Origin of the sequence: Natronococcus occultus SP4, assembly GCF_000328685.1 — an archaeon.
In the GTDB taxonomy this organism is placed as follows: domain Archaea; phylum Halobacteriota; class Halobacteria; order Halobacteriales; family Natrialbaceae; genus Natronococcus; species Natronococcus occultus.
Window position 1 is genome coordinate 111,199 of the sequence record NC_019974.1, and the last position, 110,919, is coordinate 222,117.

Below are 110,919 nucleotides of genomic sequence, written 5' to 3' on the forward strand. Positions count from 1 at the left end.
ACGACCAGAAACAGGACGGTCTCAAGTACGTCGGCTTCAACGTGATCGCGGGTCGGATGGGCGGCGACGAGTTCGCCGCGGCCGCCCGCGCCGCGCGGGAGTATGGCACCGAGGACGCCTCGGTGCGGCTCGCGACCGACCAGAACTTCCTGATTACCCACGTTCCCGAAGAGCACGTCGAGGACCTGCTGGCCGAGCCGTTCGCCCGGGAGTACCAGCCCGATCCCGGTCCGTTCGCGCGGGGTGCGGTCGGCTGTACGGGTAACGAGTTCTGCAACTACGCGATCATCGAGACGAAAAAGCGGACCAAGCGCTGGGCCCGTCGGCTCGACGAGCGCATCGACGTCCCCGACGATATCGAGGCGATCCGAATGCATATGTCGGGCTGTTCCGCGTCCTGTGCCCAGCCACAGATCGCCGACATCGGATTCCGCGGGGAGACGGTCAAGATCGACGACGAGGACGGGTCCGATATCGTCGAGGGGATGGACTTCGGCCTCGGCGGGTCGCTGGGATCGGACAACGAGTTCCTCGACTGGGTCGAGAGCGCGGTTCCGGCCCACGCCGTGATTCCGGCGCTCGAGGAACTGTTCGACGCCTACGCGGCCGACCGCGAGGACGGCGAGCGGTTCTACGAGTGGTGTCGCCGCGTCGACAACGATCGCCTGCGGACGGTCATGCAGGGTGCCGAGGCGCCGGTTGCCGGAGGTGTTGCCCATGGGGACTGAGGGTGAGGACGAACGGAGTGAGTCCTCGGAAATGCGAGCGGGAGCGGCGGGGACCGAACAAAGTGAGGGCCCCGATGACGCGAGCCGCGAGAGGCCCGACGAAGCGAACGCTGACACCACGAACCGCGACGGTCGCGTCTTCCCCGGTGTTCCGGAGTCAGCGGACGACGACGAAGCCGTCATCGTCCCCGAGACAAGCGGCGCCGCGCCGCGCTCCCGAGAGGGGCTCGACCACGCCCGGGACGGCGCGATCGAGACCGCCGCGGGCGAGGGCTGTGGGCCCGACGCCTGTACGTGCGGCGAGAGGACCGCAACCGACGCCGACGATCGGTCCGTCGCGACCGACGGAGCGGGGGTCTCCAACGTCGACGAGACGGGGAGTCTCGGCGATCTCGAGTTCACCGAGCCCGCCGAGGACGTCAGTCAGAACGTCGACGACGGCGAGCCGGACGTCCGCGTCGGCGTCCCCGAGGACGTCGAGCTCGACACCCCGACGTACTCCATTCGCTCGGAGATGAACGACATCGAGACGCCCGACGAGAAGACCTGGTTCATGGAGCTCGACGAGGCGGTCATCGACGAGGGACGGTGCATCCAGTGTGGCACCTGCGTCGCCGCCTGCCCCTCGGACTCGATCGGCGTCGGCGACGACGACCTGCCCGAACTCGTCAAAATGTGTACGGGCTGTTCGCTGTGCTGGGACTTCTGTCCCCGTGGCGGGCTTCGGTACGAACGCCAGTGGGTGGTTACGGGCGGCGAGGACAACGTCAAAGGTGCCGGCGACCCGATCACGGAGTTCTCCGCGAAGGTCGAGGACGACTGGACCGACGCGGCCCAGGACGGCGGCGTCGTTACCGGGATGCTCGCATCGCTGCTTGAGGCCGGCGAGATCGACGGCGCCCTGATCGCGACCGAGAGCGAGGAGGAAGCCTGGAAGGCCGAGAGCTTCCTCGCGACCACCGAGGAGGAACTGATCGAGAACGCCGGTACCGTCTACAACCAGACGCTCGCGCTCGGCAACCTCGACCTGAAACAGTGGGAGCACAAGCTTCCCGACGAGAAGGACTGGGACGAGTTGAGCCTCGCCCTGGTCGGCACGCCCTGCGAGATCGAGGGCATCCGCGCCCTGCAGGACTTCGACTGGGACTACCAGGGCCACGACGAGGGGATCGGCGCCGTCGAGTACACGATCGCGCTGATGTGTACGAAAAACTTTAACTACTACAGCCTCATGGGCGAACAGCTCGAGGACCAGCGGGGGATCTCTCCCGACGAGATCGGCAAGATGGACGTCCTCCACGGGAAGCTGATGGTCTACGACCACGACGGCGAGATGATCTTAGAGGAGGACATCGAGAACTTCCACGACGCCGCACTCAAGGGCTGTGACGAGTGTGCGGACTTCACCGGATTCTGTGCCGACGTCACCGTCGGCTCGGTGGGCTCCTCCGACGAGTACTCGAGTGTCATCCTCCGGACCGAGCAGGGTGTGCGAGCCTGGGAACACACCGAGCCGAAGCTCGACTACCACGACTTAGAGGACAAGTCGGCGGTCGGCAAGCTCCAGGGCTGGGACAAAAAGAAGGCCTTCGAGAGCCTCGAGCGCCCCTTCGACCCCGACGCGCCACGCTTTATCGACTACACGGACCACGCCGAGACCTACGGGACGGCGACGAACCCCCACGACGAGGCTCACTGAACTCGCCTCGACTCCCACGTATTTTGTACTCGCCGACCGGAGAGTCGAGCGATGAGCGACCACGGGCGCCAGCACGCAACCGATCTCGATCCGACGTTCCGTCGATGAGCGACGAGGACGGCCCGACCGATCCGTCGGACCGCATCGTCGCCCTCGACGCGCTCCGCGGGTTCGCGCTGCTTGGCATCCTGATCATCAACATCCGGATCTTCGCGATGCCCGAGGCGACGCTGGCGAACCCGACGGCATACGGCGATTTCACCGGCTCGAACTACTGGGCCTGGTTCGTCGGTCACGTCCTCGCCGAACAGAAGTTCATCACGCTGTTTACGATCCTGTTCGGCGGCGGCGTCGTCCTGTTTACGCGCAACGCCGCACAACGGGGGGACCCGGTCACGCAGCTGTACACCCGACGGTTCGGCTGGCTCGTCGCCATCGGCCTCGCCCACGCGTACCTGCTGTGGTACGGCGACATTCTCGTCGCGTACGGGCTCTGTGCGTTCGGGGTCGTCCTCCTCCGGGACCTGCCCGCGAGGACGCTCGCCGTCGCCGGAGTCGGTCTGGTGGCGATCCCCTCGCTCACAGAGATCGTCTCCGGGCTCACGATGGATCCGGCGGCGATCGCCACCACCTGGCAGCCCCCTGAGTCCGCGCTCCGGGCCGAGATCGAAACGTACCGCGGCGGGTGGGTCGAGCAGCTCGGACACCGGGTCCCGACGTCGCTCGAGCGCCAGAGTGTCGGATTCCTGGGCTACACTGCCTGGCGAGTGGCCGGAGCCATGCTGTTCGGGATGGCGCTGTTCAAGTGGGGGATACTGACCAACGAGCGGTCGTCGCGGCTCTACCGTCGGCTGATCGCGGTCGGCGCAGTCGGCGGGCTCGCCGTGATCCTCGCCGGCGTCTGGTACATCGAGGCCAACGACTGGGCGCCCGGGGCGGCGCTGTTCTGGCGCCAGTTCAACTACTGGGGGAGCTTTCTCCTCGCCGGCGCGTACCTCGGCGCGGTGATGCTGTACTGTCGGTGGCGTCCCGCGGGAATCGAAACCCGGGCGCTTGCGGCCGTCGGGCGGACCGCCTTCACCAACTACCTCCTGCAGACGGTGCTGGCCACGTTGATCTTCTACGGCCACGGGCTCGGGCTGTTCGGACAGCTGAGCCGCGTCGAACTGCTCGGGGTCGTCGCAGCCATCTGGGCGATCCAGATCTTCCTCTCGGTGCTCTGGCTTCGCTATTTCCGGTTCGGGCCGATCGAGTGGCTCTGGCGGACGCTCACCTACCGGTCGCAGCAACCCCTTCGCCGCGACGGGGCTGGGTGAGGACGGTCGCAGTGCGGTTCGGCGAGCTTATTTTTCGCGGGCCAAACCGCCGAGTATGGAATCGCAGCTCCGCATTCGCGTCGCGACGCCCGAGGACGCGCTCGCCGTTCGCGAGATCTACGCGCCCTTCTGTGAGGCGACCGCGGTAACCTTCGAGGAGAGCCCGCCGACCGAGACCGAGCTGGCCGAACGAATCGCGTCGACGCTCGAGGACCACCCCTGGCTCGTCTGCGAGCGAGCGGGCGAGGTGGTCGGCTACGCCTACGCCGGCCCGCTGCGGAAGCGTCGGGCCTACCAGTGGGTGGTCGAGCTGTCGGTCTACGTCGCCGAGGACGCGCGCCGAGCGGGAGTCGGCGAGGCGCTGTACGAGTCGCTGCTCGCCGTCCTCGAACGCCAGGGGATCCGCGACGCCTACGCCGTCACGACGCTGCCGAACCCGGCGACCGTCGGGTTCCACGAGCGACTCGGGTTCGAACGGCTGGTCGACTTCCCCAGAATGGGGTACGTCGAGGACGAGTGGCACGACGTCGCCTGGTGGCGTCGCTCGCTCGGGGAGAAAGCCGCCGACCCCGACCCGCCGCGTCCGTTTCCGTCGGTGCGCGAGGACGACGACTTCGAGGCGCTGCTGGCAACCGGGATCGAACGGCTCGCTTCGCGAGCCGACTAAGCTTCGAGGACGTCGGCCAGCTCGTCGAGCCCGCCGACGACGACGTCGGGATCGGGACCGAACGGCTCCTCGGGATCGCCCGTCCGATCGAGCCAGGCGCCGTTCATTCCAGCGTGGACGGCTCCCTGGACGTCGAACCACAGCGCCGAGACGTGGATGATCCCGTCGATCGGGGTCCCAGCCCGGCCCGCAGCGTGGCGGTAGAGCTCGGGCGCGGGTTTGAACGTCTCGAGCTCGTGGGCGCTGATCGTGTCTGCGAGCAGATCGCCGATCCCGGCGCCCTCGACCATCGAGGCGAGCATCTCGGGGTTGCCGTTCGAGAGGACGTAGCAGTCGTAGCCCGCCGCCCGGAGGCGCTCGAGACTCGCCCGGACGTCGTCGAACACCCGCAGATCGTGGTACGCCGACAGGACGTCCTCGCGGGTGTCGGCGTCGCAGTCGGCGCCGTGGGCCGCGAGCGCGTACGTCAGGGCGTCGCGGTTGAGGTCGTAGAACGTGTCGTAGGCGTCGAGGTGGTTCGCGACGAGCGTGTACTGCATCGAGCGCTCCCGCCAGCTTCGGGAGATCGGCGTTGGATCGTCGACGGCCGTATGCGTCTCGAGGGCGTCCTCGACGGCGTCGACGTCGACGAGGGTGCTGTAGGAGTCGAGGGTAACGGTGGCGACGGCGTCGGGATCGAGCGTCATGCGTGTCACGTCGACAGCCAGTGGTATCACTGCTGGCCCCGCTCGATTCCTCGCCAGGTAGACACGAGCCCGTCGACCTGGTTCGGGAACGCCCCACGAACCGTCGTCTCTTTTGCCCGGAAGCGCCCAGTACCGACCATGGATCCCTCGACCTGGCGCACCTACCTCGTCACGCAGGCGTCGCTCTCGGCGGAACGGTCGACACCCGAGATCGTCCGCGCGGCGATCGAAGGCGGCGTCGACGCCGTCCAGCTCCGGGAGAAAGAGACGAGCGCACGCTCGCGGTACGAGCTCGGCCGCGAGCTGCGCGAGCTGACCGCCGGGGCCGACGTCGCCCTGCTCGTCAACGACCGCGTCGACATCGCGCAGGCGATCGACGCCGACGGCGTTCACGTCGGCCAGTCGGACCTTCCCGTCTCGGTCGCCCGCGAGCTACTCGGCCCCGAGGCCGTCGTCGGCTGCTCGACCTCGACCGTCGCGGAGGCCCGACGAGCCGAGGACGCGGGCGCCGACTATCTCGGGGTCGGCAGCGTCTACGGGACGTCCTCGAAGGACGTCCCCGACGCGGAGGACGGGGTCGGGCCCGAACGGATCACCGAGATTGCCGAGGCCGTCTCGATCCCGGTCGTCGGCATCGGTGGCATCACGGTCGATAACGCGGGTCCGGTCGCCGAGGCCGGCGCTGCCGGCGTCGCGGTCATCAGCGAGATCACGGCGGCCGAGGACCCGGCGGCCGCGACCACCGACCTCGTCGAAACGGTCGAAACCGCGAAGGGCATCGAGAGAAGAGAATGACAGAACCATGACGAGACACGACGCAACCGACCCGACGCTCGCCGACTCGCTCGACGTCCTCACCGAGACCGAACCGCTGGTGCAGTCGCTGACCAACGAGGTGACGATCAACGACGTCGCGAACCTCACCCTTCACTGGAACGGGCTGCCCGTGATGGCTGACTCGCCCGGCGACGCCGGCGAGATGGCCGAGCTCGCGAGCGCGGTCCTGCTGAACATCGGCCAGATCCCCGACTCGAAGTTCGAGGCGATGCGCGAGGCGGCGCGGACGGCCAACGACCGCGGGATCCCGCTCGTCCTCGATCCCGTCGGGGTCGGCTCGACGCCGACCCGCCAGCGGATCGCGGAGGAGCTGCTCACCGAGTACGAGTTCTCGATCATCAAAGGTAACCACGGCGAGGTGAGCGCCCTCGCGGGCGTCGAGGCCGAGGTGCGGGGCGTCGAGTCGGTCGGCGACTACGACGCCATCGAGGAGACGACCCGCTCGCTCGCCGAGTCGACCGGTGCGGTCGTCGTCGCCTCGGGCACCGAGGACGTCGTGGCCGACGCCGACGGCGCGACCCGGATCACGGCGGGTCACGAGCGGCTGGGCGAGGTCGTCGGCACGGGCTGTATGCTCGGCGGGACGCTCGCGACGTTCTGTGGCGCCCTCGAGGACGCCCACAGGGCGGCGAGAGACGGGACGCTCGCGTTCGGAATCGCCGGAGAACGGGCCGCGGAGCTCCCTCACGAGGGGCCGGCGAGCTACCGGACGAACTTCCACGACGCCGTCGCCGGGCTCTCCGCCGAGGTCGTCTCGGAGTACGACCTCGCGTCCCGGCTCGAGCCGGTCGCCTGAGCGATCAACAGACCGGTTTCGGGTTCGCGCCCAGCTCCTCGAGCGAGGCGACGTACTCGTCGTAGGCGGCCTCGATCGATTCGCCTGCGGCCTCGACGGCCCGCTCGCGATCGGCCTCGTCGGTACAGACCGCCTCGAGCAGGTCGGTCGCGCGCTCGAGCTGGTCGTCCAGATCGTCGCCGAACTCCCGGAACAGTCCCGCCGTCTGTGGGTCGGCGTCGCCGACGAAGTAGCCGACGACCTGCTCCTTCGAGCGCTTGCTGGCGAGGATCCGACCGACGAACGCGCCAGTGCGCTCGACGGTGTCCTCGAGCCCGCGAAGGTGCTCGTGGAGGTTCGGTACTGTCTCGGGCTCGTAGCCGTCGAGCTTCTCGGCGACCGTCTCGTAGTGGTCCCGTTCCTCGGCGGCCGTCGTCTCGAAGGCCTCGCGGGCGGCGTCGTGATCCTCGTCGTTGGCCCAGCTCTCGAAGGTCCGCCAGGCGGCGTACTCGGCGTCGGCGGTCGCCCGCAGCACGGGTTCGGTGTCGATCTCGCCGCCCGTCTCGGCGTACAGCGACTTCGAGGAGCCGAGTCGCGACAGTTCGGTCTCGTTCTCCGCACGGACGGCCTCGAGGACGCCCTCGGTATCAGTCATCGGAAACCGACCGTTACTCCCCGGTTTCGACCGGGGCGTTCACGAGGTTTCCCCACTCGGTCCAGGAGCCGTCGTAGTTGACGGCGTCCTCGTAGCCCAGCAGCTCGTGGAGCGCGAACCAGGCGACCGACGAGCGCTCGCCGATCCGGCAGTAGGCGACGGTCGTCTCGTCGCCGTCGATACCCTCCTCGGCGTAGAGCTCCTCGAGCTCCTCACGACTCTTGAAGGTGCCGTCCTCGTCGGTTACCGCGGACCACGAGATGTTCACCGCGCCGGGGACGTGGCCGCCGCGCTGGGCGGTCTCCTGCAGGCCCGGCGGGGCGAGGATCTCGCCGCTGAACTCCTCGGGCGAGCGGACGTCGACCAGCGGCACGTCCCGCTCGATCGCCTTCTCGACGTCGTCGCGGTAGGCGCGGATCGTCTCGCGCGGGCCGCCGGCCTCGTAGTCGACCTCGGGAAACGACGGGACCTCCTCGGTCGTCGGGTAGTCGTTCTCGATCCAGTACTCGCGGCCGCCGTCGAGCAGGTAAACGTCGTCGTGGCCGTAGTACTTGAACTGCCAGTAGGCGTAGGCGGCGAACCAGTTTGCGTTGTCGCCGTAGAGGACGACCGTCGAGTCCTCGCTGATGCCGTGGCTCCCCAGCAGCGCCTCGAACTCCTCCTTGTCGAGGATGTCCCGTCGGGTCTGGTCCTGGAGCTGGGTCTCCCAGTTGAACCCGACCGCGCCGGGGGCGTGTTCCTCGTCGTACGATTCCGTGTCGACGTCGACCTCCACGAGCCGGAGACCGGGGTCGTCGGACTGGAACTCGCTGAGTCGGTCCTCGACCCAGTCAGCCGTGACCAGAGCGTCGGTCGCGTAGTCGTTCGTTGCCATATCCGACACGTGGTGCGACAGCCACATAGGGCCGCGCTAACCGGTCAATTCGGTCGTTGCTAGACCGTTTCGGCAGTCCTTTCCGATATCTCGGTCGACCGCGACGTCGTCGTGGACTCGAGCCGACGTTCACGCGTCGAACGGGGGAACGTGTGCGGTGGCGACGCCGCTCGGCCGGACGGGTGAAGCAAGTATTGCCACAGTCTCGGCACGACGGGGAGACGTGCCGGGACCGGTGGCTACTCCAGCCCGCCACGACAGGTCGGGAGTGATGGACGAATCCGTCGTCGTCTCACCCGACTGGCTCGCGACCCGACTCGAGGACGCCGGCGTCGCGGTCGTCGACGTCCGGGACGCCTGGGAGTACGACGGGATCGGTCACGTGCCCGGCGCCGTGAACGTTCCCTTCGAGAGTTACCGCGACGAAACCGCCGACGATCCCGGGACCCTCCCCGGACGGGCGGCGTTCGGGGACCTACTCGGCGAGGTCGGGATCGAACCCGAGGACACGATCGTCGCCTACGACGACAGCAACGGCGTCTTCGCGGCCCGCTTTCGGCTCACCGCGCTGGCCTACGGCCACGACGACGTCCGACTGCTCGACGGCGACTTCAGCGCCTGGAGCCGCGAGCGCGAGACCGAGACCGGGACGCCGTCGGTCGAAGCGACCGCCTACACCGCAGAACCCTTCTCGTTCGCCGAGAGCCCGTTCGTCGACCGTTCGGGCGTCGAGGCCGCTATCGAGGGCGACGCCGTCCTCGTCGACACCCGCGACCGCGAGGAGTACGCCGAGGCCCACCTCCCCGGAGCCGTTCGGTTCGACTGGCGGGCGACCGTCGACGACGAGAGCCGACGGCTGAGACCCGTCGCCGACCTCGAGGAGCTGTTCGCCGACCGCGGGATCATCCGCGATCGGGAGATCGTCCTCTACTGTAACACCGCCAGGCGGATCAGCCACACGTACGCGGTCCTGGAGGCGCTTGGCTACGAGAACGTCTCCATCTACGAGGGGAGTCTCACCGAGTGGCTCGCGACCGACGGCGAGATCGAGACCGGGTCGCCGACGTGATCGGGACCCGGACACCGTCGTCCAGCCTCGGCACGATTGCAGTGGGCTGTGGCGTCAGGGAGCCGCACCCGAGGCGTCGGGCAGGGTGAGCCGGAACGTCGTCCCCTCCTCCGGATCGGGCTCGATCCAGATCTCGCCGCCGTGGCGCTCGACGACCCGCTCACAGAGCGCGAGCCCGATCCCCGTCCCCTCGTACTCCTCGTGGCTGTGCAGGCGCTCGAAGACGTCGAACACGCGCTCGCGGTCGTCGGGATCGATCCCGATGCCCGCGTCGCTGACCGAGATCACCCACTTCCCGTCACTGCGGGAGACGGATTCGGCAGCCTCCGGCGTCGAGCCACACGCGGTCTCTCGCTCGGCCGTGATCCGCACCGTCGGCGGCCCGTCGCCGCTGTACTCGACGGCGTTCTCGAGCAGGTTCTGGAACACCTGCCGGAGCTGGTCGTCGTCGCCCTCCACCCGGGGGAGCGAGCCGATCGATATCGACGCGTCGGTCTCCTCGAGCCGGAACTGCAGGTCATCGACGACGTCCTCGAGGACGGCCTCGAGGTCGACGGGCTCGAAGGGATCGCCCTGGGTTTCGACCCGAGAGTACGCGAGCAGCCCCTCGATCATCTCGCGCATCCGCTCGGCGCCGTCGACCGCGTACGCGAGAAACTCTTGGCCGTCCTCGTCGAGGTCGTCGTCGTAGCGCCGCTCGAGAAGGGAGAGGTAACTCGAGACCATCCGCAACGGCTCCTGGAGGTCGTGGGAGGCTGCGTAGGCGAACTGCTCGAGTTGCTCGTTCGAGGCCTCGAGGCGCTCCCGGTAGCGCTGCCGTTCGATCTTGTACCCGACCCAGTTCGCGAGCAGTCCGACGAACGTCCGTTCCCAGTCCGAGAACCCGCCGGGACAGGGATCGCGGTCGTAGAAACAGAACGTGCCGTACACCGAGCCGTCGACGAAGATCGGCGTACCGAGATAACACTCGACCGCGGGCGCTCCGTTCGCCACCCCTTCGTCCGGTTCGGGCGCGTCGGAATCGGCTCCGACGTCGTCGATCGTGACCGTCCGTCCCGTGTCGACGACCCGCCGACAGTTCGTTCGATCGAGCGCCACCGTCCGTCCCGCCTCGAGACCGATCCCCTCGGCCGCGTCGACGGCCTCCAGCGTGTACTCGTTGGTCCGCTCCTGTACCGACGAGAGTGTTCCACACTCGGTGCCGAGCGTCTCGCGGACGATACTCAACAGCCCCTCGATCTGCTTGGCGAGCGGTCGGTCGGCGTCTGCGAGAGCCTCGTAGGCGTCCTGGAGCGCGCGCTCGCGCCGCCGAATCTGATTCTCGCGCCGGACGCGGTCGGTTACGTCCCGGAAGTGAACTGTCACCGCTGATTCGCCGGGGTAAACCCGCAGCTCGTACCAGGCGTCCAGCGAGTCGAAGTACTCCTCGAACCTGATCGACTCCTGGGTTTCGAGGGCGTGTTCACACCCCTCGCGAACCGTCGCTCCGATCCCGTTCGGGACCGCCTCCTGAACTGCCGTACCCCGAAGGTTCGCCTCGCTGGCGTCCAGTACATCCTCGCCCGCAGCGTTACAGAACGCGATCCGAAACTCCCCGTCGAGCCCAACTACCGCGTCGGTGATCCGCTCGTACGTTCGTACCGCACCGTCGCCGCCCGGGGTCGTCGACCCCGATCGTTCACCCATTTTGGATACGTAACGTGCGTATGATAAATAAATCACTCGTCACCGACGTCTCGCCAGTCCGGTGCCGTCGAGTACGGCCGCGGGGACAGCTCGTCGAACGCCGCGTAGACGACCTCCGAGAGCGCCGGGTGGACGTGAACCGGGTCCACGACGTCCTCGACGGTGCCACCGCCGTCCATCGCGACGACGACCTCCTGGATCAGCGTCGACGCCTGCGGACCGACGATCTGACAGCCCAGGATCTCCCCGTCCGGCGCCGCGAGGACTTTGACGAACCCCTCGTCGGGATCGAGGATCAGCCCCAGCGGCGCGGCGTCGTAGCTCACGCTGGCCGACTCGTACTCCCGGCCGGCGTCCTCGAGCTCCGACTCGGTCCGGCCGACGCTCGCGACCTGCGGCGAGGTGAAGATCGCGTGGGGCATCGTCCCGTAGTCGACGGTTCGCTCGACCGGCTCGAGGACGTTCGTCGCCACGATCCGCGCCTCGTAGTCGGCGGCGTGCTTGTAGGGCTCGTCGCCGAGGACGTCTCCCAGCGCCCAGATCCCGTCGACGGTCGTCTCGAGGGACTCGTCGACCTCGACGTGGCCGTTCTCGTCGGTCTCGACGCCGGCGTTCTCGAGTTCGAGGGTGTCGGTGTTGGGGCGGCGGCCCGCCGCGACCAGGACCTCGTCGGCCTCGAGCTCGACCGCCTCGTCGCCGCCGTCGTCGGACGGCTCCGCGGCGACGGTGACCCGCTGGTCGTCCTCGCTCGCTTCGACGGCCTCGTAGCCCGTGTAGAGCTCGCAGTGGCGCTCGAGCCCGTCGGTCACCGCGGCGCTGACGTCGTCGTCCTCCCGCGGGACGAGCTGTTCGCTTCGGCCGACGATCGAGACGTCGGCGCCGAGCGCGCCGAAGAAGTAGCCCAGCTCGGCCGCGATGTACCCCCCGCCGATCACGACGAGTTCGTCCGGTCGCTCGTCGAGGTACAGGGCGTCGTCGCTGGTGAGGACGTCGACGTCCTCGAGGCCCTCGACCGGGGGCATCGTCGGGCGCCCGCCGACCGCGATGACGATCGCCTCGCCACGGATCCGTTCGGGGTCGCGGTCGTCAGCGTCATCCCCGTCCGCGGGCGCGCCGTCGCGGTCCGCGACGGGATCGATCTCGACCGTCCGCTCGTCGACGAACCGCCCCTCGCCGCGGTACCGCGTGACGCCTTCCGCGTCCTCGAGCGACTCGGCTTGCCGCTCGGCCTTCCCGAAGACCGCCTCTTCGATCGAGGACGTGATCTCGTCGTAGGCGACGTCCTCGAGGTCGGCGTCGACGCCGAACCGCTCCGCGCGGCGGATCTCGTCGACGACGTCGGCCCGGTGGATAAGCGCCTTCGAGGGGACACAGCCCCTGGTGATACAGGCGCCCCCGAGCGGTCCGGGCTCGATCACGGCCGCCTCGAGTCCCTCGTCGGCCGCCGCGGTGGCTACCTGGCTTCCCGACCCGCCGCCGATGACGACAACGTCGAACTCGTTCATACCACGCATCTAACGGCGAATGCGACCGTAAAACGGCGGGCTGCGCACGAAAACGGGGTCGCAAGACGCAAAGAACAGAGGGGAACGTCATTCGAGTCGTCGACGTCCTCGTCGGCGGATCCAGTCCGCTGTGGCGATCTCGCTACCCCCTTCCGACAGTAACGATCTCGCGTCTTCGGTGTCGCTACAGCCAGTCGTCGCCGGTGTCGTCCGACTGGCCGTCCGTGTAGGTGGCGACCGCCTCCGCGAGGTTGGCGATCGCCGCCTCCTCGGAGGGACCCTGGCTCGAGACTCCCGTCACCTCGTCGTCGGCGATGTAGAGGCCGTCCTCGGTTCGGATCGTCACGTCGGCGTCGGCCAGCGCGGGGTACTCGTCGGTATCGACGTCCGGTCTCGTTGGCATGCTCGAACGTTGTCGGCGGACGGCTGAAATACTCTCCGACGCCGCCGCCGCACACACCGACGGCGGCGACGAGCGGGAGCATGGCGGTCGAGAAAAAGCCTTTAACGCTATCGCCACGTACACCGAGCAAATGGTACTCGACGATCTCGGCACTTCTCTGCGGGGCACGCTGGACAAACTCCGCGGGAAGTCACGCATCAGCGAGGACGACATCGAGGAGATCGTCAAGGAGATTCAACGCTCCTTGCTTTCGGCCGACGTCGACGTCTCGCTCGTGATGGAGCTGTCGGACAGCATCGAGGAGCGGGCGCTGGAGGAAGAGCCTCCGGCCGGAACCCCGGCCCGGGACTTCGTCCTCCGAATCGTCTACGAGGAGCTGGTCGATCTGATCGGGGAGTCGACGGATCTTCCCCTCGAGGAACAGACGATCCTGCTCGCGGGGCTGCAGGGATCGGGGAAGACCACCTCCGCCGCGAAGATGGCCTGGTGGTTCTCGACGAAGGGACTGCGTCCGGCAGTCGTCCAGACCGACACCTTCCGGCCCGGCGCCTACGACCAGGCCAAGGAGATGTGTGAACGCGCGGAGGTCGACTTCTACGGCAATCCCGACGCCGACGACCCCGTCGAGATCGCCCGAAACGGCCTCGAGGAGACCAGCGAGGCCGACGTCCACATCGTCGACACCGCGGGTCGCCACGCCCTGGAGGACGACCTGATCGACGAGATCGAGCAGATCGAGGACGCGGTCGAGCCCGACAAATCCCTGCTCGTACTCGACGCGGCGATCGGTCAGGGTGCGAAAGACCAGGCCCAGCAGTTCGACGAGTCGATCGGCATCGACGGCGTCGTCATCACCAAGCTCGACGGGACCGCGAAGGGTGGTGGGGCGCTCACTGCGGTCGATCAGACCGAGTCCTCGATCGCCTTCCTGGGAACCGGTGAGGAAGTTCAGGACATCGAGCGCTTCGAACCCGACGGCTTCATCTCGCGGCTGCTGGGAATGGGCGATCTCGGCCAGCTCGCCGAGCGCGTCGAGCGGGCCATGCAACAGACCGACGTCGAGGAGGAAGAGTGGGACCCCGAGGACATGCTGACGGGGCAGTTCACCCTCAACGACATGCAAAAGCAGATGGAGGCGATGAACAACATGGGTCCCCTCGACCAGGTTATGGACATGATCCCCGGCTTCGGCGGCGGGATCAAGGATCAGCTCCCCGACGACGCGATGGACGTCACCCAGGAGCGGATGCGGGCCTACAGCGTCATCATGGACTCGATGACCGAGACCGAAAAGGAGTATCCGAAGGCGATCGGCGCGAGCCAGATCGAACGCATCGCCCGGGGCTCCGGGACCAGCGAGGACCAGGTCCGGGAGCTGCTCGAGCAGTACAAGATGATGGAACGTACCATCAAGCAGTTCCAGGGGATGGGTTCGGACAAGGAGATGCAACGGATGATGCAACAGATGCAACAGCAGGGCGGCGGTGGCGGTGGTGGCGGTATGGGCGGTATGGGTCCGTTCTGAGACCCGCGAGAACGACCCCGATCGATCGCCGCTCAGGCGTCGACTGGCCGTCCGTCCTCTGTCGGCGGCGCGATGTGATCGACGTAGCTCTCGACGTCGGGCTCGCGGACGCGCACACGAACGGCGATCTCCCCGAGCTCGTCGGGTTCGCCGACCGAGAAGTTGACACGATCCTCGAACGCCGCCTGCTTTTTCAGCGCGAACGAGAAGGTATCGCCCTCGCGGTTCGCGAAGAACTCGCCGCGGGCGGTGTCGAGGATCTCCTGGCGGTGTAACAGTTCCGAGAAGTGATCCAGCGAGTGGGCCTCGCCCCTGATCTCGCCGAACTCCTCCTCGAGGTCGGCGTTAGGGAAGACATTCGTGACGGCGTCGGCGACGCGGCTCGTTACTTCGGTGTCGTAAACTGGTGCGGTGATCTCGACGTCGACGCTGTAGATTTCGGTCATGCTATCTGGCCTCGGATTCTCGCTCGTCGATCGGCTCCGTTTTCTCGCGGACGATCCGTCGAATCCGCTCGTGGAACGCCTCAAGCGTATCAGCGTTCTCGACGACGACGTCGGCCCGATCCATCGCGTCGTCCATCCCGAACCCACGCTCGCGTTCGTCCCGGCGCTCGAGGGGTTCGCCCCCGTCCTCGCCGTTGGCGTCGCGACCGCGGGCGTCGATGCGCTCGGCGCGGACGTCGAAGGGGGCCTCGATGCTCACGAGCGTGAACGCCTCGCCGAATCGCTTCTCGAAGGTGTCGACCTCGACGTCCGATCGGAGGCCGTCGACCAACACCGTCTCGTGGTCCTCGAGACGATCCTCGATCATCGGCAGCGAGCGCTCGGCGATCGCCGCCGGCCCGTTCTCTTCGCGCAGCGCTTGCGCGACCTCGCCGTGATCTTTCGCGGGATCCATTCCGCGGTCGGCCGTCTCCTGGCGGACGACGTCGCCCATCGTCACGACGGGGATCCCCTCCTCGCGCGCGACGGTGGCGGCCTCGCCCTTGCCGCTTCCGGGCAGTCCCACCGTTCCGATGACGTGCATCGAGCGAACGTACCAGCGAGACGTGCATAAGGGCTGTGTTCGTCTCGAGCGTCGCGTCCGGTCCACAGCGAGAGTCCCGTCTTGCTGGCGGTTGCTGTGAAACAACCTCATTATGAACTGGTGTAGCTTCCATCGGAATCGGGATTTTGCGGCTTTACATGGATATTCCGGCCGAAACCCCGCGTTTCCGAGGCGACACCGAGACGGCGTTGGGGCTCGCCCGTGCTTTCAGTTGCGAAACAGCGGGCGTGTTCGCAACCGTTTATCCAGTCAAACGAGTCAGCTCGGAATTCATTTAAATCGAGACCAACCGTCGAAACGGAGTGGGCCCGTTATTTACCAGCCCGGATTTAGGACCGGATGCGCACTATGGCAAAACTCGATCGACGGAAATTCACGATGACAGTCGGTGCTGGTATGGTTGCAGCGATCGCGGGCTGTGCTGACGACGAAGAGGACGACGACCTCGAGGACGATCCTGAGGACGATCCCGACGAAAACGGCATGGACGACGACGCCATGGACGACGAGAACGGGATGGACGACGAGGACGACGACCTCGAGGACGACGACGAGGACGACGACCTCGACGAAGATGACGATGCCATGGACGATGACGAGGATGACGACCTCGACGAAGATGACGATGCCATGGACGATGACGAGGACGACGCCCTCGACGACGATGACGATGCCATGGACGATGACGAGGACGACGCCCTCGACGACGATGACGATGCCATGGATGACGACGAGGACGACGCCCTCGACGACGATGACGAGGACGACGCCCTTGACGACGAGGACGACGACCTCGACGACGACGACGAGGACGACGCGCTCGGGGACGACTAATCGGCTGACGTAGCGATCTGACGTCAGAATTGGTCTTTCCCTTTTGACCGTTCGAGCCGACCGTAACCGATAGTTTACCGTGGGTCGCGTACGCCGTACGACCCGGACTACCGGTAATCGTGGTGTGTCATCGACAGCGGAGCGACGTGGTGGTCGCCATCCGCGCTTTTCGACCGACCGAATCCCAACTGCTTATATCGCTCGATGGATGACTCCTATCCGAGGGCACGTAGCTCAGTCCGGAAAGAGCGTCGGACTTCTAATCCGACGGTCGTGGGTTCAAATCCCATCGTGCCCGTACGACGAACGACGCGATGGCGGGGACTGTGCAGTTTCGCTCCGACTGTGTTCACACCCCAACAGCGAACGGCACGAGCGCACTGTCGGCGGAACCCCGACCCGGAAGCTCTTCTGATCTCGCGTCGACGATCCCGGACTCGACTCGTGGGAGCGAGTCGCGCCGTCCCACGAGCCGTTCGGAACCGGTTATCGCGCCAGTTGTCCCATCACGAACGGTTTGACAACCGACTAAACTCGATCGGTACCTAACTGTGTAGGGGGGAGAGTATACTCCCGGGATCCCTTCGCGGTACCGATAGGCCGGCCCGAGAGTCGGCGAGCCTCTCACTCGCCCGCACTGTGCAAGCCGCCGACACAACTCGCTCGAGGAGCTGTCCCGAACATGGACGAGTTGATCGCCGACGTAGACACGTTCGCTGAACAGGCCAGACGGCGCGCGGCGACTGAACGGGAGGCCGTCGAGTGGGCGGTCGACGAGCTCGCGACCGCGATCGACGAACGCGGAGTCGAGATCGAGCCGCTGCTGGAGTACGGTCGGCGAAGCCGCGAGAGTTTGCCTGACCGCCACCGTCGAGCCTACGAGGCGATGGCCGCGGAGTTCGACGTCGACCCGGCGGTCTACGACGTGTACGTGTTCGCGTACTCGGAGCTCTGTGAGGAGCTGGCCGACGGGGACGGCCGCTCCGAGAAGAACCCGAAGGGGTGTACGAACGTCCTCGTCGCCCCCTCGGCGGTCGATCCGGAGCCCCCCATCGACACCGGGTCGACGAGCAGAGGAGCGCTCGTACTGAAGAACCGGGACATCGCTGGCTGGGGGACCCGTCCGAAGTCGATCGTCGAACAGCCGCCGCTCGATGACTACTACGGGTTCCTGACGGTCGACACCTGTGGCACGATCTCGATCTTCAAGGGGGTCAACGATCAGGGGCTGGTCGCGGCCAACACCTACATCGACAGCGAGCGAGACGACGTTGATCCCGAGAACCAGCTTCGGAACGGGACCGTCATTCGGATCGTGTTAGAGGAGTGTGCCACCGTTGCGGAGGCTCGGGCGATGCTCGAATCCGTTCCGACCCGACACCTGTGCGGGCAGACGCTGTTTCTCGCCGACGAAACCGACGCCGTCCTGCTCGAGATCGATCCAGTTGCCGAGCGGATCGCCGTCGACGACGATCCCGTCGTGGCACGGACGAACCACTTCGTGCTCTCGGAGTCGACCGAGACGGAGAGCTCGACCAAGCGTCGGGAACGGGCGCTGTCGCTGCTCGAGGACGCCGAACGGATCGATCGGAACGATCTGTGGCAGTTCGCGCAGGATCACGAGAACGGTCCCGGAGACGACTCGATCTGTCGGCATCCGGAGCCAGAGACGGACGAGCCACACGCGTTCGGTCAGCTGACGACCGCGAGTACGGCCGTCCTGGAGGGCGGTTCGCCGACGATCGAGGTCGCGATGGGCAACCCGTGTGCGGCCGACCGTACGCGGTGTTCGTTCGGCGAGGAGATCCCGACGGAGCTTCGAACGGGGCGTCGGTGGCTCGATCGCCGCTAATCCTCGTCGTTCGATCGGTGTTCGAGGCGCTCAGGCTCGGGCGTGTGCCCGTTCGAGATCGTCCTCGAGCTGTCGTGCCGCCTCGAGTCGCAGCTGCTTTGCCTGCCGTTTCGTGAGCCGCGACTCGGGGAGTCGGTCCGCGAACGGCTCGTAGTCGTCGGGAGCGAACCCGAGCTCTCGCAGGTAGCGTCTCACGTCCTGGTTTCCGATCCCGTCGTGGATTGCCGCGTCGGTAACCGACTCGACGGTTTCGAAGTCGGGAAGCGTCAGCTTTCCAGCGGCGCCGTCGGTCGACGGCTCGGCACCGTCGACGACGGTACCGCGGGCGTCGGCGTGTGCGACGATCGACCGCACCGTTTCGGCCAGCTGGAGCACCTGGCTCGGCAGGGCCGCGTCCGGCGAGCGCCACTCGACGGTTGGCATCGCCTTTCGCAGCCGAACGGGGGTCCAGACTGCGTCGTACGGGCCGAACTCGTCGTCGAAACGAGCCGGCTCGACGCCGCGCTCGAGGGCGCGCTCACGGAATCCGTCGTAGGCGTCCTCGAGCCGCCGTTCCCAGTCAGTGGCGTCGTCGACGTAGGACCAGAGCTGTCCCTGGTCGGGACAGGCGTCGTAACACGAGCGCCGGTAGAGGTAGGGACGCGCACACTCGACGATTCGCTCCCCGCGGTAGTGCGAGGCGCTGTTAAGGAGTGCGAACGCGGGATCGATCGCCGTCAGGGCGTTGAGCTGAGCGGCGACGTTCGACTGCTCGAAGTGGACGTGCGTGCCGGCACAGACGCGGGCGTCGTCGAACGTCGGTCCCACGATCCGGCGCTGGAGATCGGTCCCACGCTTCTCTCGGTACGGGAGTTCGGCCGGTGAGGCGTACAGCGGCGTCGCGAGCGGAACGAGTCGCTTGTTTCGGTCGCGAGCCGCGCCGACGACGTGCTCGAGCCGTTCGAGAAACTCCTCACGGAGCTCGACCATCGACGAGCAGGGAGTCGTCTTGATTTCGAGCATCGGTTCGACGAACTCGGGATCGACCTGGTCCGAAACGTCGAGCAGTGATTCGGGTCGTACCAGATCGCCGTCGCCGTCGACGACCCAGTACTCCACCTCGAGGCTGGTTTTCATAGATGTCTCTGTTGGGCTGCAGTATCGTTCGACCCTCGGGCGAGCCGCCGTCGGGTCGGCGCTACAGTCGGACGCGACCGATCGAACCGTGGGCCGTCGTCCGATTCGTCCTCGGATACGGGGTAAGCCGGTCCCGCGTGAACCGCTTGAGCTTGCGTACGAAAGCTACCGACTGCTTCGATCGGGTGGGCGGCGGTTTCGGACGCGAGAACCGACAGAACCGACGGTACCGAACCCGTCGGATCTCTCTGAACCCGTCTCCTGCGCTGGAGTTCGTCCTCGCTGGTGTGTCGGGTCCCGACTTATCTCGCTTCGGAACCTACGCTCGAGCATGAGTCCACGGGCCGACGACGCGACGAGGCGGCGGTTCCTCTCGAGGACGGCCCTCGCTCTCGGGGGCGTCTTCGTGGCCGGCTGTACGGGCCGCGAGGACGACGCTGATCAGGAGTCGGAGCCCGTCGTCGACGAGGCCGAAACCCTCGAGACCGATACCGATCCCGACGCGTGGGTCGACGTCGATGCGATTCGTCTCGACGCCTACGTCGGCGGCTGGGTCGGCGCCGAACCGGCCCACGTCGATCGCGTCGAGAACCCGACGCTAGTGTTGTTCGAGGGCCGATCCTACGAAATCACGATCGAGAACCGAGACAACGTCAAACACAACCTGGCGATCTGGAACGCGGCGGACGAACGCGTCGGCGAGTACGCGACCGATGTCGTCGCCGATACCGGAGCCACGGAGACGCTCGCGTTCACGGCGACCGACGGGATGGCGACCTACATCTGTGAGCACCAGCCCCGAATCCAGCTCGGCGACCTCGAAATCGTCGCCGACGAGTGAGAACGGTCCTGGCCGACCCGTCGATCGACGCCGAAAACTCGGCCCTGGGTGGGGACGGGTCGGTTCGCTTCCGATCGAACGCGCTACCGAACGACGGTCACCGGAACCGGCGAGCGGCGGACGATCTTCTCGGCGACGCTTCCCAGTAACACCCGGGAGACGCCCTCGCGTCCGTGGCTGCCGACGACGATGTGATCGACGTTGTTCGCCGAGGCGAACTCGACGACCTCGCGTTCGGGTTTGCCGACGGCCGTCTCAGTTCGGAAGACGACGTCCTCGGTGTCGATCGCGGCCGTGGCGTTTTCGAGTTCGCCCGCGGCCTTCTCCTCGCGGTCCCGGAGTGCCTCCTGGAGGAGGTTGACTCCGGCCTCCGTTGAGCCGTCCGCCGCCTCGACGACCCGCAACAGGATGATCTCCTCGTCGGCGTGGGAGTCGAACGCGTACTCCACCGCCTGCTGTGCCGCCGCCGAACCGTCGTATGCGACGAGTACCGTCATACCTCTAGCTACCCGATTCGACACTATAAACGCGCTGCACGAACCGCGTTGCTTCTCGCGGTTCGTGGTGTTCGCCGCTCGGTAGTTCGGCGTTTTCGCTACCGCTCAAACGCCGCCCTCTTCGAACCGGAAGGTCCCGTCCCGCTGGACGACCTCGCCGTCGATCTCGATGCGGGAGTCCTCGCTCATGTCGACGATCATGTCGACGTGGACGGCCGACTCGTTGGCCTCGTTGTCCTCACCGACCGTGTCGTCGTAAGCCCGGCCGACCGCCATGTGGACCGTATCGCCCATCTTCTCGTCGAACAGCATGTTGTACGTAAACCGGTCGATGTCGCGGTTCATCCCGATCCCCAGCTCGCCCAGCCGTCGGGCGCCGTCGTCGGTCTCGAGGACGTTGGTCAGGACGTCCTCGTTTTTCGCTGCCGAGTGGGAGACGACCTCGCCGTCCTCGAACTCCAGATAGACATCGGTGATCTCCCGGCCCTGGTGGTACAGCGGCATATCGAACAGCACCTCGCCCTCGACGGAGTCGGGCTGGGGTGCGGTGAAGACCTCGCCGCCGGGGAGGTTGTGCTCGCCGTGGTCGTTGATCGTCGGGTTGCCGTCGATCGACATCGTGACGTCGGTCGTCTCGCCGCTGACGATGCGGATCTCCTCGCCGGCGTCCATCAGTTCGACCATGTTTTCCTGGTGGTCGCGCTGGGCCTCCCAGTCCTTGTTGACGGCGTCCCAGACGAACCCCTCGTAGGCCTCGGTGCTCATCTCGGCGAGCTGGGCGTTCGCGGGTGCGGGGAACTGCGTGAGACACCATCGGGTCGACAGACGCTCCTCGAGGATCGGCTGGTGGGCCTGTCGGTGGGCCGCCTGCGTCTCGGGGTCGACGTCGCTGGTCTGGGTGACGTTGTCGCTGGCTCGAATCGCGATGTAGACGTCGGTGTTTTCGATGAGCGCGAGCTCGTGGTCGGGCGTCTCGAACTCGTCGTCCGACGCGCGAAGATAGGCCCGTTGCTGGCGTTTTCCGGTTCGCTGGCTGGTCGTCACGGGATTGGCGCCGCGGTCGCCGATCACCTCGTGGAGGGCGACAGCGAGGTCCTCGGCGACGGGGTGGGCGTCGACGACGACGTTGTCCCCTTCCTGGAGATCGACGGAGTGGTTCGCGATGATCTCGGCGTGTTCGCGGATGCGCGGGTCCATGTGACACAGTGTTGCCACGCGGGCAATACCGTTTTCGAATCGAAATCCCCGACGGCGCTCAGTCGCCGCGGTTCGCCAGGAAGACGCCGAGGTAGATCGAGACGATCGCACAGCCGACACCGGCCAGAAACGCGATCGTGAACGGCGATTCGAGGGAAAACGCCACCCGGTTTCCTGTCGTCCAGCCGACGAACCCGGTTACGACGAGGACGACGGCGGCGAGCCGAAGGGCAGTGATGAGCTGTCTGGCGATCACACCAAACAGTTCTCGGCCGCTGGTACATACTTTATCACCAGCCCCGGCAGGATCGTCCCGAGAACGGCGGCTATTTGATTGCCCGTCGGCTACCGGGGTCCATGATCGATCTGCGCTCGGATACCGTGACGAAGCCCGACGACGAGATGCGAGCGGCCGCCGCTGCGGCCGAGGTCGGGGACGACGTCTACGGCGAGGACCCGACGGTGAACGACCTCGAGGCTCGTGCGGCCGAACGGGTCGGCATGGAGGCCGCCCTGTACGTGCCGACCGGGACGATGGGGAACCAGATCGCCGCGCGAGTGCACACCGAGCGGGGCCAGGAGGTGCTGGCGGACCGCAAGAGCCACGTCGTGAAGTACGAACTCGGCGGCTTCGCCCAGCTCGCGGGACTGCAGGTACGGATGCTCGACGCCGATCCGCGAGGCGTGCCGACGCCTGCGGAGATCGACGCGAGCTACGTCGAGGAGGACCTGCACCGTCCGGGAACGGGACTCCTCTGTCTCGAGAACACCCACAACGCCCGCGGCGGGCTCGCGATCGCCCCCGAGAAGATCGACGCCGCGGCCGACGCCGCACACGATCGCGGGGTTCCGGTCCACGTCGACGGCGCGCGGCTGTTCAACGCCGCGACGGCGCTTGAGGTCCCCGTCGCCGACCTTACCGACCCCATCGACTCGGTCATGTTCTGTCTCTCGAAGGGTCTTGGTGCCCCCGTCGGCTCGATGCTCGCGGGCTCCGCGGAGTTTATCGAGCGGGCCCGCCGCGTGCGCAAACTGTTCGGCGGCGGGATGCGCCAGGCCGGAATCGTCGCCGCGCCGGGGCTGCGGGCCCTCGAGAACGTCCAGGATCTCGAGACGGATCACGAGAACGCGCGCCTGCTGGCCGCGGGACTCGCGGAGATCGACGGCCTCGACGTCCGGGAGCCCGAAACCAACATCGTCCTCGTCGACGTCTCGGGACTGGGGCTAACCAGCGAGGACGTCCTCGATCGGCTCGAGGACCGCGGAGTCAGGGCGTCGGCGTTCGGCGAGACGACGCTGCGGCTCTGTACCCACCGCTGTGTCTCGCGGGATGAGGTCGACCGGGCGGTCGAACTGGCAGCCGAGGGACTCTCTAGTAACGACTGAAGCTGTTTCTACCGGATCTCAAAGTGTCGTGCGACTCGGTGTGCACTGACTTCCAGTGGCGATTACAGTTAGCGCCCCTCCATCCCGTCGCGGAACTCGAGGATCGTTCGCCGCAACAGGAGGTAGGTAAAGAAGATCAGCGCGAGCAGGATCAGGACGATCACAATGATAACCGGATCGTCGGGAAGGAAGCTAGTCATACCCGAGCGGTACAGCGCGGGCCCGCAAAATCGTTTCGACGTTTTGTTTCCTACACTCTCCCCGTGTAACCCGTCTGGGTGAAATCGATCTTTCAGCTTGCCGGGCGTATATTACGCGTCGACGCGTAGTTCGAGTCGGCCTCGGCGATCGTCTGCCCGTCGACCGGGGCCGTACGGGACTCGGGCGTCGGCTCGCTGGACCGACGGCCGGGTGCGCCGGGACCGCGACCGACTCCCGCTGGCGCCGATCGCTTCGTCGCGGTCCTCACTTCCGTTTTCACCTCGTCATCCGGACGCTAATCGTCTCGAGGACGGCCCCGTCTGGCTGGCAGAGCTCGCCGACCAGTTCGTCGCCGTCGCGCTCGAGGACGGCAAAGCCCGGCCGATTGCCACGGGGCTGGGCGTGGCTGCCGGGGTTCAACAGAACCACGTCGTCGGTTTCGACGACGGTCGGTCGATGGGTGTGTCCCGAGACGACGACGTCGGCGTCCCGCGAGCGGCCGAACATCGCCAGCCCGGTCGCGCCACCCTCGCGGCGGTGGGTGACCGCGAAGCGAGCGCCGTCGGCCTCGACGACGCGGGCAGTGGGCAGCCGTTCCCGAACCGTCGCGCTGTCGGCGTTGCCGTGGACGGCGAGCAGCCGGTCGCACTCCCTATGAAACGCCTCCAGCGCCGCCGTACTGGTGAAATCGCCGGCGTGGATCACGGTGTTGGCCGATCGGGCTGCCTCGAGGGCCTCACCGGTGAGTTCGTGGCCGTCGTTGCTGTGAGTGTCCGAGAAGATCGCGATCATAGGGCGGATTCGGAGAGCGAGGGTAACGTGGGTTTCGACTGCGCGTGCCGCGCGAGCACGCCGATTCGTGGGGTCGACGATCAGACCCCGCCCGCGCTCTCCTCGGTCGATTCATAGACCGCCACGATCGTCGACCCCGGCGGCCGATCGCCCAGCGTCGCCGACACCGTCGTCTCCTCGAGGTCGACCGTCGACTCGAGTCGCACCCAGCCGTCCTCGGTCTCGACGCTGATCGCGACATCGGTCGGACTCGCGCCGGGCGGCAGCGCCGACGGGTCGTAGCCGAGTTCGATCCGGAACGCGTCGACGGCCCGCAGCTCCTCGAGGCCGACGAGTTCGACCGAATCCGCAAGCGCGGTCGCCGTCGGATCCCGGCTGCTGCGCTCGAGGCCGACCGCGTCAGGAACCACGCCCGCGACGATCTCGGCACGGGCACCCGCACGGTCGAGTGTTAACTCCACGACGTCACCGGAATCGTAACCGGGAATGGCCATACCCGAAGATTTGGCCTCGAGTAGTATGTCGCTGTAGCGCGCGTACGCCGGGCCGTGAGTGTGATCGCCACGGAATCGGGAGGCCCGCGTCCCGCGATTCCGAAACGGAACCGGTGCGGAGACGAATCCTTTTATCGTAGCGGGAACCACTCACTACCGTGTCCGAGACAGCCGGGTACATGCGATTCTTCCCGTACGAGCAACCCTACGAGAACCAGCGTGAGGCGATGGACCGCATCTACAACGCGCTGGTTCGGGACCAGGACGTGCTGTTCGAAGGGGCCTGCGGGACCGGCAAGACGCTCTCGTCGCTGGTTCCAGCCCTGGAGGTCGCCCGCGAGCAGGACAAGACGGTCGTCATCACGACCAACGTCCACCAGCAGATGCGCCAGTTCGTCGCCGAAGCCCGGGCGATCACCCGCGAGGAGTCGCTCCGTGCGGTCGTTTTCAAGGGGAAGGGGTCGATGTGTCACATCGACGTCGGCTACGAGGAGTGCCAGACCCTGCGGGACAACACCCGGGCCGTGGTCGACGCCGAGCGCGACCGCGAACAGTTAGAGCGGCGCCAGCGGGAGCTGCTCGCCGAGAGCCAGGAAGGCAGTGACGGTGGCTCGGCCGCGGACGCCCGCAGCGCCGTCATGGACGAGCTCGAGTCGATCGAGGACCGTCTCGAGGACCTCGAGGAGAAGAACGTCTGTGACTACTACCGGAACAACCTCACGCAGGATACCGACGACTTCTTCGCCTGGCTGTTCGACGACGTCCGCACGCCCGACGAGATCTACGAGTACGCCGAACAGCGGGAGTTCTGTGGCTACGAACTCCTGAAGGAGGGGATCGAGGGGGTCGATCTGGTCGTCTGTAACTACCACCACCTGCTGGATTCGACGATCCGCGAGCAGTTCTTCCGGTGGCTCGGCCGCGATCCCGAGGACGTGATCGCCGTCTTCGACGAGGCTCACAACGTCGAGGACGCCGCCCGCGAGCACGCGACCCGAACCTGCTCGGAGCGGACCTTCGATTCGGCGCTCGACGAGCTCGCCGACAGCGACGATCCCCGGGCCGAGGACGCGACCAACGTCCTCTCGGCGTTTCACCGCGCGCTGGTCGAGACCTACGAGGACTCCTTCGGGTTCGGCGAGCGCGAACGGATCGGTGAAGGCTGGGAGGACGTCCCGATCGCGAACGAGGATCGACGCGACGAGCTCACCCTCGAGTTCCTGCAGCGCTATTCGGGGCAGGGGATCGACGACGACCTCGAGGCCGCGATGGCGCTGGGCCAGGAGCTCGACGAGGAGTACGAGGAGGCCTACCGGGAGGGCGAGACGGCTACCCGGACGGAGTGTCAGACGTTGCAGGCGGCGGGCTTCGTCAGCGCGTGGATGGACGAGGGAACCAAGGAGGGACTGTACCCGGTGGTCTCGGTGACGCGGGACGCCGGCACCGACGAGATCTACGGGCGCGCGGAGCTGTACACCTGTCTCCCCCGTCAGGTCACCGGACGGCTGTTCGAGGAGGTCTCGGCGACGATCCTGATGAGCGCGACGCTCCAGCCCTTCGACGTCACCGAGGACGTCCTGGGGCTCGAGGACCCGATCACGATGGCCTACGGGCTCGAGTTCCCCGAGGAACACCGCCGGACCTACGCCGTCGAGACGCCGCCGCTGTTCTCCTCGGACCGGGACGACCCCGACGTCCAGGAGACCGTCGCCGACGCGCTCGACGACGCGATCCGGATGACCGCCGGTAACACGCTTGCCTTCTTCCCGAACTACGGCGAGGCGAGCCGCTACGCGGAGCGACTCGAGCGCCGCGGGTCGGCGACGGTCTATCTCGACGAGCCGGGCGTCGCCGTCGAGGAGCTCCGCCAGGAGTTCGTTGCGGACGACGACGGCGTCCTCTGTACCTCGCTGTGGGGCACCCTCGCGGAGGGAGTGAGCTTCGACGGCGACGACGCTCGGACGGTGCTCGTCGTCGGCGTTCCCTACCCCCATCTCGACGACCGGACCGAGGCAGTCCAGGAAGCCTACGACGCCGCCTTCGAGGGGACCGACACCGGCTGGCGCTACGCCGTCGAGATTCCGACGGTCCGCAAGACCCGCCAGGCGCTCGGTCGCGTGCTTCGCTCGCCGGAGGATATCGCGGTGCGTGCGCTGCTGGATCGGCGCTACTCGAAGGACGCGAAGTCCGACCTGGGCAAGTACAGCGTCAACGGAACGTTCCCCCACGAGGAGCGCGAGGAGCTACTCGATATCGAGCCCTCGAAGCTCAAGTTCGCGATGCGGAACTTCTACGGCGATCACGGCGCCTACGAGGGGGATCCGCCGGCGCCCTGACTACCGCTTCTCGAGTGTCACGTGAGCGGCGCCGTTGGTCACGGTGACGACGTGGTCACCGCTCTCCTCGATCGTAACGTCGAAGCTCCCGGTGTCCGAGACCGACCGGGCCTCGAGCGGTCCCTCGCCGATCTTCGCGACCTGAACGCTGACCGCGTCCCCGTTCTCGACCCGTTCGACGTCGATCTCGGCCACGAACTTCTCGCCTTCCTCGGCGCTGAACTCCGCGGTGTGTTCGTCCTCGAGGGTCTCGTCGACCCCGTCCTCGCCGAACAGATCGCCGGCGGCAGAACAGCCCGCAAGCGGGACGGCGAGTGTGGCTCCGAGCAGTGATCGTCGGTGCATGCTCTACTACCTACGTATCGGATTATATGAGTTTTCTGGATGTGGAAACGTTCGGAACGTCTCACGCCGGGAGCGCGACCCGACTCACCGGCAACCCGTCGGATTCGGCCCGGAACTCGAGTTCGCCGACGGTCCACTCGACGGGATCGATCTGGCGGTCGGCCAACCGTTTCGCGGTCGCCTCGTCCCCACCTCGAGCGAGGGTGACGTGTGGGACGTAGTCGGCGCCCTCGAGGCCCGTGACGGTTCCGAACTCCTCGGCAAGTCGGGCATGGACCGATTCGAGACCGGGACTGTCGACGACGAGGTAGACGACGGGTGCCGATCCCAGCGGGGGGTCGGCGAAGTAGTCGATTCCGGTAACGCGGGCTTCGAGCCGTGCCGTCCCCTCCAGCGCGCGGTGTGTGCGGTGCTGGAGCTGTGCGGCGTGGTCGGGCTCGCCGAGCCGTTTGAGCAGACAGGAGTGGTCCTCGCGGACGGTGTCGAACCCGACCAGTTCGGGGTAGAGGGCGGTCGCGAGCTCGCGGACGCGCCCGGGAACTGGAACGGTGACGCTGTACACGTTCGCTCTGATAGGTGTGGCCGACGTATGAGTGTGGCGTTCGGGCGTCAGGCCGACAGTCCCGATCGTCCGTCGAGGACGCCGTCGCTCCCCCGTTTCCATCCATCGACCGAACGTGACACCACAAACCGCGGTCGGAAAGACCTATTTAGGCGGCTCTACCAACGTCCTGTAATGGATGTGCGGGGGCTTCGAGCCCTAGTGGTGCTCGTGGTGGTTGGTTGCCTGTTCGTTCCGATGTCTGCCTCGGCCGTGGTGGCGGCCGACGGTGATGCCGGGACCCAGCAGCCGCTCCAGCAACTCGAGGACGAGGCGCTCCAGTTCGACGACGCCGAGGAGATCCACGTCGACGTCGAGATCCACGAGAACGGGTCGGCGACGTTCCAGGTCGATTACCGGTTCCCGATCAATCCCGAAAACGAGTCGATCGAGGAGTGGGAACAGCTCCAGAACGATATCGAGTCCAACCCCGAGGAGTACGTCGAACGGGAGGCCGAGGGATGGGACGACGTCCGTTCCGACGGCGAAAACGTGACCGACCGCGAGATGGAGATCTCGAACTTCACGGTGACAACCGACGAAAGCACCGCACCGCGGGATCTGGGCCACGTGAAGTATCAGTTCGAGTGGTCGTCGTTCGCACACGTCGAACTCAATCGTATCGAAGCCGGTGACGCGCTCTCGGAGTTTACGCTGGTCGACGACACGACGTTACAGCTCTCCTGGCCTGAGGGGTACTCGGCCTACGAAATCGATCCGGACTCCGACGACAGAGGCGAGGGATCGGTCTTCTGGGACGGCAGCGGGACCGAGTTCACCGACGACCAGCCCCGCGTCGTGTTGATCGAGGACGCCGAGTCGGCCGAGGGAACCGAATCCGAGGAGGGACCGGCGATGCCCTGGCTCGCCGCGGGAGCCGCACTCGGCGTCCTCGCGGCCGCCGGCGTTGCCGGCTGGTGGTTCCGGTACGGCCGGGAATCCGGATCGGCCGATCCAGGTTCGGACGCGCCGACGGAACCGTCCGCCTCCGCCGAGCCGACCGGCCCGCCACCGGAGTTGCTCAGCAACGAGGAACGAGTGTTACGCCTGATCGAAGACCGCGGCGGTCGGATCAAACAACAGGAGGTGGTCTCCGAACTCGACTGGACGGAGGCCAAGACCAGCCAGGTCGTCGGCGGGCTCCGGGAGGACGACGAGATCGAGGTCTTCCGGATCGGTCGGGAGAACGTCCTCGCGCTCCCCGAGGAAGACGTCGACGAGGAGTAGGTCGACCGGCACAATACTTGCCCGACGAGTAGGGTTTAAGAGGTTCCGTCCTCTTAGGATGTTCTAATGAGCGGTTCCGCCGACAGATCGGTACCCCTTTTCGCTACCGCCGGAGCCGTTACGCCGCGACGACCCCGACGACCGGGCCTTTGAGCCCGCACTATACCTCACCCCCCGTCCGGACCGAATTCGATCCTCCGAAATGGCTAATTTTCAGACTTAGAGCGCTCTATAACCTTAATTACGCTAATTAAGAACGACGAATTTAAGTCCATCCTCCTGCTCCACTCGAGTAGCTATGACACGCGTTGCACTTGCGTTCTCGGGGGGACTCGACACGACCGTCTGTGTTCCACTGCTCGAGGAGGAGTACGGCTACGACGAAGTAATCGGGGTCACGGTCGACGTCGGTCAGCCGGAGTCGGAGTTCGAGGAGGCCGAAGAGACGGCGGAGGCGCTCGGACTCGACCACTACATCGTCGACGCGAAAGCGGAGTTCGCGGACCTCTGTTTCGAGAGTGTCCGCGCGAACGCGACCTACCAGGGGTATCCGCTCGGCACCGCGCTCGCGCGCCCGGTGATCGCCAGCGCGATCCTCGAGGTCGCCGAGGAACAGGACTGTACGGGGATCGCCCACGGCTGTACGGGCAAGGGGAACGACCAGCTCCGTTTCGAGGCAGTCTGGCGCGACTCCGACCTCGAAGTGATCGCTCCCGTCCGCGAACTCGGGCTCACCCGCGAGTGGGAAAACGAGTACGCCGCAGAGAAAGACCTGCCCGTCGAGGGCGGTAGCGGCGGCAAGTGGTCGATTGATACCAACCTCTGGAGCCGTTCGGTCGAGGGCTCCGAGCTCGAGGACCCGAGCTACGTCCCCGGCGAGGAGATCTACGAGTGGACCGAGGCCCCCTCCGGCGAGACCGAGGAGATCGAGATCGCCTTCGAGGAAGGGTACCCCGTCGCCGTCGACGGCGAGGCCTATGAGCCCGTCGAACTCATCCAGCACCTCAACGAGCTCGCAGGCGCCTACGGCGTCGGTCGCACCGACTCGATGGAAGACCGCATGCTCGGACTGAAGGTCCGCGAGAACTACGAACACCCCGCGGCAACGACGCTGCTCAACGCCCACGAGGCCCTCGAGAGCCTCGTGCTCACCCAGGAGGAACGCGAGTTCAAACAGCAGATCGACCAGCGCTGGTCGAAGAAGGGCTACGAGGGACTCGTCGACGCACCCCTCGTCAGTGCGCTCGAGGGCTTCATCGACGAGACCCAGCAGCGCGTCACCGGAACGGTGACGATCCGCTTCGAGGGCGGCCAGGCTCGCGCTGTCGGCCGCGACAGCGAGTACGCCGCCTACTCCGCGGAACACGCCTCCTTCAACACGGAGACGGTCGGCAAGATCACCCAGGAGGACGCCACCGGCGTCGCGAAGTACCACGGGTTCCAGCGCCGCCTCGCCAACGAGTCGATCGCCGCCCAGAACGACGACGAGGAGGTCGAGCTGGCGACCGACGGAGGCGAGGAGTAAGATGAGCGGAGAGAGAGCTCCAGACGGCGGAGACGAGTCGGGCGTCGTCCGACGGGACCGCTTCAGCGGCGGCCCCGCGCGGAGCTTTCTCTCCTCGCTTGCGGCCGACGAGCGGATCTTCGAGGCCGACCTCGAGGTCGACCGCGCCCACACGATCATGCTCGCCGAACAGGGGATCGTCGACGACGACGTCGCGGGCGAGATTCTGACGGCACTGGACGCCATCGAGGTCGACGGCCACGACTCCCTGCCCGAGGGCGAGGACGTCCACGAGGCTATCGAGACGGCCGTCATCGAACAGATCGGCCCGGCGGGCGGGAAGATGCACACCGCCCGCTCGCGCAACGACGAGGTTGCGACCTGCATTCGGTATCGCCTTCGCGAGGACGTTCTCGAGGCGATCGAGACGACCCTGGCGCTGCGGGAGTCGCTGCTCGAGGTCGCCGAGGAGGGTCGGGAGACGATCATGCCCGGCTACACCCACCTCCAGCCCGCCCAGCCGACGACGGTCGCCCACTGGGCGCTGTCCTACGAGGGCGCAGTTCGTCGCGACACCGAGCGTCTGTTCGACGCCTACGGGCGGATCAACGAATCCCCGCTGGGCGGGGCGGCCTTCGCCGGCACGACGTTCGCTATCGACCGCGAGCGTACGGCCGATCTACTGGGCTTCAGTGGAATCGTCGAGAACTCGATGGACGCCTCTTCGAGCCGCGATTTCCTGCTCGAGACCACCCAGGCGCTGTCGACCCACGCGACGACGCTGTCGGGGCTCGCCGAGGACCTCGTGATCTTCGCGAACCGCGGGTTCGTCGATCTCGCCGACGACTACTCCTCGACGTCCTCGATCATGCCCCAGAAGAAAAATCCCGACACGCTCGAGCTCGTCCGCGCGGTCGCGGGCGACGCCGCGGGCGGGGTCCAGGGACTGACGACGACACTGAAGGGACTGCCCCGCGCGTACAACCGCGACCTCCAGCGGGCGACGACCCACGCCTGGGAGACCGTCGACGCCGTGACGGAGGCCAGCGAGGTCGCCGCGGGCGCGGTCGCGACCGCCGACTGGAACGCGGAGACGCTCGCAGCGGAGGCCGGCGCGGGGTTCTCGACGGCGACCGGGGTCGCGGACCTGCTGGCGGCGAACGGACTGCCGTTCCGCACCGCACACGAAATAGTCGCCCACGCCGCAGAGAACGGCGCCGACTACGACGCCCTCGAGGCCGCCGCCGAAGACGTGCTCGGCGAGAGCGAGGCGGCGACGTCGCCTCGAGACGATGAGCAGCGGAGCCGCGAATCACCCCTCGAGTCGCTCGTCGACCCCGCAGCGGTCGAGAGCGCCCTCGATCCCGAGGCGAGCGTCGCGAGCCGGGACTCGCAGGGAGGACCCGCCCCCGAGGCGGTCGCCGAGCAGCTCGAGTCGGCTCGCGAGACGCTCGCGGCCGACGAGGGGACACACGCGGCGACCGACGAGGCGCTCGAGGACGCCCACGCGGCGCTTCGCGAGGAGGTGAACGCGTATGGCTGATGTCCTCGCGTGTCCACCAGCTCCGGATCGCACGCCAACCCCGCTCCCGCCGCCGTCCCCACGAGGGGACGATACACAATCAAAATGATATGAAATACAAAATCTGCCGGAAATCGCGAGTCACACACCGTTAGTGGGTAGTGCAGTTATTGTAACTTTGCTGTTAGGTTCGAAGGTTTTAAGGGTACTGCGGTCCCAGTGTGGAGTACAATGACAGAATGCGTCGAGTGTGGGGCAGAAGTGTCCCTGCACGACGATCTGGAAGTGGGAGAGATCGTTGACTGTACGACCTGCGGAGCCGAGCTGGAAGTCGTCGACACCGAGCCGCCAGTCCTCGAGCGAGCCCCGGAGCTCGAAGAGGACTGGGGTGAGTGACCTTGAAAGTAGGAATACTCTACTCCCGGATCCGCAAGGACGAGAAGCTCCTCCTCTCGGAGCTGCGCGAGCGCGACCACGAGGTCGAGAAGATCGACGTCCGCAAGCAGACGTTCGACATCGGCGAGGCCTCCGAGGCGTTTGCCGACCTCGACATCGTCGTCGACCGCTGTCTGGCCACGAGTCGCAGCCTCTATGCCACGCAGTTCTTCGAGGCCTACGGCATCCCCGTGGTCAACAGCAACGAGACGGCCGAGATCTGCGCCGACAAGGTCAAGAATAGCCTCGCGCTCGAGAAGGCCGGGGTTCCCACGCCCGCGACGAAGGTCGCGTTCACCAAGGAGACCGCCCTCGAGGCGATCGAGGAGTTTGGCTACCCCTGCGTGCTCAAACCCGTCGTCGGCTCGTGGGGTCGTCTGATGGCCAAGATCGACTCCCGCGACGCCGCGGAGGCGATCTTGGAGCACAAGGCGACGCTCGGCCACTACGAGCACAAGGTGTTCTACGTCCAGGAGTTCGTCGAGAAACCCGGACGGGACATCCGTGTCGTCGCGATCGACGGCGAACCCGTCGCCGGGATGGTCCGGTCTTCGGATCACTGGATCACAAACGCCGCGAAGGGCGCCGAGACGAACGTCTTCGAGGTCGACGACGAGGCTGCAGAGCTCGTCGAGAAGGCGAGCGACGCCGTCGGCGGGGGACTGCTCGGCATCGACCTCATGGAGACGGCAGACGGGTACACCGTCCACGAGGTCAACCACACCGTCGAGTTCAAGGCGCTCAACGACGCCGTCGAGACCGACGTCGCCGGCACCGTCGTCGACTGGCTCGAAGAGAAAGCCGCGGAGAACGGCAGCCAGGAAGTCGAGGTGACGTTCTGATGGCCGTCGGCACCGACGCCAGCGCGGACGAATCAGCCGAAACCGTCACTGCGACGGTCGTCGGCGGTAGCGGCTTTACGGGTGGCGAGCTCCTGCGACTGCTCGCCGGTCACCCCAACTTCGAACTCGCGGAAGTGACGAGTCGCTCGAAGGCCGGCAAGAGCGTCGGCTCGGTCCACCCGCCGCTTCGCGGGACCGACCTGCGCTTTACCGAACCCGAGGACTTCGAGTCGGTCGACGTCCTCTTTGCGGCGACACCCCACGGCGTCTCGATGGGGCAGATCGACGACTTCTTCGAGATCGCCGATACCGTCGTCGACCTTTCGGCAGACTTCCGCCTCGACACCGAGGAGCAGTACGAGGAGTGGTACGACGGCCACGACGCGCCCGAATACCTGGAGAAGGCCGAGTACGCCCTGCCAGAGATCAACCGCGAGAACCTCGCGGGCGCGGAGCTGATCGCCGGCGGGGGCTGTAACGCCACCGCCACCATTCTGGGGCTGTATCCGCTGTTCGAACACGATATCCTTGAGGGCGGCGAGCAGGTCGTCGTCGACGTCAAGGTCGGCTCCTCGGAGGGGGGTGCCGGCGGCGGCGAGGCCTCGAGCCATCCCGAGCGCTCGGGCGTCGTCCGCCCCTACGCGCCGACGGGCCACCGCCACGAGGCCGAGATCGAGCAGTTCCTCGACACCTCGGTCGCCTTCACCTGCCACGCCGTAGACATGATCCGCGGCGCCAGCGCGACGGGTCACGTCTTCCCGTCGGGACCGGTCTCGAAGGGCGACCTCTGGCAGGCCTATCGCGGCTGCTACGAGGACGAGCCGTTCGTCCGCATGGCCGCGGGCGGCTCCGGCGTCTACCGCTATCCGGAACCCAAATCGGTGGCGGGGACGAACCTCGCGGAGGTCGGCTTCGAGCTCGACCCCTCGAACAAGCGCGTCGTCGTCTTCTCGGCGATCGACAACATGATGAAGGGATCGGCGGGCCAGGCGGTCCACGCCGCCAACGTCGCGCTCGGCCTTGAGGAGACGGCCGGACTCGAGTTCACGGGGCTGCACCCCGTGGGGGCACCGTAAATGACTACCGTGGTCAAGATCGGCGGCGCACGCGCCGTCGATCCCGAAGGTGCGCTCGCGGACGTCGCGAGCCTCGTCGAGGACGGCGAGGACGTCGTCCTCACCCACGGCGGCTCGACGGCCGTCGACGAGACCCTCGAGGAGCTCGGGCAGGAGCCCACGTACGTCGAGACACCGGGCGGCGTCGTCGGTCGCTTTACCGATGAGGAGACGATGGACGTCTTCAAGATGGTGATGCCCGGCAAGCTCAACACCGACCTCGTCGAGAGCCTCCAGAACGAGGGTGTCGACGCCGTCGGCCTCTCGGGGACGGACGGCAAACTTCTCGAGGGGAAACGCAAGTCCGCCGTTCGCGTGAAAGAGGACGGCAAGAAGAAGATCAAGCGCGGCGACCACTCGGGGAAAATCGAGTCGGTCAACGCCGACCTCCTCGAGACGGTGCTCGCGGGCGGCTACACGCCCGTCGTCTCGGTTCCGATGCTGGGTGAGGAGAAATCGGGCGGGTACACCGCCGTCAACGCCGACGCCGATCGCGCGGCCGCCGCGATCGCGGGCGCGCTCGAAGCCGACCTGGTCGTGTTGACCGACGTCTCGGGGATCTACGAGGACCCGGACGACGAGTCGACGAAGATCGACTCCGCGTCGACCCCCGAGGAGTTCGAAGCCGTCGAGGACGCCGCCGAAGGGTTCATGACCAAGAAGGTCATGGCCGCCACGGAGGCCCTCGAAGGGGGTGCGTCCTCGGTGATCGTCGCCTCGGCTAACGCGGACGCGCCGATAACGAGTGCGCTCGCGGGCGAGGGGACGACCCTCCAGCCCGGCGTCCTCGACGACGAAACTACACAGGAGGCCACACGATGAGCGACCACGACTTCGTCTCCGGCAGCAAGCCGATCGGTATCGAGCGCGGCGAGGGACCGTACCTCTACAGCACCGACGGGACGGAGTACCTCGACGCGGGTGCGAGCTTCGCGTGTACGCCGCTGGGTCACTCCCATCCCACAGTCGTCGACGCGGTACAGGAGCAGGTCGGCGAGCTGACGTTCGTCGACTCCTCGTTTCCCGTCCAATCGCGCGAGGACGCCTACGCGGCGTTCGTCGCGGCGACGCCCGACGGACTCGAGGACGCCTGGTTCTGTAACTCCGGAACCGAGGCCAACGAGGCCGCCCTGAAGTTCGCCCGCTCGGCGACCGGCGACTCGAAGATCGTCGCGGCGACCCGCTCGTTCCACGGACGGACGATGGGGTCGCTCGCGGCGACCTGGAAGGACAAGTACAAGGAGCCCTACGAGCCCCTGGCCGGTGACGTCGAGTTCGTTCCCTACGGCGACGGCGAGGAGCTCGCGGCGACCGTCGACGACGAGACTGCGGCCGTCATCCTCGAACCGATCCAGGGCGAGGGCGGGATCAACGTCCCGCCCGCGGGCTACCTCGAGCGCGCCCGCGAACTGACCGAGGCGGCCGGCGCGGCGCTGGTCTTCGACGAGGTCCAGACCGGGATGGGACGGACGGGCTCGATGTGGGCCTGCCAGAACGCGGGCGTCACGCCCGACGTCCTCACGACCGCGAAGGGACTCGGAAACGGCCTGCCCATCGGCGGCGTCGCGGTTCAGGACTGGATCGCCGACGGCGCTGCCTCGCACAACGCCACGTTCAGCGGCGGCCCCGTCGTCACCGCGGCGGTCCACGCGACGATCTCGACGCTGGTCGAGGAGGAGTGGCCCGCCCACGCCGCCGCTGTCGGTGACTCCCTCGCAACGGATCTCGAGGACGCCCTCGGCGACGCGGTCCGCGAGGTCCGCGGTGAGGGGCTGCTCGTCGGTATCGAACTGAAACGCGGCGCGAACCGGGTCGCCCGCGATCTGGCGATGAACCACCAGGTGCTGGCACTACCAGCGGGCCGGACCGTCCTGCGCCTGCTGCCGCCGCTCGTGATCGACGAGGACGACACGGACCGACTCGTCGAGGCGCTGACCGAGACCGTCGCCCCCGAAGCCGCGTCCGAATCATGAACGCGAGTATGACCAACGTGGCCGACGTCTCGCAGGAGGACGCCCGGAACCTGCTGGTCGATCTCGTCGGGATCCCCTCGCCGACCGGCGAGGAGCAGGCGGCGGCCGAACGCCTCGTCGAGTTCTTCTCGGCGAACGGCCGCGAAGCCTGGATCGACGAGGTCGGCAGCGTCCGTGCACCCGCAGACGATGCAGTGTTGCTGACCTCCCACGTCGACACCGTTCCCGGCGAGATTCCAGTCGAGGTCCGGCCGGCAGACGCCGAGGACGTCGACGACGAGGTCGCCGAGGAGGAAGGTGAGGACGTCCTCTGGGGGCGCGGGAGCGTCGACGCTACGGGTCCGCTGGCCGCGATGGCCGTCGCCGCCGTCCGAACGGGCGTCTCCTTCGTTGGCGTCGTCGGCGAGGAGACCAACTCCCGAGGCGCCCGGCATCTGGTCGTCGACCGCGAGGAGCCCGACGCCGTCGTCAACGGCGAGCCCAGCGGTACAACCGGGATCACGCTGGGCTACCGGGGCTTTCTCTCCGGGACCTACGTCGCGACAAGCGAGTCGGGCCACACGTCCCGACCCGAACCCAACGCGATCCAGCACGCGACCGAGTGGTGGACCAACGTCGAGGCCGCCTTCGAACACGACGAGTACACGCCCGTCTTCGAGCGCGTCACGGCGAAACCGGTCGACATCGACGGCGGGATCAGCGAGGACGGCCTCTCGGTCGAGACGACCCTGCAGGCCCAGCTCCGGATCCCCCCGTCGCTGGACGCCGAATCGGTCCGCGAGACCGCGGAGGCCGAACTCGAGATCGGCACCGTCTCCTGGGCCGAGCCGATCCCGCCTGTGATGGAGAGCCCGCGAACCGAGGTCGCCCGCGCGTTCCGTGCGGCGATCCGCGAGGCGGGCTGCGATCCGCGCCTCCTGCGCAAGACCGGCACCAGCGACATGAACCTCTACGCCGGCGCGTGGGACTGTCCGATGATCACGTACGGCCCGGGCAACTCCGAGCTCGACCACGCACCCGACGAGCGCCTCTCGCTCGCCGAGTTCGATCGGTCGGTCGAAGTGCTGACGAACGTCGCAACGACGCTTCGCGGAGGCGAGCCCGAATGAGTGAGCCGCGACACTTCCTCGAGATCGACGATCTCTCCCGGGAGGAGCTGACCGCCGTCCTCGATCGCGCCGAAACGTACAAACACGCGCAGGCGAACGGCGAGGACCACGACGATCTCGCGGGCCAGACCCTGGGGATGATCTTCCAGAAACCCAGCACCCGAACCCGCGTCTCCTTCGAGACGGGGATGACCCAGCTCGGCGGCCACGCGATCTTCCTGGGCGCCGACGACATCCAGCTGGGCCGGGGCGAGCCGCTGAAAGACACCTCCCGGACCCTCTCGCGGTACGTCGATATCGTGATGGCCCGGCTGTTCAAACACGACAACGTCGAGGTGCTGGCCGAACACTCCTCGGTACCGATCGTCAACGGACTCACCGACGACGCACACCCCTGCCAGACGCTCGCGGACCTGCTGACGATCCGCGAGGAAACCGGCGGATTCGAGGACGTGTCGGCCGCGTGGGTCGGCGACGGCAACAACGTCGCCCAGTCGTTCGTCATCGGCGCGGCACTGGCCGGTATCGACCTCACCGTCGCCACGCCCGACGGGTACGGGATCGACGACGACGTCCTCGAGCGGGCCCGTGAACTCGGCGGCGATCTGACGACCACGACCGAGCCCACCGCGGCGGTCGCGGACGCCGACGTCGTCTACACCGACGTCTGGATTAGCATGGGTCAGGAGGACGAACGCGACGTCCGGATGGACGCCTTCGAGGGGTTCCAGGTCAATGCGGACCTGCTCGAGGACGCCCCCGGCGCGTCGGTGATGCACTGTCTGCCCGCCCACCGCGGCGAGGAGATCACCGACGAGGTCATCGAGAGCGACCGCTCGATCGTCTTCGATCAGGCCGAAAACCGGCTCCACGCCCAGAAGGCGCTGCTGAGCTGGCTGCTCGAGTAGCGATCGAAACCTTCTGTGGTCGTTTATCGTCCGTGGAATCCGTACGTGATCCCGAGGACGACGCCGTACGCCGCGTGTCCCAGCAGACTCCCGACGTCGACGTTCGGCAGCGGTGGCGCCATCGGGAAGCCGCCGACCGAAAGCCAGATCGGCATGACGACGACCGCGAGACCGATCCAGACGACGACGCCGTAGGCGAGGCCGAAGCGCGGTAGTCCGGACGACTCCGCGCCGGGACTGACCCGTGAGCGCGAGCAAGGCGGCGAAGACGACCCCGAGCACCGCGCCGTGGGAGACATGGAGTACTCAGCCGACGAGTCCGCCTTCGAGACCGTACATGGCCGGGATCCCCATCTCAAGCATCGCGGGCATCTGCACCGCCATCAGCACGCCGAACGCGACCGCTCCGGCGATACCGCCCACGACGCCCGCCTGCCAGGATTCGAGTGCGGTTCCGGTCGCCACGTCAGCTTCGGTTCGTTGTTTGGACGCCATACGCTAGCTCTCGGCGGAAGACGGTGTAGCGCTGTCTCTCTCTCGTGTTGGCCACACACAGTCGTCGGATCGGGACCGACGCACCGAGGCGAACGTTCATCCGTCGAGCCCTCGCAGTACGTTCCGATGGTGGACCCGTTACGCATCGACGCGGGCGATCTTGGCGCGGACGCGATTCTCGAGGCGATCGAGGACGGCCGTCGCGTCGTCGTTACGACGACGACCCTCGGCGACGAGCACGAAATCACGCTGCGGTACGACGGCTCAGTGTACTACTGTGACACCCCCACCAGGTTACACCGCCACGAGAGCGCACGGGAAATGCGGACCTGCATTCGGAACATGGGGTACGGAGCGTCGTCGACCGCGGACGGGACGTGACTCTTTCACTTCCAGGGGTGTAGTATCGGCCATGCCGACCGACCCCGAACATCGCCTCGACGAACTGATGGAGACGCCGGACCCCGGGTTCGAAACGGTGATGAGCTGCGTCTTCGGCATCGAACCTCACGAGACCAGAACCTATCTCGTGCTCCTCGAGCGACCCGGGAGCACCATCGGCGAGCTAGAAACACCCCTCGAGCGCGACCGGAGTACGATCAACCGTTCGCTGACGACGCTGTACGAGCGTGGGATCGTCCGCCGGGACCGTCGGCTCCTCGACGGCGGGGGGTACGTCTACCAGTACACCGCCATCGCGCTGCCGGAGGTCAAACGGATGCTCCACGACGCGCTCGACGCCTGGACGGCGACGGTTCACGGGGTCATCGATGACTTCGACGAGGAGTGAACGTCCTCGCCGCCCGCCGCGGCAGCGTTGGTCCCAATCAGCCCACTTTTCTCCTTTGCCCGCTACGGTCCCGGTAATGAGTCTCAGCCTCTCGGCCGAGAACCCGACCGTTCCAGAGGACGCGACCGACGGCGCCTGGCTCGAGTGTATCGACTGCGGCGAGACGTTTGCGCCCTTCGCGGACGTCCGCTACACCTGCGACGACTGCGACGGGCTGCTCGAGGTTCGCTACGCCGACCACCCCTCGTTCGAGGACTTCGAGGGGGAGGGTGTCTGGCGCTACACCGACGCGCTACCGCTCGAGTCGGGCGTCTCGATTCAGGAGGGAGCCACGCCGCTGTACGAGGTCCCCACCATCGAGGACGAGCTCGGGCTCGAGGCCGTCAGGATCAAACACGAGGGAATGAATCCGACGGGATCGTTCAAGGACCGCGGGATGACCGTCGGCGTTGCCGTCGCACGGGAGCTCGGGGTCGATCGACTGGCCTGCGCGTCGACGGGTAACACAAGCGCCGCGCTCGCGGCCTACGGCTCTCGGGGCGGGATGCAGACGCTCGTGCTCCTGCCAGCGGGGAAGGTCGCCGCGGGGAAGGTCGCCCAGGCGAGCCTCCACGGCGCCCGGATTCTGGAAGTCGACGGCAACTTCGACGCCTGCCTCGATATCGTCCAGGAGCTCGCGGCACAGGGCGAAGCCTACCTGCTGAACTCGCTGAACCCCTTCCGGCTGGAGGGTCAGAAGACGATCGGCCTCGAGATCCTCGAGGCCTTCCGCGACGACTACGGGACGCTCCCGGACCGGATCGTGCTCCCGGTCGGCAACGCGGGCAACACCGCGGCGCTGTACAAGGCGTTCCGCGAACTCCTCCAGGCTGGCGCGATCGACCGCGAGGACGTGCCGAAGCTCACCGGTGTCCAGGCCGTGGGCGCCGCGCCGATGGTCGAGGCGATCGAGAACGGCGCCGACGAGGTGCGACGCTGGGACGACGTCGAGACCCGCGCGACGGCGATCCGGATCGGCAACCCGGTCAACGCGCCGAAAGCCCTGCCCGGAATCCGCGAGACCGGTGGGACGGCCATCTCGGTCACCGACGAGGAGATCACCGACGCCCAGCGCACGCTCGCGAGCGAAGGGATCGGCGTCGAGCCCGCCTCCGCGGCCTCCGTCGCCGGGCTTCGCAAACTCCGCGCCGAGGGGATCGTCGAGAGCGACGAACGGGTTGCCTGCCTGACGACGGGCCACCTGCTCAAGGATCCCGACGCAGCCGCCGCCGCCGGTAACGATTCCGAACCCGTTCCGGCAGACACCGACGGCGTCCTTGAGCATCTCGCGGGCGGGTCCGCGTCGGACCGATAGCGACGACGACGTCCTCGAGCTTCGACCGGTGCGGTCCATCCAGACCTTATTTCCAGATAATTCTAGAAGATATCTTATACTTTAAGTAGGAAGAGGGAGCACAGGTACACATAGCTGGTGATAATTACCGATGGCTGTAGACGATTCGACCGGAAGCTGCTCAGAGTGTGGTGGACGACTGCGGACGACGGAAACCGAACTGATCTGTGAGAACTGCGGGCTCGTCTCCGACGAGGACGCGATCGACCGCGGCCCCGAGTGGCGGTCGTTCGACGACGGCCCGGACCGCCGTCGGACCGGCGCCCCGCTGACGCGCTCGCGACACGACCGCGGGCTCTCGACGGAGATCGGTTACGGAAGTGGTTCGGGATCCTACACCCGTCTGAGCGGGCGAAAGCGACGCCAGATCGCCCGCCTTAGACGAGAACACAATCGAGCTCGAATCTCGACGAAGGCAGACCGCAACCAGGTGTACGGGTTCACGGAGATCAAACGCGTCAACGGCTTGTTGTCACTCCCCGACTCCGTGCGGGAACAGGCCTGTACGCTCTTCGAGTCGGCTCAGTCCGAGGGGTTGTTACAGGGGCGGTCGCTGGAGGGGTTTGCCGCGGCCGCGATCTACGCGACCTGTCGGACGAACTCGCTGGCCAGAACGATCGACGAAATCGTCGCGGTCGCCCGCGCCGACGCCGACGAGCTCAAGGCCGCCTACGACGCGCTGAACCGCGAACTCGAACTCCCCACCGGACCGATCGATCCGACCCAGTACCTGCCGCGGTACGCCTCGAAACTCGAGCTCGAACCCGCGATCGAGAACCGGGCGCGCGAATACGTGACGACGCTCCTCGAGGACGGCGCTATCGGGGGACGGAATCCGAGCGGCGTCGCCGCGGCCTGTCTGTACGCGGCCGCCGGCGAACGCGAGAACTGGCCCTCGATCACCCAGACCGCCGCGGCCGACGTCGCCGACGTCGCACCCGCGACGATCCGGTCGACGGCCGTCGCGCTCGAGGAACTGAACCCGTCGTCGAACGGCTAGGTCGTTCGGAGCGTATCGGTGCTTGGCTCGTAGACCTCGCCTTTCTGTTTGAGCTTGTCGATCTCGTGTTCGGCCTTCGACTCGTCCATCCCGATCTCGTCGGCCCGCTCGAGAACGATATCGACCGGCGCGCCCTCGTCGTACTCCTCCTCGATGTCGCTGATCAGCCCCTTGATGTTCTTGATCCGATCCCGCTGGGACTTCGAGGTGCCGGCCTCGACGATGTCCGCGTCGAACTCGCCGGTTTCGGGGTCGACGCCGATATCCTGCAGACACGAGCGGACGATCTCGACGACCCGCTCGGCGTCGCGTTGCTCGACCGTATCCGAAAGTCGCACCCGGGCGCTTGCCTCCGAGAGCCGCACCAGCGCCTCGAGCTTTCGTGCGGTGACCGGGACGGGGGCGTCCTCGTCGGTGCCTTTCGCGCGCAGGTCGACGTAGAAGTCCCGGATCGTCTCGCGGGCGTCCTCGGTCATCCGTGGGTGGCAGTTCTGCTTCGCGTAGGCGATGTACTTTCGGAGGAGTTCGGCGTCGATCACGGGATCGACCTGTTCGGTCATCTCCTCGATCTCCTCCTCGCTGACCTCGAGACTGGTCATCTCCTCGCGCTGGGTGGTCAGCTCCCCTGCGTAGTTGGTCGTGAGAATGTGCTCGGCGAGATTCTTGTCTTTCTCCTCGTCGGGCTGGTCGGTGACCGTGAAGATCAGATCGAACCGCGAGATCAGGGCCGGTTCGAGGTCGATCTGCTCGCCGATGGGCTCGTACTGGTCGAACCGACCGTACTTGGGGTTCGCGGCGCCCAGTAGCGAACAGCGGGACTTGAGCGTGGCGTTGATGCCGGCCTTCGAAACCGAGATCTTCTGTTGCTCGAGGGCCTCGTGCATGGCCGAGCGGTCCTCGGAGTTGTGAACGACCATGCCGTTGGCGATGAAGTTGTGGGTCCCTTCAACTGTGAGGTCGTAGACGTAGTCCCACTCATCGCCATCGATCCGGTGGATTTTGACGATTTCCGAGGGTTCGACATCATGAAGACTCGAGCGTGCTGACTGGTCGGTCATTACAGCACCGCCATCTGTGACGATTGATGACTCGTTACAGGGGACGAGCGTTCGATCACCGACCTCGAGATTTGTTGCGCTTCGTTCGATTGTCGATCCGTCTTGTCGGATGAAGAACGGATGGTCTGGTGTCGAGCGGAGCTTCTCACCGTCTTCGGTGATGACTTCGATCAGTTCCGATGGGGTCTCGTACTGATGTACGGCAGTGACCGGTCGTTCGACGATCGCTCCGGAGTCGGTCATCGTCCGAACACTCACGTCGACGTTCCGCATCGTTCGTCCGTTTTCTAGCGGTTCGATTTCACCCGCTTTTGCAGCCTGTTGCGCTATCTCTTCGATGGCGATAGACGATCCGTTGGATAATTCGACGAGGCTTTCCCCCGTCACGCACCGCATTTTGTCGAGTTCGTCGACCGCCGCGATCCCCTGATCGGCGAGGACGAGCGCGCCGGCCTCAAGGGTCCACTGCTGGCCGTCGCCGAAGTCGTCGCGGACCGCCGCAGCCGTGTTGTGGGTGACGACCCCGTTCGCGAGGAAGTTGTGCGTCTCCGGGACGGTGAGGTCGAACACCTCCTTCTCGCCGGTGTCGACCGCGGCGACGACCTCGTCCCAGCACAGGTCGGCCTCGACTGCCTCCTCGACGATCGGTTCGGCGTCTCCGAGATCGACCTCCTCGAGCATCCGTCGAGCCCGTCCACGGCCGGGATTGTCGCCACGGTTGAGATTCATATAGTATTCCCCACCAGCAGCATCGACGGTTGCGAGTGTGGTTCCGACCGGAATCTTCTCCTCCCGGCGTGTGGCATCCCCGACGATTTCCTCGAGCGCAGCCCGTTTTGTCGGGTAGCCGAATCCGATCGCGTCCGCGTACCGTTCGATGTTGCGACCGTAACACTCCAAGTGATACTGGACGTGATTCGATTCGATCTCGTAGCCGTTCTCGAGGACGGACACACCGCGACGGTCGCGCTCGCGAACGCGGGATCGAACGCCGTAGGTTTCGAGCATCAGCTGCACCTGTTCGGCGAACTCCTGGCTGATCGTCGAAAAGTGGATGCTCGAGCCCCCGTCAGTTCGGGACGAAACGGATCCATCGGCGTCCATCAGTCCGCGGAGGAACGCATCGGCGTGCTCGGCGGTCGTCAGTGCAGGATCGAGCTTCAGATCCTCCTTCGGCGTCTCCATCCCGGCGTTAGAGAACAACTGCGCGATAGTAGCGCTGTGAACGCGAATACACGGAACTCGATCGTCCTGATACTCGATTTCGGGCCGCTTGTCGAACGTATCGTCGACGATCTCGACCGCCCGCTCGAGAATCGTTTCGTCGCTGTTAGAAATTCGAACGAGACCGCGGTTTCCGTCGCGGCGCGAGAGCCTGATATCTCCGTCTCCGAAGACGAGGCCGAGCAGATAACAGAGGTCCTCGTCGAACTCGTCGGGGATACGGACGCCGTCCCCGTGACGAAGCATCGCGCGTTCGACCGAGAGCTGGTCCAACTCGAGGTCGATCCCCTCGAGCACTCGTTCGAGCTTTGCTATGGGAATATGTCGGTTCCGAATCGTATCGTAGACGAAGTCCTCCGAGAGGTCGAGCTCCGCCGCTGCGTCACGGAGCGTTCCGTACGTTTCACAGAGCTGCCGGCGGATCTGAACGATCGACTCGTCGGCGAGTTTCAGCTTCTCGTTCGTGAACTCGAGGTAGTCCTCGATCGGCGGCGTCGAGCGGTCGACCTCGTCGTACTTCGGTACCGCGACGTAATCACCTGCTTCGACGTTCGATATCTGCGTCCATTCGAGCCCGTCCTCGCCACAGGTCAACACTGGCGTGCTCTGTGACGCTTCGAGTTCCTTACCTCGTGCCGTCTCTATCCGTCGACACTCCTTTGGCGGCATTCGCCAGACGTGTGACGTCGATCGTGTCTCGAGGGCTCCCGAGTCCCGATCAAACGTGTAGAGGCCGATTTCGTCTTCGACTGCAGTTTCGGTGTCGACTGGATCGGGGAGCCGAGTAGTGGCGACGTCCTTGGCCTGTCGGAACCCGTCTTCGGTATGGATCAGCGTCTCCCCCGTGACACAGAGGCCAGCCGAGGACGACCCCTTCCCGGAGGTGTAGACGGAGCGAGGGGCGATGTTCTGAATGTAGCCCAGCATCTGGGAGTTATGGGAGATGATCCCGTTCGAAACGTAGTTGTGAGTCCCCTCTATCTCGAGGTCGTACACCCAGTCGTAGTCGGGATCGACCGTTTCAATAGAGTTGATCTGATCAGCTACAGCGCTCGTAGACGCGACTGTTCCTCCGTCAGCGAGGACGGGCACTTCGTTTACCGTCGGCTGATCGACCGTGTTCGCACTTCCCGTTGTCACGGCGATCGAATCTCCAACTGAGAGTTCGTCGGCACGGATTGCCCGATAGCCGTCAGCAACACCGACGAACAGCGGATGCGACGGCGTCACCTCGAGTTCACGCCCGCTCGAAGTCCGAATCTGATACATCTGATCAGGTGCCTCACGCTTCCAGACCTTCGTCGCCCGCTGTGGAGCGATCGAACCGTCGTCCTGCAGCGACGGCACCTCGAGATCGATCTCGTCGTACCACCCGTCGTCGATCGGTTTCGGGTCCTCGATGTTCGCCTCGACGAGGTCACGGATCGGGACATTGCGTCCGTCTGCGAGTGTCACCTTCGTGTCTCCGCGGACGCACTTTCCAGTACCCGGGTCCCCGATCAGCAGCATATGGAGGTCGCCGCGGATCCGCGAGCCGTCCGGCAACTGCTTCGTCACCCCCGAAAAGAGTTGGAGGATCATCGCGAGTTTCTCCTGTTCGTAGCCGTAGATGGATGGAGCGATCGAGCCGACCATCTGCTCGTAGATGTCATCGCTCGAGGACAGCCGGACGATCTCCTCTTTGTCCTCCTCGGTGATGTCCATGTCCTCGAACTGCTCTTCGTCGATGTCGACGGCCATCCCCTCCATGTAGAAGTCGAAGACGGGCGATTTGTCCTGGCCGTCGCCCTGCTGTTCGAGTCGGAGCACGCCCGTCGCGGAGACGTGGTCACCGGGCGTCACTTCGCCGGTGATGTCGTCCTCGACGTGGACGTCGAGTGATTGCGGGGTCTCCCCACCTCTGAGACCCTCGGGACTCTCCTGGATGCGCAGTTTCTGAGAGTCGACGAACTCCGACTGGTCGAAGTTCACGCGGAACGGGCCCTGACGTTCACACCCCTGGCATTCGTGGGGTTCCTGAAAGTCACCGCTGGACTGGGGGACTCTAGTGAGGGTGCCACAGAGCTGACACTCGAAGGCAGCCTCTTCGATCTTCGGACGGACGTCGGTCGCCTTGCGGACGATCCCCCGGACCTGTACGAGGGAGTTCATGTCGCGGGCGCGGATGTCCCGAATTTCGGGCGACTCGGTTTCGGGAAGGTTGTGGACCCGAACGTGGGCCTGGCCGAGGCTGACGTCGATCGGCAGATCGTACAGCCGGAGCGCCTCTTCGGCGTAGCGCTGGAGCTGTTCGGGCTGGGCGAGGAAGTCGTCGGCGAGGTTCGGATCGTATCGGTAGAGATCCTGCCAGTCGACGTGAAGCGACCGCTGCTCGTTGGGGTACTGCTGCGCAAGCTGCTTGATCTCGTTGTCGTAGTAGTTACGGAAGAACTGCTCGAACGAGTCGACGAGTTCAGAATTGCCCGCTTGCGCCATTGCACGTCCGTAGGGTCGCCACCGTGTATAAATGGTCGCAAAGCGGAGCGAAACTGATCGTGGGCGATCGCCGATCGGTCGTGGCGCTCACTCCCGGCGCGGATCGAACGGGGCGTTCTCGACGGCCTCTTTGTTCGCGTCGTCGGGTCCCTCTTTGCCGAGTTCGTCGACCGCGACGCCGAGCGTCGCGATCGAGCGAACGGCTTCCTCGACGGTGACGTCGACGTCGTAGACGTTTTCGGTGGGAACGTGCATGACGTACCCGTTGGTCGTCGGGTTCGGGCCGAGCGGAACCATGAGCGTCATCATCTCGTCGCCGTCGACGGTCCGTTCGATCGTCACTGGGGTGTCCGCGGTCAGAAATCCGAACATATACGCGTCGTCGTGAGGGAACTCGACGAGTTTCACCTCCTTGAACTGGTCGGTCTCGTCGTTGACGAGGATGTCACTGGCCCGCCGGACGCTCTCGTAGAGGACGCTCACGCCTGGAATCGTTTCTATCGTCGCGTGGACCCGTTCCGAGACGCGCTTTCCGGGCGTGTGTTCGGCGGCGAACCCGATCACCAGAAAGAATCCGATCAGCGACGCCAGGGTCGTCAGCTGAATGACGATCCGAGGCGGTTCGTTCGGCCAGACGTACTGCACGCCGGCGACGATCGGCGAGAGGATTCCGAGGACGAAATCGATCACGACCAGCAGTACGAGCAGCGTCACGACGAGCGGGATCGTCAGAATAATTCCGTTGACGAGCCACCGTTTCGGCTGCTCCGAGACCGCATCCATACGATCAGTTGTCGAACAGTCGGTAGAAAGCGTTCGGGTTGCGCTTGCGCCTTCACACTCCAGGCGGTCGATCCCGTCGACCCGAGTCGCAGCACAGTCGTCTCGAGCGGTCGTTCCGAGCCTGTTTCGATCGGCGGTCGCCTCGGCGTGCTTATCTCCGTCGGGTGCGTACAGACCGCATGATACCACGACCCTCTCGCTCGAAACCCGCCGACCAACAGACGGTGATCGACCACCTCGAGGCGGCGACAAAACGTCTCGAGACGATCGAGGATCGCCAGCGCCAGCTCGAACGGACGGTCGCCGCGCTGGCCAGAGAGAACGGAACCTCGCTCGGCTGTCCGTGTACTCGGTGTCACCGGAGCTACACGCTTGCGAAATCCGGAGTCATCTACTGTCCGGAATGCGGGTACAGACACACCCTCTGACCGTCCGTGACCGGACGAGATCTCTCTCGACAGTCGGTAGTGATCGGCAACGCTACAGCGATGTCGTCACTGTGTCGGTGAAAATACGTCGATCGTACGTGATCGTACGATCGGTGTAGAAGTCGATATGATCGCCGTTCGGCGACCGACTATCGCCTTGTTAGACGCGCTCGACGTTCGTTGCGCGCGGACCCTTGGGGGCCTGCTCGATGTCGAACTCGATCTCGGTACCCTCAGTCAGGTCCTCGCCGCCGACGTCCTCCATGTGGAAGAAAACGTCCTCGTCCGCGTCCTCAGTGTCGATGAAACCGTAGCCGCCAGTGTCGTTGAAGAAGTCAACCTTACCGTTTGCCATTACAACCAAACAGTGCCCCGCTGTACGGATAAGGGTTGGCATTTGTGTTCCCAACCCCGAATCCTGAGGACGAATGTCTATAGTTATCGGAGATTCGGGAAATATGTGATCGAAGGGTCGGTTATTCATGGTAAAGCCACCCGACCTGTCGCCCCTAACCGAGACGAGCGAGGGACCCACAGTTCTCCGCCCGGGCCGTGACGGACTCGAACGAGCCGGCGGGTCGGAAACGGACCCGTCCGCCGTCCGTCTCGTTGTCGCTGCGTTTCGGCGAGTGCTTTTGCTCTGCTGTACCGTACCATACTTATGACTTCCCGATCGCCGGTGTTCTGTCAGGTGTGCAATGAGACGATCGACACACAGGACTCCATCGAACCTTACCTCGTCTACGAGCACAGGCCTCGCGAGCTAGCCAGTCGGCTCGTCTCCGAATGGGAGGCCGAGGGACTCGGTTCCGAGGCGTAACGACGGTGGTCGACGAGTGATATCTCTGGCGCTCGTGGAGTTGCTCGCAGCAGAAGTATGGGATCGCCCGGATTTGAACCGGGGTCACGGGCACCCAAGGCCCGAAGTATACCAAGCTAACCCACGATCCCGTATCATCCTTTCTGGGCGAACCGCTTAAAGCGTTTCGTTCCGGACCGAACGGTTTTCCCCGCTTCGCTCGCTACGCCCGGGTATGGTTACAGGACTCGAGATTCTCCTCCTGGTGATCGTCCTCGTCGCCGTCCTCGGCGCCACGACGATCATCCAGACCGTTCGTCCCTTCATCGTCAACGCGGTCGTCGGACTACTCGTGTTGTTTCTCGCCCAGGCAGTCTTCGGCGTCTCCGTTGCGATCACGCCGATCGCGCTCCTGATCGTCGCCCTCGGCGGACTGCCGGGTTCGCTGCTGGTGTTGTTGCTCTCGCTGTTCGGCGTCGCCTTCGTCCCCTGACTGCCGTTTCGATCGCTCGCTTTCGCTCGTACTGCGTTCCGAAAAGGGCACTACAGTTCTTCGTCCCGAAGCTCGATGTCGGCGATCAGATCGTAGGGGTGGGCCTCCTTGCGGATCCCGTCGACGAGCGCGAACGCCTCGCCGGGCGAGAGGAAGTGTCGGGTGACGACCTCGCCGAGCGGCGTCGGTTCGAAGCCGTCGATAAAGCCGTACTCGAGGAGTTTGCCGATCGCGTGTTTAGTCGGGACCTCCCCGAGCATCCGGTCGTTGAGACCTTTGGCGGCCTTGCCGCCGACCACGATGTTCGCCAGCGTCTCCTCGACGGCGGCGTCCTCGTCGTAGTGGGTCATCACCGACTCCATCTCCCCTTTCAGGAGTTTAAACGCGACCTCGTCCTCGGTCATCTCCATGGAGTTGTGGTAGGTGCAGTCGGGTTCGACCAGCACGTACACCTTCCCCTCGTCGTGGTAGTCCGGCCGACCCGCGCGGCCGAGCATCTGGTGGAACTCCTGGACCGAGAGCCACTCGATCCCCATCGCCAGCGAGTCGAAGATCACCTGCGAGGCCGGGAAGTCGACCCCCGCCGCGAGGGCGGCGGTCGTTACGACCGCGGAGAGCTCCTGGTCGCCGAACTGGCGTTCGACCTGCTTGCGACGACCGTAGTCGAGCCCGGCGTGGTACGGCGCCGCCGAGTACTCGAGTTTCCGCGAGATCTCGTGACACCGCCTGCGGGAGTTCGTGAAGATGATCGTCTGTCCGCGATACCCCTTCGAGGACTCGGTGTCGAACTCGCGTTTGACGAGCTTGTTCTCGATGCGGACCTTCTCCTGACCGTCGGCGAAGGTGACGTGGCGCTCGATCGGAACGGGTCGCTCCTCGAACTCGATGAGTTTTGATTCGAGGACGTCGGCGAGCTGTTCGGTGTTGCCGACCGTCGCCGAGAGGTAGATCCACTGGGCGCCTCCGTAGTCGTCCCGCCGGGTGGCCCGCTGCTCGGTGGTGTGTTTGAGCCGCGAGATGAGGCCGTCGAGTCGGTGGCCCCGTTCCTCTTCTTTCAGGGTGTGGACCTCGTCGATGACGACGGTGCCGATGTCGCCGAGGTCCTTGCCCGTCCGCAGTGCGTGGTCGATCCCCTCGTAGGTGCCGACGATGACGTCGGCGTTGGGATCGAACCGGTTGCCATCGTCGGTGATCCGGCTCGCTCCCACTCTGAGGGAGACGTCGACGAGATGGCCGTACTCGTCCTCGAAGTCCTCGTGTTTCTGGTTGGCCAGCGCCACGAGAGGAACCAGAAACAGCATCTTTCCTTTTCCGTTGAGCACGCGGTTGAGGCCGGCCATCTCGCCGACCAGCGTTTTCCCTGTCGCGGTCGCCGAAACGACGAGCTGGTCGTCGCCGTCGAAGAGGCCGTTCTCGACCGAGAGGCTCTGGACCGGCAGCAGGGTCTCGAATCGGTCCTCGAGCAGTCCCTGGAGTCCGGGATGCAGGTTCAGCGAATCGAGCCGGACGGGGTCGACCTCGTCGGTCGTCGCCGAGATCGTGTCGAACTGGGTGAGGTCGGGATCGAGCTGGCCCTGCAGCAGGTTGACGATCCGGTCCAGATCCTGAACCTCGAGCATCAGCTCCTCGAGCCGTTCCTTCGCGGCGCCGGTGACGGAGCCACCTCCCGAGTAGGAGAGCTGACGCTCGAGTTCCTGGCGGGCGCAGTCCCGACAGATCCAGTCCGCGTCGTCCTTGACGGCGGTTTCGGTCGTCACCGGCGAGTACCGCCCCGCGGAGGCACAGTAGCGGCAGGTCCGGACGGCCTTGGCCTTGTCCTCGAGCTGGTAGCCCGACAGCATCTCGGTGAGCTCGCGGCGTTTCTCGGCGGCGGTCTGCTCGGAGATACGGATACGCTTCGCTCGACGGGCGAGTTCGACGAACTCGTCGGGCTGGCGCGGTTCTTCGCTCGAACCCTGCTTCAACCGGAACTTGGCGGGCCGGGGGCCAGCCGCGGTCTCGGAGAGTGCGAGTTTCGCCCGAAACAGTCGGGTACCGTCCCGCTGGACGACGACGAGGTAGTCGTCGCCCGTCTGGTGACAGAAGATCGTCTCGACGTCCTGGACCTGCTGCGACACGGTACAGTGTACTCGGTTGGCGTACTTGAGCGGTTCGGACTCGCTTTCGATCGATCGTCGTTCCGTTCCGGAGCGGCGCTGGATCGGTTTCAGAGCAGGCCGACCAGCGGGACGACGCCGAACCAGGCGATGTAGCTCAGCGAGGCGATCAGCAGCAGGTCGATCCGCTGGGCGCCCGCCTCGGCCTCGAGGCGCTCGCGGAGCAGCCAGACCAGTCCCAGCGCGTGGACGAGCGCGAGGTAGATCGCGGGTCTGTAGCCGGGAACGATGTCGAACAGCTGGAAGAGCGTGCCCAACACCGCGGCGAGGACGGCCGTCGCCGCGGCCACCATCGCGGCGCCGTCGACGCCGAACCGGACGGCGATCGTTCGTTTGTCCGCGCTCCGATCGGCGTCGACGTCCGGGACGCCGGCCAGTGTGATCGCGGGAAGCACCGACAGCAGGAAAGGTACCCCTAGCAGCCACGGGAGCGGATCGTGCCACGAACCACCGAGGACGACGAATCCAAGCAGGAGAACGCCGACGCTGTGAGTGATGGCGACGTCGAGCTCACCCAGCGTTCGGTAGGCAAGTTTCGGTGGCGGGAGCGTGTAGCCAAGCGCCAGCACCGTCAACACCCCCATCGTGCCGGCCGTCGCTGCCGTCGAGCCCGCTCCGACGAATAGCGTTGCTCCGCCGAGGACGGCGGCCGCCGTGAGAAAGGCGCCGATCCCGGCCCGTAGCTGCTCGAAGGAGAGCTCGCCGTCGACCAGGACACGTGAGCCGCCGGTGAACGGGCCCGCGAAGGTGTTCTCGCGGTCGGTCTCGTAATCAGCGTACTCGTTGCTCAACACCGTCGCGGCCTCGAGGACGAACAGAAACGCAAGCCCCAGCCAGTAGGCGCCCGTCGCGAACACGTCCGAGCCGGCCGCCGCCAGCGCGCCGACGGTGTAGGCGATCCAGGCCATCGGGTAGAACTGCAGGCGCAGCGCCCGCAGCCAGCTCGTCGCCGTCCGCGTCACCCGTCCCAGCTGCGAGTCGGGACCGGTCTCGAGGCGTCGGCCCAGCTCCCGTGCCTCCTCGAGCCACGCCTCGCGTTGCTCGAGGTCGGAGTCCTCGATCGGCCCCAAGTTCGTCACCCGCGTGGTCCGGACCCCGGCGTACCCCAGGGTCGCGCGCTTGAGCGCGTGGTTTCCGGGTTGGCGGAGGAGCCACCGGTAGATCCGCGGTGGCACGTCCATCGTAACGAGCAACTCGGCGGTCTTGTCGTTGAGCAGCTCCTCTTTGCCGGCGCCCTCGCCCTCCTCGTAAAACGAGAAGGCGAAGCCGGGTCTGAACACCCGGTCGAAAAACCCCTTGAGTCGGGCGGGCATCGTCCCCCACCAGTTCGGGTAGACGAAGACGAGGTGGTCGGCCCACTCGATCTCGCGCTCGGCCGCTTGCAGATCCGGCTCGAGGGGCTGGTCGCTCGGACAGTCGGCGTGGACGTCGGGGTCGAACTCGAGATCGGCGACGGCGAGTTCGCGCACGTCGACGCCGGCCTCGCTGGCGCCGTTCCGGTAGGCCTCGGCTAACGCGGCACAGTAACTGTCCGTCCGCGGATGTCCCAGGATGAGTAGTACGTTCACACCTGTCCCGAGGGTTCGGGCGTCGTCGGTATAGAAGTGCTCGACCGCTACTCGACGAGTTCGATCTCGTCGTCGCCGTTGGGGACCGCACAGAGGAAGGCCCCGTCCTCGTCGCCCTCGTTGCGGTACCAGTGGACGGTTCCTGCGGGGAGCAACAGCGAGTCGCCGGCTTCGACCTCGTGTTCCTCGTCTCCGATGCCGACCGTGTACTCGCCCTCGAGGACGTACTGCTCGTGTTCGACCGCGTTCGTGTGTTCGGGGACTGTGGCACCGGCTTCGAGAACGAATCGACGAATTGCGAAGTTCGGCGCGCCGTCGCTCTCGTCGATCAGGACGCCCTTTTCGAGGCCGTCGGCGGCATCGACGGACTCGTACTCGATCTCGTCGCTGCGACGGAGCAGTGGTTCGGACATACCCACGGGTCGGCGTCGCACGTACAAAATCGTCCGGGTCTCCACGATCGGAATCGGGCGCCGACGCTCGTCCGCGCTCGGCGTCGGGGACGGCGGCGATCGGATCGTGTTGTCACGCCGTGTAACACCCGATAGCTCTAGCCGGGCTGCGTGTGCAGGCCGACGGCTTCTTAGTAACTATCTATAATGATTGATAGCGGTGTGACAGGGCCGATCGAATCCAGAACGAGATATCCCGCGAAAAACCGGAGTGATCCATGAATTCGAAACGTCGAGAGACAGACGGCCGAACGGGAGAGACGAACGACGGAAGGGGGGTGAGCAGACGGCGGTTACTCCAGACTTCCAGCGTACTCGGCGCGAGCGCACTCGCCGGCTGCGCCGAGAGCGAAATCCTCGGCGGTGCGCTCGCAGGATTCGACGATCAGTCGTTCATCGTCGGCTATCAACCGTTTTACACCGAATCCTGGTCGGCGCTCGTGATTCGACACGCCGACCTCGCCGAGAAACACCTTCCCGAGGAGTATTCGGTCGCGAGCTGGGAAGTCGCCCTGCAGGGTGCCGTGATCGGGAACAAGATGATCTCGGAACAGAACGATATCGGCTACACGGGCGACATGCCGACGATCACGGCGATCGCGAACGAGGAGACGCCGATCGACATGGTCGGAATCGCCGGCTTCTCCGAAGGACAGCAGTGTAACCTCGGCTTCGTCGCCAAGGACAGCGGAATCGAGGACGCACAGGACCTCGACGGCCGCGAGGTCGGGGTTACGACCGGAACCTGTACCCACCGGTTCCTCCTCGAGGCGGTCCAGGAAGAGGGGATCGACATCGAGATCTCCGACATGGGGATGGAGACGATCGCAACGAACATCCGGGAAGGAAACCTCGATGCCGGGGCCGGCTTCGAACCTACGGTGTCGCGCTCGGTCGTACAGGCCGACGCGGCGGAGTTTCTCTTCTCGGGTGCCGACTACGGTATGCACGACGCCGCCGGTATCCTGATGCTCGACTCGCTGGTCGCGGAGCACCCGGAGGCCGCGGTCGGCTGGATGAAAGCCGAACTCGAGGCGAAACACATCATGGCGAACGATCCCGAGCGGACGCTGGATCTCGTCCAGGAGGAAGGCCAGCTGCGAGATTACGAGCGCGAGACGCTGCGCGCGACGCTGTACGAGACGCCGGACGCCAGCCCGGACGTCGAACGGATGCTGTTTTACACCGACTTCGAGGCGGTCGACGAGGCCGAGGAGCTGATGAAGCGGGAGGCCCCGGAGTTTCTCTACGAGGACCAGGAGGTCATCTCGCACGTGCCGCCGGAGGAACGGTACCGGACCGACCCCCTCCGGACCGCCGTCGACGAACTCGAGGACGACGCCGACTGGGATCCGCTTCGGGGGGCCGAACGATGAGTACGACCACGATCGAACGGATTCAGCGGCGGTTCGAGGGAGGCACCGTTCCGATACTCACCAAGCGCGTTCGGCAGCTGCTGTCGATCGTCCTGTTTCTCGGCCTCTGGTCGGCGCTGGTCCGCTTCGGCGTGCTCGGATTCGACACGTTCGTCGGCCCGGAGACGACGCTCGCGGCACTGCTCGAGGCACTTTCGGGCACGGCGATGACCGAAGGCGGAGAGACGATCTACGAACACGCGGCGTTCTCGGCGTTTCGCGTCCTCGTCGCGGTTACCATCGCGGTGCTCGTTGCTATCCCGCTCGGACTGACGATCGGGACGAGCCGCCGCTGGGAGGACGCGCTGTTCCCGGCGCTCGAGGTGTTCCGACCCGTTCCGCCGGTCGCCTGGGTCCCGATCGCGCTGCTCCTGTTGCCGACGTTCCGCAGCGGCGTGATCTTCGTGGTGTTCGTCGGCGCGTTCTTCCCGATCCTCGTCAACACCATCGAGGGCGTCAAGACCGTCGAGGCGGAGTACGTCCAGGCGGCAGCGAGCCTGGGTGCCGGGTCACGCGACATCTTCCGACACGTTATCGTCCCCGCGACGCTGCCGTCGATCATCACTGGGGTCTCGCTGGGCGTCGGGCTGGCGTGGATTACGGTCGTCGCTGCCGAGATGATCGCCGGCGGCGTCGGCATCGGCTACATCATCTTCCAGGCCTACCGGCTGCTCCAGACCGAGGTCATCGCGGTCGGCATGATCGCGATCGGCTTCCTGGGGTACATCTCGGCTGCGGCGGTCCACCGGACCGGCCACTACCTCACCCGCTGGCAGGAGACCAACTGACGACCGTTTCACCCAACTATGAGCAAACACGACGCACCCACCGACGATTCCCCGACCGCCGAACCGACTCCCGATACGACGGGCAAGACCGGCGCGATTTCGCTCGATAACCTGAACAAGACGTACGATCCCGAGGGCGAACACGTCGTCGCCGTCGAAGACATGGACCTCGACGTGGCGGCCGAGGAGTTCGTCGCGTTACTCGGCCCGTCCGGCTGCGGAAAGAGTACCGTCCTCGAGTGTATCGCCGGCTACCTCGAGCCCACCGAAGGCGAGGTCGTCGTCGACGGCACGCCAGTCACGAACCCGGATCCGAAACGCGGCGTGGTCTTCCAGGAGAACCGGCTGTTTCCCTGGAAGACGATCAAGGAGAACGTCGAGTTCGGCCCGCGGATGCACGAGGGCGTCGAAGAGGGACGCGCGGAGTCGATACTCGACGAGATGGGTCTCGACGGCTTCGAGGACGCCTACCCCTCGGAGCTCTCCGGCGGGATGCAACAGCGAGCCGAACTCGCCCGCCTGCTGGCGAACGATCCCGCGATCATGCTGATGGACGAGCCGTTCAGTGCGCTCGACGCGCTGACGAAAGAGATCATGCAGAAAAAGCTCCTCGAGGTGTGGGAACGCGACAACCGCACGGTGTTGTTCATCACCCACGACGTCGAGGAAGCGATCCTGCTGGCTGACCGCGTTGCGATAATGACCGCCCGTCCGGGGCAGATCAAAGACGTTATCGACGTCGATATCGACCGGCCGCGCGATCCCGAGGTCGTCACCACTGACCGGTTCACCGAACTGCGCGAACGGGCGCTCTCGGTCATCCGCGAGGAGGCCGAGCGCGCGCTCGAACAGGAGGACGGTGCCTGATGGAGTCGCGGCGCCGACTCGTCCGGCTGGGGTCGATCCTCGCGGTGCCGGTGCTCTGGTTCGTCGCCAGCCGGTTCGGGCTGATCGCCGGACTGCCGACCCCCGTCGAGGTAGCCGACGCGTACGTGGCCGAGCTGTACCGGGACGACTTCTGGATCTCGACGATACGGAGCACGATCCGCGTGCTCGCCTCGTTCGTCGTCGCGGCGGCGGTCGCGGTCCCGCTGGGGCTGCTGATCGGACGGTACACGATCTTCGCCGATCTCACGTTCCCCGCACTCGAGATGCTGCGACCGATTCCGCCGATCGCGTGGATCCCCTTTACAATCCTCGTGTTGCCGGCGGCCGAACTCTCGATCATGTTCATCACGTTCCTCGGGGCGTTCTTCCCGATCCTGTTAAACACGATCCAGGGGGCACGCGGCGTCGAGGTTGAGTATCCACGCGCCGCCCAGTCGCTCGGGGCGAACTCCTACCAGACGTTCCGTCACGTCATTTTTCCCGGCGCGTTGCCCGCGATTCACGCCGGCATGATCGTCGGGATGGGGCTCGCGTGGGTCAACCTCATCGCCGCCGAGATGGTCGCCGGCGGCACCGGGCTCGGATTCCTGACCTGGTCGGCCTACACGAGTGGCTCGTACCCCACGATCATCGTCGGGGTCATCACGATCGGCCTCCTCGGAGCGATTTCCTCTGCGCTGGTTCGGCTCCTCGGCGACTGGCAGATCGGGTGGACCGAGCCACGGCCGAACTGAGCCGTCGACGCTTTCGACCGGCGAGGTCGACGGCGCTGTCGCTCAAAAGTACGTAAAATACTGCAGTCAAGAGCCGATACCGTTACGAATCCGCCTTACAGGCGCTCGACGTTCGTTGCGCGCGGGCCCTTGGGGGCCTGCTCGATCTCGAACTCGAGTTCCTGACCTTCTTCGAGGTCCGGGCCGCCGATGTCTTCCATGTGGAAGAAGACGTCCTCGTCCGCGTCCTCAGTCTCGATGAATCCGTAGCCGCCAGTGTCGTTGAAGAAATCAACGGTTCCTTTCGCCATTGCTTCTGAACAGAAGAGTGCGGGACGTATAAACCCTGCGACTCGTAGCCCATCGTGCGTTCCGCTCGCACGCTCATCGGACGACAGCAACGCGGCTACCGGACGCTTTGCCGCTTCGTCATTTCCATCAGTGTCTCGGGAGTTCTGATGGCCGAAGTCCCTTATATTTCCCGCGGAAAACGCTACGTATGACCGAGTACGATCTCGACGCGACCGACCGGGAGATCTTGTATGCGCTTCAAAAAGAAGCCCGAAACCTCTCCTCAAGCGAGATGGCCGAGCGTACCGACGCTTCCTCAAGTACGGTCCGAAAGCGAATTCAGCGCCTGGAAGCGGAGGGGATAATCAAGGGATACAGCGCCGACATCGACTACACGAAGTCCGGCTACCCGATCCGGATGCTGTTGTTTTGTACGGCTCCGATCCCCGATCGGGGGGACTACATCGAAGAGATACTCGCCATTCCGGCGGTCATCTCGGTCCAGGAACTCGTCACTGGCGAGGAGAACCTCCTCGTCACGGCCGTCGGGGAGACCGATCGGGACATCACGCCGGTCGCACAGGAACTGGCGGACATCGGCTTAACGATCACGGACGAGGTACTCGTCCGCAGTCACGAATCGACCTCGTTCGACGAGCTTTCCGGGGAGTGACGTTCTTTGTGCCGTGAACAGCGGTCTTTCCTCACTCTCCGAAGCGGTATCGGCGCGTTCGTTTTGCATCCGACCGTGTTAGCGTACGGACGGTTGTGGCGAATCGTTCGATTCGGACCGCCTATCCGGACAGGTCGTTCGTGATCGGATGAATTATACAGGGTCAACTCGTATCGGTAGCCAGATGCGGGTGGCTCGTGCGGACGGTGCCGCCGATCCCGTTCGACCTTTCTCGGCGAGCGGCCCCAGAAGCGAGACTCCCCAGATGACCGGACCGATCTGTGGGTCCCGTTGACACGAACAATTTGTTCGAACCAGTGGTTATAATAACCACCATGTTCAAAATAACTCTGAATACGACCGGCCCGGTAAGTATTGCCTGTGATCGTGGTGCGGTGTTCGGGATGTCCGAGCTGGTCGGAGGATACATCGAAGAATGTCTAAGGACACGCGACCATCCGATGCTGGAACACTCGCCGAAACGACGACCCAACGGACCCCCACGATTCCGCGAGCGTCGACCTGGGCGGTCTGGACGCTCTTTCTGTGTAGCGTTGGCGTTCTCGTATTGACCGCCCTGCGTGGGTACGAATGGGGGCACCCCGACCTCGTCGTCATCGACGGGTTGACCGCGGTCATGTGGGTCGTGGTCACCTTCTTCAGTGGGATCGTCCACAGCTACTCGCGCCGGTACATGACCGGCGACAGCGGCGTTGACCGATTTTTCGGCCAGATACTGGCCTTCACGGTCGTGGTCATGACGCTGACCGCGGCGGATCACGTCGCGCTGTTCGCGACGATGTGGCTAGCGATGGGTCTGTTGATGGCATCACTGATCGGTCACGACCGCGACTGGAAACAGGCCCGCGCTGCTGGCGTGCTTGCCGTCAAGTACTTTCTCGCCAGCAGCGCGCTGCTTTCGACCGGGCTCGTCGCTCTCGTCTGGGCGACGGGCGCTACCTCCGTTTCGGGCATTGTCGCCGACATCGACGGGATTTCGACGACCGTTGTGATCGTCGCCGTCGCCGCTATCTTCCTCGCAGCGATCGTCCAGTCGGCACTGTTCCCGTTTCACGGCTGGCTGCTATCGTCGATGACCGCGCCAACGCCGGCCTCCGCGCTGATGCACGCCGGTTTCGTCAACGCGGGCGGCATCCTGCTGACCAGGTTCGCTCCGCTGGTCGGCGAGTACCTGTACGTCATGTCAGTCGTCGTCCTCGTCGGTGCGTTCAGTGCCCTTCTGGGACAGGCCATGCTGCTCGTCCAGACCGACGTGAAACGCGAACTTGGCAGTTCGACGATCGCGCAGATGGGCTTTATGATTATGCAGTGTGGCCTCGGTTTCTTCGGGGCTGCGATCGCCCACCTCATCTTGCACGGCTGCTACAAGGCCTATCTCTTCCTCTCGTCCGGAGCTCCCGTCGAGCACACGGTTCCAACGGACAAGGACCGCACCCATCTAGGCTTTTCCGGCGTCGCGGTCAGCCTCCTCACGGCCGTCGGCGGCGGCGTGATCTTCATGCTGCTCACCGGAAAGCTGTCGGGACTGAGCGTGACTCTCAACAGCGGTATCGTGTTGACCCTCGTCGTGGTGCTGACGACGCTCACCGCCGCACGGGATATTCTCCACCGGACGACGCTCCCGTCGTCGATCAGGCTCGTTAGCGTCCCGCTGGTCGTGCTGACCGCAATCAGCGCATACGCGGTGACATTCAACGCCGTTTCGACGATGCTCGCAGCGGACGTCCCGATGACCTACGCGCCAACCGAACTAACCGTCGTTCACTACCTCGTCGTCGCCGGCTTCGTCGGCGCCTATCTCGCGACGGAGCTTGGCTGGCACCGCTCCAGCGAGCGGCTCTACGTTGCCTTACTGAACGTCTCGCAACCGGCCCCCTCTACCGTGCTCACCAGCAAGGAGGACTACGATGACGCCTAAGGAAACTCAAACCCAGACTCGAACCGCGACCCAGGACCGCATCGTCAAAAGTATCGACCGTGTCGCCGACCGAATCGGCTCGGTCTGGCCGCTCCACTCCTTCGTCACCGCGAACCCGCTCTCGGGGTTCGAAGACCGGCCGTTTCACGAAGCCGTCGCCGAAGGCGAGCGGCTGTTCGGCGGCCGCGGCTACCCGCGTCCCGAAATCTTTCGTCGGGCCTGGGAGGACGGTCGGATCGATCCCGAAATACTGCGCGCAGAACTCGCCGCCCACGAACTCGACGACGATCCCGAGACGCACCTCGAGACGTTGGCCGAGCGCGAAACAGAGCGGGGCAACGAGACCGACGACGCAACGGAAACCGTCGACCGCGTGCTCGCAAAGTGGCTCGCCGCGTTTCTCGACCAGGACCACGCGAACTGGTCGATGCCCAACCGCGAGGAGGGATTCTACGCCGCTTGGCGCGAACTCGCTCCCCATGACGGCGACGTGCCCGGCTGCGACGATCCCGATGACCTCCCCGAGACGGCGATGGCGGTGCTGGAGGACGCACTCGGCGAACTCCCCGACCCGCGCTGGGATGACGTTCTCGAGTTCCACCTCGCCGCGCTGCCCGGCTGGACGGGGTTCATCAAGCAACGCACCGAGGACGATTCGGATCCGTGGCAGTCGGAGTACCCGATCACGCTGTCCGAATACCTGGCCGTGCGGCTGGCGCTTTGTGACCTGCTGGATGCCCCGATCGAGCCCGCCGATGCGAGCGGCGACGATCCCGCTGCAACCGCCGACGAGGACGCCCCCCTCGAGGAGATCTGGCTGTCGGCCTGGGAGCAGAGCTATCGTCGTCGTCTCCTCGAAGACGTCGACGACTCCGTCACCGAGTCGTCCCACGGCGACGACGAGCGCCCGGACGCACAGCTCGTCTTCTGTATCGACACGCGCTCGGAGATCATCCGCCGCCACATCGAAGCACAGGGCAGTTACGAGACTCACGGCTACGCAGGGTTTTTCGGCATCCCGATGCAGTACAAGGAACACGATTCGGAGGTCGTCGCCGACGCCTGCCCGCCGATCGTCGAGCCACAACACCTGATCGCCGACGAACCCGAGACCGACCGCGGTGAAAAGACGACGACCCACGACCAGTGGCACGGGCTGGTGAGCGCGACTCGGAAACACTTCAAGCGTCTCAAGACCAACGCCGTCGCCGCCTTCCCGTTCGTCGAAGGAGGCGGCGGCGCCTACGGGTCGGTGATGGTGGCACGGACGCTCGCCCCGTCGGCCCTCTACAAACTCGATACCGCCGTCGACGAGCGCGTCCCGAGCACCCACGAGTTCTGTTCTCCCACGCTCGAGTACCCGCGGATGAGCGACGACGAGAAAGTCGAGTACGCACAGACTGCCTTCGAACTCATGGGCTGGACGGAGTTTTCTCGCCTGGTCGTCTTCGCAGGTCACGCGAGTCACACGACGAACAACCCGTTCGACTCGAGCCTCGACTGTGGGGCCTGTGCCGGCAACCCCGGCGGCCCGAACGCGCGTATACTCGCAAAGATCTGCAACGACGAAAGCGTCAAAGCCGAGCTCCGCCAGCGCGACTTCTCGATCCCGGAGGACACGGTGTTCGTCGGGGCCGAACACAACACGACGACCGACGAGATCACCCTCTTCGACGGCGACGTTCCCGAGAGCCACCACGAGGACATAGAGGAGTTGCGCGACGACCTCGAGCAAGCACGTCGCGCTGCAGCCGCCGAGCGCAGCGAATCGCTGACGAACGCCGACCCCAGCGATCCCATCCGCGAGACGGCACGCCGCGCGGTCGACTGGGGCGAAACCCGACCCGAGTGGGGTCTGGCCGGCAACGCCTCGTTCGTCATTGGCCCTCGCGGACTGACCGACGACGAGGACCTCGATGGCCGCGCGTTCCTTCACTCCTACGACTGGTCGACCGACCCCGACGGTGACGCACTCGAGTTGATCATGGCGGGACCGCTCGTCGTGACACAATGGATCAACAACCAATACTACTTTGCGACCGTCGACAACGACGTCTACGGCAGCGGCTCGAAGGTCACGCAAAACCCGGTTGGTAACGTCGGCGTCGTCCAGGGCAACGGCGGCGATCTGATGACCGGCCTCCCGCTACAGTCGCTGAAGGCCGCCGACGACGAGCCCTACCACCAGCCGCTCCGCCTGACCGCGGTGATCCACGCGCCAGTCGAGCGCGTCACCGAGATTCTCCGCGAACACGAGAACGTCGAACGGCTGGTGGCAAACGGCTGGATCGCCAACCTGACCGTCATCGATCCTACCCAGGACAACCGGGTCTTCCACTATCAGGGGGGCCTCGAGTGGGAACGCCCGGCGCCAGAACCGACCCCACAGCAGGCCAGCGCACCCGCAAGTTCGGACTGACCCAACGAAACTGGCCCGCATCGAGCGGAGCGCGGAACGTCTCGTCGGTTCACCCGCGAGTTCACAGCTCTTCTAGGTCCTCGAGCTGGTGTACCGTCACGGAGACGAAGTACACTATCATGAACAGCGCGAAGCCGACCACGAGGCCGCCGAGTTCCCGGGTACCGATGCCGGCCGGTGTGATTACGGCGAGTGCCGCTAGGGCGACGACGAAGACTGCGGTCGTGAAGGCCCCCACGGTGTAGTAGAAGCCGATGTCGGACTCGAGATATGCCCGCATGACCGATCGTTTCACCACAAGTGGCAAAACAGTACCGACCTCGGGGTTCGTGGGCGGACCGTCGGGCTGATCCGTCGAATCAGTACAGCAAACTCTGGGTCGACGTCGCGAACTCGTCGGGGATCAACTCGGTGATCCGTCCGGAGTCGGTCTCGCCGTTGACGTTGACCAGATACGCCCGTCCGTACGCGTTGCCGTAGACGCCTTGGAAGTCGTAGACGAAGCCGTAGACGCCGACGTCATCGGGAACGTCGTCGGACTCCCGGAGAAACCCTGCCTGGTAGTCGACGTTGTACTCGACGAGCTGGTTGATCACCGTCGACTCGTTCATCTCGCGGTCGATCAGGTCGCTCTCGAGACCCTCCTCGATGACCGGTACCAGCATCTCGACCCACTTATCGACGCCTTTCGGTCCGGGAAAGTCGCCGCCGGTCGCGACCTGGTACGCGGCGGTGATGGCCCCACAGCCGGTGTGGCCAACGACGACGGCGACATCGGTGTCCGTGTGGTGAATCGGGTAAAGCACTCCGCCGTCGACGATCCGATCGCCGTCGTCGTCATCCCAGACCTGGTTACCGATGTTGCTCGGCGTAAAGATCACTCCCGGATGGTCGAACCCCCACATGTGCTCCTGTGGCACCCGTGAGTCGGAACAGCAGATCGCGACAGTATCGGGATGCTGGTCCGTCTGGACCTCGGCGAAGTAATTCTCCGGGAGCGACTCGACGTGGCGCTGGTTGCCGGCGAGCAGCTCCTCAAGGAACTTCCGAGTCGATCCCATAGCACAACTCACACGGACAGGGTCAAAAAGGTTTGATGCGGTCTCGAGGTCTGTGAGCGTCGGTCCGCGACCGTTCGGCCGACGCCGAAGCCAGTCTTGCGGACGAGCGGGCTGCCGGGAAGCGGACCTTCACTTTTCGGCGTGTACATGGGGTCGGTATGGCAGAGACCAGGCAGTGGCGACTGGCGAGCCGCCCGTCCGGCGAACCGACCCGCGAGAACTTCGAACTCGTGACCGTCGCGCGACCCACTCCCGGAGACGGCGAGGTGCTCGTTCGGACGCTGTACCAGTCGGTCGACCCATACATGCGCGGGCGGATGCGCGACGCCGACTCCTACGCGGAGCCGTGGGACGTCGGCGAGCCGATGCGGGCGGGCGTCGTCGGCGAAGTGATCGAATCCAACGACGACGGCTTCGAGTCCGGCGACGTCGTGACGGGCGAGCTTCCCTGGGCCGAGCACGCGGTCGCGGACGGCGAGGAGCTGCGTCGCGTCGATCCCGATCGGGGTCCGATCTCGACGGCGCTCGGCGTCCTCGGGATGCCCGGCGTGACGGCGTACTTCGGGATGACCGACGTCGCCGAGCCGAAGCCGGGCGACACGGTCGTCGTCTCGGCGGCAGCCGGTGCCGTGGGATCGGTTGCGGGGCAGCTCGCTCGACTGAGCGGCGCCCGCGTCGTCGGCACGGCCGGTAGCGACGAGAAGATCGACTGGCTGACCGACGAGCTCGGGTTCGACGCCGCGATCAACTACCGGACGACCGACGACCTGCCCGGCGCGGTGGCCGAGGCCTGTCCGGACGGCGTCGACGTCTACTTCGACAACGTCGGCGGGCCGATCACCGACGCGGTCTGGCCCCTGCTGAACGTCCGTTCCCGCGTCGCCGTCTGCGGACAGATCGCCCTCTATAATGCGACCGAGATCCCGACGGGGCCGCGAAAGCTCGCCAAGCTAATCGAGTCTCGTGCACGCGTGGAGGGACTGCTGGTCCGGGACTACGAGGACCGACGGAGCGAGGCGCTCGAACGGCTCTCGACGTTCATCGCCGACGACGAACTGCGCTACCGCCAACACGCCGTCGAGGGGTTCGAGAACGCGCCCGACGCGTTCATGGGGCTGTTCGAGGGCGAGAACGTCGGCAAACAGCTAGTACAAGTCGCGGATCGGAACGACTGAGCGAACGGTCGGCCGTCGCGGCTCAGTCGGTCAGTCCGTAGCCGATCTTGAAGAGGTAGACGTCGAGCGCGATGACCCCGACGGTAAGGAGCGTGAGCACGCCCAGCGACGCGTACGGGGCGAGTTCGGCGTAGGCTGCCGGCGCGATCTCCAGCATGTCCGAGTAGCCGAGCAATCCGTACCGGACGCTGTCGACCATGTACACCATCGGGTTCAGCAGGGAGACGGTCTGCCAGGTCGCCGGCAGCATTGTCAGCGAGTAGAAGACGGCCCCGAAGAACACCAGCGGCCGCAGGATGAACTGGTTCATCACGGTGAGGTCGTCGAAGTCCCGCGCGACGAGCCCGCCGATGATTCCGAAGGCGGCAAACAGCGCGGCGATCACGACCATCGTCGCCACCAGAAAGATGCCGTTCTCGATCGAGATCGGAACGAACAGCCGGCCGACGACGGCGATGATGACCCCGACGATCAGCCCGCGGACGGCGCTGGCGCCGACGTAGGCGACGACCATCTCGGCGTAGGAAAGCGGCGAGGTCAGCGTCTCGTGGATGTACTCGTTCCAGCGCCCGTGGAAGATCGAGAACGAGGCGTTCTCGAAGGCGTTCGAGATCGTCCCGAGGACGACCAGCCCCGGAACGAGAAAGAGGATGTAGCCGATCCCCGCGACGGGTTCGTCGATGCGGCCGCCCAGGATGATCCCGAAGACGGCGAAGTACAGCACGTTCGTGATCGCCGGCGGCATGAACGTGTTCTTGGGTCGGCGGATGAACCGGAGGAGTTCCCGTCGAAAGAGCGCACGAAAGCCGACCGACAGCATCAGGCGACCCCCTCCTGCTCCCGCGTCGGCGTCCCGTCGTCCTCGGCCGTCTCGTCCTCCGTTGCCCCCTCGTTGGTCGGCGCGTCGGATCGGGTCGTCGTCCGATCGTCCTGTCGCGTCAGGTCGACGAAGATCTCCTCGAGAGAGGTCCGAGTGATCTCGAGGTCGGCGATCTCGTGGCCTGCGGCCTCGAGGTCGTTCAACAGCCGCGGTGCGGTCGAGCCGCCGTCGTCGACTCGGACCTCGAGGCGGCCGTCCTCGAGAGTCGCCTCGTGGGCGTAGCCGCCGACCGAGGGCGTGACCGACGGTGCGTCCTCGAGCCGAACCGAGATCGTGTCCGTCCCCCGGGTCTTGAGCTCGTCAGGGGTGGCGACGGTCACCTTGTGGCCCTCGTTCATGATCGCGACGCGGTCACAGAGGCGTTCGGCCTCCTCGATGTAGTGGGTCGTCAGCAGTATCGTCGTTCCCTCCTCGTTGAGTTCGGTCACCAGCTCCCAGAGGTCGTGGCGCAGCTGGACGTCGACGCCGGCGGTCGGCTCGTCGAGAATCAGGAGGTCGGGGTCGGTCACGAGCGCCCGCGCGAGCAGCAGTCGACGCTTCATCCCCCCGGAGAGCCAGTCGAAGCGCTCGTTTCGCTTGTCGTAGATTCCGACCCGCTTGAGTACCTCGTCGGCCCGCTTTCCGGCCTCGTCTTCCGGAATCCCGTGGTAACCGGCCTTGTGCATCAGGACCTCGCGGATGGGGAAGAAACGATCGACGTTGAACTCCTGGGGAGCCAGCCCGATCGCGTTTCGGGCCTGTCGGTAGTCGTCCTCAACGTCGTGGCCGAAGACCCGCGCCTCGCCGCCGGTCTTTCGGACGAGACCGACCAGCGTATTGATAAACGTCGTCTTCCCGGCCCCGTTCGGACCGAGCAGCCCGAAGAACTCGCCCTCCTCAACGGTGAGCGAGAGCTCCTGGAGCGCGCGCAAGTCGCCGTACTCCTTCACGAGATCCGTCGTCTCGATGGCCGGTGGCATCGGTGAGCCCTCGGCTATGCCCGCGGTTAAGAATGTTGGATCCGGTTCCCGAGGTCCCGATCAGTCGCCCGCTCGGGGCTGGTTCGAGGGATCGACGGTGCCGCTCTTTTGCACGATATCGAAGGCCGTCATCACGTCGGACCGCGAGATCAGCCCGACCAGGTCGCCGTTCGTTCGCGAGGCTGGCTCGCCGACTGCGTCCTCGGAACCCCACTCGTTCTGGCTCTCGACGACGAGGAGCCGTCCGATGTTGTTTTCGCGCATCCGCTCGATCGCGCTCATCGCGTCCGAACTCGGCTCGATCGTCTTCAGATCGGTGGTCATTACGTCGGCAACGGTGTAGGCGTCGCGCTCGACGGGGTTGATGTCGCGGGCGTCCGACAACGTGACGAGTCCCACGAGCCGTTCGCCGCCGAAGGCGTCGGTTTCGACGACCGGGTAACCGGTGTGGCGCTCGGTGAACATTCGCTGGATCAGGTCCGCGACCGACGTATCCGGCTCGACGGTGTGGAGATCGCCCGCCGGCGTCATGATATCCTGGACCGTCACGTCCTGGAAGGCGGCTTTCATTGTCACCTGCTGGGCCTCGCTCGAGGCGGCGATGTAGACGAAGAAGGCGACGCCGATGAGAATAATGTTGAAGGCGACCAGTCCGAACAGTCCCATCGCGATCGCGAACATCTTGCCGATGCTTGCGGCCTGCTGGGTCGCCTGTGCGTAGGAGCGCCCGCGAGCGAGCAACGCACGCAGAATGCGACCCCCGTCCATCGGGAACGCGGGAATCATATTGAAAATGGCGAGTGCGACGTTGAGCACGGCGAGATAGCCAAGGACGAACCGAGCCTCGCCGAAGGCCTCGGGCGTGAGGACGAACAGCACGTACGACCCGACGCCGACGAGCACGGAGACGATCGGCCCGGCGATGGCGATGTTGAACTCCTGGCGCCAGTCCTCGGGCATCTCCGAGAGCGCGGCGATCCCGCCGAACAGCCAGAGCGTGATCGAGTCGATGGGGAAGCCGTACCGCTGGGCGGTCAGCGAGTGGCCGAGTTCGTGAAGCACGACTCCGACGAACAGTCCGACTGCGGCGACGAAACCGAGTATCCAGGGGGTGAAGCCGTCGGTAACAGCGGCCGTCTCGATCCCGGCGTCGAGAGCGATGTTCAGAATACCCGTAACCTCTCCGATCTGGATGCCGATGAGATACGCGAACAACGGCAACACCAGTAAGAACGTCAGATCGAGTTTGATCGGAATCCCGAACAGGGACCCGATCCGAAAGCTCCTCAGCATGGGGAGAGATTCCGGTGGCAGACCCTTAAACACGCCGCCGACAGCGGATGCCGATCAGCGTCGCGCGCTCCCGCCGTAGTCTCGACCCGTGACAAACATGTTGTGTTGCGAAGTATTACTATCCTTATACGGACTGTCGATTGGGATCACGTCTCGATAGCCCGCTCGTTATTGAACCGTGGCTTTCAGCGAGTTGAACGAAAGAAACGATATCCGAGGAATATTTACCGGTGGTAAGCGATCGCCGTAATTCATAGTTCGGTCGATATTAGTGGCAGAGAGGTGGCAAAAGACTCTATCCTGTTACCTAGGTTCGTCTTAGCTGGACAATAGAAAGAATAAGAATAGTATTAGGTCCATTATACTGTTTCCACAATATTGCTCGCATGCACCATAGACTTATATAGATAGTCGGTGTGGCTCGTAGTACGATGATGGAACAACAACTTTCCACCACGACCCAGCTCGATCCGCTTCCCGACGAAATCGCCTCCTCGCAGGCCAAGCTCGTTTACCTCTACCTCGAGGCCAGCGGCGGTGCGACGGCGACGGATCTGAACGAGATTCTCGCGATGAAAAAGATCGACGTCCTCTCGGTTCTGAACTGTCTCACCGGTGAGGACCTCGTCGAGAAGACCGGCACCGAGTACGTCATCTGTAACTGAGTGACGAGTTTTGCCGCGCTGTCTCCCGACTGGATAGTCCCAACTGAAACGATTCGCGCCGCTTGCCTCGGCGACACCGGTAGTCGACTCCGGACGTAGCGGTTCGAAGGCTTTATCCCCACGGTAGGCTTCCCTTTTCGTAAGTAACTACAACCATGTCGGACAAACCCGCCTCAATGTACCGGGAGATCAGTAAGCCGGCGTACACCCGCCGCGAGTACATTACTGGAATCCCCGGATCGAAGATCGCACAGCACAAGATGGGCAATGTCAGTGCCGGTCCCGAGGACTACCCCGTCCAGATCAGCCTCGTCACCGAGGAGGAGGTTCAGATCCGCCACGGGAGTCTCGAGGCCTCGCGTCTGTCGGCCAACCGCCACATGCTCAAAAACGCCGGCGAGAACAACTACAAGATGATCCTCCGGAAGTTCCCCCACCACGTTATCCGAGAGAACAAGCAGGCGACGGGTGCGGGTGCGGACCGTGTTTCCGACGGGATGCGCCAGTCGTTCGGGAAGATCGTCGGTACCGCCGCACGGATCGACGCCGGCGAGCGCATCTTCACGGTCTGGTGTGACGTCGACGACGCCGACCACGCCAAGGAAGCGTTCCGCCGCGCGTACAACAAGATCTCGCCGCCGTGTCGCGTCGTCGTCGAGAAGGGCGAAGAGAAGCTGATCTCGTAACCCGCCCGTTTTCTCTGCGCTCGCGTCGTGCCGTGAGCCGCGGTGCCGTTTTGCGGATCGCCGCCGACACAGAGGGACGGCGGTCTCTCGTCGCTGCTCCCGCGAGTCGCCCTACCCGCCGTCTCGAGCAGCTTTTTGTCTCGCTGCGTTCGAGCTCTGGTATGATCGATCTCGCGGTTGCAAACGCCGAGGAGACGTTCGAACGGATGCGAAAGCCACTCGCCGAGCGCGGTATCCGTGCCCGTCACATCCCCGTAAGTGAACGGATCGTCCCGCTTGGCACCGACGCGCCGTGGTCGGCCGGGGAGTACGATGTGGGATTCGTCCATCCCGGTCGGCTGATGGAAGGCGGCGTGGCTGACGCAATCCTCGACGTGCCGTGGCTCAACGACCGCGAAGCGGTGCTTACCTCGCGGAACAAGGCCGAGGTGATCGCCCGACTCGAACGAGCCGAGCTGCCGGTCCCAACGTCGGCATACGTCTCGAACGACGTCGCCGAGGACGAACTGATCGACGTCTTCGATCGCTTCGATCCCCCGGTCGTAGTGAAACCCAACTCGACGACCCGGGGTGTCGGGGTCGCGAAGGCCCACGACCTCGATTCGTTTCTGGGGATCTGTGACTACCTCTCCCTCGTCCACGACTACCGGGCGACGGGGGATCGCTCCTTTCTGGTTCAGGAGTATCTCCCCGAGGCGACCGACTACCGGGTGATGGTCGTCGACGGGGAGTACGTCGGTGCCGTCGAACGCCGACTCCCCGACGAGGCGGTCCGGGAGGGCCAGTGGAAACACAACGTCCACCGCGGCGCAGTGGCGCGGGGGGTCGAGCTCCCCGCGGAGTGGCGTCGACTGGCCGAATCGGTCGCCGACGTCCTCGGCATTCCGTTTCTGGGCGTCGACCTCCTCGAGACGGGGGATCGGCTCGTGATCAACGAAACGAACGCCCGGCCGACTATCGACGAGGCGACGAAGTACGAACCGTCGTTTTACGACCGTCTGGCGGGCGTAATTTCGGATTATGTGAGCGAAACGACGACTGTTTAACGACCGGACGGTCACCGTTTCAGCAACTTGGCCGAGACTGATCGGACGGAACGATCGAAAACCGGGCCCGGTAACCGACATTGATCGCGTAACGATTGGTCCGGTTAATACGGAACCCCGGAATTGGCTGGGAATGAGCCACGATGGCTCGAGGACTACCAATGACTGAAGACAACGGGAGTACACGACGCGGTGTTCTTCGACTCGCTGGAACGGCAGGTATCGGTCTCGTCGGACTCTCCGGCGCGGCTTCGGCGGGCGGAAAAAAGAACGGCAACGACCGGCACAGCCGAAAGAAGAACGGCGATCGTCGACGCGGAAAGAAGGACGACGGTCCCAAAAAGAAGGACGACGGCCATGCAAAGAAGGAAAACGACCACAAACGTGACCACGATCCCAAACACGGTCGCAGGGACAAAAGAAAGGGCCACGGTCACGGCGGAAAGCGCGGTCGACACGGAAAGCGCGGTCGACACGGAAAGCACGGCGCTCCGGACCCTGTGACCGACACGCGGGGATTCATCAAGCACACGATGAACAAAGCGCTGGGTCGCTCGGGTGGGCACCGACGACGCTCCAAGAAGTAGCGACGCCGCCGTCTCAACGGGCAGCTTCCCTTTTTGATCGGACCAACCCGATAGTCCCGGAACCGAAAATCGGTGCCGAACGCGACTCGACTCCGCGCGCGTTGGTTACTCGAGACTGATTCCCGAGGAACGCTCGGCGGGTTCGAAGACGACCTCGAGGACGCCGTTGTTGTACGTCGCCGAGGCACTGTGTTCGTTGACCCGCTGGGGCAGCGAGACGCGCTCGTCGTACTGGCGGTGGTCGCTCTGGGCCGAGATAGTGAGCGTCTTCCCGTCACACTCGAGGTCGATGTTGTCTTTTTCGACGCCAGGCAGGTCGGCGACGACGCGGATCTCGTCGTCGGTTTCGTGGATGTCGACGTGGGTGTCCATGCCGAAACCGCTGTCGACAGCGCTCGAGGAGTCGAAATCGACGTCGGCACCGTTCATCATCTCGTTCATCATCCGCTCGATTTCCCGAAAGAGATCGTCGAAGGGTTCGTCGCGGTCGTCTCGTCGCATAGCTGGTGATAAGGAAGGGACGGCCAAAAGCTTTCCCCGACGCCTCAGTCGGCGGTCTGTCGGTCCACGGCGCGTTCCGTCTCGTTGTCAAGGCGGCCGAGGCCGATTCCCAGCGTCTCGTCGGTGAGTGTGCGACTCTCCGGCCCGTCGAGCAGTCCCGTCACCGAGCGGATCGCGTCGATATTCTCCGGGACGACGTCGGACTCCTGGTGGATCGCCTGCATGCAGTAGAGGTCCTTCCCCTCGAGGGTGAGCGACTCCTCCCAGATGCAGTTCTCCCAGATGTCTCCCCGCGGACGGCCCGCGTCGAGCGCGAGGTCCTTGAGGGTCCCGGCGCCGTCGATGCCGGCGTAGTCGGGGATCAGGAGAAGGCGGTTCTCCTCGCGGAGCCGTTCCCGAACCGCCTCGACGCTGTCGGGCTCCTCCTCGAGGGTGATGTTGACCGCGTGGACGTGCATCATCGTCGTGGGGACCTTGAGCCCGATCGTATCGATGTCGAGCTCGGGGAAGACGGTCTGGACGTCCGGCCCGTGGTGGGAGGGAATCGAGACGGGGTCCGGCAGGGCGTCGTTGATCGGGCCGCGCCCGGTCTGGTTCGGGTCACCGCCGCGTCGAACCAGGGTTGTCCGTACCTTCTCGATGCCGTAGTCCTCGTGGATGGGTGCGACGAGCCGGGAGAGTCCGGTCGTGTTACAGGAGACGACGCGAACGTAGTCGGCGTCGGCGGCCTCCTCGTAGTTCGCGCGGGCGTTGAAACTAACCTCCGCGACGGTCGCGTCCTCGCCGCCCTGGAAGAGCGCCGGGGTGTCGTGGCGCTCGTAGAGCGGTCGATTCTGTTCGCCGATTCCGGAGGGTGTGGCGTCGACGACGACGTCGCTGTCGGCGACGAGCTCGTCGACGGTGCCGGCGAGCTCGATGCCGGCCTCGTGGAACCCATCGATGCGGTCCTCGTCGACCGCGTAGAGCGGGTACTCCGCCTCGGCCGCCCCGAGGGCGACGTAATCGGGACTGACCTTGGCGACGCCGGCAACCTCCATGTCAGGCTGCGATCGCACGGCGTCCGCGACGCGTTTGCCGATGGTTCCATAACCGTTGATTCCGACGCGGAGCATACGCGTCGACATCCACCGTCGACCAGCATAACTGTTTTGCAAGAATCTGATAGATGTTAACTCGAAATCGAGTTTTCCGACGACATTCGACAGAGTGGTACGTCCTAGCGTGTATATCCACCTAATATATAATATGTCGAGACTGTTCCATGATGTGTGGTACCACGGCAGCCACGCACGTGGCGAGTGGCCCGAAATCTCTCCTTATCGTCAATCAACGTTGTGGAAGGGGCAAGTGATTTAATCGTGGACCGCGTACTACTCAGATATGAGTGAAAATTCGCACACGGAGAACGAGTTCGAGGGGACCCTCCGGATCGGCCTCAACGGATTCGGCCGCATCGGACGGAACGTCCTGCGTGCGTCGCTCGAGTACGATGACGTCGAGATCGTCGGGATCAACGACGTTATGGACAACGACGACATGCGGTATCTCGTCAAGCACGACTCCGTTCATGGTCGGCTCGAGGACGTAACTCTCGAGGACGACGTCCTCACCGTCGAGGGCCAGGAGATCCAGCTCTGCTCCGAACGCGATCCGACCCAGCTCCCCTGGGGCGAGCTCGACGTCGACGTCGCCTTCGAGGCGACGGGCATCTTCCGTACGTACGACGAGGCGGCCCAGCATCTTGAAGCCGGCGCCGAGAAGGTATTGATCTCGGCCCCACCGAAAGGCGAGAAGGAGGTCCAGACGATCGTCTACGGCGTCAACCACGACGACTACGACGGCGAGGACGTCCTCTCGAACGCCTCCTGTACGACGAACTCGGTTGCGCCGGTCGTGCAGGTCCTCGACGAGGAGTTCGGCATCGAGTCCGGACTGTTGACGACGGTCCACGCCTACACCGGAAGCCAGAACCTGATCGACGGCCCGCTCAGCAAGCGCCGTCGCGGGCGCGCCGCCGCCGAGAACATCATTCCGACTTCGACCGGCGCTGCGATCGCTACCACCGAGGTGCTGCCCCAGCTCGAGGGCAAGCTCGACGGGATGGCGATGCGGGTCCCCGTTCCGAACGGTTCGATCACCGACCTCACCGTCGACCTTGAGGAAGACGTCACCGAGGAGGAACTCGCCGACGCCTTCCGCAACGCGGCCGACGACGAGCTCGCCGGCGTGCTCGGCTACACCGACGAGGAGATCGTCTCCCAGGACATCGTCGGGCTCCCGTTCTCCTCGTACGTCGACCTCGAGTCGATGATGTCCCTCGAGGACGGCCTCGTCAAGGTGCTGGCCTGGTACGACAACGAGTACGGCTTCTCGAACCGGATGCTCGACCTCGCGACGTACGTCGCCGCCGAGGCCGAAGCCGACGAGGCCGACGAGGCCGTCGCCCGCTGAGCAGCTGCCACTTTAACCTTTAAGCGGGTTCGACACGCCCTCTCCGTATGTTCAAGACGATCGACGATCTCGACACCGAGCAGCAACTGCTGGTCCGTCTCGACCTCAACGCCCCCGTCGAGGACGACGTCGTCCAGGACAACCGCCGATTCGCGCGCCACGCCGAGACGCTCCGGGAACTGCTGGCGGACGGCCACGCCGTTGCCGTGCTGGCCCACCAGGGCCGACCTGGCCGCGACACGTTCGTCTCGCTCGAACAACACGCCGCGATCCTCGCCGACCACCTCGATCGGGACGTCGACTTCGTCGCCGACACCTTCGGCGAGGACGCGCTGGCGGCGATCGACGACCTCGAGGGCGGCGAGGCGCTCGTCCTCGAGAACGCCCGGATGTGCGACGAGGAGCTTCCCGAGGAAGCGCCCGAGGTCAAAGCCGACACCGAGTTCGTCCGGACGCTCGCCCCGGAGTTCGACGCCTATGTCAACGACGCCTACTCGGCGGCCCACCGCTCCCACGCCTCGCTGGTCGGCTTCCCACGGGTGATGGACGCCTACGCAGGACGCGTGATGGAACAGGAGTACACGGCGAACTCGTCGATCCAGGAGCGGGAGTTCGACGGCACCGTCACGATGGCGCTTGGCGGGACGAAAGCCGAGGACCTCATCCCCGTCATCGAGAGCGTCGACGGCGTCGATCAGTTCTGTCTGGGCGGGATCGTCGGCGAACTCTTCCTGCGGGCGGCGGGCCACGACGTCGGCTACGACGTCGAGGGAACCGACTTCTTCGACGACCAGTGGGACGACCAGCGCGAGACGATCGAGCGCATCCTCGAGGAGTACGAAGACTCCCTGTACCTCGCGACGGACCTCGCCTACGAGGGAGCGGACGACGAGCGCGCCGAGGTCGACGTCGAGGGACTCGAGAAGGAAACGTCCTACCTCGACGTCGGCTCTGACACCGCCGAGACGTACGCCGACCTCGTCCGCGAGTCCGAAGCCGTCTTCGTGAAGGGCGCGCTGGGGGTCTTCGAGGACGAGCGCTTCGCCGACGGCACCGTGACGGTGCTCGAGGCGATCGCCGAAACCGACTGCTTCTCGGTCGTCGGCGGCGGCGACACCTCCCGGGCGATCGGGATGTACGGTCTCGACGAGGACGACTTCGGTCACGTCTCGATCGCCGGCGGCGCCTACGTCCGCGCGCTCACCGGCGAGCCGCTGGTCGCGGTCGAAGCGCTGGAAGCGGCCGCCGAGTAGGGGCCGCTGATAGCAAGACCTTTCGGCTCGCTACCTCCATTATCGAGTATGTCTGACCTCAGTGCGGCCGCAGAGACGGCCGTCCGGCAGTGTCTCGCACTCGAGTCCTCTGAGCGCTGCGCCGTCGTCACCGACGACGAGCGCGAACCGATCGGCGAGGCGATCTACGAGGTCGCGAGCGCGGTTACCGACGACGCCGTCATCGTCCGGTACCCGCCCGGCGAGACCCACGGCGCCGAACCCCCATCCCCGGTCGCGGCCGCGATGGCCGGCGCCGACGTCGTCCTCGCGCCGACGACCAAGAGCCTGAGCCACACTCGCGCCCGCGGCGAGGCCAACGAGGCCGGCGCTCGCGTCGCGACGCTGCCCGGGATCACCGAGGAAGTGTTTACGACGGGACTGGACGCCGACTACGAGGCGATCGCCGACCACTCCGCCGACGTCCTCGAGCAGGTCGCCGACGCCGAGGAGATCCGGGTCACCGCACCCGCGGGGACCGACATCACGTTCGGGATCGGGGATCGGGAGTTCCTCTCGGACACCGGGATCGTCCACGAGCCCGGCGAGATGTCGAACCTCCCAGCGGGCGAGGTGTTCGTCAGCCCCGAGACGGCGGAGGGCACGTTCGTCGTCGACGGGACGATGCGTCCTCACGGGCTGCTTGAGGACGGCCAGGAGCTTCGCTTCGAGGTCGAGGACGGCCTCGTCACCGACATCTCGGACGACGAAATTCGAGAAACGGTCGAAACCGCAGCCGAGGAGGTCGGCGACGCCGCGTACAACCTCGCGGAGCTGGGGATCGGCACGAACGTCGCGGTCACCGACCTCGTCGGCTCGGTCCTGCTCGACGAGAAAGCCGGCGGCACGGTCCACATCGCGATCGGCGACGACGCGGGGATCGGCGGCGACGTCGAGGCACCGATCCACCTCGACGGAATCGTCCGGGAGCCGACAGTGTGGGCGGATGACGAGGAAGTGGAACTTCCTCGAGCGTAGCCAGCGAGGGAACCGCGAGGCGGGGAAGCCGTGCGGTTTCCAGTGGCGAACGGCGACGAGCCGTGAGCGACCGGAAGTGGAGTGTTCGCGAGGCGAGTGAGGGTCGACGCGATGGTGCCGATGCGAGCGAATATCGGGCTCGCGCGCGGTCCAATCGCCTTTTAGGTGCGTGGCGTCTACGGCGTGTTATGAACGACGTTCCAGACCGGATCCCGACGCCCTGTCCGTCGTGCTCGCCGGACCTCGAGACGGTCCACGAGGTACTAACGGAAGGCGGCGGAGCGCTGACGGTTCGTTGTAGCGAGTGCAGTCACGTCCACAAGGTACAGCCCGATCCCGACCGCGAGATCACCCTCGACGTCGTCGTCTCCCAGGAGGGCGAGTCGTTCACCGCGAACGTCACCGCGCCCGAGGACGAGACCATCGAGGTCGGCGACGAGTTCATCCTCGAGACCGACGAGGTGCTCTCGACGGTCCGGGTCACGAGCGTCGAGCTCGACGGCCACCGCCGCGTCGAGGAGGCCGACGCCGACGAGATCGAGACCGTCTGGACCCGCGAGGTCGACAACGTCGCGGTCAACGTCACGGTCCACCCCCAGGACGGCTCCCGGGACGACAGCCGGAGTATCACGGTCTATGTCCCCGGCGACTACGAGTTCGAGGTCGGTGCGATCGAGGAGTTCGGCGACGACGAGTTCGAGATCGACGCCTTCGTCGTCCGGCAGGACGCCCCGGAATACGATCGAGACCGTTACGATATGGAGGGTGACACGGGCGTCGCGAAGGATCTGAAGCGGGTCTACGCCTACGACGAACAGACCAGCGCCTGGTCGGCCTGGTAACCAATCTCCCGGCCGATGGTCGCTTGACCGATCGATCGTCCGAACGGACGCGGCGGCACGCAGTTGCGTCCCACAGGCTATTGCTCGCGAGCCCGTAGGTCCATTCATGTTCGATCGGTTCAGCTCCGACGACGGAGACGGCCGGACGGACGGCTACGAAACCGCCCGTGAGCGGATGGTCCGAACCGTCGCCGACCGCGTCGCCGACGATCGCGTCCTCGAGGCTCTCCGTGCCGTTCCGCGCCACGCGTTCGTCCCGCCCGACCGACGCGGCGACGCCTACCAGGACCGGCCGCTGCCGATCGGCGACGGCCAGACGATCAGCGCGCCCCACATGGTCGCGATCATGGCCGACACACTCGCCCTCGATCCCGGCGCGGACGTCCTCGAGATCGGCACCGGCTGCGGGTACCACGCGGCGGTGACCGCCGAGATCGTCGGCGCCGACCACGTCTACAGCGTCGAGTACGGCACGGAGCTCGCCGAGGACGCGCGGGAGCGACTCGCCGAGACGGGGTACGGCGACGTCTCGGTCCGCGTCGGTGACGGCCGCGAGGGGTGGGCCGAGCACGCGCCGTACGACGCCGCGTACTTCACCTGCGCGACGCCGGAGCTGCCCGATCCCGTCGTCGAGCAGGTCCGTCCCGACGGCCGGCTGCTCGCCCCGATCGGAACGGGGTTCCAGACGCTCGTCCTGGCCGAGAAACGCGCGGACGGAAGTCTCGAGCGAACGGAACACGGCGGCGTTCGGTTCGTTCGAATGCGGTAACCGCTCACGGGTTGCGCGGGCGGGCGCGCAGTTGATAACGCCTCGTCCGTTAGCCCGGGTATGGACCCTGCGGTACTGCGGGAAGATATGGTCGACGGCCTCGAGTCGCCGACCAAGGTGGCCCTCGACGACGAGGCCGTCGCCATCGCCATGCGTGACGTCCCCCGTCACGAGTTCCTCGAGGACGACCACGCTGCCTACGCCGATCGAGCACACGAGGTCCTCGAGACCCGCGTCCTCGCACCGAGTACGGTCGCCCAGCTGTTCGAAGCGCTCGCGATCGAGAACGGCGACGACGTGTTGATCGTCGGCGCCGGGATCGGCTACACGGCAGCGGTAGCAGCCGAGATCGTCGGCGAGCACCGCGTTCACGCCGTCGATATCTCGCGGCCGCTGGTCTACGCGGCCCGGACCAACCTCGAGCGAGCGGGGTACCAGGGCGTCCTCGTCGATCGTCGCGACGGCGCCGGCGGACTTCCCGAGTACGCCCCCTTCGATCGGATCCTCCTCGAGGCAGCCGCGGTCGATCCGCCCCGCGCGCTGCTGGCCCAGCTCGCGGACGGCGGCCGTCTCGTTCTCCCTCGCGGGACCCAGCCACAGCGGATCACGGCCGTCGATCCCGACGGCTCGAGCGACGAGTTCGGCGTCGTCTCGTTCGATCCGCTCCTGCTGGAGGGCGAGCAGTCCGGCGCCGTCGAGCGCAACCGAACCGATCGCGAGGACGTCGAGTACGCCCGCCGCCGGGCGGACTCGCGAACGGGCTGGGAACAGGAGTGGATCGAGTGGGACGATCGGCTCCGCTGATCGACTATCGATTCGATACCCGCTACCGGTCAGCTAGTTCTGGCAGCCGTTCCTTGAGGCGGTACTCCTCTGCACGGTTGACGCTCGGATGGGAGATTTCCGGTTCCGCTATCCGAAGATACGTACTCTTCGCACCGGCGTCCTCGGATGGAACCCAGTACAGTTGCTCAGTCTCACGACACCTGACGGCGAACGCGTCGATCTCGTCTCCGTAATCGGCTCGAACGACGTCCCCGTCTGACGTTGTCTTGCTCGCCGTTTTGAATCGGACGACATCGTCCTCGATCCACCCGGTTTTGCACTGTACTCGCTCCAGGGTCGTTCCCGTGTCCAAAACGAGGTCGTAGCTCTCGTTGTCCCCGAATGGAATCGAAACGGTATAGCCCTCGGCGATCAGTGCGGCCATGATCTTGGCCTCGGTTTCGTCCCCGATCTGTTTCGTATTCACTGGTAATTGTTGGCTCGCCTTCACCGAAAAATTGAGAGAACCTGATCTAGTCGCCTGTACCGGTACCCGAGGGTAGGGACCTGTTATTATGTTTCCGACACCGCGAGCCGCTGCTTACGATACTGAGAAAGCGCCCGAGGCGGGATTTGAACCCGCGTCACGACCGTGACAGGGTCGTATGATGGGCCACTACACCACCCGGGCAGACAAGTCGCAAGAAAGCGCCCGGAGCGGGATTTGAACCCGCGTCACGACCGTGACAGGGTCGTATGATGGGCCACTACACCATCCGGGCTTGCTTGCGGCGTCTTGCGACGCATTTCTTCGTTTCCCGGTGAGAGTATTAAGGCTTTCCAATCGTGAAACGTGTGGTAGGCCGAACCGCGCCACCGATAGCTCCGTCCGTGTTGGTCTCCCCACAAGGAATATAACCGAGAACCGGCTACGTACGAACGTGATAGCTACTCCCGGTCAAGTTCGCCAGGCCGGATAGCCGCGCTTTTGAGTCGAGTTAGTAACCGTTAAATGCGTCCCGCCGCTACGTGCCTGTAGTATCTCGTGACAGCCGCTTCTCTCCCGATAGCCCGCACCAACACATGGTAGACGTAAGCCAACACGAACTCGTCCCGGAGCACACCGTTCTCGAGGAGGACGTCCTCGAGGAGGTGCTCTCCGAGTACGACATCGACCGCACAGACCTGCCGAAAATCAAGCGCAACGACTCCGCTCTCCCGGACGAAGCGGAAGTCGGCGACGTCATCAAGATCGTTCGGAACTCACGCACAACCGACCAGGCAGTCGTATACCGACTTGTGGTAGAATAAATGGCAATGGAACTTGATCGATCGAAACGACGGGACATCTCGCGCGAATACTTCTCGAAAGAACGGCTCGCAGAACACCACTACCGCTCGTTCAACGCCTTTCTCAACCGAGGCATGCAAGAGGTCGTCGACGAGAAAGAGACGATCGACACGGATATCGGCGACAAGGAAGGCGAAGAGCCGGTCCACGTCAAGCTCGGCGACGTTCGGGTGGTGACGCCCCGCGTACGGGAAGCCGACGGCTCCGAGGAGCTACTATACCCCCAGGAGGCCCGCCTCCGCAACATCACTTACTCCGCGCCCGTCTTCATGGAGATGTCGATCGTGAAGGGCGAGGAGGGCGACCAGCGAGTCGTCGACTCTACAGAGACGAAGATCGGCCGGATGCCGATCATGGTCGGCTCCGATAAGTGTAACATCGCCGGCTTCAGCGACGAAGAACTGATCGAGATCGGCGAGGACCCCGCCGATCCCGGCGGCTACTTCATCGTCAACGGCTCCGAGCGGGTGCTGATGACCAGCGAGGACCTCGCGCCGAACAAGATCCTCGCGGAGTACGACACCAAATACGGTGACGAGATCCAGGTCGCCAAGACCTTCTCGCAGCGCCGTGGCTACCGCGCGCTCGTGCTCTGTGAGCGGACCCGTAACGGCCTGCTCGAGGTCTCGTTCCCCTCGGTTTCGGGCTCGATCAACTTCGTCACGCTCGTTCGAGCACTGGGGCTCGAGAGCGACGAAGAGATCGTTCACAAGGTCTCGAACGATCCCGAGGTCGTCAAGTACATGCTGGAGAACCTGGAGGAAGCGGAAGTCCAGACCGAGGAGGAAGCCATCGAGGCGCTCGGCAAGCGCGTCGCCTCCGGTCAGGGGAAAAATTACCAGCTCAAGCGGGCCAACTACGTCATCGACCGCTATCTCCTGCCACACCTCCACGAAGAGGGCGTCGACGAGGAGGACGTCCGGATCAACAAGGCCCACTACCTCTGTCGGATGGCCGAGGCCTGCTTCGAGCTCGCCCTGGGTCGCCGCGAGGCCGACGACAAGGACCACTACGCCAACAAGCGGCTGAAGGTCTCCGGTGACCTGATGAAGGACCTGTTCCGGACCGCGCTGAACAAGCTGGCCCGGGACGTGAAGTACCAGCTCGAGCGCGCGAACATGCGCAACCGGCAGCTCTCGGTCAACACCGTCGTCCGTTCGGACGTCCTGACCGAGCGTCTCGAGCACCCGATCGCGACGGGCAACTGGGTCGGCGGCCGCTCCGGTGTGAGTCAGCTCGTCGACCGCACCGACTTCATGGGCGTCCTCTCGCACCTGCGTCGCCTGCGCAGCCCGCTCTCACGATCCCAGCCTCACTTCGAGGCGCGAGACCTGCACGCGACCCAGTGGGGTCGCATCTGTCCCTCCGAGACGCCGGAGGGTCCGAACTGTGGACTGGTGAAGAACTTCGCGCAGGCGATGGAGCTCTCCCAGAACATCGAGGACGAACAGGAACTCAAGCGCGAACTCGCCTCGATGGGCGTCGAGGGGATCCCCGGTCTCGAGGGTATCGAGCGATCGACCGCAGACGACTGATCAACTATGAGCAGCCAACAACGAGAAGCGAAAGTCTACGTGAACGGGTCGCTGGTGGGGACCCATCCCGATCCGCACGAACTGGCCGAACAGATCCGCGAAGCGCGACGCATCGGCGACGTCAGCGAGATGGTCAACGTCTCTGTGAAAGAGCGCACCCGGGAAGTGATCGTCAACGCCGACGCGGGTCGCGCACGGCGACCGCTGCTGGTCGTCGAGGACGGCGAGCCCCGCATCTCCGAGCAGGAACTCGAGGCGCTGCAGGACGGCGACCTCGAGTTCGAGGACCTCGTCGAGCACGGCTACATCGAGTTCATCGACGCCGAGGAGGAGGAGGACATCTACGTCGCCGTCGACGAGGACGACCTCGAGGAAGAACACACACACCTCGAGATCGACCCACAGCTGATCTTCGGAATCGGTGCAGGGATGATCCCCTACCCCGAGCACAACGCCTCGCCCCGGATTACGATGGGCGCGGGGATGATCAAGCAGTCGCTGGGACTGCCCAGCGCGAACTACCGGATCCGTCCGGACACGCGCCAGCACCTGCTGCACTACCCGCAGCTCTCGATGGTCAAGACCCAGACGACCGAGCAGATCGGCTTCGACGAGCGACCCGCTGCCCAGAACTTCGTCGTCGCCGTGATGAGCTACGAGGGGTTCAACATTGAGGACGCGCTGGTGATGAACAAAGCGAGCGTCGAACGCGCGCTCGCTCGCTCGCACTTCTTCCGAACGTACGAGGGCGAGGAGCGACGGTATCCGGGCGGCCAGGAGGACCGCTTCGAGATCCCGAGCCAGGACGTCCGTGGCGCCCGCGGCGAGGAGGCCTACACCCACCTCGACGAGGACGGGCTGGTCAACCCCGAGACGAAGGTCGACGAGAACTCCGTTTTACTCGGGAAGACCTCGCCGCCGCGGTTCCTCGAGGAGCCCGACGACATGGGCGGGCTCTCGCCCCAGAAGCGCCGTGAGACCTCCGTGACCATGCGCTCGGGCGAGTCCGGTGTCGTCGACACCGTCACCCTGATGGAAGGCGAGGACGGCTCGAAGCTCTCGAAGGTCTCCGTGCGCGACGAACGGATCCCCGAGCTCGGGGACAAGTTCGCCAGTCGCCACGGCCAGAAGGGGGTCGTCGGCCACCTCGCGCCACAGGAGGACATGCCGTTCACCGAGGAGGGGGTCGTGCCGGACCTCGTCCTGAACCCGCACGCACTGCCGTCGCGGATGACCGTCGGCCACATCCTTGAGATGATCGGCGGCAAGCTCGGCGCGATGGAGGGCCGTCGCGTCGACGGGACCCCGTTCCTCGGCGAGGACGAATCCGAACTGCGCGAGGGACTCGAGGAGGCTGGCTTCGACTCGGCCGGCAAGGAGACGATGTACTCCGGGATCACTGGCGAGAAGATCGAGGCCGAGATCTTCGTCGGGATCATCTTCTACCAGAAGCTCTACCACATGGTCTCGAACAAGCTCCACGCCCGCTCGCGTGGTCCCGTGCAGGTGTTGACCCGCCAGCCCACCGAGGGTCGCGCCCGCGAGGGTGGCCTCCGTATCGGGGAGATGGAACGGGACGTCTTCATCGGTCACGGCGCCGCGATGACCCTGAAGGAGCGACTGCTCGACGAATCCGACCGCGAGTTCATCCACGTCTGTGGTCAGTGTGGAATGAGTGCGGTCGAGAACGTCGAACAGCGCCGCGTCTACTGTCCGAACTGCGACGAGGAGACGGACATCCACGAGATCGAGATGAGCTACGCGTTCAAACTCCTCTTGGACGAGATGAAGGCTCTGGGTATCGCACCGCGACTGGAACTGGAAGACGCCGTCTAACCCACCATGCAAAACAGCACACCAAAGGACATCGGATCGATCAACTTCGGGCTCATGGAGCCCGAGGAGTACCGGGAGATGAGCGCGACGAAGATCATCACGGCCGACACCTACGACGACGACGGCTTCCCCATCGACATGGGGCTGATGGACCCCCGGCTGGGCGTTATCGACCCCGGGCTCGAGTGCAAGACCTGCGGCAAACACTCGGGGTCGTGTAACGGTCACTTCGGACACATCGAGCTGGCCGCGCCGGTCATTCACGTCGGCTTCACGAAGCTCATTCGACGGCTCCTGCGAGGGACCTGTCGGGAGTGTTCGCGGCTCCTGTTGACCGAGGATGAACGCGAGGAGTTCTACGACAAGATCGACGAGTCCCGGAAGCTCGGTCGCGACTTAAACGACGTCACGAAGGCCGCGATCCGCCAGGCCCGCAAGAAGGACCGCTGTCCGTTCTGCAGCGAGGTCCAGTACGACATCGACCACGAGAAGCCCACGACCTACTACGAGGTTCAGCAGGTGCTGGCAAGCGAGTACTCCCAGCGTATCGCCGGTGCGATGCAGGGCGACGAGGAGGCCGGCGTCGAGCGGACGACACCCGACGAGCTCGCCGAGAAGACCGAGATCGACATCGGGCGGATCAACGAGATCCTCTCGGGCTCGTTCCGTCCGCGCGAGAGCCAGCGCAAGGCGATCGAGAAAGCGCTCGACATCGACCTCACGGAGGAGGACACGAACAAGCTGATGCCAAGCGACATCCGGGACTGGTTCGAGGCCATCCCGGACGAGGATATGGAGGTTCTGGGAATCAACCCCGAGCGATCGCGTCCCGAGTGGATGATCCTCACCGTCCTTCCCGTCCCGCCGGTGACCGCTCGGCCCTCGATCACCCTGGACAACGGCCAGCGCAGCGAGGACGACCTCACCCACAAGCTGGTCGACATCATCCGGATCAACCAGCGGTTCATGGAGAACCGCGAGGCCGGTGCACCCCAGCTGATCATCGAGGACCTCTGGGAGCTGCTCCAGTACCACGTCACCACCTTCATGGACAACGAGATCTCGGGGACGCCCCCGGCTCGCCACCGCTCCGGCCGTCCGCTCAAGACCCTCTCTCAGCGGCTGAAGGGCAAGGAGGGTCGGTTCCGTGGTTCCCTGTCCGGGAAGCGGGTTAACTTCTCCGCCCGAACCGTCATCTCGCCGGACCCGACGCTTTCCCTGAACGAGGTCGGCGTCCCCGACCGCGTCGCCAGCGAGATGACCCAGACGATGAACGTCACCGAGCGCAACGTCGACGAAGCGCGGCGCTACGTCTCGAACGGGCCCGAGGCCCACCCCGGTGCGAACTACGTGCGTCGTCCCGACGGGCGTCGCCTGAAAGTGACCGAGAAGAACTGCGAACAGCTCGCCGAGAAGGTCGACGCCGGCTGGGAAGTAAACCGCCACCTCGTCGACGGCGACATCGTCATCTTCAACCGGCAGCCGTCGCTGCACCGGATGTCGATCATGGCCCACGAGGTCGTGGTCATGCCGTACAAGACGTTCCGTCTGAACACCGTCGTCTGTCCGCCGTACAACGCTGACTTCGACGGCGACGAAATGAACATGCACGCGCTGCAAAACGAGGAAGCGCGGGCGGAGGCCCGCGTCCTCATGCGTGTTCAGGAGCAGATCCTGAGCCCGCGATTCGGCGAGAACATCATCGGGGCAATCCAGGACCACATCAGCGGGATGTATCTCCTGACCCACGACAACCCCCGATTCAACGAGACCCAGGCGCTCGACCTGCTGCGCGCGACCCGGATCGACGAGCTGCCCGAACCCAGCGGCATCGACGACGAGGGCGAGCCGTTCTGGACCGGCTACGACGTCTTCTCGGAGCTGTTGCCCGACGACCTGAATCTCGAGTTTACCGGCACCGTCGGCGACGACGTCGTCATCGAGGACGGCCAGCTGCTCGAGGGAACCATCGCCGAGGACGAGGTCGGCGAGTTCGGCGGCGAGATCGTCGACACGATCACGAAGGTTTACGGCAACACCCGCGCCCGGATCTTCGTCAACGAGGTCTCGACGCTCGCGATGCGGGCGATCATGCACTTCGGGTTCTCGATCGGGATCGACGACGAGACGATTCCGGAGGAAGCCCAGGCTCGGATCGACGAGACCATCGAGGACGCCAACGACCGCGTCGAAGAGCTGATCGAGGCCTACGAACGGGGCGAACTCGAGAGTCTGCCCGGTCGAACGATCGACGAGACCCTCGAGATGAAGATCATGCAGACGCTCTCGCGTGCGCGTGACAACGCCGGGAACATCGCCGACGAACACTTCGACAACGACAACCCGGCGGTCGTCATGGCCGAATCCGGCGCTCGTGGTTCGATGCTCAACCTGACCCAGATGGCCGGCGCGGTCGGCCAGCAGGCAGTCCGTGGCGAACGTATCAACCGTGGTTACGAGGACCGCACCCTCAGCCACTACAAGCCGAACGATCTCTCGGCCGAGGCACACGGCTTCGTCGAGAACTCCTACACCAGCGGCCTGACTCCGCGGGAGTTCTTCTTCCACGCGATGGGCGGTCGCGAGGGGCTAGTCGACACGGCGGTTCGAACCTCGAAGTCGGGGTACCTCCAGCGACGCCTGATCAACGCTCTTTCCGAACTCGAGGCACAGTACGACGGAACCGTCCGAGACACCTCGGACACGATCGTCCAGTTCGAGTTCGGCGAGGACGGGACCTCCCCGGTCAAGGTCTCCTCGGGCGACGAGAACGACATCGACGTCGAGCAGATCGCCGATCGGGTACTGGACTCCGAGTTCGAGTCCGAGGCCGAGCGACAGGAGTTCCTCGGTATCAAGGCCGAGCCGACGAACCTCTCGGAGTACGCCGACGATCGACTCGCCGAGGGAACGGAGGTGACCTCCGATGACTGAGATCGACTACAACGTCGATGACGATATGATCGCCGTCGTCGAAGACGCCGACCTCCCCCGACGACTCAAGGACGAGGTCTACGCGACCCTCGAGGACCGTGGCGACGCGACCGTCGAGGACGCCGACGAGCTCGCGAAGGCAGTCGAAGCCCGGTATACGGATACGCGGGTCGATCCGCTCGACCCCGTCGGCACCGTCTCGGCACAGTCGATCGGCGAACCCGGAACGCAGCTGACGATGAACACGCTCCACTACGCGGGGGTCGCGGAGATCGACGTGACCCAGGGGCTGCCACGGCTGATCGAGCTGGTCGACGCACGGAAGACCCCGGACACGCCGATGATGACGATCTACCTCGAGGACGAGTACGCCACCGAGCGCGAGAAGGCCCACGAGGTCGTCTGGAAGATCGAGGCGACGAAGATCCTCGCGCTGGGCGACGTCTCGACGAACGTCGCAGACATGCGAGTCCAGATTTCGCTCAACGAGGACACCCTCAAGGAGCGGATGATCACGCCCGAGGAAGTCGCCGAGATCATCCAGGACAACCTCGGCGTCAAGGCGGTCCAGCAGGGTACCCAGATCGAGTTCGGTCCCGAGGAGCCATCCTACCGCGATCTGCTCCAGCTGGTCGAGGAGCTGCGTGAGATCACGTTCAAGGGAATCGAGGACATCTCCCGGGTCGTCATCCGACGGGAGGAGCTCGACGACGGCAGCGAGGAGTTCGTTCTCTATACCGAGGGGTCGGCGTTCGGCGACGCTCTCGAGATCGAGGGCGTCGACGCCTCCCGGTCGACGTGTAACAATATCCACGAGATCCACCGCAATCTCGGTATCGAGGCCGCCCGTGAGGCGATTATCGAGGAAACGAACAACACGCTGGCCGAGCAGGGGCTCGACGACGTCAACGTCCGTCACCTGATGCTCGTCGCGGACATGATGACCAACCGCGGCGAGATCGAATCGATCGGCCGTCACGGCATCTCGGGCTCGAAGGACTCGGTGCTTGCCCGTGCGGCGTTCGAGGTGACGGTCAACCACCTGCTCAACGCTGCCATCCACGGCGAGGTCGACGAACTCGACGGCGTTACCGAAAACGTTATCGTCGGGAAACCGATCAAGCTCGGCACCGGCGACGTCGATCTCCGAATGGGCTCGACGAGTCCCGGCAGCGGTCAGGCGGACTGATCGATGGCGGTAACCCTCGACGACGACGCGCGCCAGTACCTCGCGCTGTTCGAGGAAGTCACCGACGTCGCCGGCCAGGACTGTCTCGTCGACGAGCGCGACGGAGACGAGCGGCTCGTCCTCGTCGTTGTCAGCGATCGGATGGGTGATGCGATCGGTCCCGGCGGTCGGACAGTCAAACGATTCGAGGACCGGGCTGGGGCCTCGGTCCGTCTCGTCGAGGACGCCGACGATCCCGAGACGTTCGTGGCGAACGCCCTCGCTCCGGCGGCGGTCTACAACGTCACGATCAGCGAGAACGACGACACCGTCGCCTACGTGGAAGTCGCCGACGAGGACCGAGGCGTCGCGATCGGTACCGACGGCCAGACGATCGATACTGCCAGGCGGCTCGCCGCCAGACACTTCGATATCGACGACGTCCAACTGCTCTGACTCCCACCTTGCGAGAAGTTCTTTCGAGCGCCGAAACGCCCTGAGATTCCTTCGTTACCCCCCATAGAGCGTTCTCGTGGCGTAATCGCGCCTCCAAACAGGGACGCTTAAGTGTCTTCGACCGATAGCGACGAGCATGGCAAACGGCAAGTACGCCGCGCGCAAGCTCAAGAAGGACCGCCAGAATCAGCGGTGGTCCGACTCGGACTACGCGCGCCGCGCCCGTGGACTTCGCGAGAAGTCCGACCCCCTCGAGGGGGCCCCACAGGCACGAGGTATCGTACTCGAAAAGGTCGGCATCGAAGCGAAACAGCCCAACTCGGCGATCCGAAAATGCGTCCGGGTCCAGCTGATCAAAAACGGCAAACAGGTCACCGCTTTCTGTCCCGGTGACGGTGCGATCAGCTTCATCGACGAACACGACGAAGTCACCATCGCCGGTATCGGCGGGGCGAAGGGTCGTGCGATGGGTGACCTCTCGGGTGTCAACTACAAGGTCGAGAAGGTCAACGGCGTCTCGCTGATCGAACTGGTTCGCGGTAACGCAGAGAAACCGGTGCGATAACGATGGCTGCAGAAGATCAACCCGATCCCGACGCACCCGCTGGTGACGCTGACGTCTCCGCGAAGCTGTTCGGAACGTGGGAGACCGACGAGATCGAGTACGGCGACCCCTCGACCGAGCGCTATATCACGGTCACGCCGGTCGCACACACCGCAGGCCGACACGCGAGCAAGCAGTTCAAGAAATCCCAGATCTCGATCGTCGAGCGGTTCATCAACCGCCTGATGCAGACCGAGGAGAACACGGGGAAGAAACAGAAGACGCTCAATCACGTCCGTGAGGCCTTCGAACTCATCCACGAGCGCACCGAGGAGAACCCGGTGCAAGTCCTCGTCACGGCCGTCGAGAACTCCGCACCGCGCGAGGAGACGGTCCGACTGAAATACGGAGGGATCTCGGTTCCGAAGGCGGTCGACGTTGCACCGCAGCGCCGTGTCGACCAGGCACTGCTGGTCCTCGCCGATGGTGTACAAAACGCCTCGTTCAAGACCTCGACACCGGTTGCGGAGGCCATCGCGAACCAGCTTATTGGGGCGGCCAACTACGACGTCCAGACATACGCGATCAGCCAAAAAGAGGAGAAGGAACGCGTCGCGGCTGCAGCACGCTAGAACGCTTCATCTTCTTTCCTAGAAATCCCAGATCTATGTGGCTGGTTATTCAAGATCACTGAGAGTGATATCATCACTCCAATACATTTCTCCATCTATCAAAACTGGTATCGGTCCTCGATCAAGATATTCTAATAGTTCCGTCTTTTTAATCGAGATTGGCCCGATATTGTTGGATAGGTGATGGATATTGTTTGAATTGAAATTAGGTGATCTAATACTGCCTTTTTGCCTGGTAGGATTGTAGGTATATATATTTACGCGGATATTCTCGCCGCTTGTATCCAAAACAGAGCAAACAGACGGGACCCCTGTTGTTGATTGTGCGATTGATGTCGTACCATCACCGACGATACGGTATCGATTTCCAGCGGAAGCAGTTGTTTGTAGAACATCAAGAGTTGCCGAGAATGAATAGCCGAAGTTTAACAGCCGGGCAATTATGCTTCCTGTCGTCACTGCATTATCATTCTGAACATCGTCAAGTGTTACAATCCCTCCTAAACTCCCGGCTTCAACAAGTGTTCTCCCCTGTTCATATGACTGGCATGCATTGAGCAAAAACGATTTTGCCTTTACGTTATTAATAGATGATGGGTCTAATTTCCCATCTGAACAGCGAAAGCCATCTCTATCTATATGTCCGATATAGTGTACAAAGTCATTCTGAGAGGTGAAGATGCTCTTGAGTTCGGTAGTCGTCAAATCATGGTGGATCGTTACAGAAAACGGGAGCTCTTCACGGTTTCCGTATGTTCCATAGACCTCTATAAGTTCATCATCCATATCTAACTCATTACAGACAATCTCTATTTCGAGATCCCCTTCTTTCGGTGAACGACAGATCTTATTATGAAATGCTGATAACGGAACTGCGCTTGTATTCTCCGAGCCAGTACTATAATTCCAAGTTTGTTTAACTGATAAGATATTTGATAACGCCTCTACAGCTTCATCCTCGAAATCTGGATCTGGCTGAGGTTGGTCGATACGGCCGGTAGTGATAGATGACAATTGATTGGCAAGAAACGGTAGAAATTGCAGGTGGTCACTACTTGGCTGAACTTTCGTTTTAGGGTACCACTCGGGATAGTGCGATTCCAGCATAGAGAAAGGAATTTCAAGATATGTTTCTAGTTGCTTAGAAAGAGATTGCTCGTATACAGTTGGGATATCGAACTCAAGCAGCGGTTCGATTACTTGCCGCTCATGTACTGGTCCCGGTGAGGAATCTTCAGTTCTGATTATACAATCCAAATAAAAAATATGCTTTAGGAGCCGGCTGACTGTCGATTCGAAGTCGTTTTCATTTTCCAGTCGGAAGGAAAACCCGTTTTTGGTACTGAGACGTGGCTCTGAACTGGGAACTACCTCTGCACCCAGATAATATGCAAGCGGTGTGACGGTGAATATATAATCGAACGTGGGTGGGACTTCTATCTGAACACCGGTTTTCGGACGTTTGAGATCATCTGGGATATCTAGCTTGTTACCAATCTGAAGAAGTGGTGGATGCTGGCGAAGGGTAGGGTAAGAACGTTGTGGCCCCGTTTCTTTGAGCGCTGAACCAAACATGGAGACAGCTTCCATCACGTCGGTCGGGTTTGGCGGCGTCTTGATCCGATCAATTGGAGCGCTCTGAGCAGAACGAGCCCCAATCACTATTGGTGTTGGTTTAGAAACGTCAATACGTGTCTGGCCGTTCTCAACGTGTATCCCTAACTCTCCCTCAATCTGAATGAGAATTTTCAACGGAGTCGATATATCGAACGTATAGCTTTTGTCTGGAAGAGAAAAGCTTTCGTGCGCCGCTACATTAGATAGAATTGAACCATTTTGATCGAGTATATAAGTACTTTCCTTTTGGGGAAGTACAACGGTACTCGTGGTGGTCCTTACGGCTGTATCAACGTCATGTTGGATGGTAGATTGACATATTCTTTCGATTTCACAGCCACCTGGTATCCTAACCTGGTATCTATGGCGTGTGATTGGATCAATTATTTCCAGTCCGCTTTCGGTTGATCGGAATTTCGGATCCATTGGAGGGCCAGATAGACTAATTGACACACCTTATCTATATATGACGTGAAATTGATCGATCCACTATTCTATACTTTAGGCCATATTATCGGTGCTCTGTTATAATGTTTTCAGTTTTCCATGCATTGCCAGCCTGTGGATCTACCACTCACATATCCATAACCGATAAAAACACTGCGTCTTGGTCTGGTTGATGAAAGTTCTGTGTTCGCTCGTAGTGAACCATACCTCAACCATAAATTATTTTATTGACTCTACATGATATACCTATGGTTCCTAGGTAGAATATATTAAAATAAATTTATTATCTGTTGCAACAATAGTTCGAATGCACCATGATGGACTTAAGCAAGTACCTCAAGAACCACCCGCGAATGATTGGCGTTCTGTTCACCATTCTCCTGGCCATTTCACAGGCAGGAATGGTGGCAGCAAACGGTAGTGCACACGCAGGCCCCTAAGTTACTGAAAATCGAACTCATCGCTCCAGTAGATCGTTCCATTACTTACGACTGGAAACCGTCCTTCGTTCAAGAATTCCCGTAAATTTTCCTCACTCACCGGTATATATTCCGTACTCCCAGGAACAATATAATAAGAACTGACAGACCCTAGATGAGGAGTAAAAACAGCACCCTTCTCTGCTCGAACTGAACCATACATTTTAATTTTAACAGTAATATCGCTATTTTCTTTGTTTACTAAGCAAACATTAGGAACAACGGTTTCCGCTTGAGCGATGGTCGTTTGACCGTCACCAACCATTTGATACTGTTGGCTAATTATACTTTCTTCTTTAGCAACGTCCAATGCTCCATAGAGCGGAAATCCTTGATTCAACAATTGTGCAATAACACTCCCTATCCTGACTGCTCCACTGTTCGCAACATCACCGAATGTAACTATCCCACCTAAGCTACCAGCGTTAATTAAATATAGTCCCTGTTCGTGAGACTGACATGCGTTCAACAAGAAAGCTTTCACATTTGAATTTTTAACTGTTGCTCCGTCTAACTTCCCATTCGAACATTCAAAACCATTCACATCTATATGTCCAATATAATGTAGAAAGTCACTGTTAGTAGCTAATATTTTTCTCAGTTCTTGCGTAGATGTGTTATAGTGTAGCCTAACATTAACCGGTAGCTCTTCTCTATCACCATATGTGCTATCTACAGATTTGACTTCTTCTCTCATATCTGAATCATTACATACCACATCGACTTCGATCGGTTCGTCTCGAGGACTTCGATCAATACTGTTTTTGAAGGCGGAAAGTGGTGCCGTGCTTATGAGCTCTGGTCCGTTCTTTCCGCTCCAGCGCTGCTGGACTGATGCGGGTGGATCTCGTGGTTCCGGTGTTGGTGCGTTACTTCTAGTTACTTCCATATCTCGAGTAAAGGGGCTTCGTGTAAAGTCAGAGATGGCATCTATCTCGTCTTTGAGGTCTGAGAGGTCCTGTCGATCCCCGTCTTGGGTATATATTGGCGCAAGACAATTAGTCACGAACGGTAAAAATTCAATAAACCTTGAGGAGGGTGTAAGTCGTATTTCGAATTTCCAGTCCGGAATATAGGGACGGATTTTGGAAAACGGAATTTCGAGGTACGTTTGAACTTGCTTCTCAATTGGCTGATCATACACTGATTGCATATCGTCGTCAAAAATTGATTCGATCGAATGCCGATTATGGAGGGGTAATGGTGAGATGCCCTCTGTTCTAGATATGCAGTCAAGGAAAAAAATGTGCTGTAGGACACGCTTGACCGTTGATTCAAACCCTTTCTGGCGATCGAGAGAATATGAATAACCAGTATCGGTGGTAAGTCGTGGTTGTGTCCCAGGAACGACCTTTGCTCCAAGATAATAAGCGAGCGGTCCAACGGTGAAGATATGACGGTATGTAGGAGGGGTTTGGATCTTGATACCGGTTTTCGACTGTTCCACTCCGTCCGGTATGACAAGTTTGTCCCCTCTCTCAATAGCAGGTGGATGTCCACGTAACGTCGGATACGACCGATCAGGCGTTGTTGTTTTCAGTGCAGACCCAAAGGTAGAGACCGCTTGCATAAGATCGGTTGGTTTCGTTGTCGTGGTGATTGTTCTTGCAGGACGGGTATGGTACGAACGGGCACCAAGAACTACTGCCGTTCGGCCATCCAACCCGATATGCGTTCGCTCTGGATCGGAATACACCTGGATAGAGCTATTGACCTGAGCATAGACCTTTAACGGTCCCGACAAATCAAGCGTATACTCTCCTTTCGGTAAGGAGGCCTGCTCGTCAGGTTTCACTTCGGCGACCATCGATCCCGTCTGGTCACGAACGTACACGTAGTGTGTCGTCGGTAGCGTGATCGTATCGGTCGTAATCCGAACCGCTGAGTCGACGGGATACTGAATCCTGTCGCAGTCGACGGACTCAATCGAAACCGGACTGTGTGTCGTTAACTGATATCGGTGGCGTTCGATCCGATCGATGATCTCAACCCCGTCGTCGGTCGGCTCGAACGTTGGTTTCATTTGGGAATAGCAGCCGTCGTCTCGTCTCGAGGACGCACCGTCGAACCGGTAATCTCCTCAGTCGGCATCTCGGAACACCCCTGCTCAGAGCTGCGTCGTCGAAATCCAGCCGGAACACAGCGATTCGTCCTTGAGCGACCAGCGTTCCTGACGGGTGCCGTTGTGTGTCCGTAACTCGACGACAACGTCGAAAAGCGGCGTGAGAACACTGACGACGTCGCTTTCTCGATCGACTGGGAGTCGATAGTGGATCATTCCGTTGGTCGTTCGGACCCGCCCGTTCGTGAGATGAATGAACCGGAATACTCGCTCATCGCCGTAGTTCTCGAGCAAGGGTAGCAGCGAGTCGACGCCGATTCGGAGCTCCGAGGGGGCGAGTCCGTCGGCGTCGCTCTCGAAGGATTCGATCGCGTTCGAGATTTCGATCCCCAGATCGGCGAGCGTGTCGGTCATCGTCACAGGCCCGTCGGTAGACGGTATCGGTTCGTGACTGCCAGTCGCCACACTGGCGCTTCGAACGTCGATATCGTGACGGATGAGCCGGTAGCTATCCGTGGGGTAGTCGCTGACGATCGATTCGATGGATGCTCTTCCAGCGGTCGTCGAAACCAGAATCCGTCGCCGCGAACGGTCCGTCGCGTGACCAAGGAGGCGGCGACAGGTTTCGGCCTGTTGGCTTGCCCGGGCCGACCCGACGACGAGGACGCTCGCGCCGCGTTGCTTGAGCCGAGATAGTTCCTCGATAAACGCATCATCGGGCCCGCGAGCCGGTGTCTCGGAGAGCATCGCCAGTATGTTCCGTACTGATGAGGTGTAAAACATTAAACGTTCGGGTAGCCGAGACGGACCGGGTTGCACAGATTCGAGGAGAAACCCACGGCTTCAGTCGCAGGGATCGTCACGCTTCGGTCGAGGAGGCGTCCTCGCCGACGTAGGTGCGGGTCGCGTCGACCAGCACCTGTCGGTAGCTGCTCGAGTCGGGGTCGCTGGCGAGTTCTCTGAATCGTCGTTTGAAGGTTTCGAAGGGAACGTTCGGCGCGTCGACCGTGGCGACGTGGGCGAGATCATACAGACGATGGTCGGCGTCGACGAGGTCGTGTCGTTCGGCGAGTGCCAGGGCGAACGCCGCGTTGACGGCCGTGATCTCGGGATCGGCGTTCGCCGAGAGCCGCGTTCGATCGGCTCGCGGCGCGCTCTCGGGTCGGTCGGCGACGGCCGCGGCGAGACTCGATTCGAGGAAGGCAAGCAGCTTCTCGCCGGGGCCGACCGAGAGCGTGATGTCGTCGGCGTAGATGTCTTTCATGTGGTTCGCGATCTGATAGCAGTGCGACAGCTTGCGCCGTTCGACGCTTTTGCCGGCAAGCGCGAGGAACAGAGCCTCTTCGGTCGACTGCGTATGAGAGGGGTGTTCCTGCTCGTATCTCGCCATGTGTGCGAACTCGTGGAGGGCGAGTTCTCGAGCCATCGCGCTCGAGGCGGCCTGTCGGGGGATGTTCAGGACGTGACGGTCGTCGTAGTGGCCGGCCCAGGTGCGGACGTCGGGATCGTCGCGGATCTCGACATCGACGGGAAGTGAGAGATCGTACTCGGTTTCGAACAGGTCTCGTGCGCTCAGAAAGGGTGCCGTCGGGCCCGAACCGTTTACTCGAATATCCATGCGTGTCAGTATCATGGCCCGTGACTGTATGGCTCTTACGCCCGGTTGCGCAGGCCGCCGACACCCCGACGCCGTCGGGAGATTACTGTGTGCTATTCACTCACGCAAATTAGTTTTTCATCGTCCCAGACCGCGATACGCGTCGGATTCCCCGACGACGAAACACTACCCTTTTGACCCCGCTACCGGTATTGGGGGGTATATGGGCCGACGCAAGAAGATCGTCCAAGAGTGTGAACGGCTGATGGACGAACCGGAGCATATCCGGAACATCGCCATCGCCGCACACGTCGACCACGGAAAAACGACCCTTTCGGACAACCTCCTCGCGGGAGCCGGCATGATCTCCGACGAGACCGCCGGCGAGCAGCTCGCAATGGACACGGAGGAAGACGAGCAGGAACGTGGGATCACCATCGACGCGGCGAACGTCTCGATGACCCACGAGTACGAGGGAACCAACCACCTCATCAACCTCATCGACACGCCGGGCCACGTCGACTTCGGTGGCGACGTCACCCGCGCGATGCGGGCCGTCGACGGTGCGCTGGTCGTCGTCGACGCCGTCGAGGGTGCGATGCCTCAGACCGAAACCGTCCTGCGCCAGGCGCTCCGTGAGGGCGTCAAGCCGACGCTGTTCATCAACAAGGTCGACCGCCTCATCTCCGAGCTCCAAGAGGGGCCGGAAGAGATGCAGCGTCGACTCGTCTCGGTCATCAACGACGTCAACGAGCTGATCCGCGGAATGACCGAGGACATGGACGACATCGACGACTGGACGGTCTCCGTCGAGGACGGCACCGTCGGTTTCGGCTCCGCACTGTACAAGTGGGGCGTCTCGATGCCGTCGATGCAACGCACCGGGATGGACTTCGGCGACATCATGGAGCTTGAGCGCAACGACAAGCGCCAGGAGCTCCACGAGCGCACGCCGCTGTCGGACGTCGTGCTCGACATGGTCTGTGAGCACTTCCCGAACCCCGTCGACGCACAGCCCCGTCGTATTCCGCGCATCTGGCGTGGCGACGACGAAACCGATCTCGCCGAGGGGATGCGACTGGTCAACGAGGACGGCGAGGTCGTCTTCATGGTCACCGACATCGGGATGGACCCCCACGCCGGTGAGATCGCGTCCGGACGGGTCTTCTCGGGCTCCCTCGAGAAGGGCCAGGAGCTGTACGTCTCCGGGACTGCTGGCAAGAACCGCATCCAGTCGGTCGGGATCTACATGGGCGGCGAGCGCGAGGAAGTCGAGCGCGTCCCCGCCGGGAACATCGCGGCCGTCACCGGCCTCAAGGACGCCATCGCCGGCTCGACCGTCTCGAGCGTCGAGATGACGCCGTTCGAGTCGATCGAGCACATCTCCGAGCCGGTCATCACGAAGGCTGTCGAGGCCCAGAACATGGACGACCTGCCGAAGCTCATCGAGACGCTGCGACAGGTCTCCAAGGAGGACCCGACGATCCAGATCGAGATCAACGAGGACACCGGCGAACACCTGATCTCGGGACAGGGTGAGCTTCACCTCGAGGTCATCACCCAGCGTATCGAGAAGAACCAGGGTATTCCGGTCCACACCGGCGAACCGATCGTCGTCTACCGCGAACAGCCCCAGGAGCCAAGCGACGAGGTCGAGGGGATCTCGCCGAACCGTCACAACCGCTTCTACATCTCCATCGAGCCGATGTCGAACGATCTCGTCGAGACCATCCAGCTCGGCGAGGCGTCGATGGACATGCCCGAGCAGGAGCGCCGCGAGGCCCTGCAGGAGGCCGGCATGGACAAGGACACGTCCCAGAACGTCGAGCACATCCACGGGACGAACATCCTCATCGACGACACGAAGGGGATCCAGCACCTCAACGAGACGATGGAACTGGTCATCGAGGGGCTCGAGGAGGCTCTCGACAACGGGCCGCTCGCAAACGAGCCGGTACAGGGGACGCTCATGCGGCTGCACGACGCCCGGCTCCACGAGGACACCATCCACCGCGGTCCGGCCCAGGTCATCCCTGCGGTCCGTGAGGCGGTTCACAACGCCCTGATCGACGGCCGTATCAAGATGCTCGAGCCGATGCAGGACGTCCGTATCGACGTCCCCAACGACCACATGGGCGCCGCCTCCGGCGAGATCCAGGGTCGTCGTGGCCGCGTCGACGACATGTACCAGGAAGGCGATCTGATGGTCGTCGAGGGGATCGCCCCCGTCGGCGAGATGATCGGCTTCGCGAGCGACATTCGCTCCGCGACCGAGGGTCGTGCCTCCTGGAACACCGAGAACGCCGGCTTCGAGGTCATGTCCGACTCGCTCCAGCGCGAGAAGATCATGGAGATCCGCGAGCGCAAGGGCATGAAGCTCGAGCTGCCCGAGATCATCCAGTACATCTAAATCGCAATCTGCGTCCCGTCGATTCGCTTTCTTTCTTCGTGTCCGCTTTCGTAGCGGCGCCAACGTCCGATCGTGTTCTGCTGGAGCCCTCGGGAACGATTCGGGCCCTTCCACCGCTTCGCTCGCGGGGGGTCGCCGAGCCGATGGTGACTGTACCGACGGCTCGGAAACTCGAGTGTGAACCAGCGGTTAGAGCCCCGACCCGGAAAACGAGAGGGGAGCGTCGAACCCGTCCGATGCGGTACCGGGTCTCTGACGACGACTACTGCTCGCCGCGACTCACTCCCGTTCGCCCGCGCCGAGCGCGCTCTCGCCGACCTTCTCGTGGCCCTCGATGACCTCCTGGCCGTCCATGTACGGCTGCAGCGCCTCGGGGATCGTCACGGTGCCGTCCTCGTTCTGGTGGTACTCGAGGATCGCCACCATCACACGCGGCAGCGCGAGCCCCGAGGCGTTCAGCGTGTGGAGGTACTCGGCCGACTCGTGGCGCTCGGGGCGGTACCGCAGGCCGGCCCGACGGGCCTGGAAGTCCTCGAAGTTCGACGCCGACGAGACCTCGAGCCAGCGACCGCCCTCCTCGGGGCCGTCCTCCATATCGTCGCCGGGGGCCCAGACCTCGATGTCGTAGGTCTTCGCCGAAGCGAAGGTCAGGTCGCCGGTACAGAGCTCGAGGATCCGGTAGGGGAGATCGAGCCGCCGCAGAACCTCCTCGGCCTCGTCGAGCAGTTCCTCGAGACGGTCGTAGCTGTCCTCGGGCTCGACGAAGTTGACGAGTTCGACCTTGTTGAACTGGTGGACCCGAACGATACCCCGCGTTTCGGTGCCGTGTTCGCCGGCCTCACGTCGGAAGTTGGGGGTGTAGGCCTGGTGTTTGAGCGGCAGGTCGTCCTTGAGCAGGATCTCGTCGGCGTACATGTTCGTGACCGGGACTTCGGCGGTCGGACACAGCCAGAGATCGTCGTCCTCGTAAGCCTCTTCGTTGCTCCCGCCCAGCCGGTAGGCGTCGTCGGCGAACTTCGGCAGCTGGCCGGTGCCCCGCATCGACTCGCTTTTGACGGGTACCGGCGGAAAGAGATCGACGTACCCCTGTTCGCGGTGGACGTCCATCATGAACTGGATCAGCGCGTGCTCGAGGCGGGCGCCGTCGCCTTTGAGGAAGTAAAATCCCGACCCGGTAGTCTTGGCGGCACGCTGTTCGTCGATGATATCCAGTTCCTCGCCAAGCTCGTAGTGGGGGGTGATCTCGTCGGCGTCAACGCGCAGGTCGTCGAACCCCCATCGGCGATCCTCGACGTTGTGTCGCTCGTCGAGCCCCAGCGGCACGCTCTCGTCGGGGATCTGGGGGATCTCGAGCATCCGTTCACGGAGCTCGTTGCCGAGCTCGTTCGCTTCTTCCTCGACGTCCTCGATCTCGGCTTTGAGCTCCTTTGACTCCTCGATGGCCTCGTCCTTTTCGTCCTGTTTGCCCTTCGCGACCAGCGAGCCGATCCGTTCGGTCACCTGATTGCGCTCGTGGCGTAGCTCGTCGCCGCGGGCCTTCAGTTCGCGCCAACGCTCGTCGATCTCGATCAGCTCGTCGAGGTCGACGTCGGCACCGCGGTTCTCGAGCGCGTCGCGGACGGCCTCGGGGTCCTCGCGCAGGAGGCTCCGGTCGATCATTGCTCGTGGATTCTCCGTGCCGGTCCAAAACCGTGTCGGAAGGCGCCGTTTCACGAACCACAGCTCCAGGGCGGGAAACGTTTTTTTGACCCGGGTCGGTGGGTTAGGACATGGACCCGTTCGAGGACGAGCCGTCGCCGGTGTCGATCGAGTACGAGCCCGTCAGCGTCAAAGACGTGCTCGTCGAGATGAAAGATACCGCGGAACTGCTGATCGACCTCTCCTACTCCGCTGTCCTCCACCGCAACGAGGACCTCGCCCGGGAGGTGCTCCGGCTCGAGCGTCAGATGGACGTCCTCGAGATGCGCGCCCGGATGGGACTGTTGATGGCCTCACGAAACCCCTCCGACGCCGAACAGCTCGCGCCGGTGCTGGGAATCGTTGCCGCGACGGGGACGATCAGCGACGCGGCTGGCGACATCGCGAAGATCGTCCTCGAGGAGATGGGACTGCCCGAGGCGATGCGTGCAGCACTGCCCGAGGCGGCCGGCGTGTTGGTCCGGGGCGTCGTCGACGTCGACTCCCCGTACGCCGACCGCACGCTCGAGGACGTTGACCTCGAGTCCGAGACGGGCGTGCGCGTGATCGCGCTCCGGCGCGGTGGGCGTCAGACGACTGACGAGGACTGGCTGCTCAACCCCGGACCGACGACCGCGATCGCGGCCGGCGACGTCGCCTTCCTGCGCGGACCCGATACGGCAATCGAAGAGGTGTACGAGACGCTGACGGGCGAAGTCTACGAGATCCCCGAGATCGAAACGCCGGATATCGACGATCTCGAGCGAGCGGTGGACACGATCATCCACATGAAGAACCTCTCGGAGCTGGCGATCGACCTGGCCTACAGCAGCGTCCTCTTCGACAGCGAGGCCCTCGCCGAGGAGGTTCGGAATCTCGAGGTCGAGGTCGACGCGATGCAGTCCCGGTTCGAGGCCTGGACGCTCCGGGCGGCCGGCGACGCCCCCGACCCGGTCGCGTTGCGGGGACTGATCCGGCTCGGAACGAGTACGGAGGTCATCAGCGACGCGGCGATCGATCTCAGCGAGGGGGTGTTCCGGGATATCGAGGTCCACCCCGTCGTCGGCATGGCCGTCGAGGAGAGCGACGAGATCATTACCCGGATCGAGGTCGAGTCGGGGAGCGATCTCGACGGAACGGCGATCACGGCGGGCGTTCCCGAGACGGAGCCGACGATGTCGGTGATCGCTATCCGTCGACCCGACGAGGGGTGGCTGCTCGTCGGTGACGCCGACGCGGAGATCCACGGCGGGGACGTTCTCATCGCGAAGGGGACCCGGACGGCCGCCGGAGCGTTCGAGGAGCTTTCCGAAACCGAGGCGTGACAGCGGATCCGAGCCGGTTAGCCGGTGTACGCGAGCAGCGTCGCGACGAGTTCGAGATAGAGTACCGCGGCAAGCGCAACGACGACGACCGCGAGGACGAACGGGACGGTCCGCCGTCGTCGCTCCCGATTCAGAAATGGACGGACGAGCCAGCTCATCGCGTTGCTAGCCCCGTTTTTGCCGTGTTTCGAGGGGACGACTGTCCGGGCCGTTCGTTGCGAGTCGAACTGAATCTCATGTGGAAGAGTCCCACACACTGTCACTTGAAGTTCAGTCAGACATCCGGCGGACGGACGGCACATGCCGAGCGGGATCGCGGCGCGATTCGATCGATCGGAGCGTGGTGCGACGCGATCGAGCGCTTCAGAATCCGAGGACGAGCGCGGAGACGCCGATGAAGATGACCATCCCGAAGACGTCGACAACGTTCGTGACGATCGGGATCGTCGTGTCGTCGGGATCGACGCCCAGGCGGTAGGAGGCGTACGTCGTCGCGAAGCTGAACAGGACCGCGATGACGGCGACGGACATGCCGCTGACCAGCGAGATCAAAAGCAGCGTCGACAGCGGGAGCGTCGAGCCGATGAGTCCGCCGAGCAGGTAGGCGCCGAACGCGAGTGCGGTAAAGATCGTCGCCGCGAGCGCCAGCACTGCGCCGACGTTCGCCCACAGCTCTCGGTCCCGCGGATCGAACTCGGTCGTCCCGAGGTGGAGCCGCGTCGAGAGCCGCGAGCTCAGGATCGCGCCGAGGTTCCCGCCCATGTCGACCATCGTCGGCACCATGATCGCAAGGATGCCGTACTGCTCGAGCATCTCCTCGGCCTCCTCGAGGGTGATCCCCGCCCAGAGGACGATCACACAGAGGACGATCAACAGCGGGAACATGTTGCCGACGATACTGCGGACCTCCCAGCTCCCGAGCGAGCCCTGGGGAACGACCATCAGATCAGCACCTCCACGATGCCGATCGCGAACAGCATAAAGAGCATCCCGAAGATGTCACCAAGCGTCGTCACGATGGGGCCGACGAGGTTGTCGGGATCGTAGCCGTACTTGAAGCCGGCGAAGATCAGCGCCAGTAGGCCGAAGATGAGCACGACCGACGTCAACACGCCGGCGATCAGCATGATCCCGACGAGCTCGTACAGCGCGGCGACCTCCCAGCCCAGTATCAGTAGCGCGAGCCAGGTGATCACGCCGATCACGATCGAGATCCCGATCCCGTTGATAAAGGAGGCGGTGACCGCGTTGACGAGTCGCTGGTCGCGTTCGAACTTCGGCTCGATCAGTCCCTGGTGGAGCCCGCTCGAGATCCGCCCCCCGAGCGCGCCGTAGACGTTACCCCGCGTGGCGAGGAAGACGGGTATCATCACCAGCAGTCCGGGGAACCGTTCGACGCTTTCGACCATTCCCTCGAGCACCAGGCCGGCGAACAGGCCACCGCCGAGGGCGATCAGCAGGATGGGTAGCGCCTCGCGGTAGATCGACCAGAACTCCTCCCGTACGCTCATAGCAGTATCTTTCGTAGTCGACTGTTAAACGTATCGGGAAGGAATAGCAAGCCGTCGGCCGTTCGACGACGGCCCGCTGTCCGGACCGACTGGTGCGAGAGCTGCCGTATAGGTCCGATGTGTGTGCCGATATCGTGGGAATATATTTCAAACTTAGCCCTAGACCGAAACCACTTTTAGGCATGTCTAACGAACGAACAGCGTATGCTGAACACCAACCACAGCAATCCGTTCGGCGCCGAGACGACGATCAACGACACCGTCCGCGAGCGTGGTCGGACGCTCGAGGAGCTGGTGGGCGACCTGCTCGAGGGCGAGTTCGCCGGAGTACTTCGGTTCCACATTCGGGGTGAAGTGTATGGGGGCTGCTGACGACCTCGAGTTCCACGCCGACCGCGTAAGCGAGGTAACCGACGAGGAGTACGTCTCGATCACCCAGGAGACGTTCGTCGGTCCGGCGATCGACAAGTTCCGCGAGTTCGAACCGGTCTCGGACGAAACGACCGTTTACTACCTGTACGTCACCGACAACGCGGGTCGGCTCGTCGGCGTCATGTCCCTTCGGGAACTGCTCAACGCCCCCGAGGACGACGTCGTCGAGGACCACATGGTGACCGACCTCGTGACGATCGACGCCGACGCAGATCCGGAGTTCGCCGCCGACGAGATCGCCGAACGGGACTTTCCCGCCTTGCCCGTTATCGACGACGACGGCCTCCTCGTCGGCGTCCTCCGTACCGAGGACATGATCGAGGTCGTTGAGGAGGAAGCCACCGAGGACATCCTCAAGAGCGCGGGCTTTTCGTTCGCCGACGTCGAGAGCTCCCGGAGTTCGGCGATCCTCGAGTCGTCGATTCCGAAGATCCTTCGGCTGCGACTCCCGTGGCTGATCGTCGCACTCGCCGGCGGACTGATGGCTGGTGGTGTCATCGAACAGTTCGAGGACACCCTCGAGGCCGTCGTCGCGCTCGCCTTCTTCGTTCCTGTCATCATGGACATGGGCGGCAACGTCGGTACGCAGGCGTCGACGATCTTCGTTCGCGGGCTCGCGTTGGGCCATATCGACGACCGCAACGCGATGCGACACTTCGCTCGCGAGGGGCTGATCGGACTACTGATCGGGGTTATCATCGGCGCTATCGGCGCCGGTGCGGCCTACGTCTGGCAGATCAACGAGCCGTACGCCCTCGAGCTGGCGACGGTCGTCTTCGTCGGGCTCGTCTCGGTCTGTGTCGTGGCGTCGGTCGTCGGCTACGTGATCCCCTGGATCATGAACAAGCTCGGGTTCGACCCCGCGGCCGCCTCGGACCCGCTGATCACGACGGTCAAGGACATCACCGCGCTCCTGATCTACTTCGGGCTCGCGGCCGTCCTGCTGGCCGAACTGCTCTGAACGCGGTCCGCCCGCGTGTCGTCGGTTCCATTTTTGTAGTCCGAACCGAATAGTCGTCATATGAGCCAGCAGGTTCTCGTTCCGGTCGACGGCTCCCGTCCGTCCCGGGCCGCCCTCGAGTACGCCCGCGAGCAGTTCCCCGACGCCGAGCTAACCCTGCTGTACGTCGCCGACCCGATGACCGATTACAGCCGCCAGCGCGCCTACCCGGGCTACACGGCCGAGGACGAGTACAAATCCGAACGCGAGAAGGGCGAGGCCGTCCTCGAGTCGTTCGAGGAGACGCTGCCGGACGCCCTCACGGTCGAGACGACCGTCGAAGCGGGCGATCCGGCTCGAACCATCGTTCAGTACGCCGACGACCACGGCGTCGACGGGATCGTCCTCGGCAGCCACGGACGCGAGGGCGTCGCGAGGTACCTGCTGGGAAGCGTGGCCGAAACAGTCGTTCGGCGGGCGGCCGTCCCAGTGACGGTTATCAACGACCACGAAGCCTAAAGCGCGGCCACGAGGACCCAGGCGAGCCCGATCGCCGCGAGCGAGAGCGCGAGGTTCCCCGCCGCGTTCGCGACCGCGAGCTTTCGATCCCCGCGCTCGTAGAGCTGGACCGTCTGGACCGAGAACGACGAGAACGTGGTAAACGCCCCGCAGATACCGATCCCGATCAGCTGGATCGCCGACTCACCCACCCCTGCGAACGTGGCCGCTCCGAAGACGAAGCTCCCGACGACGTTGACGACCAGCGTCGGCCACGGATACTGCTCGTCGGAGAGCTGCTCGTAGACGGCGTAGCGCAACAGGGCACCGATCGCACCGCCGATACCGACGAGGTGAGCGGCCTCGAACTCGAGGGCGCCGTCCTCGATGACGGGCTCGAGAACGAGGACGACGGCGAGGGCCGACGCCGGCGACTCGAGCGCGGTCACGCCGTCTCACCGCCGGCTGTCGCCGGCCGCCAGTCGCGGATCTTGCGGGCGAGCTCCCGTCCCACGAGCACCCCGGTGAAGCCGAGACCGTAGTTGGCGACGACGATGCCGACGAGCAGCCACGGCTCGGCGGCGATGGCGGTCTGGACCGCGAACGTGCTGTAGGTCGTCAGCGAGGAGAGAAAGCCGGTTGTAAACACCAGCCTGGCCTTCCGGTCGACGACGCCGGTGTACTGGGCCTCATAGACCACGAAGCCGAGCAAGAAGCTTCCGACGACGTTGACGACGAGTACGGCGAGGACGTCGGAAAGGAGTCCGAGGGTGAAAAACCGGAGGTTCGAACCGGCGAAGCCGCCGATCGCGATCAGTGCGAGCGTCTCGAGTCGGACGAGCGGGTGGTCGGTCATGGCTGACAGGTTCGGCAGGGACCGTCAGCCGGTCGTTCGACCGCTCGGCTGGAACCGAGCGGAGCCGTGTGGCCAGCCCGCGGCTGCCAGCGGGGTTGAACGAGTCACCGGCGGTTGTGACAGGCGGGCCCCATCGCCTGGACAGCGACTCGTTCTCACACCACCCCGATGAGGATTTCGGAAGCCGGATCCGATCGGCGAGAAGGAAAAGACCCAAGTTTAGACTGGATCTAAACGACGTATGGTCGACGAGGCGGGACGCGACGGGTTCACGCGAGCGTCGTGGGCGAACGTCCTCGGCAACGCCGTCAAGATCGTCGTCGAGGGCGCCGTCGGACTCGCTTTCGGCAGCGTCGCGCTCGTGGCCGACGCGGCTCACTCGATCGCCGACCTCGTCGCGAGCCTCGTCGTCCTCGTCTGGGGCCGAAGCTCCTTCGAGGAGCCCGACGACACCCACCCCCACGGCCACGAGCGAATCGAACCGCTGACGGCGCTATTTGTCGGTGCGGTCATCGCCTTGCTCGGTCTCAACCTGCTGTACGAGTCCGCACAGGGGGTCGTTCACGGCGTCGACGTCGTTTTCCATCCGCTGTTGCTCGGTGCCCTCGCGTTCGCGATCGTCGATATGTATCTCGTCTACCGCTACACCGAGTACATCAACGAGACGCTCGGGTCGACCGCGCTCGAGGCGCTGGCGACGGACTGTCTGAACGATATCTACACCTCTTTCGCCGCGGTTGTCGGCGTCGTTGGCGTCCTGCTGGGCCACCCGTTGCTCGATCCGATCGCCGGCGGGCTCGTCAGCCTGCTGGTCATCTACCAGGGCGTCGAGATCGGCCGCGAGAACGTCGGCTACCTCGTCGGCGCCTCGCCGGAGCCGACGAAGCGAGCGGAGGTAACCGAGATCCTCCGGGACCACCCCGCCGTCGAGGGGGTCCACGACCTCACCGTCTTCTACGACGGGCCCGTCCTCGAGGTCGAGGTCCACGTCGAAGTCGACGGCGACATGCCGTTCCGACGGGCCCACGACGTCGAGTCGGAGCTGGTCGCCAGCCTCCGCGGGATCGAGGACGTCGGCGACGCACACGTTCATCTCGATCCCTCGGGGATCGGCGAGTGGAAGGATCGGGCCGACCGGTAGGCTGGCCGGGACGCCAGCTTTTATTTCGTCTGCCGACGGGCTACCGGTATGGAAATCGGTGACGTCCGAGAGGTCACGACGGGCGACTGTTCGGACCTTTACTATGTCGATACCGGGATGTACGAGACGGGCGGGTACGGGTCCGTATACATCGTCGACGACGAGCGACCCGCGATCGTCGACACCGGGATCGGGACGAACTACGAACGGATCCTCGAGGCCCTCGAGGAGGTCGGTATCGCTTCCGAGGACCTCGAGGTCATCGCGGTAACACACATTCACCTCGATCACGCCGGCGGAGCGGGCTTTCTCGCCGAGGCGTGTCCGAACGCCGACGTCTACGTCCACCCGATCGGCACCGACCATCTCGCGGATCCCTCGCGGCTGGTCGCGGGCACGAAGGCCGCGGTCGGCGACCAGTGGCAGTACTACGTCGAGCCAAAACCCGTCCCCGAAGAGCGTCTCGTCGAGATCGAGGACGGCGACGCCATCGACCTCGGCGACCACGAGCTGCGGGTTCACGAGACTCCCGGCCACGCCCCCCACCAGGTCATCTTCGAGGATCCCGCAAACGACGCGGTGTTTACGGCCGACGCCGCAGGGATCTGGGTACCCGAACGCGAGGAGATCAGGGAGACCTCGCCCCCCTCGAACTTCCACCTCGAACGCTGTCTCGAGGACGTCGAGACCCTCAAAGCGATCGACCCCGACGTGCTCTGTTACGCTCACTTCGGCCCGCGCTACGTCGGCGACGACGCCGAGTCGGCCCTCGAGGCGTACGCGACCGTCCTCGATGAGTGGGTCGGCGACGTCGAGACGAAACGCGAGGAGCTCGAGAACGACGACGCCGTCGTCGACCACTTTGCCTCCAGATCGGATCTGGGCGACGCCTGGGGCGAGCACAAGGCCGGTGCCGAGGCCGCCATGAACGTCCGTGGCGTGCTTGGCTATCTGGACCACCGCGACTGACCGACGATTCCCGCGTTTTCGGCCAGTCGACCGATACCGCACCGAATAAACAGGATGATAGATGAAATACGTTTCAGCACGTTTTATCGCTCGGGAGGTACTGCCACACTGGTATGCACTGGCGGGACGCCGAACGAGAGTACGAGGACGCGGTCATCGGTGAAACGACGCTCGGGCGGCTGTTCGACGACGCCGTCGAGCGCTACCCCAACCGGCCGGCACAGCGGTACAAAGGCGGGATCTACGACCGCTCGCTGACCGACGCCGTCCTCGAACCCGCCGACCCCGGCTCGTTCCGGGCGATTTCCTACACCGAGATGCGAACGATCGTCCGCAACCTCGCAGCGGGCTTTCGCGAACTCGGTATCGAGTCGGGCGACCGCGTCGGCATCTTCGCGGATACGCGCATGGAGTGGGCTCAGACCGACTTCGCCGCGCTCTCGGCGGGCGCGGTCGTCACGACGGTCTACACCAGCTCCTCGCCCGACCAGGTCCGGTACCTGCTCGACGACCCCGACGCCGACGCAGTTGTCGTCGAGAACGAGGCGTTGCTCGAGCGCGTCCTCGAGGTCGAGGACGATCTCGATCTCGAGGCGATCGTCTCGATGGATGCCCTCGAGGGGTACGACGATCGCGACGACATCTTGACGCTCGCGGACGTCTACGCCCACGGCGAGGACGCCTTCGAGCTCGAGGCCTACGAGGAGTGGCTCGACGAGCCCGAGCTGGACGATCTCGCGAGCCTCATCTACACGAGCGGAACGACGGGCCAGCCGAAAGGCGTCGAGCTCACCCACCGCAATTTCCGGTCGAACGTCAACCAGGTCCGCAGGCGGTACGGCCCCCGTCCCGACAAGGGCGACGAGGTCCCGGTGATCGACGAGACGAAACAGGCAGTCTCGTACCTGCCGCTGGCACACGTCTTCGAGCGCACCGCCGGTCACTTCCTGATGTTCGCGAGCGGCGCCTGCGTCGCCTACGCGGAGAGCACCGACACGCTCAAGGAGGACTTCGGGACGGTCCAGCCGGACACGGCGACCAGCGTTCCCCGGGTCTACGAGAAGATCTACGACACGATCCGCGAGCAGGCCAGCGAGTCGGGCGCAAAAAAGCGGATCTTCGAGTGGGCGACCGACGTCGGCGTCCAGTACCAGGAGGCCGACGATCCCGGCCCCGTCCTCGGCGCGAAGCAGGCGCTGGCCGACAAGCTGGTGTTTTCGAACGTCCGCGAGGCGCTTGGCGGTGAGATCGAACTGCTGATCAGCGGCGGCGGGAGCCTCTCGAAGGAGCTGTGTACGCTCTATCACGCGATGGGGCTGCCGATCTACGAGGGGTACGGACTCACCGAGACGGCACCCGTCGTCTCAGTCAACCCGCCAGAGGAGCCACGGATCGGGACGATCGGTCCGGCGTTGCCCGGCGTCGACGTCCGGGTCGACGGGTCGGTAACCGGCGAGGAGACGTTCGACGACCCCGGCGAGATCGGCGAACTCCTGGTCAGCGGCCCGAACGTCGCCGAAGGGTACTGGAACAAACCCGGTGCGACGACCGAATCGTTCTTCGAGGAGGACGGCAGTCGCTGGTTCCGCACGGGCGACATCGTCCACCTCCGCCCCGACGACTACATCGAGTTCCGGGATCGGGTCAAGCAGATCCTCGTCCTCTCAACGGGGAAAAACGTCGCTCCGGGACCGATCGAGGACGCGTTCGCCGCCAGCGAGGTCGTCGAGCAGTGTATGGTCGTCGGCGACGGCGAGAAGTTCGTCGGTGCGTTGATCGTGCCGAACACGGATCACATCCGCGAGTGGGCCGACGAGCAGGGGATCGACCTTCCGGACGATCCACAGGCGATGTGCGACGACGAGCGAGTTCAGGAGTACGTCGGCGAGACGGTCACCGAGGTCAACGAGAACTTCGAGAAACACGAGACGATCAAGCGGTTCGAACTCGTTCCGCGGGAGTTCACCGAAGAGAACGACATGCTGACGCCGACGATGAAAAAGAAGCGTCGGGTCATCCTCGACCGGTTCGACGATCGAATCGATCGTATCTACGCCGACGACCGCGAGGAGCAACCCGGACCGGTCTCTCACTGACGGTTGACACTGCCTGCGAAAGGAATATCCATCTGTGATGGTATCGGTACGGTGAACGCTTCTGGGGTGATCCGACGAGCTGAACACGGGGTGGTCCGAAGTCGGACCCAGAGACGAGGTATTGGCGGGCAACCAGCGGGCGACCACAAGTGAGTGACATGGATCTAAACCGGCGCGAGTTCAGTACGGCTGCGGGGGTATCACTTTCGGCAATCCTGGCGGGCTGTAGTGCGATCGAGGACGACGAGGACGAAGCCGACAACGAGTCGGCGCGAGACGAGGATGGGCCGGACGAATGGGACGACGAGGGGGATGACGACACCGACGGCGATGATGAACAGGAGCAACACGAGGATCAGTCCATCCCGGGGGAGGTGCTCATCTCCGACGCCGCAAGCGAGTACCTCGAGCCGATTCGTCACACCTACACCTGGGCCGACGAGCCACCGGCGGACGGCTGTTATGTCCACGTCGAACTCGAGAACGTCGGCGACGAGGAGATCGTCGTGGACATGGTGGCACGCATCTTCGACGAGAACGACGACGAGCTCGCGAGCGCACAGTATCCGGACGAAGCGAGCCCCGAGCCGGGCGAGACCGCCGTCTACTCGTTCCCGCTGAACAACTGCGAGGAGACGGCCGCCTACGAGATCGTGATCGACGGCTTCGAGGACGAGGAGTACGAGCCGGAGGACGAGCCAGCTGACGACGACGATGAGCCGACTGACGACGATGATCCAGCCGACGAGGAGCCGGCCGACGACGATGACGACCCAGTCGACGACGATGACGACCCGGCTGACGACGATGACGACCCAGTCGACGACGATGACGACCCGGCTGACGACGACGACGACCCGGCTGACGACGATGACGACCCAGCTGACGACAATGACGACCCAGCTGACGACGATGACGACCCAGCTGACGACGATGACGACCCAGCTGACGACGATGACGACCCAGTCGACGACGATGACGACCCAGTCGACGACGATGACGACCCGGCTGACGACGATGACGACCCAGTCGACGACGATGACGACCCGGCTGACGACGATGACGACCCAGCTGACGACGATGACGACCCAGCTGACGACGATGACGACCCAGCTGACGACGATGACGATCCCGCCAACGACGATGGGGAAGGTGGTTCGGGAAATGACGACGACGCGGCCGACGATGAGCCGGCCGATGACGATCCTGACGACGATGGGGCGGATGGTTCGGGAAATGACGACGACACGGCCGACGATGAGCCGGCTGACGACGATGGGGAGGATGGTTCGGGAAATGACAACGACGCGGCTGACGATGAGGGAGGCGGTTCGGGAAATGACGACGGCGGTACGGATGCCGATGAAGAGGATGAGGAACCAGACGATGGCGATGAGGACGAAGAGGATGAGGCAGAACTAGACGACGAGGACGACGATGACGATCCCGACGACGATGGGGAGGGCGGTTCGGGAAATGACGACGACGCGGACGGCGATGCTGCAGAAAACGGAGACGACGCGGATGACGGGGACGACGACGCGGATGACGGGGACGACGACGCGGATGACGGGGACGACGACGCGGATGACGGGGACGACGAGCTTGATGAGGATGACGACGAGCTTGATGAGG

The 110,919-nt window shown here is 64.2% G+C and carries 110 protein-coding genes and 4 tRNA genes (2 of these 114 cut by a window edge); 67 read left to right on the forward strand and 47 right to left on the reverse strand.

Annotation, left to right across the window (positions count from 1 at the left end; all coding sequences use genetic code 11):
- The 4 genes from NATOC_RS00540 to NATOC_RS00555 form a co-directional block, all read left to right on the forward strand.
- A protein-coding gene (locus NATOC_RS00540; protein ID WP_049888609.1) for a nitrite/sulfite reductase crosses the window boundary here: on the forward strand, nucleotides 1-728 show its 3' end. The gene continues 958 nt to the left of window position 1, outside the view; the window shows 728 of its 1,686 coding nt (coding positions 959-1,686); its start codon lies beyond the left edge, outside the window; its stop codon occupies nucleotides 726-728.
- Complete coding sequence (locus NATOC_RS00545) at nucleotides 718-2,427, forward strand: Coenzyme F420 hydrogenase/dehydrogenase, beta subunit C-terminal domain (protein WP_015319453.1); 1,710 nt, start codon at nucleotides 718-720, stop codon at nucleotides 2,425-2,427. The genes NATOC_RS00540 and NATOC_RS00545 overlap by 11 nt, the downstream gene beginning before the upstream one ends.
- Nucleotides 2,428-2,531: 104 nt before the next feature.
- Nucleotides 2,532-3,743 carry a DUF418 domain-containing protein gene (locus NATOC_RS00550; RefSeq protein WP_015319454.1) on the forward strand — a complete coding sequence of 404 codons (1,212 nt, stop codon included), beginning with the start codon at nucleotides 2,532-2,534 and terminating at the stop codon, nucleotides 3,741-3,743.
- A gap of 55 nt (nucleotides 3,744-3,798) precedes the next feature.
- Nucleotides 3,799-4,410 (forward strand): GNAT family N-acetyltransferase, encoded by a 612-nt coding sequence (locus NATOC_RS00555; protein WP_015319455.1) that lies wholly within the window; start codon nucleotides 3,799-3,801, stop codon nucleotides 4,408-4,410.
- Here NATOC_RS00555 and NATOC_RS00560 read toward each other — a convergent pair.
- On the reverse strand, nucleotides 4,407-5,096 hold the full coding sequence (locus NATOC_RS00560) for a haloacid dehalogenase type II (RefSeq protein WP_015319456.1): 690 nt from the start codon (nucleotides 5,094-5,096) through the stop codon (nucleotides 4,407-4,409). The genes NATOC_RS00555 and NATOC_RS00560 overlap by 4 nt on opposite strands.
- Before the next feature lie 138 nt (nucleotides 5,097-5,234).
- On the opposite strand from NATOC_RS00560, the gene thiE reads away from it, so the two are divergent.
- Nucleotides 5,235-5,891 (forward strand): thiamine phosphate synthase, encoded by a 657-nt coding sequence (gene thiE / locus NATOC_RS00565; RefSeq protein WP_015319457.1) that lies wholly within the window; start codon nucleotides 5,235-5,237, stop codon nucleotides 5,889-5,891.
- A gap of 7 nt (nucleotides 5,892-5,898) precedes the next feature.
- A complete protein-coding gene (gene thiM / locus NATOC_RS00570) occupies nucleotides 5,899-6,729 on the forward strand; it encodes a hydroxyethylthiazole kinase (RefSeq protein ID WP_015319458.1) in 831 nt (276 codons plus the stop codon).
- Nucleotides 6,730-6,733: 4 nt separating this feature from the next.
- Here thiM and NATOC_RS00575 read toward each other — a convergent pair whose 3' ends face one another.
- Nucleotides 6,734-7,363: a hypothetical protein gene (locus tag NATOC_RS00575; protein WP_015319459.1), complete on the reverse strand. Its 630-nt coding sequence runs from the start codon at nucleotides 7,361-7,363 to the stop codon at nucleotides 6,734-6,736.
- A 13-nt stretch (nucleotides 7,364-7,376) separates the two neighbouring features.
- Nucleotides 7,377-8,237, reverse strand: coding sequence for a sulfurtransferase (locus tag NATOC_RS00580; protein WP_049888864.1), 861 nt, complete (start codon nucleotides 8,235-8,237; stop codon nucleotides 7,377-7,379).
- A 271-nt stretch (nucleotides 8,238-8,508) separates the two neighbouring features.
- Between NATOC_RS00580 and NATOC_RS00585 the strand changes: the two genes are divergently transcribed.
- A complete protein-coding gene (locus NATOC_RS00585) occupies nucleotides 8,509-9,306 on the forward strand; it encodes a sulfurtransferase (protein ID WP_015319461.1) in 798 nt (265 codons plus the stop codon).
- A 54-nt stretch (nucleotides 9,307-9,360) separates the two neighbouring features.
- Here the strand turns inward: NATOC_RS00585 and NATOC_RS00590 are convergent, their stop codons facing one another.
- The 3 genes from NATOC_RS00590 to NATOC_RS00600 form a co-directional block, all read right to left on the reverse strand.
- Entirely contained in the window at nucleotides 9,361-10,992 is a 1,632-nt protein-coding gene (locus NATOC_RS00590) for a sensor histidine kinase (RefSeq protein ID WP_015319462.1), read from the reverse strand.
- A 32-nt stretch (nucleotides 10,993-11,024) separates the two neighbouring features.
- Nucleotides 11,025-12,497: a dihydrolipoyl dehydrogenase gene (locus NATOC_RS00595; RefSeq protein WP_015319463.1), complete on the reverse strand. Its 1,473-nt coding sequence runs from the start codon at nucleotides 12,495-12,497 to the stop codon at nucleotides 11,025-11,027.
- A 184-nt stretch (nucleotides 12,498-12,681) separates the two neighbouring features.
- Nucleotides 12,682-12,900, reverse strand: coding sequence for a type II toxin-antitoxin system HicB family antitoxin (locus NATOC_RS00600; protein ID WP_015319464.1), 219 nt, complete (start codon nucleotides 12,898-12,900; stop codon nucleotides 12,682-12,684).
- Between the two features lie 130 nt (nucleotides 12,901-13,030).
- Here NATOC_RS00600 and NATOC_RS00605 point away from each other — a divergent pair, with 130 nt between their 5' ends.
- Nucleotides 13,031-14,425, forward strand: a complete 1,395-nt coding sequence (locus tag NATOC_RS00605) for a signal recognition particle protein Srp54 (protein ID WP_015319465.1) — start codon at nucleotides 13,031-13,033, stop codon at nucleotides 14,423-14,425.
- A gap of 32 nt (nucleotides 14,426-14,457) precedes the next feature.
- On the opposite strand, the gene NATOC_RS00610 is transcribed toward NATOC_RS00605, so the two are convergent.
- Both NATOC_RS00610 and NATOC_RS00615 read right to left on the reverse strand, forming a co-directional pair.
- Nucleotides 14,458-14,871 (reverse strand): RNA-binding domain-containing protein, encoded by a 414-nt coding sequence (locus NATOC_RS00610; protein WP_015319466.1) that lies wholly within the window; start codon nucleotides 14,869-14,871, stop codon nucleotides 14,458-14,460.
- Between the two features lies 1 nt (nucleotide 14,872).
- A complete protein-coding gene (locus tag NATOC_RS00615) occupies nucleotides 14,873-15,454 on the reverse strand; it encodes an AAA family ATPase (protein WP_015319467.1) in 582 nt (193 codons plus the stop codon).
- A 417-nt stretch (nucleotides 15,455-15,871) separates the two neighbouring features.
- On the opposite strand from NATOC_RS00615, the gene NATOC_RS00620 reads away from it, so the two are divergent.
- The 3 genes from NATOC_RS00620 (at nucleotide 15,872) to NATOC_RS00630 (ending at nucleotide 18,161) form a co-directional block, all read left to right on the forward strand.
- Nucleotides 15,872-16,309, forward strand: coding sequence for a hypothetical protein (locus NATOC_RS00620; protein WP_015319468.1), 438 nt, complete (start codon nucleotides 15,872-15,874; stop codon nucleotides 16,307-16,309).
- A gap of 223 nt (nucleotides 16,310-16,532) precedes the next feature.
- A tRNA-Arg gene (locus tag NATOC_RS00625) sits at nucleotides 16,533-16,607 on the forward strand.
- Between the two features lie 384 nt (nucleotides 16,608-16,991).
- Nucleotides 16,992-18,161 (forward strand): C45 family autoproteolytic acyltransferase/hydolase, encoded by a 1,170-nt coding sequence (locus NATOC_RS00630; RefSeq protein ID WP_015319469.1) that lies wholly within the window; start codon nucleotides 16,992-16,994, stop codon nucleotides 18,159-18,161.
- 30 nt (nucleotides 18,162-18,191) lie between these two features.
- Here the strand turns inward: NATOC_RS00630 and NATOC_RS00635 are convergent, their stop codons facing one another.
- Nucleotides 18,192-19,277: a glutamate-cysteine ligase family protein gene (locus NATOC_RS00635; RefSeq protein ID WP_015319470.1), complete on the reverse strand. Its 1,086-nt coding sequence runs from the start codon at nucleotides 19,275-19,277 to the stop codon at nucleotides 18,192-18,194.
- A 331-nt stretch (nucleotides 19,278-19,608) separates the two neighbouring features.
- On the opposite strand from NATOC_RS00635, the gene NATOC_RS00640 reads away from it, so the two are divergent.
- Nucleotides 19,609-20,118: a cupredoxin domain-containing protein gene (locus NATOC_RS00640; RefSeq protein ID WP_015319471.1), complete on the forward strand. Its 510-nt coding sequence runs from the start codon at nucleotides 19,609-19,611 to the stop codon at nucleotides 20,116-20,118.
- An 83-nt stretch (nucleotides 20,119-20,201) separates the two neighbouring features.
- Here the strand turns inward: NATOC_RS00640 and NATOC_RS00645 are convergent, their stop codons facing one another.
- From NATOC_RS00645 to NATOC_RS00655, 3 genes are all read right to left on the reverse strand, one after another.
- The gene (locus NATOC_RS00645; RefSeq protein ID WP_015319472.1) at nucleotides 20,202-20,615 is read right to left on the reverse strand and encodes a universal stress protein; all 414 of its coding nucleotides are present in this window, start codon (nucleotides 20,613-20,615) and stop codon (nucleotides 20,202-20,204) included.
- A 105-nt stretch (nucleotides 20,616-20,720) separates the two neighbouring features.
- Nucleotides 20,721-21,812, reverse strand: a complete 1,092-nt coding sequence (locus NATOC_RS00650; protein ID WP_015319473.1) for an aminopeptidase — start codon at nucleotides 21,810-21,812, stop codon at nucleotides 20,721-20,723.
- A 58-nt stretch (nucleotides 21,813-21,870) separates the two neighbouring features.
- Complete coding sequence (locus tag NATOC_RS00655; RefSeq protein ID WP_015319474.1) at nucleotides 21,871-22,068, reverse strand: hypothetical protein; 198 nt, start codon at nucleotides 22,066-22,068, stop codon at nucleotides 21,871-21,873.
- Between the two features lie 101 nt (nucleotides 22,069-22,169).
- On the opposite strand from NATOC_RS00655, the gene NATOC_RS00660 reads away from it, so the two are divergent.
- Nucleotides 22,170-23,198 carry a threonine aldolase family protein gene (locus NATOC_RS00660; RefSeq protein WP_015319475.1) on the forward strand — a complete coding sequence of 343 codons (1,029 nt, stop codon included), beginning with the start codon at nucleotides 22,170-22,172 and terminating at the stop codon, nucleotides 23,196-23,198.
- Between the two features lie 68 nt (nucleotides 23,199-23,266).
- Here NATOC_RS00660 and NATOC_RS23010 read toward each other — a convergent pair whose 3' ends face one another.
- From NATOC_RS23010 to NATOC_RS00670, 3 genes are all read right to left on the reverse strand, one after another.
- A complete protein-coding gene (locus NATOC_RS23010) occupies nucleotides 23,267-23,398 on the reverse strand; it encodes a DUF7859 family protein (protein WP_015319476.1) in 132 nt (43 codons plus the stop codon).
- Between the two features lie 277 nt (nucleotides 23,399-23,675).
- Nucleotides 23,676-24,191 (reverse strand): metallophosphoesterase, encoded by a 516-nt coding sequence (locus NATOC_RS00665; protein WP_015319477.1) that lies wholly within the window; start codon nucleotides 24,189-24,191, stop codon nucleotides 23,676-23,678.
- A gap of 80 nt (nucleotides 24,192-24,271) precedes the next feature.
- Entirely contained in the window at nucleotides 24,272-24,685 is a 414-nt protein-coding gene (locus NATOC_RS00670) for a hypothetical protein (protein WP_015319478.1), read from the reverse strand.
- 158 nt (nucleotides 24,686-24,843) lie between these two features.
- Between NATOC_RS00670 and NATOC_RS00675 the strand changes: the two genes are divergently transcribed.
- Nucleotides 24,844-27,021 carry an ATP-dependent DNA helicase gene (locus tag NATOC_RS00675; RefSeq protein WP_015319479.1) on the forward strand — a complete coding sequence of 726 codons (2,178 nt, stop codon included), beginning with the start codon at nucleotides 24,844-24,846 and terminating at the stop codon, nucleotides 27,019-27,021.
- Here the strand turns inward: NATOC_RS00675 and NATOC_RS00680 are convergent, their stop codons facing one another.
- Complete coding sequence (locus NATOC_RS00680) at nucleotides 27,022-27,366, reverse strand: hypothetical protein (RefSeq protein WP_015319480.1); 345 nt, start codon at nucleotides 27,364-27,366, stop codon at nucleotides 27,022-27,024.
- Nucleotides 27,367-27,427: 61 nt separating this feature from the next.
- Entirely contained in the window at nucleotides 27,428-27,928 is a 501-nt protein-coding gene (locus NATOC_RS00685; protein WP_015319481.1) for a 2'-5' RNA ligase family protein, read from the reverse strand.
- 174 nt (nucleotides 27,929-28,102) lie between these two features.
- Here NATOC_RS00685 and NATOC_RS00690 point away from each other — a divergent pair, with 174 nt between their 5' ends.
- The 10 genes from NATOC_RS00690 (at nucleotide 28,103) to argF (ending at nucleotide 38,602) form a co-directional block, all read left to right on the forward strand.
- A complete protein-coding gene (locus tag NATOC_RS00690) occupies nucleotides 28,103-29,194 on the forward strand; it encodes a helix-turn-helix transcriptional regulator (RefSeq protein WP_015319482.1) in 1,092 nt (363 codons plus the stop codon).
- Nucleotides 29,195-29,492: 298 nt separating this feature from the next.
- Nucleotides 29,493-30,719, forward strand: a complete 1,227-nt coding sequence (locus NATOC_RS00695; protein ID WP_015319483.1) for an argininosuccinate synthase — start codon at nucleotides 29,493-29,495, stop codon at nucleotides 30,717-30,719.
- 1 nt (nucleotide 30,720) lies between these two features.
- Nucleotides 30,721-32,241 carry an argininosuccinate lyase gene (argH, locus tag NATOC_RS00700; protein ID WP_015319484.1) on the forward strand — a complete coding sequence of 507 codons (1,521 nt, stop codon included), beginning with the start codon at nucleotides 30,721-30,723 and terminating at the stop codon, nucleotides 32,239-32,241.
- Nucleotides 32,242-32,451: 210 nt separating this feature from the next.
- On the forward strand, nucleotides 32,452-32,616 hold the full coding sequence (gene lysW / locus NATOC_RS00705; RefSeq protein WP_005554620.1) for a lysine biosynthesis protein LysW: 165 nt from the start codon (nucleotides 32,452-32,454) through the stop codon (nucleotides 32,614-32,616).
- Nucleotides 32,613-33,497, forward strand: coding sequence for a lysine biosynthesis protein LysX (lysX, locus tag NATOC_RS00710; RefSeq protein WP_015319485.1), 885 nt, complete (start codon nucleotides 32,613-32,615; stop codon nucleotides 33,495-33,497). Before lysW ends, lysX begins: the two co-directional genes overlap by 4 nt.
- Nucleotides 33,497-34,573 carry an N-acetyl-gamma-glutamyl-phosphate reductase gene (gene argC, locus NATOC_RS00715; protein WP_015319486.1) on the forward strand — a complete coding sequence of 359 codons (1,077 nt, stop codon included), beginning with the start codon at nucleotides 33,497-33,499 and terminating at the stop codon, nucleotides 34,571-34,573. The genes lysX and argC overlap by 1 nt, the downstream gene beginning before the upstream one ends.
- Nucleotides 34,574-35,434: an acetylglutamate/acetylaminoadipate kinase gene (locus NATOC_RS00720; RefSeq protein WP_015319487.1), complete on the forward strand. Its 861-nt coding sequence runs from the start codon at nucleotides 34,574-34,576 to the stop codon at nucleotides 35,432-35,434.
- Nucleotides 35,431-36,585 (forward strand): aspartate aminotransferase family protein, encoded by a 1,155-nt coding sequence (locus NATOC_RS00725; RefSeq protein ID WP_015319488.1) that lies wholly within the window; start codon nucleotides 35,431-35,433, stop codon nucleotides 36,583-36,585. The genes NATOC_RS00720 and NATOC_RS00725 overlap by 4 nt, the downstream gene beginning before the upstream one ends.
- Entirely contained in the window at nucleotides 36,582-37,694 is a 1,113-nt protein-coding gene (locus NATOC_RS00730) for a [LysW]-lysine hydrolase (protein WP_015319489.1), read from the forward strand. The genes NATOC_RS00725 and NATOC_RS00730 overlap by 4 nt, the downstream gene beginning before the upstream one ends.
- Entirely contained in the window at nucleotides 37,691-38,602 is a 912-nt protein-coding gene (gene argF, locus NATOC_RS00735; RefSeq protein ID WP_015319490.1) for an ornithine carbamoyltransferase, read from the forward strand. Before NATOC_RS00730 ends, argF begins: the two co-directional genes overlap by 4 nt.
- Nucleotides 38,603-38,625: 23 nt before the next feature.
- Here the strand turns inward: argF and NATOC_RS22710 are convergent, their stop codons facing one another.
- Complete coding sequence (locus tag NATOC_RS22710; RefSeq protein ID WP_015319491.1) at nucleotides 38,626-38,901, reverse strand: hypothetical protein; 276 nt, start codon at nucleotides 38,899-38,901, stop codon at nucleotides 38,626-38,628.
- Between the two features lie 7 nt (nucleotides 38,902-38,908).
- On the reverse strand, nucleotides 38,909-39,097 hold the full coding sequence (locus NATOC_RS22715; RefSeq protein ID WP_015319492.1) for a hypothetical protein: 189 nt from the start codon (nucleotides 39,095-39,097) through the stop codon (nucleotides 38,909-38,911).
- 126 nt (nucleotides 39,098-39,223) lie between these two features.
- On the opposite strand from NATOC_RS22715, the gene NATOC_RS00745 reads away from it, so the two are divergent.
- The 4 genes from NATOC_RS00745 (at nucleotide 39,224) to NATOC_RS00760 (ending at nucleotide 42,280) form a co-directional block, all read left to right on the forward strand.
- Entirely contained in the window at nucleotides 39,224-39,478 is a 255-nt protein-coding gene (locus NATOC_RS00745; protein WP_015319493.1) for a hypothetical protein, read from the forward strand.
- Nucleotides 39,479-39,509: 31 nt separating this feature from the next.
- Nucleotides 39,510-39,887, forward strand: coding sequence for a helix-turn-helix domain-containing protein (locus NATOC_RS00750; protein ID WP_015319494.1), 378 nt, complete (start codon nucleotides 39,510-39,512; stop codon nucleotides 39,885-39,887).
- Nucleotides 39,888-39,963: 76 nt separating this feature from the next.
- On the forward strand, nucleotides 39,964-41,241 hold the full coding sequence (gene thrC / locus NATOC_RS00755; protein WP_015319495.1) for a threonine synthase: 1,278 nt from the start codon (nucleotides 39,964-39,966) through the stop codon (nucleotides 41,239-41,241).
- A 130-nt stretch (nucleotides 41,242-41,371) separates the two neighbouring features.
- Nucleotides 41,372-42,280, forward strand: coding sequence for a transcription initiation factor IIB (locus NATOC_RS00760; protein WP_015319496.1), 909 nt, complete (start codon nucleotides 41,372-41,374; stop codon nucleotides 42,278-42,280).
- Here NATOC_RS00760 and NATOC_RS00765 read toward each other — a convergent pair.
- Nucleotides 42,277-47,037, reverse strand: a complete 4,761-nt coding sequence (locus tag NATOC_RS00765) for an LAGLIDADG family homing endonuclease (RefSeq protein ID WP_015319497.1) — start codon at nucleotides 47,035-47,037, stop codon at nucleotides 42,277-42,279. The genes NATOC_RS00760 and NATOC_RS00765 overlap by 4 nt on opposite strands.
- 87 nt (nucleotides 47,038-47,124) lie before the next feature.
- Entirely contained in the window at nucleotides 47,125-47,820 is a 696-nt protein-coding gene (locus NATOC_RS00770; RefSeq protein ID WP_015319498.1) for a DUF502 domain-containing protein, read from the reverse strand.
- A 179-nt stretch (nucleotides 47,821-47,999) separates the two neighbouring features.
- Here NATOC_RS00770 and NATOC_RS00775 point away from each other — a divergent pair, with 179 nt between their 5' ends.
- On the forward strand, nucleotides 48,000-48,248 hold the full coding sequence (locus NATOC_RS00775) for a hypothetical protein (RefSeq protein ID WP_015319499.1): 249 nt from the start codon (nucleotides 48,000-48,002) through the stop codon (nucleotides 48,246-48,248).
- Between the two features lie 160 nt (nucleotides 48,249-48,408).
- On the opposite strand, the gene NATOC_RS00780 is transcribed toward NATOC_RS00775, so the two are convergent.
- Nucleotides 48,409-48,603, reverse strand: coding sequence for a cold-shock protein (locus NATOC_RS00780; protein ID WP_015319500.1), 195 nt, complete (start codon nucleotides 48,601-48,603; stop codon nucleotides 48,409-48,411).
- Nucleotides 48,604-48,909: 306 nt separating this feature from the next.
- Here NATOC_RS00780 and NATOC_RS22130 point away from each other — a divergent pair, with 306 nt between their 5' ends.
- On the forward strand, nucleotides 48,910-49,068 hold the full coding sequence (locus NATOC_RS22130; RefSeq protein WP_015319501.1) for a hypothetical protein: 159 nt from the start codon (nucleotides 48,910-48,912) through the stop codon (nucleotides 49,066-49,068).
- Nucleotides 49,069-49,126: 58 nt separating this feature from the next.
- Here NATOC_RS22130 and NATOC_RS00785 read toward each other — a convergent pair.
- Nucleotides 49,127-49,199: transfer RNA gene (locus tag NATOC_RS00785), tRNA-Pro, on the reverse strand.
- Nucleotides 49,200-49,282: 83 nt separating this feature from the next.
- Here NATOC_RS00785 and NATOC_RS00790 point away from each other — a divergent pair.
- Nucleotides 49,283-49,540, forward strand: a complete 258-nt coding sequence (locus NATOC_RS00790; protein ID WP_015319502.1) for a pro-sigmaK processing inhibitor BofA family protein — start codon at nucleotides 49,283-49,285, stop codon at nucleotides 49,538-49,540.
- 50 nt (nucleotides 49,541-49,590) lie between these two features.
- Here the strand turns inward: NATOC_RS00790 and NATOC_RS00795 are convergent, their stop codons facing one another.
- The 3 genes from NATOC_RS00795 to NATOC_RS00805 all read right to left on the reverse strand — a co-directional run bounded on the left by NATOC_RS00795 (nucleotide 49,591) and on the right by NATOC_RS00805 (nucleotide 53,677).
- The gene (locus tag NATOC_RS00795; protein ID WP_015319503.1) at nucleotides 49,591-51,657 is read right to left on the reverse strand and encodes a DEAD/DEAH box helicase; all 2,067 of its coding nucleotides are present in this window, start codon (nucleotides 51,655-51,657) and stop codon (nucleotides 49,591-49,593) included.
- 89 nt (nucleotides 51,658-51,746) lie between these two features.
- Nucleotides 51,747-53,264, reverse strand: a complete 1,518-nt coding sequence (locus tag NATOC_RS00800) for an NAD(P)H-dependent oxidoreductase (protein ID WP_015319504.1) — start codon at nucleotides 53,262-53,264, stop codon at nucleotides 51,747-51,749.
- A gap of 47 nt (nucleotides 53,265-53,311) precedes the next feature.
- Nucleotides 53,312-53,677 (reverse strand): cupin domain-containing protein, encoded by a 366-nt coding sequence (locus tag NATOC_RS00805; protein ID WP_015319505.1) that lies wholly within the window; start codon nucleotides 53,675-53,677, stop codon nucleotides 53,312-53,314.
- Nucleotides 53,678-53,994: 317 nt separating this feature from the next.
- Between NATOC_RS00805 and NATOC_RS00810 the strand changes: the two genes are divergently transcribed.
- From NATOC_RS00810 to NATOC_RS00825, 4 genes are read left to right on the forward strand one after another with little or no spacing between them, the layout of a single operon-like run.
- Entirely contained in the window at nucleotides 53,995-55,092 is a 1,098-nt protein-coding gene (locus tag NATOC_RS00810) for an ABC transporter substrate-binding protein (RefSeq protein WP_217255552.1), read from the forward strand.
- The gene (locus NATOC_RS00815) at nucleotides 55,089-55,919 is read left to right on the forward strand and encodes an ABC transporter permease (RefSeq protein ID WP_015319507.1); all 831 of its coding nucleotides are present in this window, start codon (nucleotides 55,089-55,091) and stop codon (nucleotides 55,917-55,919) included. Before NATOC_RS00810 ends, NATOC_RS00815 begins: the two co-directional genes overlap by 4 nt.
- Before the next feature lie 18 nt (nucleotides 55,920-55,937).
- Nucleotides 55,938-56,786: an ABC transporter ATP-binding protein gene (locus NATOC_RS00820; RefSeq protein WP_015319508.1), complete on the forward strand. Its 849-nt coding sequence runs from the start codon at nucleotides 55,938-55,940 to the stop codon at nucleotides 56,784-56,786.
- A complete protein-coding gene (locus NATOC_RS00825) occupies nucleotides 56,786-57,541 on the forward strand; it encodes an ABC transporter permease (protein WP_015319509.1) in 756 nt (251 codons plus the stop codon). The genes NATOC_RS00820 and NATOC_RS00825 overlap by 1 nt, the downstream gene beginning before the upstream one ends.
- A gap of 95 nt (nucleotides 57,542-57,636) precedes the next feature.
- On the opposite strand, the gene NATOC_RS00830 is transcribed toward NATOC_RS00825, so the two are convergent.
- Nucleotides 57,637-57,831, reverse strand: coding sequence for a cold-shock protein (locus NATOC_RS00830; RefSeq protein ID WP_015319510.1), 195 nt, complete (start codon nucleotides 57,829-57,831; stop codon nucleotides 57,637-57,639).
- A 188-nt stretch (nucleotides 57,832-58,019) separates the two neighbouring features.
- On the opposite strand from NATOC_RS00830, the gene NATOC_RS00835 reads away from it, so the two are divergent.
- The 3 genes from NATOC_RS00835 to NATOC_RS00845 all read left to right on the forward strand — a co-directional run bounded on the left by NATOC_RS00835 (nucleotide 58,020) and on the right by NATOC_RS00845 (nucleotide 62,842).
- Nucleotides 58,020-58,484: an Lrp/AsnC family transcriptional regulator gene (locus tag NATOC_RS00835; protein ID WP_015319511.1), complete on the forward strand. Its 465-nt coding sequence runs from the start codon at nucleotides 58,020-58,022 to the stop codon at nucleotides 58,482-58,484.
- A 436-nt stretch (nucleotides 58,485-58,920) separates the two neighbouring features.
- On the forward strand, nucleotides 58,921-60,423 hold the full coding sequence (locus NATOC_RS00840) for a proton-conducting transporter transmembrane domain-containing protein (RefSeq protein WP_015319512.1): 1,503 nt from the start codon (nucleotides 58,921-58,923) through the stop codon (nucleotides 60,421-60,423).
- Nucleotides 60,413-62,842, forward strand: coding sequence for a DUF2309 domain-containing protein (locus NATOC_RS00845; RefSeq protein ID WP_015319513.1), 2,430 nt, complete (start codon nucleotides 60,413-60,415; stop codon nucleotides 62,840-62,842). The genes NATOC_RS00840 and NATOC_RS00845 overlap by 11 nt, the downstream gene beginning before the upstream one ends.
- 61 nt (nucleotides 62,843-62,903) lie before the next feature.
- On the opposite strand, the gene NATOC_RS00850 is transcribed toward NATOC_RS00845, so the two are convergent.
- Both NATOC_RS00850 and NATOC_RS00855 read right to left on the reverse strand, forming a co-directional pair.
- Complete coding sequence (locus NATOC_RS00850) at nucleotides 62,904-63,122, reverse strand: hypothetical protein (protein WP_015319514.1); 219 nt, start codon at nucleotides 63,120-63,122, stop codon at nucleotides 62,904-62,906.
- 79 nt (nucleotides 63,123-63,201) lie between these two features.
- The gene (locus NATOC_RS00855) at nucleotides 63,202-63,903 is read right to left on the reverse strand and encodes a carbonic anhydrase (RefSeq protein WP_015319515.1); all 702 of its coding nucleotides are present in this window, start codon (nucleotides 63,901-63,903) and stop codon (nucleotides 63,202-63,204) included.
- A 158-nt stretch (nucleotides 63,904-64,061) separates the two neighbouring features.
- Here NATOC_RS00855 and NATOC_RS00860 point away from each other — a divergent pair, with 158 nt between their 5' ends.
- Nucleotides 64,062-65,078, forward strand: coding sequence for an NADP-dependent oxidoreductase (locus NATOC_RS00860; protein WP_015319516.1), 1,017 nt, complete (start codon nucleotides 64,062-64,064; stop codon nucleotides 65,076-65,078).
- A 22-nt stretch (nucleotides 65,079-65,100) separates the two neighbouring features.
- Here the strand turns inward: NATOC_RS00860 and NATOC_RS00865 are convergent, their stop codons facing one another.
- From NATOC_RS00865 to NATOC_RS00875, 3 genes are read right to left on the reverse strand one after another with little or no spacing between them, the layout of a single operon-like run.
- Entirely contained in the window at nucleotides 65,101-65,898 is a 798-nt protein-coding gene (locus NATOC_RS00865; RefSeq protein WP_015319517.1) for an ABC transporter permease, read from the reverse strand.
- Nucleotides 65,898-66,917, reverse strand: a complete 1,020-nt coding sequence (locus NATOC_RS00870; protein ID WP_015319518.1) for an ABC transporter ATP-binding protein — start codon at nucleotides 66,915-66,917, stop codon at nucleotides 65,898-65,900. The genes NATOC_RS00865 and NATOC_RS00870 overlap by 1 nt, the downstream gene beginning before the upstream one ends.
- Before the next feature lie 60 nt (nucleotides 66,918-66,977).
- Nucleotides 66,978-68,210, reverse strand: coding sequence for a site-2 protease family protein (locus NATOC_RS00875; protein ID WP_015319519.1), 1,233 nt, complete (start codon nucleotides 68,208-68,210; stop codon nucleotides 66,978-66,980).
- Nucleotides 68,211-68,641: 431 nt separating this feature from the next.
- Between NATOC_RS00875 and NATOC_RS00880 the strand changes: the two genes are divergently transcribed.
- The 4 genes from NATOC_RS00880 to NATOC_RS21635 all read left to right on the forward strand — a co-directional run bounded on the left by NATOC_RS00880 (nucleotide 68,642) and on the right by NATOC_RS21635 (nucleotide 71,194).
- Nucleotides 68,642-68,875 carry a hypothetical protein gene (locus tag NATOC_RS00880; RefSeq protein ID WP_015319520.1) on the forward strand — a complete coding sequence of 78 codons (234 nt, stop codon included), beginning with the start codon at nucleotides 68,642-68,644 and terminating at the stop codon, nucleotides 68,873-68,875.
- A 155-nt stretch (nucleotides 68,876-69,030) separates the two neighbouring features.
- Nucleotides 69,031-69,561 (forward strand): 50S ribosomal protein L16, encoded by a 531-nt coding sequence (locus NATOC_RS00885; protein ID WP_015319521.1) that lies wholly within the window; start codon nucleotides 69,031-69,033, stop codon nucleotides 69,559-69,561.
- A 161-nt stretch (nucleotides 69,562-69,722) separates the two neighbouring features.
- Nucleotides 69,723-70,607, forward strand: coding sequence for an ATP-grasp domain-containing protein (locus NATOC_RS00890; RefSeq protein ID WP_015319522.1), 885 nt, complete (start codon nucleotides 69,723-69,725; stop codon nucleotides 70,605-70,607).
- Between the two features lie 161 nt (nucleotides 70,608-70,768).
- The gene (locus tag NATOC_RS21635; RefSeq protein WP_157224576.1) at nucleotides 70,769-71,194 is read left to right on the forward strand and encodes a hypothetical protein; all 426 of its coding nucleotides are present in this window, start codon (nucleotides 70,769-70,771) and stop codon (nucleotides 71,192-71,194) included.
- Between the two features lie 105 nt (nucleotides 71,195-71,299).
- On the opposite strand, the gene NATOC_RS00900 is transcribed toward NATOC_RS21635, so the two are convergent.
- Both NATOC_RS00900 and NATOC_RS00905 read right to left on the reverse strand, forming a co-directional pair.
- Nucleotides 71,300-71,695 (reverse strand): Hsp20/alpha crystallin family protein, encoded by a 396-nt coding sequence (locus tag NATOC_RS00900; RefSeq protein ID WP_015319524.1) that lies wholly within the window; start codon nucleotides 71,693-71,695, stop codon nucleotides 71,300-71,302.
- Between the two features lie 44 nt (nucleotides 71,696-71,739).
- Nucleotides 71,740-72,807 carry a type II glyceraldehyde-3-phosphate dehydrogenase gene (locus NATOC_RS00905; RefSeq protein WP_015319525.1) on the reverse strand — a complete coding sequence of 356 codons (1,068 nt, stop codon included), beginning with the start codon at nucleotides 72,805-72,807 and terminating at the stop codon, nucleotides 71,740-71,742.
- 268 nt (nucleotides 72,808-73,075) lie between these two features.
- On the opposite strand from NATOC_RS00905, the gene gap reads away from it, so the two are divergent.
- The 6 genes from gap to NATOC_RS00935 all read left to right on the forward strand — a co-directional run bounded on the left by gap (nucleotide 73,076) and on the right by NATOC_RS00935 (nucleotide 78,810).
- Nucleotides 73,076-74,146 (forward strand): type I glyceraldehyde-3-phosphate dehydrogenase, encoded by a 1,071-nt coding sequence (gene gap / locus NATOC_RS00910; protein ID WP_015319526.1) that lies wholly within the window; start codon nucleotides 73,076-73,078, stop codon nucleotides 74,144-74,146.
- Between the two features lie 47 nt (nucleotides 74,147-74,193).
- Nucleotides 74,194-75,399: a phosphoglycerate kinase gene (locus tag NATOC_RS00915; protein ID WP_015319527.1), complete on the forward strand. Its 1,206-nt coding sequence runs from the start codon at nucleotides 74,194-74,196 to the stop codon at nucleotides 75,397-75,399.
- Nucleotides 75,400-75,447: 48 nt separating this feature from the next.
- The gene (locus NATOC_RS00920; protein ID WP_015319528.1) at nucleotides 75,448-76,395 is read left to right on the forward strand and encodes an aminopeptidase; all 948 of its coding nucleotides are present in this window, start codon (nucleotides 75,448-75,450) and stop codon (nucleotides 76,393-76,395) included.
- A gap of 188 nt (nucleotides 76,396-76,583) precedes the next feature.
- Nucleotides 76,584-77,237 carry an HVO_0476 family zinc finger protein gene (locus tag NATOC_RS00925; RefSeq protein WP_015319529.1) on the forward strand — a complete coding sequence of 218 codons (654 nt, stop codon included), beginning with the start codon at nucleotides 76,584-76,586 and terminating at the stop codon, nucleotides 77,235-77,237.
- Between the two features lie 106 nt (nucleotides 77,238-77,343).
- Nucleotides 77,344-78,006 carry a protein-L-isoaspartate(D-aspartate) O-methyltransferase gene (locus NATOC_RS00930; protein WP_015319530.1) on the forward strand — a complete coding sequence of 221 codons (663 nt, stop codon included), beginning with the start codon at nucleotides 77,344-77,346 and terminating at the stop codon, nucleotides 78,004-78,006.
- A gap of 60 nt (nucleotides 78,007-78,066) precedes the next feature.
- Nucleotides 78,067-78,810, forward strand: coding sequence for a protein-L-isoaspartate O-methyltransferase family protein (locus tag NATOC_RS00935; RefSeq protein ID WP_015319531.1), 744 nt, complete (start codon nucleotides 78,067-78,069; stop codon nucleotides 78,808-78,810).
- Nucleotides 78,811-78,832: 22 nt separating this feature from the next.
- Here the strand turns inward: NATOC_RS00935 and NATOC_RS00940 are convergent, their stop codons facing one another.
- From NATOC_RS00940 to NATOC_RS00950, 3 genes are all read right to left on the reverse strand, one after another.
- Entirely contained in the window at nucleotides 78,833-79,258 is a 426-nt protein-coding gene (locus tag NATOC_RS00940; RefSeq protein ID WP_015319532.1) for a group I intron-associated PD-(D/E)XK endonuclease, read from the reverse strand.
- A gap of 131 nt (nucleotides 79,259-79,389) precedes the next feature.
- Nucleotides 79,390-79,462 (reverse strand) — tRNA-Asp (locus NATOC_RS00945).
- Nucleotides 79,463-79,480: 18 nt separating this feature from the next.
- Nucleotides 79,481-79,553: transfer RNA gene (locus NATOC_RS00950), tRNA-Asp, on the reverse strand.
- Nucleotides 79,554-79,854: 301 nt separating this feature from the next.
- Here NATOC_RS00950 and NATOC_RS00955 point away from each other — a divergent pair.
- The 8 genes from NATOC_RS00955 (at nucleotide 79,855) to NATOC_RS00990 (ending at nucleotide 89,227) form a co-directional block, all read left to right on the forward strand.
- Nucleotides 79,855-80,082: a DNA-directed RNA polymerase subunit H gene (locus NATOC_RS00955; protein WP_015319533.1), complete on the forward strand. Its 228-nt coding sequence runs from the start codon at nucleotides 79,855-79,857 to the stop codon at nucleotides 80,080-80,082.
- Nucleotides 80,083-81,657, forward strand: a complete 1,575-nt coding sequence (locus NATOC_RS00960; RefSeq protein ID WP_015319534.1) for a DNA-directed RNA polymerase subunit B'' — start codon at nucleotides 80,083-80,085, stop codon at nucleotides 81,655-81,657.
- Nucleotides 81,658-81,663: 6 nt separating this feature from the next.
- Nucleotides 81,664-83,493 carry a DNA-directed RNA polymerase subunit B gene (gene rpoB, locus NATOC_RS00965; RefSeq protein ID WP_015319535.1) on the forward strand — a complete coding sequence of 610 codons (1,830 nt, stop codon included), beginning with the start codon at nucleotides 81,664-81,666 and terminating at the stop codon, nucleotides 83,491-83,493.
- 6 nt (nucleotides 83,494-83,499) lie between these two features.
- Nucleotides 83,500-86,427, forward strand: coding sequence for a DNA-directed RNA polymerase subunit A' (locus NATOC_RS00970; RefSeq protein WP_015319536.1), 2,928 nt, complete (start codon nucleotides 83,500-83,502; stop codon nucleotides 86,425-86,427).
- The gene (gene rpoA2, locus NATOC_RS00975) at nucleotides 86,420-87,616 is read left to right on the forward strand and encodes a DNA-directed RNA polymerase subunit A'' (protein ID WP_015319537.1); all 1,197 of its coding nucleotides are present in this window, start codon (nucleotides 86,420-86,422) and stop codon (nucleotides 87,614-87,616) included. The genes NATOC_RS00970 and rpoA2 overlap by 8 nt, the downstream gene beginning before the upstream one ends.
- 3 nt (nucleotides 87,617-87,619) lie before the next feature.
- Nucleotides 87,620-88,051, forward strand: coding sequence for a NusA-like transcription termination signal-binding factor (locus tag NATOC_RS00980; protein WP_015319538.1), 432 nt, complete (start codon nucleotides 87,620-87,622; stop codon nucleotides 88,049-88,051).
- Nucleotides 88,052-88,187: 136 nt separating this feature from the next.
- Entirely contained in the window at nucleotides 88,188-88,616 is a 429-nt protein-coding gene (locus NATOC_RS00985) for a 30S ribosomal protein S12 (RefSeq protein ID WP_005554545.1), read from the forward strand.
- 2 nt (nucleotides 88,617-88,618) lie between these two features.
- Entirely contained in the window at nucleotides 88,619-89,227 is a 609-nt protein-coding gene (locus NATOC_RS00990) for a 30S ribosomal protein S7 (RefSeq protein WP_015319539.1), read from the forward strand.
- Between the two features lie 45 nt (nucleotides 89,228-89,272).
- Here NATOC_RS00990 and NATOC_RS21640 read toward each other — a convergent pair whose 3' ends face one another.
- Nucleotides 89,273-91,270, reverse strand: coding sequence for a hypothetical protein (locus NATOC_RS21640; protein WP_015319540.1), 1,998 nt, complete (start codon nucleotides 91,268-91,270; stop codon nucleotides 89,273-89,275).
- A 338-nt stretch (nucleotides 91,271-91,608) separates the two neighbouring features.
- On the opposite strand from NATOC_RS21640, the gene NATOC_RS23340 reads away from it, so the two are divergent.
- Complete coding sequence (locus NATOC_RS23340) at nucleotides 91,609-91,731, forward strand: DUF7503 family protein (protein WP_449289548.1); 123 nt, start codon at nucleotides 91,609-91,611, stop codon at nucleotides 91,729-91,731.
- Between the two features lies 1 nt (nucleotide 91,732).
- On the opposite strand, the gene NATOC_RS20830 is transcribed toward NATOC_RS23340, so the two are convergent.
- From NATOC_RS20830 to NATOC_RS01000, 3 genes are all read right to left on the reverse strand, one after another.
- The gene (locus NATOC_RS20830; RefSeq protein ID WP_245549673.1) at nucleotides 91,733-93,604 is read right to left on the reverse strand and encodes a hypothetical protein; all 1,872 of its coding nucleotides are present in this window, start codon (nucleotides 93,602-93,604) and stop codon (nucleotides 91,733-91,735) included.
- Between the two features lie 273 nt (nucleotides 93,605-93,877).
- Nucleotides 93,878-94,579: a DUF7504 family protein gene (locus NATOC_RS23235; RefSeq protein ID WP_015319543.1), complete on the reverse strand. Its 702-nt coding sequence runs from the start codon at nucleotides 94,577-94,579 to the stop codon at nucleotides 93,878-93,880.
- Nucleotides 94,580-94,691: 112 nt separating this feature from the next.
- Nucleotides 94,692-95,450: a DUF5781 family protein gene (locus NATOC_RS01000; RefSeq protein ID WP_015319544.1), complete on the reverse strand. Its 759-nt coding sequence runs from the start codon at nucleotides 95,448-95,450 to the stop codon at nucleotides 94,692-94,694.
- A 202-nt stretch (nucleotides 95,451-95,652) separates the two neighbouring features.
- Here NATOC_RS01000 and NATOC_RS01005 point away from each other — a divergent pair, with 202 nt between their 5' ends.
- On the forward strand, nucleotides 95,653-97,839 hold the full coding sequence (locus NATOC_RS01005; RefSeq protein ID WP_015319545.1) for an elongation factor EF-2: 2,187 nt from the start codon (nucleotides 95,653-95,655) through the stop codon (nucleotides 97,837-97,839).
- Nucleotides 97,840-98,118: 279 nt separating this feature from the next.
- On the opposite strand, the gene serS is transcribed toward NATOC_RS01005, so the two are convergent.
- The gene (gene serS / locus NATOC_RS01010) at nucleotides 98,119-99,498 is read right to left on the reverse strand and encodes a serine--tRNA ligase (protein ID WP_015319546.1); all 1,380 of its coding nucleotides are present in this window, start codon (nucleotides 99,496-99,498) and stop codon (nucleotides 98,119-98,121) included.
- Nucleotides 99,499-99,608: 110 nt separating this feature from the next.
- On the opposite strand from serS, the gene NATOC_RS01015 reads away from it, so the two are divergent.
- Nucleotides 99,609-100,841, forward strand: a complete 1,233-nt coding sequence (locus NATOC_RS01015) for a potassium channel family protein (protein ID WP_015319547.1) — start codon at nucleotides 99,609-99,611, stop codon at nucleotides 100,839-100,841.
- A 17-nt stretch (nucleotides 100,842-100,858) separates the two neighbouring features.
- On the opposite strand, the gene NATOC_RS22135 is transcribed toward NATOC_RS01015, so the two are convergent.
- The 3 genes from NATOC_RS22135 to NATOC_RS01025 all read right to left on the reverse strand — a co-directional run bounded on the left by NATOC_RS22135 (nucleotide 100,859) and on the right by NATOC_RS01025 (nucleotide 102,352).
- Nucleotides 100,859-100,999 carry a hypothetical protein gene (locus NATOC_RS22135; RefSeq protein WP_015319548.1) on the reverse strand — a complete coding sequence of 47 codons (141 nt, stop codon included), beginning with the start codon at nucleotides 100,997-100,999 and terminating at the stop codon, nucleotides 100,859-100,861.
- A gap of 205 nt (nucleotides 101,000-101,204) precedes the next feature.
- Nucleotides 101,205-101,783: a magnesium transporter gene (locus NATOC_RS01020; protein ID WP_015319549.1), complete on the reverse strand. Its 579-nt coding sequence runs from the start codon at nucleotides 101,781-101,783 to the stop codon at nucleotides 101,205-101,207.
- Nucleotides 101,783-102,352 carry a magnesium transporter gene (locus NATOC_RS01025; protein ID WP_015319550.1) on the reverse strand — a complete coding sequence of 190 codons (570 nt, stop codon included), beginning with the start codon at nucleotides 102,350-102,352 and terminating at the stop codon, nucleotides 101,783-101,785. The genes NATOC_RS01020 and NATOC_RS01025 overlap by 1 nt, the downstream gene beginning before the upstream one ends.
- A 204-nt stretch (nucleotides 102,353-102,556) precedes the next feature.
- Between NATOC_RS01025 and NATOC_RS22140 the strand changes: the two genes are divergently transcribed.
- Genes NATOC_RS22140 through NATOC_RS01040 form a run of 3 tightly spaced genes read left to right on the forward strand, consistent with a single transcriptional unit; the run spans nucleotide 102,557 to nucleotide 104,243 of the window.
- Nucleotides 102,557-102,724, forward strand: coding sequence for a hypothetical protein (locus tag NATOC_RS22140; protein ID WP_015319551.1), 168 nt, complete (start codon nucleotides 102,557-102,559; stop codon nucleotides 102,722-102,724).
- Complete coding sequence (gene mgtE, locus NATOC_RS01035; protein WP_015319552.1) at nucleotides 102,711-103,745, forward strand: magnesium transporter; 1,035 nt, start codon at nucleotides 102,711-102,713, stop codon at nucleotides 103,743-103,745. The genes NATOC_RS22140 and mgtE overlap by 14 nt, the downstream gene beginning before the upstream one ends.
- A gap of 60 nt (nucleotides 103,746-103,805) precedes the next feature.
- Nucleotides 103,806-104,243 carry a universal stress protein gene (locus NATOC_RS01040; RefSeq protein WP_015319553.1) on the forward strand — a complete coding sequence of 146 codons (438 nt, stop codon included), beginning with the start codon at nucleotides 103,806-103,808 and terminating at the stop codon, nucleotides 104,241-104,243.
- Here NATOC_RS01040 and NATOC_RS01045 read toward each other — a convergent pair.
- Together NATOC_RS01045 and NATOC_RS01050 are read right to left on the reverse strand one after the other, a co-directional pair.
- Nucleotides 104,240-104,671 (reverse strand): fluoride efflux transporter FluC, encoded by a 432-nt coding sequence (locus NATOC_RS01045; protein ID WP_015319554.1) that lies wholly within the window; start codon nucleotides 104,669-104,671, stop codon nucleotides 104,240-104,242. The two genes, NATOC_RS01040 and NATOC_RS01045, sit on opposite strands and share 4 nt — an antisense overlap.
- Complete coding sequence (locus tag NATOC_RS01050) at nucleotides 104,668-105,078, reverse strand: fluoride efflux transporter FluC (protein ID WP_015319555.1); 411 nt, start codon at nucleotides 105,076-105,078, stop codon at nucleotides 104,668-104,670. The genes NATOC_RS01045 and NATOC_RS01050 overlap by 4 nt, the downstream gene beginning before the upstream one ends.
- 241 nt (nucleotides 105,079-105,319) lie before the next feature.
- Between NATOC_RS01050 and NATOC_RS01055 the strand changes: the two genes are divergently transcribed.
- The 4 genes from NATOC_RS01055 to NATOC_RS21645 form a co-directional block, all read left to right on the forward strand.
- Entirely contained in the window at nucleotides 105,320-106,219 is a 900-nt protein-coding gene (locus NATOC_RS01055; protein WP_015319556.1) for a cation diffusion facilitator family transporter, read from the forward strand.
- 48 nt (nucleotides 106,220-106,267) lie between these two features.
- Nucleotides 106,268-107,188, forward strand: coding sequence for an MBL fold metallo-hydrolase (locus tag NATOC_RS01060; RefSeq protein WP_015319557.1), 921 nt, complete (start codon nucleotides 106,268-106,270; stop codon nucleotides 107,186-107,188).
- 113 nt (nucleotides 107,189-107,301) lie between these two features.
- Nucleotides 107,302-109,284 carry an AMP-dependent synthetase/ligase gene (locus NATOC_RS01065; protein ID WP_015319558.1) on the forward strand — a complete coding sequence of 661 codons (1,983 nt, stop codon included), beginning with the start codon at nucleotides 107,302-107,304 and terminating at the stop codon, nucleotides 109,282-109,284.
- A gap of 158 nt (nucleotides 109,285-109,442) precedes the next feature.
- Nucleotides 109,443-110,919: the 5' portion of a hypothetical protein gene (locus NATOC_RS21645; RefSeq protein ID WP_049888612.1), read on the forward strand. The gene runs 326 nt beyond the window's last position; only the first 1,477 of its 1,803 coding nucleotides appear in the window; its start codon is at nucleotides 109,443-109,445; its stop codon lies beyond the right edge, outside the window.

Bases quoted from the DNA above. Each gene is read 5' to 3' on its own strand.
- NATOC_RS00605 (WP_015319465.1), top strand. From the start codon at position 13,031: ATGGTACTCGACGATCTCGGCACTTCTCTGCGGGGCACGCTGGACAAA.
- NATOC_RS21640 (WP_015319540.1), bottom strand. From the start codon at position 91,270: ATGGATCCGAAATTCCGATCAACCGAAAGCGGACTGGAAATAATTGAT.
- NATOC_RS00970 (WP_015319536.1), top strand. From the start codon at position 83,500: ATGCAAAACAGCACACCAAAGGACATCGGATCGATCAACTTCGGGCTC.
- NATOC_RS00920 (WP_015319528.1), top strand. From the start codon at position 75,448: ATGTCTGACCTCAGTGCGGCCGCAGAGACGGCCGTCCGGCAGTGTCTC.
- NATOC_RS00660 (WP_015319475.1), top strand. From the start codon at position 22,170: ATGATCGATCTGCGCTCGGATACCGTGACGAAGCCCGACGACGAGATG.
- NATOC_RS00545 (WP_015319453.1), top strand. From the start codon at position 718: ATGGGGACTGAGGGTGAGGACGAACGGAGTGAGTCCTCGGAAATGCGA.
- NATOC_RS22715 (WP_015319492.1), bottom strand. From the start codon at position 39,097: ATGGCGTCCAAACAACGAACCGAAGCTGACGTGGCGACCGGAACCGCA.
- argF (WP_015319490.1), top strand. From the start codon at position 37,691: ATGAGTGAGCCGCGACACTTCCTCGAGATCGACGATCTCTCCCGGGAG.
- NATOC_RS00780 (WP_015319500.1), bottom strand. From the start codon at position 48,603: ATGGCAAACGGTAAGGTTGACTTCTTCAACGACACTGGCGGCTACGGT.
- NATOC_RS00650 (WP_015319473.1), bottom strand. From the start codon at position 21,812: ATGGACCCGCGCATCCGCGAACACGCCGAGATCATCGCGAACCACTCC.
- gap (WP_015319526.1), top strand. From the start codon at position 73,076: ATGAGTGAAAATTCGCACACGGAGAACGAGTTCGAGGGGACCCTCCGG.
- NATOC_RS00890 (WP_015319522.1), top strand. From the start codon at position 69,723: ATGATCGATCTCGCGGTTGCAAACGCCGAGGAGACGTTCGAACGGATG.
- NATOC_RS00960 (WP_015319534.1), top strand. From the start codon at position 80,083: ATGGCAATGGAACTTGATCGATCGAAACGACGGGACATCTCGCGCGAA.
- NATOC_RS01055 (WP_015319556.1), top strand. From the start codon at position 105,320: ATGGTCGACGAGGCGGGACGCGACGGGTTCACGCGAGCGTCGTGGGCG.
- NATOC_RS00855 (WP_015319515.1), bottom strand. From the start codon at position 63,903: ATGGGATCGACTCGGAAGTTCCTTGAGGAGCTGCTCGCCGGCAACCAG.
- NATOC_RS00640 (WP_015319471.1), top strand. From the start codon at position 19,609: ATGAGTCCACGGGCCGACGACGCGACGAGGCGGCGGTTCCTCTCGAGG.
- NATOC_RS01040 (WP_015319553.1), top strand. From the start codon at position 103,806: ATGAGCCAGCAGGTTCTCGTTCCGGTCGACGGCTCCCGTCCGTCCCGG.
- thiM (WP_015319458.1), top strand. From the start codon at position 5,899: ATGACGAGACACGACGCAACCGACCCGACGCTCGCCGACTCGCTCGAC.
- NATOC_RS23340 (WP_449289548.1), top strand. From the start codon at position 91,609: ATGGACTTAAGCAAGTACCTCAAGAACCACCCGCGAATGATTGGCGTT.
- mgtE (WP_015319552.1), top strand. From the start codon at position 102,711: ATGGGGGCTGCTGACGACCTCGAGTTCCACGCCGACCGCGTAAGCGAG.
- NATOC_RS00840 (WP_015319512.1), top strand. From the start codon at position 58,921: ATGTCTAAGGACACGCGACCATCCGATGCTGGAACACTCGCCGAAACG.
- NATOC_RS00925 (WP_015319529.1), top strand. From the start codon at position 76,584: ATGAACGACGTTCCAGACCGGATCCCGACGCCCTGTCCGTCGTGCTCG.
- NATOC_RS01050 (WP_015319555.1), bottom strand. From the start codon at position 105,078: ATGACCGACCACCCGCTCGTCCGACTCGAGACGCTCGCACTGATCGCG.
- NATOC_RS00790 (WP_015319502.1), top strand. From the start codon at position 49,283: ATGGTTACAGGACTCGAGATTCTCCTCCTGGTGATCGTCCTCGTCGCC.
- thrC (WP_015319495.1), top strand. From the start codon at position 39,964: ATGAGTCTCAGCCTCTCGGCCGAGAACCCGACCGTTCCAGAGGACGCG.
- NATOC_RS00825 (WP_015319509.1), top strand. From the start codon at position 56,786: ATGGAGTCGCGGCGCCGACTCGTCCGGCTGGGGTCGATCCTCGCGGTG.
- NATOC_RS00830 (WP_015319510.1), bottom strand. From the start codon at position 57,831: ATGGCGAAAGGAACCGTTGATTTCTTCAACGACACTGGCGGCTACGGA.
- NATOC_RS00865 (WP_015319517.1), bottom strand. From the start codon at position 65,898: ATGCTGTCGGTCGGCTTTCGTGCGCTCTTTCGACGGGAACTCCTCCGG.
- NATOC_RS00610 (WP_015319466.1), bottom strand. From the start codon at position 14,871: ATGACCGAAATCTACAGCGTCGACGTCGAGATCACCGCACCAGTTTAC.
- NATOC_RS23235 (WP_015319543.1), bottom strand. From the start codon at position 94,579: ATGCTCTCCGAGACACCGGCTCGCGGGCCCGATGATGCGTTTATCGAG.
- NATOC_RS23010 (WP_015319476.1), bottom strand. From the start codon at position 23,398: ATGACTAGCTTCCTTCCCGACGATCCGGTTATCATTGTGATCGTCCTG.
- NATOC_RS00885 (WP_015319521.1), top strand. From the start codon at position 69,031: ATGTCGGACAAACCCGCCTCAATGTACCGGGAGATCAGTAAGCCGGCG.
- NATOC_RS00820 (WP_015319508.1), top strand. From the start codon at position 55,938: ATGAGCAAACACGACGCACCCACCGACGATTCCCCGACCGCCGAACCG.
- NATOC_RS00730 (WP_015319489.1), top strand. From the start codon at position 36,582: ATGAACGCGAGTATGACCAACGTGGCCGACGTCTCGCAGGAGGACGCC.
- NATOC_RS00600 (WP_015319464.1), bottom strand. From the start codon at position 12,900: ATGCCAACGAGACCGGACGTCGATACCGACGAGTACCCCGCGCTGGCC.
- NATOC_RS00560 (WP_015319456.1), bottom strand. From the start codon at position 5,096: ATGACGCTCGATCCCGACGCCGTCGCCACCGTTACCCTCGACTCCTAC.
- NATOC_RS00985 (WP_005554545.1), top strand. From the start codon at position 88,188: ATGGCAAACGGCAAGTACGCCGCGCGCAAGCTCAAGAAGGACCGCCAG.
- NATOC_RS00935 (WP_015319531.1), top strand. From the start codon at position 78,067: ATGGACCCTGCGGTACTGCGGGAAGATATGGTCGACGGCCTCGAGTCG.
- NATOC_RS22140 (WP_015319551.1), top strand. From the start codon at position 102,557: ATGCTGAACACCAACCACAGCAATCCGTTCGGCGCCGAGACGACGATC.
- NATOC_RS00580 (WP_049888864.1), bottom strand. From the start codon at position 8,237: ATGGCAACGAACGACTACGCGACCGACGCTCTGGTCACGGCTGACTGG.
- NATOC_RS00775 (WP_015319499.1), top strand. From the start codon at position 48,000: ATGATACCACGACCCTCTCGCTCGAAACCCGCCGACCAACAGACGGTG.
- NATOC_RS00670 (WP_015319478.1), bottom strand. From the start codon at position 24,685: ATGGCCATTCCCGGTTACGATTCCGGTGACGTCGTGGAGTTAACACTC.
- NATOC_RS01020 (WP_015319549.1), bottom strand. From the start codon at position 101,783: ATGGTCGTTCCCCAGGGCTCGCTCGGGAGCTGGGAGGTCCGCAGTATC.
- NATOC_RS01000 (WP_015319544.1), bottom strand. From the start codon at position 95,450: ATGGATATTCGAGTAAACGGTTCGGGCCCGACGGCACCCTTTCTGAGC.
- NATOC_RS00990 (WP_015319539.1), top strand. From the start codon at position 88,619: ATGGCTGCAGAAGATCAACCCGATCCCGACGCACCCGCTGGTGACGCT.
- NATOC_RS00770 (WP_015319498.1), bottom strand. From the start codon at position 47,820: ATGGATGCGGTCTCGGAGCAGCCGAAACGGTGGCTCGTCAACGGAATT.
- NATOC_RS00955 (WP_015319533.1), top strand. From the start codon at position 79,855: ATGGTAGACGTAAGCCAACACGAACTCGTCCCGGAGCACACCGTTCTC.
- NATOC_RS00835 (WP_015319511.1), top strand. From the start codon at position 58,020: ATGACCGAGTACGATCTCGACGCGACCGACCGGGAGATCTTGTATGCG.
- NATOC_RS00690 (WP_015319482.1), top strand. From the start codon at position 28,103: ATGGATGTGCGGGGGCTTCGAGCCCTAGTGGTGCTCGTGGTGGTTGGT.
- NATOC_RS00590 (WP_015319462.1), bottom strand. From the start codon at position 10,992: ATGGGTGAACGATCGGGGTCGACGACCCCGGGCGGCGACGGTGCGGTA.
- NATOC_RS00665 (WP_015319477.1), bottom strand. From the start codon at position 24,191: ATGATCGCGATCTTCTCGGACACTCACAGCAACGACGGCCACGAACTC.
- NATOC_RS00720 (WP_015319487.1), top strand. From the start codon at position 34,574: ATGACTACCGTGGTCAAGATCGGCGGCGCACGCGCCGTCGATCCCGAA.
- NATOC_RS00555 (WP_015319455.1), top strand. From the start codon at position 3,799: ATGGAATCGCAGCTCCGCATTCGCGTCGCGACGCCCGAGGACGCGCTC.
- NATOC_RS21635 (WP_157224576.1), top strand. From the start codon at position 70,769: ATGACTGAAGACAACGGGAGTACACGACGCGGTGTTCTTCGACTCGCT.
- NATOC_RS00875 (WP_015319519.1), bottom strand. From the start codon at position 68,210: ATGCTGAGGAGCTTTCGGATCGGGTCCCTGTTCGGGATTCCGATCAAA.
- rpoA2 (WP_015319537.1), top strand. From the start codon at position 86,420: ATGACTGAGATCGACTACAACGTCGATGACGATATGATCGCCGTCGTC.
- NATOC_RS00680 (WP_015319480.1), bottom strand. From the start codon at position 27,366: ATGCACCGACGATCACTGCTCGGAGCCACACTCGCCGTCCCGCTTGCG.
- NATOC_RS00725 (WP_015319488.1), top strand. From the start codon at position 35,431: ATGAGCGACCACGACTTCGTCTCCGGCAGCAAGCCGATCGGTATCGAG.
- NATOC_RS00595 (WP_015319463.1), bottom strand. From the start codon at position 12,497: ATGAACGAGTTCGACGTTGTCGTCATCGGCGGCGGGTCGGGAAGCCAG.
- NATOC_RS00550 (WP_015319454.1), top strand. From the start codon at position 2,532: ATGAGCGACGAGGACGGCCCGACCGATCCGTCGGACCGCATCGTCGCC.
- NATOC_RS01065 (WP_015319558.1), top strand. From the start codon at position 107,302: ATGCACTGGCGGGACGCCGAACGAGAGTACGAGGACGCGGTCATCGGT.
- NATOC_RS22710 (WP_015319491.1), bottom strand. From the start codon at position 38,901: ATGTCTCCCACGGCGCGGTGCTCGGGGTCGTCTTCGCCGCCTTGCTCG.
- NATOC_RS01015 (WP_015319547.1), top strand. From the start codon at position 99,609: ATGGACCCGTTCGAGGACGAGCCGTCGCCGGTGTCGATCGAGTACGAG.
- NATOC_RS00630 (WP_015319469.1), top strand. From the start codon at position 16,992: ATGGACGAGTTGATCGCCGACGTAGACACGTTCGCTGAACAGGCCAGA.
- NATOC_RS00575 (WP_015319459.1), bottom strand. From the start codon at position 7,363: ATGACTGATACCGAGGGCGTCCTCGAGGCCGTCCGTGCGGAGAACGAG.
- NATOC_RS00585 (WP_015319461.1), top strand. From the start codon at position 8,509: ATGGACGAATCCGTCGTCGTCTCACCCGACTGGCTCGCGACCCGACTC.
- argC (WP_015319486.1), top strand. From the start codon at position 33,497: ATGGCCGTCGGCACCGACGCCAGCGCGGACGAATCAGCCGAAACCGTC.
- NATOC_RS00805 (WP_015319505.1), bottom strand. From the start codon at position 53,677: ATGTCCGAACCACTGCTCCGTCGCAGCGACGAGATCGAGTACGAGTCC.
- NATOC_RS00750 (WP_015319494.1), top strand. From the start codon at position 39,510: ATGCCGACCGACCCCGAACATCGCCTCGACGAACTGATGGAGACGCCG.
- NATOC_RS00765 (WP_015319497.1), bottom strand. From the start codon at position 47,037: ATGGCGCAAGCGGGCAATTCTGAACTCGTCGACTCGTTCGAGCAGTTC.
- NATOC_RS00635 (WP_015319470.1), bottom strand. From the start codon at position 19,277: ATGAAAACCAGCCTCGAGGTGGAGTACTGGGTCGTCGACGGCGACGGC.
- NATOC_RS22130 (WP_015319501.1), top strand. From the start codon at position 48,910: ATGACTTCCCGATCGCCGGTGTTCTGTCAGGTGTGCAATGAGACGATC.
- thiE (WP_015319457.1), top strand. From the start codon at position 5,235: ATGGATCCCTCGACCTGGCGCACCTACCTCGTCACGCAGGCGTCGCTC.
- NATOC_RS00620 (WP_015319468.1), top strand. From the start codon at position 15,872: ATGGTTGCAGCGATCGCGGGCTGTGCTGACGACGAAGAGGACGACGAC.
- NATOC_RS01025 (WP_015319550.1), bottom strand. From the start codon at position 102,352: ATGAGCGTACGGGAGGAGTTCTGGTCGATCTACCGCGAGGCGCTACCC.
- NATOC_RS00980 (WP_015319538.1), top strand. From the start codon at position 87,620: ATGGCGGTAACCCTCGACGACGACGCGCGCCAGTACCTCGCGCTGTTC.
- NATOC_RS00860 (WP_015319516.1), top strand. From the start codon at position 64,062: ATGGCAGAGACCAGGCAGTGGCGACTGGCGAGCCGCCCGTCCGGCGAA.
- NATOC_RS01005 (WP_015319545.1), top strand. From the start codon at position 95,653: ATGGGCCGACGCAAGAAGATCGTCCAAGAGTGTGAACGGCTGATGGAC.
- lysW (WP_005554620.1), top strand. From the start codon at position 32,452: ATGACAGAATGCGTCGAGTGTGGGGCAGAAGTGTCCCTGCACGACGAT.
- NATOC_RS00845 (WP_015319513.1), top strand. From the start codon at position 60,413: ATGACGCCTAAGGAAACTCAAACCCAGACTCGAACCGCGACCCAGGAC.
- rpoB (WP_015319535.1), top strand. From the start codon at position 81,664: ATGAGCAGCCAACAACGAGAAGCGAAAGTCTACGTGAACGGGTCGCTG.
- NATOC_RS00930 (WP_015319530.1), top strand. From the start codon at position 77,344: ATGTTCGATCGGTTCAGCTCCGACGACGGAGACGGCCGGACGGACGGC.
- NATOC_RS00815 (WP_015319507.1), top strand. From the start codon at position 55,089: ATGAGTACGACCACGATCGAACGGATTCAGCGGCGGTTCGAGGGAGGC.
- NATOC_RS00695 (WP_015319483.1), top strand. From the start codon at position 29,493: ATGACACGCGTTGCACTTGCGTTCTCGGGGGGACTCGACACGACCGTC.
- NATOC_RS00615 (WP_015319467.1), bottom strand. From the start codon at position 15,454: ATGCACGTCATCGGAACGGTGGGACTGCCCGGAAGCGGCAAGGGCGAG.
- NATOC_RS00760 (WP_015319496.1), top strand. From the start codon at position 41,372: ATGGCTGTAGACGATTCGACCGGAAGCTGCTCAGAGTGTGGTGGACGA.
- serS (WP_015319546.1), bottom strand. From the start codon at position 99,498: ATGATCGACCGGAGCCTCCTGCGCGAGGACCCCGAGGCCGTCCGCGAC.
- NATOC_RS00915 (WP_015319527.1), top strand. From the start codon at position 74,194: ATGTTCAAGACGATCGACGATCTCGACACCGAGCAGCAACTGCTGGTC.
- argH (WP_015319484.1), top strand. From the start codon at position 30,721: ATGAGCGGAGAGAGAGCTCCAGACGGCGGAGACGAGTCGGGCGTCGTC.
- NATOC_RS00900 (WP_015319524.1), bottom strand. From the start codon at position 71,695: ATGCGACGAGACGACCGCGACGAACCCTTCGACGATCTCTTTCGGGAA.
- NATOC_RS01060 (WP_015319557.1), top strand. From the start codon at position 106,268: ATGGAAATCGGTGACGTCCGAGAGGTCACGACGGGCGACTGTTCGGAC.
- NATOC_RS00645 (WP_015319472.1), bottom strand. From the start codon at position 20,615: ATGACGGTACTCGTCGCATACGACGGTTCGGCGGCGGCACAGCAGGCG.
- NATOC_RS00880 (WP_015319520.1), top strand. From the start codon at position 68,642: ATGATGGAACAACAACTTTCCACCACGACCCAGCTCGATCCGCTTCCC.
- NATOC_RS00870 (WP_015319518.1), bottom strand. From the start codon at position 66,917: ATGCCACCGGCCATCGAGACGACGGATCTCGTGAAGGAGTACGGCGAC.
- NATOC_RS00745 (WP_015319493.1), top strand. From the start codon at position 39,224: ATGGTGGACCCGTTACGCATCGACGCGGGCGATCTTGGCGCGGACGCG.
- NATOC_RS00905 (WP_015319525.1), bottom strand. From the start codon at position 72,807: ATGCTCCGCGTCGGAATCAACGGTTATGGAACCATCGGCAAACGCGTC.
- NATOC_RS22135 (WP_015319548.1), bottom strand. From the start codon at position 100,999: ATGAGCTGGCTCGTCCGTCCATTTCTGAATCGGGAGCGACGACGGCGG.
- NATOC_RS00850 (WP_015319514.1), bottom strand. From the start codon at position 63,122: ATGCGGGCATATCTCGAGTCCGACATCGGCTTCTACTACACCGTGGGG.